This window comes from Vibrio sp. 1CM24A, from assembly GCF_023161725.1.
Lineage (GTDB): Bacteria > Pseudomonadota > Gammaproteobacteria > Enterobacterales > Vibrionaceae > Vibrio > Vibrio coralliirubri.
The window spans coordinates 115,343-220,132 of the sequence record NZ_JALNTS010000004.1 but is presented as its reverse complement, the minus strand read 5'-3'; the positions used below and the strand labels follow the sequence as shown (position 1 = coordinate 220,132).

94 protein-coding genes (1 of these 94 running past the window's edge) are annotated in these 104,790 nt (G+C 44.2%); 49 read left to right on the top strand and 45 right to left on the bottom strand.

The annotated features are described in order from the left end of the window. Window positions 1-88: 88 nt before the first annotated feature. The 3 genes from MSG38_RS10865 to MSG38_RS10855 form a co-directional block, all read right to left on the bottom strand. The gene (locus MSG38_RS10865; RefSeq protein WP_050646350.1) at window positions 89-1,165 is read right to left on the bottom strand and encodes a porin; all 1,077 of its coding nucleotides are present in this window, start codon (window positions 1,163-1,165) and stop codon (window positions 89-91) included. Between the two features lie 248 nt (window positions 1,166-1,413). Continuing rightward, complete coding sequence (locus MSG38_RS10860) at window positions 1,414-2,430, bottom strand: nuclear transport factor 2 family protein (RefSeq protein WP_016788980.1); 1,017 nt, start codon at window positions 2,428-2,430, stop codon at window positions 1,414-1,416. A 125-nt stretch (window positions 2,431-2,555) separates the two neighbouring features. Next, window positions 2,556-3,860 (bottom strand): MFS transporter, encoded by a 1,305-nt coding sequence (locus MSG38_RS10855; RefSeq protein ID WP_017104144.1) that lies wholly within the window; start codon window positions 3,858-3,860, stop codon window positions 2,556-2,558. Window positions 3,861-4,208: 348 nt separating this feature from the next. Here MSG38_RS10855 and MSG38_RS10850 point away from each other — a divergent pair, with 348 nt between their 5' ends. After that, a complete protein-coding gene (locus tag MSG38_RS10850) occupies window positions 4,209-5,750 on the top strand; it encodes a sodium/solute symporter (RefSeq protein ID WP_050634745.1) in 1,542 nt (513 codons plus the stop codon). 26 nt (window positions 5,751-5,776) lie between these two features. Beyond that, on the top strand, window positions 5,777-7,147 hold the full coding sequence (locus MSG38_RS10845) for an L-serine ammonia-lyase (RefSeq protein WP_248401844.1): 1,371 nt from the start codon (window positions 5,777-5,779) through the stop codon (window positions 7,145-7,147). Between the two features lie 99 nt (window positions 7,148-7,246). On the opposite strand, the gene MSG38_RS10840 is transcribed toward MSG38_RS10845, so the two are convergent. Then, window positions 7,247-7,732: an Lrp/AsnC family transcriptional regulator gene (locus MSG38_RS10840; RefSeq protein ID WP_017065258.1), complete on the bottom strand. Its 486-nt coding sequence runs from the start codon at window positions 7,730-7,732 to the stop codon at window positions 7,247-7,249. 122 nt (window positions 7,733-7,854) lie between these two features. On the opposite strand from MSG38_RS10840, the gene MSG38_RS10835 reads away from it, so the two are divergent. Then, on the top strand, window positions 7,855-8,454 hold the full coding sequence (locus MSG38_RS10835; RefSeq protein WP_016798109.1) for a LysE family translocator: 600 nt from the start codon (window positions 7,855-7,857) through the stop codon (window positions 8,452-8,454). Between the two features lie 145 nt (window positions 8,455-8,599). On the opposite strand, the gene ahpF is transcribed toward MSG38_RS10835, so the two are convergent. Then, window positions 8,600-10,192, bottom strand: a complete 1,593-nt coding sequence (ahpF, locus tag MSG38_RS10830) for an alkyl hydroperoxide reductase subunit F (protein WP_050649435.1) — start codon at window positions 10,190-10,192, stop codon at window positions 8,600-8,602. Window positions 10,193-10,390: 198 nt separating this feature from the next. Continuing rightward, window positions 10,391-10,948, bottom strand: a complete 558-nt coding sequence (gene ahpC, locus MSG38_RS10825) for an alkyl hydroperoxide reductase subunit C (RefSeq protein ID WP_016798107.1) — start codon at window positions 10,946-10,948, stop codon at window positions 10,391-10,393. Between the two features lie 446 nt (window positions 10,949-11,394). Here ahpC and MSG38_RS10820 point away from each other — a divergent pair, with 446 nt between their 5' ends. Continuing rightward, the gene (locus MSG38_RS10820; RefSeq protein WP_050650295.1) at window positions 11,395-11,886 is read left to right on the top strand and encodes a VOC family protein; all 492 of its coding nucleotides are present in this window, start codon (window positions 11,395-11,397) and stop codon (window positions 11,884-11,886) included. A gap of 142 nt (window positions 11,887-12,028) precedes the next feature. Here MSG38_RS10820 and MSG38_RS10815 read toward each other — a convergent pair whose 3' ends face one another. Both MSG38_RS10815 and MSG38_RS10810 read right to left on the bottom strand, forming a co-directional pair. Then, window positions 12,029-12,703 carry a fibrobacter succinogenes major paralogous domain-containing protein gene (locus MSG38_RS10815; RefSeq protein WP_052879814.1) on the bottom strand — a complete coding sequence of 225 codons (675 nt, stop codon included), beginning with the start codon at window positions 12,701-12,703 and terminating at the stop codon, window positions 12,029-12,031. A 171-nt stretch (window positions 12,704-12,874) separates the two neighbouring features. Next, window positions 12,875-13,765 (bottom strand): AraC family transcriptional regulator, encoded by an 891-nt coding sequence (locus MSG38_RS10810; protein WP_082151294.1) that lies wholly within the window; start codon window positions 13,763-13,765, stop codon window positions 12,875-12,877. 231 nt (window positions 13,766-13,996) lie between these two features. Here MSG38_RS10810 and MSG38_RS10805 point away from each other — a divergent pair, with 231 nt between their 5' ends. From MSG38_RS10805 to MSG38_RS10795, 3 genes are all read left to right on the top strand, one after another. Then, window positions 13,997-14,866, top strand: coding sequence for a patatin-like phospholipase family protein (locus tag MSG38_RS10805; RefSeq protein WP_050622070.1), 870 nt, complete (start codon window positions 13,997-13,999; stop codon window positions 14,864-14,866). Window positions 14,867-15,164: 298 nt separating this feature from the next. Beyond that, complete coding sequence (locus tag MSG38_RS10800) at window positions 15,165-16,541, top strand: nucleobase:cation symporter-2 family protein (RefSeq protein ID WP_248401843.1); 1,377 nt, start codon at window positions 15,165-15,167, stop codon at window positions 16,539-16,541. A 245-nt stretch (window positions 16,542-16,786) separates the two neighbouring features. Then, a complete protein-coding gene (locus MSG38_RS10795) occupies window positions 16,787-17,278 on the top strand; it encodes a VOC family protein (protein ID WP_050712182.1) in 492 nt (163 codons plus the stop codon). Between the two features lie 262 nt (window positions 17,279-17,540). Here MSG38_RS10795 and MSG38_RS10790 read toward each other — a convergent pair whose 3' ends face one another. Further along, the gene (locus MSG38_RS10790) at window positions 17,541-18,860 is read right to left on the bottom strand and encodes a serine hydrolase (protein WP_050650290.1); all 1,320 of its coding nucleotides are present in this window, start codon (window positions 18,858-18,860) and stop codon (window positions 17,541-17,543) included. Window positions 18,861-18,974: 114 nt separating this feature from the next. Here MSG38_RS10790 and MSG38_RS10785 point away from each other — a divergent pair, with 114 nt between their 5' ends. Beyond that, entirely contained in the window at window positions 18,975-19,874 is a 900-nt protein-coding gene (locus tag MSG38_RS10785) for a LysR family transcriptional regulator (RefSeq protein ID WP_248401842.1), read from the top strand. Between the two features lie 301 nt (window positions 19,875-20,175). Here the strand turns inward: MSG38_RS10785 and MSG38_RS10780 are convergent, their stop codons facing one another. Further along, window positions 20,176-21,060 (bottom strand): LysR family transcriptional regulator, encoded by an 885-nt coding sequence (locus MSG38_RS10780; RefSeq protein ID WP_248401841.1) that lies wholly within the window; start codon window positions 21,058-21,060, stop codon window positions 20,176-20,178. A 219-nt stretch (window positions 21,061-21,279) separates the two neighbouring features. Between MSG38_RS10780 and MSG38_RS10775 the strand changes: the two genes are divergently transcribed. From MSG38_RS10775 to MSG38_RS10745, 7 genes are all read left to right on the top strand, one after another. After that, on the top strand, window positions 21,280-21,990 hold the full coding sequence (locus tag MSG38_RS10775; protein ID WP_050622068.1) for an SDR family oxidoreductase: 711 nt from the start codon (window positions 21,280-21,282) through the stop codon (window positions 21,988-21,990). Window positions 21,991-22,197: 207 nt separating this feature from the next. After that, complete coding sequence (locus tag MSG38_RS10770; protein ID WP_248401840.1) at window positions 22,198-22,947, top strand: hypothetical protein; 750 nt, start codon at window positions 22,198-22,200, stop codon at window positions 22,945-22,947. Window positions 22,948-23,016: 69 nt separating this feature from the next. Continuing rightward, window positions 23,017-24,228, top strand: a complete 1,212-nt coding sequence (locus MSG38_RS10765) for a hypothetical protein (RefSeq protein ID WP_122082054.1) — start codon at window positions 23,017-23,019, stop codon at window positions 24,226-24,228. A gap of 294 nt (window positions 24,229-24,522) precedes the next feature. Next, a complete protein-coding gene (locus MSG38_RS10760) occupies window positions 24,523-24,972 on the top strand; it encodes a septal ring lytic transglycosylase RlpA family protein (RefSeq protein WP_248401839.1) in 450 nt (149 codons plus the stop codon). A 478-nt stretch (window positions 24,973-25,450) separates the two neighbouring features. Further along, window positions 25,451-26,464 carry a manganese-dependent inorganic pyrophosphatase gene (locus MSG38_RS10755; protein WP_248401837.1) on the top strand — a complete coding sequence of 338 codons (1,014 nt, stop codon included), beginning with the start codon at window positions 25,451-25,453 and terminating at the stop codon, window positions 26,462-26,464. 337 nt (window positions 26,465-26,801) lie between these two features. Continuing rightward, a complete protein-coding gene (locus MSG38_RS10750; protein ID WP_050712177.1) occupies window positions 26,802-27,254 on the top strand; it encodes a hypothetical protein in 453 nt (150 codons plus the stop codon). A gap of 381 nt (window positions 27,255-27,635) precedes the next feature. Then, the gene (locus tag MSG38_RS10745; RefSeq protein ID WP_248401835.1) at window positions 27,636-27,839 is read left to right on the top strand and encodes a pyrophosphatase; all 204 of its coding nucleotides are present in this window, start codon (window positions 27,636-27,638) and stop codon (window positions 27,837-27,839) included. A gap of 311 nt (window positions 27,840-28,150) precedes the next feature. Here MSG38_RS10745 and MSG38_RS10740 read toward each other — a convergent pair whose 3' ends face one another. Both MSG38_RS10740 and MSG38_RS10735 read right to left on the bottom strand, forming a co-directional pair. Next, window positions 28,151-28,405, bottom strand: coding sequence for a hypothetical protein (locus MSG38_RS10740; protein WP_141922192.1), 255 nt, complete (start codon window positions 28,403-28,405; stop codon window positions 28,151-28,153). A 252-nt stretch (window positions 28,406-28,657) separates the two neighbouring features. Beyond that, window positions 28,658-29,368, bottom strand: a complete 711-nt coding sequence (locus MSG38_RS10735; protein WP_141922193.1) for a hypothetical protein — start codon at window positions 29,366-29,368, stop codon at window positions 28,658-28,660. A gap of 126 nt (window positions 29,369-29,494) precedes the next feature. Here MSG38_RS10735 and MSG38_RS10730 point away from each other — a divergent pair, with 126 nt between their 5' ends. Next, the gene (locus MSG38_RS10730) at window positions 29,495-29,992 is read left to right on the top strand and encodes a hypothetical protein (RefSeq protein ID WP_141922196.1); all 498 of its coding nucleotides are present in this window, start codon (window positions 29,495-29,497) and stop codon (window positions 29,990-29,992) included. A 450-nt stretch (window positions 29,993-30,442) separates the two neighbouring features. Here MSG38_RS10730 and MSG38_RS10725 read toward each other — a convergent pair whose 3' ends face one another. Further along, entirely contained in the window at window positions 30,443-31,339 is an 897-nt protein-coding gene (locus MSG38_RS10725; protein ID WP_050622064.1) for a LysR family transcriptional regulator, read from the bottom strand. Between the two features lie 99 nt (window positions 31,340-31,438). Here MSG38_RS10725 and MSG38_RS10720 point away from each other — a divergent pair, with 99 nt between their 5' ends. Beyond that, entirely contained in the window at window positions 31,439-32,323 is an 885-nt protein-coding gene (locus MSG38_RS10720; RefSeq protein WP_050622063.1) for an SMP-30/gluconolactonase/LRE family protein, read from the top strand. Between the two features lie 230 nt (window positions 32,324-32,553). Here MSG38_RS10720 and MSG38_RS10715 read toward each other — a convergent pair whose 3' ends face one another. Further along, window positions 32,554-33,798, bottom strand: coding sequence for a membrane dipeptidase (locus MSG38_RS10715; RefSeq protein WP_122082058.1), 1,245 nt, complete (start codon window positions 33,796-33,798; stop codon window positions 32,554-32,556). Window positions 33,799-33,942: 144 nt separating this feature from the next. On the opposite strand from MSG38_RS10715, the gene MSG38_RS10710 reads away from it, so the two are divergent. Further along, window positions 33,943-34,965 (top strand): AraC family transcriptional regulator, encoded by a 1,023-nt coding sequence (locus MSG38_RS10710; protein ID WP_248401833.1) that lies wholly within the window; start codon window positions 33,943-33,945, stop codon window positions 34,963-34,965. A 212-nt stretch (window positions 34,966-35,177) separates the two neighbouring features. Here the strand turns inward: MSG38_RS10710 and MSG38_RS10705 are convergent, their stop codons facing one another. The 5 genes from MSG38_RS10705 to MSG38_RS10685 form a co-directional block, all read right to left on the bottom strand. After that, complete coding sequence (locus MSG38_RS10705) at window positions 35,178-36,071, bottom strand: DMT family transporter (protein ID WP_050712174.1); 894 nt, start codon at window positions 36,069-36,071, stop codon at window positions 35,178-35,180. Between the two features lie 136 nt (window positions 36,072-36,207). After that, window positions 36,208-37,227: a helix-turn-helix transcriptional regulator gene (locus tag MSG38_RS10700; protein WP_248401831.1), complete on the bottom strand. Its 1,020-nt coding sequence runs from the start codon at window positions 37,225-37,227 to the stop codon at window positions 36,208-36,210. Between the two features lie 104 nt (window positions 37,228-37,331). Further along, window positions 37,332-38,330 carry a DUF2860 family protein gene (locus tag MSG38_RS10695; protein ID WP_248401829.1) on the bottom strand — a complete coding sequence of 333 codons (999 nt, stop codon included), beginning with the start codon at window positions 38,328-38,330 and terminating at the stop codon, window positions 37,332-37,334. A gap of 59 nt (window positions 38,331-38,389) precedes the next feature. Further along, window positions 38,390-39,961, bottom strand: coding sequence for an amidase (locus tag MSG38_RS10690; protein WP_248401827.1), 1,572 nt, complete (start codon window positions 39,959-39,961; stop codon window positions 38,390-38,392). Window positions 39,962-40,147: 186 nt separating this feature from the next. Then, complete coding sequence (locus tag MSG38_RS10685) at window positions 40,148-41,392, bottom strand: alpha/beta fold hydrolase (RefSeq protein WP_248401826.1); 1,245 nt, start codon at window positions 41,390-41,392, stop codon at window positions 40,148-40,150. An 834-nt stretch (window positions 41,393-42,226) separates the two neighbouring features. Between MSG38_RS10685 and MSG38_RS10680 the strand changes: the two genes are divergently transcribed. Genes MSG38_RS10680 through MSG38_RS10670 form a run of 3 tightly spaced genes read left to right on the top strand, consistent with a single transcriptional unit; the run spans window position 42,227 to window position 45,583 of the window. Beyond that, a complete protein-coding gene (locus tag MSG38_RS10680) occupies window positions 42,227-44,323 on the top strand; it encodes a protein-disulfide reductase DsbD domain-containing protein (protein ID WP_248401817.1) in 2,097 nt (698 codons plus the stop codon). Then, window positions 44,320-44,847: a protein disulfide oxidoreductase gene (locus MSG38_RS10675; RefSeq protein ID WP_050712167.1), complete on the top strand. Its 528-nt coding sequence runs from the start codon at window positions 44,320-44,322 to the stop codon at window positions 44,845-44,847. Before MSG38_RS10680 ends, MSG38_RS10675 begins: the two co-directional genes overlap by 4 nt. Window positions 44,848-44,857: 10 nt before the next feature. Continuing rightward, a complete protein-coding gene (locus tag MSG38_RS10670; protein WP_048614638.1) occupies window positions 44,858-45,583 on the top strand; it encodes a DsbA family protein in 726 nt (241 codons plus the stop codon). A 657-nt stretch (window positions 45,584-46,240) separates the two neighbouring features. Here MSG38_RS10670 and MSG38_RS10665 read toward each other — a convergent pair. Beyond that, entirely contained in the window at window positions 46,241-47,503 is a 1,263-nt protein-coding gene (locus MSG38_RS10665) for an amidohydrolase family protein (RefSeq protein WP_248401815.1), read from the bottom strand. Window positions 47,504-47,765: 262 nt separating this feature from the next. Between MSG38_RS10665 and MSG38_RS10660 the strand changes: the two genes are divergently transcribed. Next, window positions 47,766-48,254 carry a hypothetical protein gene (locus tag MSG38_RS10660; protein ID WP_248401814.1) on the top strand — a complete coding sequence of 163 codons (489 nt, stop codon included), beginning with the start codon at window positions 47,766-47,768 and terminating at the stop codon, window positions 48,252-48,254. A 100-nt stretch (window positions 48,255-48,354) separates the two neighbouring features. On the opposite strand, the gene MSG38_RS10655 is transcribed toward MSG38_RS10660, so the two are convergent. Beyond that, a complete protein-coding gene (locus MSG38_RS10655) occupies window positions 48,355-50,085 on the bottom strand; it encodes an amidohydrolase (RefSeq protein ID WP_248401812.1) in 1,731 nt (576 codons plus the stop codon). A 125-nt stretch (window positions 50,086-50,210) separates the two neighbouring features. Beyond that, window positions 50,211-50,387 carry a hypothetical protein gene (locus tag MSG38_RS10650; RefSeq protein ID WP_017086128.1) on the bottom strand — a complete coding sequence of 59 codons (177 nt, stop codon included), beginning with the start codon at window positions 50,385-50,387 and terminating at the stop codon, window positions 50,211-50,213. 154 nt (window positions 50,388-50,541) lie between these two features. Between MSG38_RS10650 and MSG38_RS10645 the strand changes: the two genes are divergently transcribed. Together MSG38_RS10645 and MSG38_RS10640 are read left to right on the top strand one after the other, a co-directional pair. Further along, a complete protein-coding gene (locus MSG38_RS10645) occupies window positions 50,542-51,402 on the top strand; it encodes an AraC family transcriptional regulator (protein WP_248401810.1) in 861 nt (286 codons plus the stop codon). Window positions 51,403-51,552: 150 nt separating this feature from the next. Then, window positions 51,553-52,071, top strand: coding sequence for a lipocalin family protein (locus MSG38_RS10640; protein WP_248401809.1), 519 nt, complete (start codon window positions 51,553-51,555; stop codon window positions 52,069-52,071). Between the two features lie 86 nt (window positions 52,072-52,157). On the opposite strand, the gene MSG38_RS10635 is transcribed toward MSG38_RS10640, so the two are convergent. Further along, entirely contained in the window at window positions 52,158-52,532 is a 375-nt protein-coding gene (locus MSG38_RS10635; protein ID WP_248401807.1) for a hypothetical protein, read from the bottom strand. 81 nt (window positions 52,533-52,613) lie between these two features. Further along, window positions 52,614-52,919 carry a monooxygenase gene (locus MSG38_RS10630; protein ID WP_048616654.1) on the bottom strand — a complete coding sequence of 102 codons (306 nt, stop codon included), beginning with the start codon at window positions 52,917-52,919 and terminating at the stop codon, window positions 52,614-52,616. Window positions 52,920-53,067: 148 nt separating this feature from the next. Between MSG38_RS10630 and MSG38_RS10625 the strand changes: the two genes are divergently transcribed. Beyond that, window positions 53,068-53,979 (top strand): LysR family transcriptional regulator, encoded by a 912-nt coding sequence (locus MSG38_RS10625; RefSeq protein ID WP_248401806.1) that lies wholly within the window; start codon window positions 53,068-53,070, stop codon window positions 53,977-53,979. A gap of 18 nt (window positions 53,980-53,997) precedes the next feature. Here MSG38_RS10625 and MSG38_RS10620 read toward each other — a convergent pair whose 3' ends face one another. Beyond that, window positions 53,998-54,612 carry a TetR/AcrR family transcriptional regulator gene (locus MSG38_RS10620; protein ID WP_248401804.1) on the bottom strand — a complete coding sequence of 205 codons (615 nt, stop codon included), beginning with the start codon at window positions 54,610-54,612 and terminating at the stop codon, window positions 53,998-54,000. Between the two features lie 236 nt (window positions 54,613-54,848). Here MSG38_RS10620 and MSG38_RS10615 point away from each other — a divergent pair, with 236 nt between their 5' ends. The 7 genes from MSG38_RS10615 (at window position 54,849) to cyoE (ending at window position 64,590) form a co-directional block, all read left to right on the top strand. Continuing rightward, a complete protein-coding gene (locus MSG38_RS10615) occupies window positions 54,849-55,970 on the top strand; it encodes an efflux RND transporter periplasmic adaptor subunit (RefSeq protein WP_248401802.1) in 1,122 nt (373 codons plus the stop codon). Between the two features lie 8 nt (window positions 55,971-55,978). Then, window positions 55,979-59,077: an efflux RND transporter permease subunit gene (locus tag MSG38_RS10610; protein WP_248401800.1), complete on the top strand. Its 3,099-nt coding sequence runs from the start codon at window positions 55,979-55,981 to the stop codon at window positions 59,075-59,077. A gap of 733 nt (window positions 59,078-59,810) precedes the next feature. Next, a complete protein-coding gene (cyoA, locus tag MSG38_RS10605; protein ID WP_081228834.1) occupies window positions 59,811-60,707 on the top strand; it encodes a ubiquinol oxidase subunit II in 897 nt (298 codons plus the stop codon). Between the two features lie 5 nt (window positions 60,708-60,712). Beyond that, complete coding sequence (cyoB, locus tag MSG38_RS10600; protein ID WP_248401796.1) at window positions 60,713-62,794, top strand: cytochrome o ubiquinol oxidase subunit I; 2,082 nt, start codon at window positions 60,713-60,715, stop codon at window positions 62,792-62,794. Beyond that, complete coding sequence (gene cyoC, locus MSG38_RS10595) at window positions 62,784-63,401, top strand: cytochrome o ubiquinol oxidase subunit III (RefSeq protein ID WP_010439790.1); 618 nt, start codon at window positions 62,784-62,786, stop codon at window positions 63,399-63,401. Before cyoB ends, cyoC begins: the two co-directional genes overlap by 11 nt. Beyond that, window positions 63,401-63,712, top strand: a complete 312-nt coding sequence (gene cyoD / locus MSG38_RS10590) for a cytochrome o ubiquinol oxidase subunit IV (protein ID WP_010439794.1) — start codon at window positions 63,401-63,403, stop codon at window positions 63,710-63,712. The genes cyoC and cyoD overlap by 1 nt, the downstream gene beginning before the upstream one ends. An 8-nt stretch (window positions 63,713-63,720) precedes the next feature. After that, on the top strand, window positions 63,721-64,590 hold the full coding sequence (cyoE, locus tag MSG38_RS10585) for a heme o synthase (protein ID WP_248401795.1): 870 nt from the start codon (window positions 63,721-63,723) through the stop codon (window positions 64,588-64,590). Window positions 64,591-64,673: 83 nt separating this feature from the next. On the opposite strand, the gene lepB is transcribed toward cyoE, so the two are convergent. The 8 genes from lepB to MSG38_RS10545 form a co-directional block, all read right to left on the bottom strand. Further along, the gene (gene lepB, locus MSG38_RS10580; protein WP_248401793.1) at window positions 64,674-65,321 is read right to left on the bottom strand and encodes a signal peptidase I; all 648 of its coding nucleotides are present in this window, start codon (window positions 65,319-65,321) and stop codon (window positions 64,674-64,676) included. After that, window positions 65,308-65,550, bottom strand: coding sequence for a hypothetical protein (locus MSG38_RS10575; protein ID WP_050622039.1), 243 nt, complete (start codon window positions 65,548-65,550; stop codon window positions 65,308-65,310). The genes lepB and MSG38_RS10575 overlap by 14 nt, the downstream gene beginning before the upstream one ends. A gap of 387 nt (window positions 65,551-65,937) precedes the next feature. Beyond that, window positions 65,938-67,011: a WYL domain-containing protein gene (locus MSG38_RS10570; RefSeq protein ID WP_248401792.1), complete on the bottom strand. Its 1,074-nt coding sequence runs from the start codon at window positions 67,009-67,011 to the stop codon at window positions 65,938-65,940. A gap of 302 nt (window positions 67,012-67,313) precedes the next feature. After that, on the bottom strand, window positions 67,314-67,802 hold the full coding sequence (locus MSG38_RS10565; RefSeq protein WP_248401791.1) for a hypothetical protein: 489 nt from the start codon (window positions 67,800-67,802) through the stop codon (window positions 67,314-67,316). 208 nt (window positions 67,803-68,010) lie between these two features. After that, on the bottom strand, window positions 68,011-69,987 hold the full coding sequence (locus tag MSG38_RS10560; protein ID WP_248401790.1) for an alkyl sulfatase dimerization domain-containing protein: 1,977 nt from the start codon (window positions 69,985-69,987) through the stop codon (window positions 68,011-68,013). Window positions 69,988-70,298: 311 nt separating this feature from the next. After that, complete coding sequence (locus MSG38_RS10555) at window positions 70,299-71,288, bottom strand: biotin/lipoyl-binding protein (protein WP_048614593.1); 990 nt, start codon at window positions 71,286-71,288, stop codon at window positions 70,299-70,301. Continuing rightward, a complete protein-coding gene (locus MSG38_RS10550; RefSeq protein WP_248401788.1) occupies window positions 71,288-71,899 on the bottom strand; it encodes a magnesium transporter in 612 nt (203 codons plus the stop codon). Before MSG38_RS10550 ends, MSG38_RS10555 begins: the two co-directional genes overlap by 1 nt. Window positions 71,900-72,899: 1,000 nt before the next feature. Further along, window positions 72,900-74,126 carry an outer membrane protein transport protein gene (locus MSG38_RS10545; RefSeq protein WP_248401787.1) on the bottom strand — a complete coding sequence of 409 codons (1,227 nt, stop codon included), beginning with the start codon at window positions 74,124-74,126 and terminating at the stop codon, window positions 72,900-72,902. Between the two features lie 134 nt (window positions 74,127-74,260). Between MSG38_RS10545 and MSG38_RS10540 the strand changes: the two genes are divergently transcribed. From MSG38_RS10540 to MSG38_RS10525, 4 genes are all read left to right on the top strand, one after another. Then, a complete protein-coding gene (locus MSG38_RS10540) occupies window positions 74,261-75,196 on the top strand; it encodes a LysR family transcriptional regulator (protein WP_048609348.1) in 936 nt (311 codons plus the stop codon). 236 nt (window positions 75,197-75,432) lie between these two features. Next, window positions 75,433-75,810 (top strand): lactoylglutathione lyase, encoded by a 378-nt coding sequence (gene gloA / locus MSG38_RS10535; protein ID WP_017084654.1) that lies wholly within the window; start codon window positions 75,433-75,435, stop codon window positions 75,808-75,810. 14 nt (window positions 75,811-75,824) lie between these two features. Continuing rightward, a complete protein-coding gene (locus tag MSG38_RS10530) occupies window positions 75,825-76,922 on the top strand; it encodes an alkene reductase (protein ID WP_248401786.1) in 1,098 nt (365 codons plus the stop codon). Window positions 76,923-77,032: 110 nt separating this feature from the next. Then, window positions 77,033-77,899 (top strand): DMT family transporter, encoded by an 867-nt coding sequence (locus MSG38_RS10525; protein WP_248401785.1) that lies wholly within the window; start codon window positions 77,033-77,035, stop codon window positions 77,897-77,899. Window positions 77,900-78,034: 135 nt separating this feature from the next. On the opposite strand, the gene MSG38_RS10520 is transcribed toward MSG38_RS10525, so the two are convergent. Next, entirely contained in the window at window positions 78,035-78,463 is a 429-nt protein-coding gene (locus tag MSG38_RS10520; RefSeq protein ID WP_050622032.1) for a MarR family transcriptional regulator, read from the bottom strand. Window positions 78,464-78,479: 16 nt separating this feature from the next. Continuing rightward, window positions 78,480-79,124 (bottom strand): cytochrome b/b6 domain-containing protein, encoded by a 645-nt coding sequence (locus tag MSG38_RS10515; RefSeq protein ID WP_248401784.1) that lies wholly within the window; start codon window positions 79,122-79,124, stop codon window positions 78,480-78,482. A 185-nt stretch (window positions 79,125-79,309) separates the two neighbouring features. On the opposite strand from MSG38_RS10515, the gene MSG38_RS10510 reads away from it, so the two are divergent. Further along, window positions 79,310-79,747, top strand: a complete 438-nt coding sequence (locus MSG38_RS10510; protein ID WP_248401783.1) for a cytochrome c — start codon at window positions 79,310-79,312, stop codon at window positions 79,745-79,747. Window positions 79,748-79,877: 130 nt separating this feature from the next. Here MSG38_RS10510 and MSG38_RS10505 read toward each other — a convergent pair whose 3' ends face one another. Next, window positions 79,878-80,372: a peptidylprolyl isomerase gene (locus MSG38_RS10505; RefSeq protein ID WP_059020966.1), complete on the bottom strand. Its 495-nt coding sequence runs from the start codon at window positions 80,370-80,372 to the stop codon at window positions 79,878-79,880. Window positions 80,373-80,495: 123 nt separating this feature from the next. Beyond that, entirely contained in the window at window positions 80,496-81,104 is a 609-nt protein-coding gene (locus MSG38_RS10500) for a TetR/AcrR family transcriptional regulator (protein ID WP_248401782.1), read from the bottom strand. A 167-nt stretch (window positions 81,105-81,271) separates the two neighbouring features. Between MSG38_RS10500 and MSG38_RS10495 the strand changes: the two genes are divergently transcribed. After that, a complete protein-coding gene (locus tag MSG38_RS10495) occupies window positions 81,272-82,258 on the top strand; it encodes a glycosyl transferase family protein (RefSeq protein WP_081325165.1) in 987 nt (328 codons plus the stop codon). Between the two features lie 98 nt (window positions 82,259-82,356). Here MSG38_RS10495 and MSG38_RS10490 read toward each other — a convergent pair whose 3' ends face one another. Next, window positions 82,357-82,653 carry a hypothetical protein gene (locus MSG38_RS10490; protein ID WP_065675704.1) on the bottom strand — a complete coding sequence of 99 codons (297 nt, stop codon included), beginning with the start codon at window positions 82,651-82,653 and terminating at the stop codon, window positions 82,357-82,359. Window positions 82,654-82,832: 179 nt separating this feature from the next. After that, window positions 82,833-83,066: a hypothetical protein gene (locus MSG38_RS10485; RefSeq protein WP_048609358.1), complete on the bottom strand. Its 234-nt coding sequence runs from the start codon at window positions 83,064-83,066 to the stop codon at window positions 82,833-82,835. 302 nt (window positions 83,067-83,368) lie between these two features. Between MSG38_RS10485 and MSG38_RS10480 the strand changes: the two genes are divergently transcribed. The 4 genes from MSG38_RS10480 (at window position 83,369) to udp (ending at window position 88,972) form a co-directional block, all read left to right on the top strand. Further along, window positions 83,369-83,785, top strand: a complete 417-nt coding sequence (locus MSG38_RS10480; RefSeq protein ID WP_017060213.1) for a CBS domain-containing protein — start codon at window positions 83,369-83,371, stop codon at window positions 83,783-83,785. 171 nt (window positions 83,786-83,956) lie between these two features. After that, entirely contained in the window at window positions 83,957-85,420 is a 1,464-nt protein-coding gene (locus MSG38_RS10475; RefSeq protein WP_248401780.1) for an MATE family efflux transporter, read from the top strand. Window positions 85,421-85,573: 153 nt separating this feature from the next. Next, window positions 85,574-87,931: a zinc/cadmium/mercury/lead-transporting ATPase gene (locus MSG38_RS10470; RefSeq protein ID WP_248401779.1), complete on the top strand. Its 2,358-nt coding sequence runs from the start codon at window positions 85,574-85,576 to the stop codon at window positions 87,929-87,931. 282 nt (window positions 87,932-88,213) lie between these two features. Beyond that, window positions 88,214-88,972 carry a uridine phosphorylase gene (gene udp / locus MSG38_RS10465; protein ID WP_017632176.1) on the top strand — a complete coding sequence of 253 codons (759 nt, stop codon included), beginning with the start codon at window positions 88,214-88,216 and terminating at the stop codon, window positions 88,970-88,972. A 196-nt stretch (window positions 88,973-89,168) separates the two neighbouring features. Here udp and MSG38_RS10460 read toward each other — a convergent pair whose 3' ends face one another. Beyond that, window positions 89,169-90,335, bottom strand: a complete 1,167-nt coding sequence (locus MSG38_RS10460) for a DUF1887 family protein (protein WP_248401778.1) — start codon at window positions 90,333-90,335, stop codon at window positions 89,169-89,171. 197 nt (window positions 90,336-90,532) lie between these two features. Then, on the bottom strand, window positions 90,533-92,524 hold the full coding sequence (locus MSG38_RS10455; protein ID WP_248401777.1) for a methyl-accepting chemotaxis protein: 1,992 nt from the start codon (window positions 92,522-92,524) through the stop codon (window positions 90,533-90,535). A gap of 277 nt (window positions 92,525-92,801) precedes the next feature. Between MSG38_RS10455 and hinT the strand changes: the two genes are divergently transcribed. From hinT to MSG38_RS10420, 7 genes are all read left to right on the top strand, one after another. Then, on the top strand, window positions 92,802-93,152 hold the full coding sequence (gene hinT / locus MSG38_RS10450; RefSeq protein ID WP_017065295.1) for a purine nucleoside phosphoramidase: 351 nt from the start codon (window positions 92,802-92,804) through the stop codon (window positions 93,150-93,152). A gap of 277 nt (window positions 93,153-93,429) precedes the next feature. Then, window positions 93,430-94,821: a hypothetical protein gene (locus tag MSG38_RS10445; protein WP_248401776.1), complete on the top strand. Its 1,392-nt coding sequence runs from the start codon at window positions 93,430-93,432 to the stop codon at window positions 94,819-94,821. Beyond that, entirely contained in the window at window positions 94,821-95,204 is a 384-nt protein-coding gene (locus MSG38_RS10440) for a YcfL family protein (RefSeq protein ID WP_019822451.1), read from the top strand. Before MSG38_RS10445 ends, MSG38_RS10440 begins: the two co-directional genes overlap by 1 nt. Before the next feature lie 86 nt (window positions 95,205-95,290). Continuing rightward, a complete protein-coding gene (lpoB, locus tag MSG38_RS10435; protein ID WP_048658277.1) occupies window positions 95,291-95,881 on the top strand; it encodes a penicillin-binding protein activator LpoB in 591 nt (196 codons plus the stop codon). 186 nt (window positions 95,882-96,067) lie between these two features. Beyond that, window positions 96,068-96,922 carry a phosphotransferase gene (locus tag MSG38_RS10430; RefSeq protein WP_248401775.1) on the top strand — a complete coding sequence of 285 codons (855 nt, stop codon included), beginning with the start codon at window positions 96,068-96,070 and terminating at the stop codon, window positions 96,920-96,922. 108 nt (window positions 96,923-97,030) lie between these two features. After that, window positions 97,031-97,570 (top strand): alpha/beta hydrolase YcfP, encoded by a 540-nt coding sequence (gene ycfP, locus MSG38_RS10425; RefSeq protein ID WP_009847155.1) that lies wholly within the window; start codon window positions 97,031-97,033, stop codon window positions 97,568-97,570. Window positions 97,571-98,081: 511 nt separating this feature from the next. After that, window positions 98,082-99,371: an NAD(P)/FAD-dependent oxidoreductase gene (locus tag MSG38_RS10420; RefSeq protein WP_009847154.1), complete on the top strand. Its 1,290-nt coding sequence runs from the start codon at window positions 98,082-98,084 to the stop codon at window positions 99,369-99,371. 111 nt (window positions 99,372-99,482) lie between these two features. Here MSG38_RS10420 and MSG38_RS10415 read toward each other — a convergent pair whose 3' ends face one another. From MSG38_RS10415 to MSG38_RS10400, 4 genes are all read right to left on the bottom strand, one after another. After that, window positions 99,483-100,028 (bottom strand): GNAT family protein, encoded by a 546-nt coding sequence (locus MSG38_RS10415; RefSeq protein ID WP_248401774.1) that lies wholly within the window; start codon window positions 100,026-100,028, stop codon window positions 99,483-99,485. A gap of 110 nt (window positions 100,029-100,138) precedes the next feature. Then, window positions 100,139-100,906: a peptidoglycan binding protein CsiV gene (locus tag MSG38_RS10410; protein ID WP_065584352.1), complete on the bottom strand. Its 768-nt coding sequence runs from the start codon at window positions 100,904-100,906 to the stop codon at window positions 100,139-100,141. A 63-nt stretch (window positions 100,907-100,969) separates the two neighbouring features. Further along, a complete protein-coding gene (gene mfd / locus MSG38_RS10405) occupies window positions 100,970-104,431 on the bottom strand; it encodes a transcription-repair coupling factor (RefSeq protein ID WP_248401772.1) in 3,462 nt (1,153 codons plus the stop codon). Window positions 104,432-104,437: 6 nt separating this feature from the next. Continuing rightward, on the bottom strand, window positions 104,438-104,790 hold the 3' portion of the coding sequence (locus MSG38_RS10400; protein ID WP_081228816.1) for a PilZ domain-containing protein. Its footprint extends 217 nt past the window's final position; 353 of the gene's 570 nt are visible here — the last part of the coding sequence; its start codon lies beyond the right edge, outside the window; it ends in the stop codon at window positions 104,438-104,440.

The following is a 104,790-nucleotide window of genomic DNA, read 5'->3' as shown; positions in this document are numbered from 1 at the left end:
CTATACCGCTATACCGCTATACCGCTATACCGCTATACCGCTATACCGCTATACCGCTATACCGCTATACCGCTATACCGCTATATCGTTAGAAGTAGTAACGAATACCTGCAGCGAACTGGTCATCGCTATTTTCGTAATGGTTACCAACAGATTTGTCGTTACCATTATCAAACTGGTATTCCGTCCAAACTAAGAACTTATTCTTCTTAAAGTGGTACTCAAGGCCAGGAATAATAAGCTGGCGCTCGTAGCCGTTTGCGTTGTCGTCGGTATCCGTTAAGTAGTTCACGTTAAAGGTTGGACGCAGACCGTTTTCAAAGTGGTAGTAAGTGAAGAATTCCGCACCGCGGTGGTCGTAGAATTCAGCTTGGCTGGTGGTTTCCCAGTTTGAACCTTGGCTGTAGGTGAAACCAACGAATAGACCGTCATTGGTATAGTTAACACCTAATAGGCCAATGCGTTGTGTATCACCATCTTTGATATTTTTAACGCCCGCATCGACATCATCAAACTCATTCTGGTGGTAAGCTAAACCAATCGTTAGGCCATCCATAACAGTGTACAACGTTGACGCGCCCATACCGTTTTTCAGCGTTGCTGTTAAGCCGTCAGCTAGGCCAACATCTTCGCGAGTCGTTTGGTAAGTGAAGCCGTATTTCCAGTTGTCGCTAATGCTGTTGCGGTAAGTAATCGAGTTCTCGGCACGACCTGTACCTGACGCAATACCCCAGTCAGATAGGTTGTAGTAACCAGAACCACGCGAACCGAACACTCGACCCATATCGGTAAACCAAGCCACATCGTAGAAGGTAGACCATTGCTTAGTACCTGCTGCGATCTTGCCGTATTTGTCGTGCTCTACGCCTGCGTATAGAAGTCGGTCGTAAATATTGTCGCCGTTAGCACCTGAGTTGTAACCCCATTCAGCATGGCCAAAGCCAGTCCAGCCGTTATCGAGTCCCATTTGACCTTTAAGGCCGAAACGAGAGCTACCGCTGTTCCACTCACCGTTGTGGTCGCCGCCCTTATCTTGGTAACGAACGTCGAAACGACCGTCTAAAGTAAGGCTATCGCCCGCGTCATTGGTAAAAGTGTGTGCAGCAAAAGCAGAACCTGAGGTAAGTGCTGTCAGGATCACTGCTGAAAGAATCGACTTTTTCATTGTAATTCTCTTTATTCAGGCCGCAGAAAGCCACCGTGCTTTCAAGCCCGTTATATTGGTAATGGTTTGGCAGGGTGTACCCCATCCATGAGGCACGAGTAGATTCAGTTATTAGTGGAGCAATAATGAATTGGTTGGAGCACTTACTAGGAGCGAGAAGGGTCCCCCAGTAAGCGTGGCAACCTAAATCAGATGTCTATTTAGGTTGCCACTATTTCGTTTCAATCTTTTGGATTAAAGCGTATCGATTACAGCGTTGGGTTCATGATGGTTGAAGTGCGTTCGAACACATCTAGACCTTGCTGTTGTAGCCAGTAAGGAAGGTCGATAAGAACCCAGTTCTCAGACAGCTTGTCACCGTCACGGTAGTAAACGTCAACTACTTGCATGTTTGCGCGTACTTCACCGCCAGTCATACCTAGGAAGCCACCTGTTGGTGTGTTTGATAGGTTTGGCCAACCGAAGAAACAAGAGAAGTTACCTTCAGCGAAGCGACAAACGTGACCGTTGAACTTCTTGTCTTTCAGGTTGTTACGGAAAGGAAGTTGGTGCTGTTGTTGGTAGCGAGGAATTGTGTAAGACGCGCCGATACCACATGGGCCGTACCAAATCATGTCTTTTGACCAGCTCTTCGCTAGTACTTCTGGTGGGCAACCCATCGCGCCGCTGTCGTTAAGAGCAGACAGGTCATCAACCATTTTGTTCACTAGAGCAAGTGTCGCAACACCTTCTTCTGGAGCCGCGTCTTCGAATAGCAGACCATCGTGGTTACGTGGGCCAGGGTATACGAAGTGCTTACCAGTTGATGGTGGAAGTGGGTAACAACCCGCTTGATCCATCATGCCTAGAAGATCTAGGAACAGGCCTGTCTTTGTGATTTTGCCGTCAACTACGCAGTTAAACTCTGCGTAGCGAACGTTCATGATCTTGCCAGTTGGGCGCATGCCTAGGTATTCAGCGTCGAATAGACCCATGAAGTGACCCATGCTCATTACCCAAATCTCATCTGGGTTAACTTCGTTGTTACCACCGATGAAGATGTCTTGACGACGCTGCATGCGAGTCATTGACTTCATCATTGGTGCCCAGAATACGTCAGCAGCTGCTTGTGCGCCTTCTTGCTCACGGAATGGGTAAACACCGCGCCACAAGTAATCTTCAGAAGTGTGTGCTTTTAAAACTTCAGCAACGTTCTCGTGAGTTGCGTTTTCCATTGCATCGAAGTAATCACGAACAATGCGTTTAGCTTCTTGATATTTAGACATAATAATTTCTCTTTGTGTTGTCGAGTCAACATTCGGAACAGGACTCGATTTGGATTTTGTTACCGACTGATTTATCAGCCGGCTTTAAATTTTTCGTAATTGAACTTCAGCGTATGAGTGTCGAATTAAGCTTTTGCTGCTTCAGCTTTTTTGCTCTTATCGAAGACGCCACCTTTAAGAGTTTCAGGCAGTGTTAGCCATAGTAGGCCGGCGATAATCCATACGATTGGTGAGCCCCACATTGCTGTTTGTAGGTCGGTACGCTCTTGGATAAAGATAAGAACCATTGGTGCCCACATGCCGATAATACGACCGCCATGGAATAAAGCTGCACCATAGCTACGCAAGCGTGCTGGGAACAATTCAGAGAAGTAACCGCCCCATACTGCAGAAGCAGACAGGCCGAAGTTGTAGATAAGACCTAGAAGAGCCAGCATGTTTAGGCCGCCAATCATCATGTCACCAGGTGCGACAAAGAAGATAGAAACCATGATACCTGCGAGGATGAAGCCGAACGCATTGATCTTACGACCGTACTTATCTGCTGCCCATCCCCAGAACCAAGCACCGAAGAGTGAACCAAATGCTGAGATAGAGAAGATCAAACCGATGGTTGCACCATCAAACATACGAACATCTTTCAGGTAGGTAGTTACAAAGCCACCGAAGAATTGGAATCCGTAGAAGTTAAGACCAGAAAGAAGTAAACAAGTAATCGTAATTTTGCGGTAAGGCTTGCTTAACATCTCACCCCAAGAACCTTTTTTAGCTTCGGTTACTTCCCCAGCTGCATTGGTTGTTGTTTGTTGATCTTCTTCACCGTAGGCGATCACTGTTTTGTCGCTTGGTAATACAAAGATCATTAACGCTGCTGCTACAAGCGGTGGAATACCACCTACCCACATTAGGCTCTGCCAAGGTGCATCAACACTTGTAATGAAGGCTGCGTAAGCGCCCATTGCCACTAAAGCAACAGAGAACATTGAAGAAGCAAAAGCAGTCAACTTACCGCGAACCGTTGGTGTAAATAGGCCAATCATCAAAGATACAGCTACAGTGAAGTAACCACCTAAAGATAGGCCAATGATGAAACGCATTGCGGCCCAAGTGGCGTAGTCGGTAAACATCATGTTGATGATGGTTGCACCACCGTTTAATGCCGTAATTGCTACTAGTGTGGACTTCTTGCCGAACTTGGTTGCGAACCATGCACAGCTCAGCGCACCAATCAGAGCACCAACTGACTGCCAAGTGTAGAACTGAGCGGTATCAGAAAGGCTAATACCAGCATATTCTTCCACAATGTACGGGCGTACGTAGTCAATAATTACAAAGTTATAACAATAAAAAAAGTAACCCACTAGAATTGCTAGATATGCGGCTACCCTTTGAATCATAGGAACTTCGCTCATGTGTTTTTTAATGGTCATGACCGATAAACCTTTATTTTATATAGGGTGGTTTTGGTTTTAATTATTGTGTGTTGATTATTTAGCTTCATCACACCGTCTTCATTTCGGAAGAGATAATAGAATTTTTGTGGTTATTAGATCCGTGATCAAAGTCAATTTTAAAATGAGTGCGTACCCATTTTGTGTATTTTGGTGATCTCGATCTCATTTGATCGCGTTTTTGTGCTTTGTGGGGCGATTTGAGTGTTTAATCGTCTATCTTAGTGATAATAGTCACACTTACTGTGGGTTTTTGAGGGAAAATATCCATTTTTGAGTACTATTGGCGGCGAATGATTTGCGACATACAATAAACGGAATCTAAAAATGGTTACGTACTCAAGTTTTGTGGTTATTGCTCTTTATGTACTAACTACTTTGTTTATCAGCTACTTAGTTAATAGGCGCTATAGCGTCGGTGGCGATTTTTCGACTGGTGGAAAACAGTTTGGTTGGTTTACGGCAGGTGTGTCGATTCTTGCAACCTACATCAGCGCAATGACGTTCGTTGGCATGCCGGGCTGGGTTTATAGCTCAGGCATGGAAGCGATGAGCGTACATTTGAATTATCCAATAGTGATCTTTTTCACTGTGCTTTTCTTTGTTCCGGTGTTTTACAAGCTCGGCCTAACCTCGATTTACGAATACCTAGAGCACCGCTTTGGCGTTGTTGCTCGCACGATCAATTCCATCGTGTTCATTGTGGTTCAGTGTATTTCGGCAGGGGTTATTTTGTATGCGGTTGCCCTGATTTTAGTGCAAGTGCTGCCGGTGAGTATCTCTGAGGCGATCATCTACATCAGCGTATTTACTGCGTTGTATACCTATGCGGGTGGTATCTCGACAGTAATCTGGACTGACATGCTTCAGTCAGCAGTGTTGATTATCGGCAGCATTGCGATCTTTGTTTTATTGCTGATGAAAATCGATGCGGGCGAGGTGTTGTCTCCTGAACATTTGAACATCATCAACCTCGATTTTGACTTAGGCGTCGATACCACATTGTGGGCAGGCGTAGTGGCTGTGAGCTTCTTGCACCTGAGTGTGTATGGTACTAACCAACTGATTATTCAGAGAACATTGGCGACTAAGTGCGTTAAAACAGCGCAAAAGTCGATGTTGCTTTGTGGCTACGGCGCATTCTTTGTTTATCTGTTCTTTGCTGTGATGGGGGTGCTGTTAAGTGTCTTTTATCAAGACAGCAGTTTTGAAAACAGCAATGAAGTGATTCTCGATTTTGTGTTTAACCATACTAACCCAATCATTGTTGGTTTGGTGATCTCAGCACTTTCGGCAGCGGCCATGTCGACACTGGATTCCACTTATAACTCTATGGCGACGGTCGCAACGTTCGATTTCTATAAACGATTTTTCCGCAAGAAAGCCTCTGACGCGCACTATGAATCAGTGGCTAGAAAAATGAGCCTGGTTGCTGCTGCGTCGGTTGTTGTGCCTGCATTACTGGCTGTTTCTAATGAATCGGTACTTAAAACGATTGCGAGCCTAACCTCTATTTTTGTCGGTATTCGCCTTGGCTCTTTCATCTTGGGTTTGTTCTTCAAACAAGCGAATGAGAAAGGGGTGATTGCGGGCAGTATTGGCAGTGTGGCTGTCGTATTCATCGCCAAATACAGCGGAATAGCTTGGCCTTGGTTCGCCTTGATTGGCACTGTGGTTTTCTTGGTGTTAGGCGTTGTTGTAAGCCGCTTCTGGGGAGAGGTAACCGAGCAACAAAATGAATTTATAGCCAAGCAAAAGCATTTGTTTGCAAAGCCTACCGCGAGTCATTACGGCTTGTTGGTGTTCGCTGTTGTGACGATTGCTGCTTGTACTGTTATCCCTGATTGGCTTTATGCCGCTCTTTCTTAATTGACCGATTTTTTACTGGTATATCTATGTTATCGATCTTTGATATCTACAAAATTGGTGTGGGGCCATCGAGCTCTCACACCAACGGCCCAATGATTGCGGGTTTCCATTTCACACAATTAATCGCTGATAAAATCGCTGAAGTGACGCGTGTTCAGGTGGATTTATACGGTTCTTTGTCATTGACTGGCATAGGTCACCACACCGACAGAGCAACAATATTGGGGCTACTCGGTAATAAGCCAGACACCATCAAAATCACCAGTGCAAACCAAGCAATGCGTCATGCCGTAGATAGTGGTGAGATGGATTTAGCGGGCACCAAGCACATTGCCTTCAACTACCAAACCGACATGTTGTTCCACGAAGATAACCTGCCTCTGCATGAAAATGGCATGATGATTACTGCATTCGACCAGAGTGGCAACGTGATTGTCGATGAAACTTATTATTCGATTGGCGGCGGTTTTATCGCAACTGCTGACGAACTGCAAAATGGCACTCAAACCCAAGCAGTAGAAGTCCCATTCCCATTCAAAAATGCCGATGAAATGCTGCAACAAGCCGATAATAGTGGGATGAGCCTCGGTGGCATGATTCTAAAAAATGAAGCGGAGTTCGAAGGCGCTGACATTATTTCAGAGAAAGCGGATCAAATCTGGCGAGTGATGAGTCGTTGTATGGAGCGTGGCTTTGAAACCGAAGGCATTCTTGATGGTGGTTTGAACGTGACACGCCGTGCGCCTAATTTGCTTAAGAAGCTCGAAGCAAATGCGGCAGTTGAAAACGACCCAATGGAAATCATGGATTGGATTAACTTGTTTGCGTTTGCGGTTAGCGAAGAAAATGCGGCTGGTGGCCAAGTGGTAACATCACCAACCAATGGTGCAGCGGGCGTGATTCCTGCCGTGTTGATGTACTACCATCGCTTCATTAAAGAGTTGGATACCAAGCAGTTAAAAGACTTCTTAGCGGTATCGGGCGCGATTGGTATTCTGTACAAAACCAATGCTTCAATCTCGGGTGCGGAAGTCGGGTGCCAAGGTGAAGTAGGGGTGTCGTCTTCTATGGCGGCGGCTGGATTAACGGCACTACGCGGTGGCAGCAATGAGCAGATCTGTATTGCGGCAGAAATCGCGATGGAACACTCATTGGGTATGACATGTGACCCAATTGGCGGCTTGGTTCAAGTGCCGTGTATTGAGCGAAATGCGATGGGCGCGATGAAAGCCATCAACGCATCACGCATGGCTTTGAAGCGTAATAGTAAATCTTTGATTTCGTTAGATAAGGTTATTGCGACCATGTATCAAACGGGTAAAGACATGAACAAGAAATATCGTGAAACGTCACTCGGTGGTTTAGCCTTGATCCATCTTGCTCACCCTTGTGAATAACTAAGCCAGTTAGCCCAGTAAATAATAACGTTAAGCCCAGAGCTCTAGATTTCAGACATCTATCGCGGCTGGGCTTTTTGTTTGATGTGTTTTAGGGAGCTAATCTGAAAGCGGCAATCGATAGCTGTTTTTCAACTCTTTCACCGAGATGTTCGACTGAATCGCACTCACGCCTTTTACTCGTCTGATCGAGCTAATACGCTCAAAGTACTCTTCCAAATCTTTCGCCAACACTTGCACCATGTAATCGGCGCCCCCTGCAATGCAGTGACACATTGGAATCCAATCGGTTACCGCGACAAACTCTTCGAACGGTTCTGTGTTTTCTACTTCATGGTTGCCTAAAGTAACAAGAGTAAAACCAGCCACATGAAAGCCTAATTTCTTACGATTCAGCTTAGCGGCGTAACCATCGATATAGCCAGTTTCTTCCATGCGTTTCCAACGACGCCAGCATGGGGTTTCGCTGAGGTTGACCTTCTCTGCGAGCTTGCTGTTGCTCATGCGTCCGTCTTGTTGGATATGTTCTAAGATGGCGATATCTGTGTCATCTAACACTTCTTTGGTGGATTCTTTCTGTTTCATGGTTGTTTTAGAAAAGTCTTGCTCAAATTTGGATTAATATTAGCCTATATAGCAATTTAATTCCTAGTCGAATCTGTAAACTCTCCCCCTATAAATACTTTACTTATTAGGAGTGAGAGGAAATGAGCTCTCAATTAATGCTGGCGTTCTTGCTATTTTCAACATCAATTGCAATTACCCCTGGGGCAGGCAATATCGCATTACTTGGGATTTCAAGTCGTTATGGATTTGCTGCGACTTTACCTTTTATCTCTGGGAACGCTGTTGGCATCATCATCGTACTGGCAGGTTCTAGTGTCGGTTTGGTGAGCCTATTTACCCTTTATCCAGAGCTATACAACATTTTGAAATACGCGGGTGCGGCTTATTTGCTGTTCATGGCATGGTCGATTGCGAACATGCAAATCGAAGAAAGCACTACCGACAATCGTTCAGGTTTCATGTCTGGTGTGTTGGTGCAGGTGTTAAACCCTAAAGGTTGGATAGCGTCATTAACCGTGTTTTCACAGTTCATTACTCCGAACGCAGATTACTTGATTCAAGTAGTGACCATTATCGCGGGCATGGTGATTACCGGTGTGCCGTGCATGTTGGTGTGGGCGTATTGCGGCACCATGCTTAAAAAGTTGCTGCAATCACCAAAACAGATGATGTTTGTGAACCGTTGCTTGGGCGGAAGCTTAGCGATGGTGGTTGCCTTCATGCTTTATCAACCGGCATAAATCACAAAGAAAAAAACCACTCCTAAATCCATAGGAGTGGTGTCTAAATGTCGACTAAGTCGTTAACAGTAAAGAATTAAGTTAACAAATATTTAAGGAACTTGAGTTAAAAGCTTTTAAGACTAGAAGCTTTTAAGTGTAAAGGTTAAGCGGTTTCAGCCTCTTTAACTGGAGCTGAGTTACGGATTAGGTGGTCAAATGCACCTAAGCTTGCTTTCGCACCTTCACCCATCGCAATGATGATCTGTTTGTAAGGTACGGTTGTTACGTCACCCGCTGCGAATACACCTTTCATTGATGTTGCGCCATGAGCGTTAATTTCAATTTCACCGCGTGGTGAGAGCTCAACTTTCGAACCCTTCAACCATTCGCTATTTGGCATCAGGCCGATTTGAACAAAGATACCTGCGAGTTCGATCTGTTTAAGTTCATCGGTGTTGCGATCTTTGTATTCCAGACCGGTTACACGGTTGCCATCACCAATCACTTGCGTTGTTTGTGCCATCTTGATGATTTCGATGTTTGGTGTTGCGTTTGCTTTGTCGATAAGCACTTGGTCGGCACGCAGTGTGTCTGCAAATTCAAGTACGGTTACGTGTTCAACGATACCCGCTAAATCAATTGCCGCTTCGATGCCTGAGTTACCGCCACCGATAACTGCTGTTTTCTTACCTTTGAACAATGGACCATCACAGTGTGGGCAGTAAGCGACGCCTTTATTGCGGTACTCTTGCTCACCCGGAACGTTCATTTCACGCCAGCGAGCACCGGTACTTGTGATAACCGTGCGAGCTCGTAGTGTTGCGCCGCTCTCTAGCTCAACGTGGATGTAGCCGTCTTCTGTGTCTTCTGCTGCAATGATGTTTGCAGCGCGCTGCTCAGTCATCACTTCAACACCGTACTCTTTTACATGCTCTTCAAGGCTTGCCACTAACTTAGGGCCGGTGGTCGCTTTCACTGAGATAAAGTTCTCAATCGCCATGGTATCCATCACTTGGCCACCGAATCGATCAGCAACCACACCTGTGCGAATGCCTTTACGTGCAGCATAAATTGCCGCTGAAGAACCTGCAGGGCCGCCGCCGACAACCAATACATCAAAGGGTGCTTGTTGGTTTAGGTTTGCTGCTTTCTTTTGTGCTGCGCCTGAATCAACCTTGTTCAGGATCTCTGCCAGTGACATACGGCCTTGACCAAATAGCTCACCATTAACGAACACGCTTGGCACTGCCATGATGTCGCGAGACTTCACTTCATCTTGGAATGCTGCGCCATCAATCATCGTTGTCTTAACCAGAGGGTTAATCGCCGACATCATGTTGAATGCCTGAACCACTTCTGGACAGTTTTGGCATGAGAGTGAGATGAAAATCTCTACATTAAGCTCTTGATTGAGTTCTTTAATTTGTTCGATTACGTCCGCTTCAAGCTTGATAGGGTGACCACCACTATGAAGCAGTGCTAGAACCAGTGACGTAAATTCGTGACCCATTGGCAAACCGGCAAAACCGATCGCGGTGCCTTTCTCTTGGTTCACTACCTGCATGATTGGGCTGCGCGTGCTCGCGCTATCATCACGGATCACTTCAATTTTGTCGGTTAAAGACGCAATATCATTCGCCAGATCTTGAAGTTTGTTCGCTGTGTCGCTGCCATCCAGGCTAAGGACTAATTGAACATTGGTTTTTAGGTTTTCTAGGTATGCTTTTAGCTGCTGCTTCATTGCTTGATCTAACATAATCGTGCCTGCTCTTAAATTCTGTGTCTTGGTATTGACCAATACCTTCTTGCTGAAAAAGGAAAATAAAAAGGGGGCGCAAGTCGGCAAATATTGTGGTGTTGATGTTTTGAAAGGGTGGCGCGCGACTGCCCTTTAGGAGGGGGGCCGAAGCGCGCCTGTAGAACCGTTTAGCTATTCTTGTTAGCTAGGCTTAGATTAAATCTTGCCTACTAGGTCTAGAGATGGAGCTAGAGTCTCTTCGCCTTCTTTCCATTTAGCTGGGCAAACTTCACCTGGGTTAGCGGCTACGTATTGTGCTGCTTTAACCTTGCGTAGTAGGTCTTCTGCGTCACGGCCGATGCCTTCAGCTGTGATTTCCATTGCTTGGATAACGCCTTCAGGGTCGATTAGGAACGTTGCACGGTCTGCAAGGCCTTGACCTTCACGCATAACGTTGAAGTTATTTGTGATGTTGCCCGTTTGGTCGCCTACCATGAAGTATTCGATAGTGCCGATTTTGTCAGAAGTATCGTGCCATGCTTTGTGAGAGAAGTGCGTGTCAGTTGATACTGAGTAAACTTCTACGCCGCGAGATTGAAGCTCTGCGTATTTGTCTTGTAGGTCAACTAGCTCAGTTGGACATACAAATGTGAAGTCTGCTGGGTAGAAGAAGAATACAGCCCACTTGCCTTTAACGTCTTGCTCAGTGATTTCTACGAATTCGCCGTTTTTGAATGCTGTTGCGTTGAATGGTTTGATTTCTGTGTTGATCATGTTGGACTCTCTTTCTAATTTGTAGTGTTTAACGCTATCCCGCGTCGATGTAGATATATTGCATTGCCACCGAAAATTAGTGAAATCGGACATTTCTATAGATTCAATAGGCGAATCCTATCTTCGAAAGGAGAAAGTTATCGACAAAAGCTATCAAACCTCAGCAATACTCGATTTGAGTAGCTATGCTCTTTAGGTCGTTCTCTATATTGGGCTGACCTCCTGCTAATGTGAGCGTCTATTTATAGTGTGAGCATGTATGTAGATAGCGTTTCTTTAAGTGAGCTGAAATCCCATGTTAATCTGAGAATAACAAAAAATTATTATTAATATAAATTATGATAATTTCAGTTAATCAAGTTCTCTGCCTATACTCTCTTCATCGAAACGAGATACCGAAGCTAGACTTCGAAAAGCACAGAATAAAAAACGAATTGGAGAAAGTTATGAAAATGAATCACGTAGGCATCATGGTTGGCGATATGGACCAAGCGGTAGAGTTTTACACCAAGGCTCTAGGTCTAAGAGTTGTAATGAACAACACTAAAGTGATGGAAGAACGCGAATCAGCAATTGGCCGTATGTGTATCGCTGTATTTGGTGAAGGCTTCAAAGGCTTCAACATTGCTCACCTAGTAACATCTGATGGCATCGGTGTTGAGATGTTCGAAATGGTTGACCGTGAAGATCGTCATAAGGTTGATTTCTCTCGTCTAGGTATCTTCCACTTCTGTCTACAGCTTCCAAAAGAGCAATTTCATTCAGCGATTAAACGCGTTGAAGAATTTGGCGGTAAAGTTCGTATGGACATCATGCGCTACCACCCAGAAGACGACCTAAAACAAGCGCAAATGGTTTACCTAGAAGACCCGTTTGGCAACCTATTCGAGTTCTACTCTCATTCATACGAAGATACGTACGCGACTGATTACGAGTAATCGCGTTACTACCTTCTATAAAGTAGAAAAGCCGAAACACCCCTAAAGAGGATTGGTAGAGATACCAATCCTTTTTTGTTTGTGCTTTTTGGGGCAGGGGAGATGTGCCGTTGGCAGCGAGTACTGCATCCACAATGACGAGTTATTGGTCTTCGGTTTTTACGCATCGAACTGAGAACATATAGTCTTTCGAACTTGTTGCTCTGCGTATTTCGTTTTTGTGTGTATTCCACCAAGCGTAAGCAAGTGTTCGGATAATCCCTTTTTTGTCGGATGCGCTGCTCGCGGTCCAAAACTCGGTGTACGCACCTTCAGTGATATACCAACCATTCCATTTTACGCCTGCTGGTCTAGCAAAGAAGTTCTGTTTATTGACAATAGATGGGTCGACTTTGGAAAATAGCCCGTCTGCTTGAGCTTCTTTGAGTTGCAAACCTAACTTTTGCTCACCCCCGCGCCAACCGTTTTGGTGTACTTCTTCCTCAGGCATACCGATGGCCAGTTCCAACTTTTTCCAATCCTCATCGGTGGCCACTCGCCAGCCGACTGGGCAAAGGTTTCGTTGATCTGAAACATCATGCCAATTGTACAAGCGTCCGTATTTTAATAGATTTTCTTGATCATCTTTTGGGATCGCGCCAGATCTTACCGGGCTACCATCTTGGAACTGAGTGCTTCTCAGGCTTTCCGCTAACCAAACCTGTTCCCCGATAGTAACGGTGCGATAAGTGTTGCCTTCCGCGTCTTGAACCGTATCCGTCAGTTGGTATAACTCTTTGTTGATGTCGTTAGCCGATGATGTGGCAGCAATAACCATACTGACTCCTATAGATGAAATTAGCTTTTTCATGATGAATAACCCGTCGTAATCTTATGGGGTTACTTTAACTCTCATGTTGAGCTGAAAATAGGCGATATGCTCTCTAAAACATGCCTATTTATCTCATTTAGTATGGCGGAGAGATCTAATAGTCAGTTTGTTTTATTGCTATGCGATGTTTTCAATCAGCTGTTTTGATTGGCTCCACTGCTTAGGTGACTGGCCATACACACGCTTAAACTCACGACTAAATTGAGAAGAGCTGACGTACCCAACTGCCATCGCCGCTTCATTGACATTCTTACCCGCAGCTATTTTCATCGCCGCATTATTCAAGCGCATCGACTTCATAAATTGGATCGGTGACATTCGGGTCGCTTGTTTGAATTTTCGGTGGAATACCGCTCGGCTCATCCCGACATGCGATGCGAGCTCATCAATCGTGACGTTCTTTGTCAGGTTCAACGATAAATACTCAATTGAGCGAGCAATTTCATTGCCAATGCCAAATGCGCCTCGCACTGAAAGACCAGCCTCGCCTTGTAAGACAGCGTAATAGAGCTCTCTTAAACGACTCTCGCCGAGAATGGCCGTTCCTGCTTTATCGTCTCCTAACTGAATGAGTCGAAGTAGAGCATCAGAAAAAGTGTCGTCCCAATTGGCGAGTGATAACCCTTGAGGTTGTGGGCTACCTTTAGGGACCTTAACTGCGCCGCTGACACTCTCCATTGCGATGGCTAATTCGGTCATCACTTTGGTATCGAGTGAGATAGCTACCCCTAACAATGGATTTTCAGGTGTCGCTGCTGGCGTACCCGCCTCAACAGGCATGGAGACTGAGCAGCACAGGTACTGACTGCTGTCATAGATGTACTTATCGCCATCGAGTATTGCTTCTTTACTGCCGCTTAAAATCACGATTAGCGTTGGTTCATAGACGGCGGGAGCACATGGAATAGCTTGAGTTACCTTAAATAGGCGAACTCCCTTTATACCCGTTTCGATCATGCCATCTTCCGTTATACGACTTTCTACTAGCTGCTTAATTTTCTGCTTCATTAACCTGCACCGTAAGTTCGACCTGATACAAATAGGCATGTTTTTGAGATTAATTCGCCTATTTATGAATCTCTGTGAGAGTTATAGTAACTTCAGACAACAATACTACCGCTGATAGGTGCATGCAAACTGCTTTCGTGCTTTATCAAAAGCTCAATCTGGGTCTGGTCGTTATAACGATAAGGCTTGGTGGAGATAAGTGGTTTTAAAATAAAGAGTTGGAAAAAGAACATGTTAAAAAGCTTCATTCTCATATTGGTTACGCTGTCTTTGATGGCCTGCTCAACACCTAATGTTTATAACGATCTCAATGCAATACCTTCTACGGAAACGGGTGAGCATGAACTCGGTATTGCGTTTGGCGGTGGTGGCGTTCGTGGGTTTATGCACCTAGGCGTGATCAAAGCCTTGGCAGAGGAGGGCATTGCCCCTGATGTGGTGAGCGGCACCTCTGCGGGTTCGATTGCTGCGACTCTATATGCTTCAGGGCTGAGTTATGAAGAGATGGAACTCGCGATAGAGAAAGTTGGCATGTCTGACATCGCCGATTTTGTCTTTTCTTCAAAAGGCTTGGTGAATGGCAAGAACTTGTCAGAATGGATAAACAGCCAAGTGACGTATGATGACCTGTCTGATATGCCAATGCCTGTCGCGCTTACCGCGACCAATCTGACATCGAGAGAGACCGTTATTATTCGTTCGGGTAACCCGGGGCATGCTGTTCAAACCTCATCAACCATTCCCGGCGCATTTGTACCCGTTGAAAACCAAGGTGATATCTTAGTTGATGGTGGTATTTTTAGTGTTGTGCCTGTTTACGCGGCTAAAGATCTCGGTGCTAAAAAGGTGATAGCCGTTGATATCTATTGTCACAATCAAATCACGCCAGAAGTCTCGGCGAGCAAGATTACGCTTGCGGCTTTTCGCATGCAAAGCTGTCGTCTGTCTGAGCAAGAGCTAAACAGTGCCGATGTGGTCATTAGACTGGACTATGAACCGAATGGAAGTGCGGCTTTTAATGAAAAAGAACAAGCGATACAAGCGGGTTATCTAGCTGCAAAAGAGGCGATGCCTGAGATAAAGGCGATGCTCTCCATCTAGCGGCGGAGATATTGCTGAAACACTGTTTGGCTCAAACTCTGGTTAACTGAGATTTAAACGTTTAGAAAGGATTGGTAGAGATACCAATCCTTTTTTGTGTTTGTGGGACTTAATTTAGGAACATCGGATAAACCGTCGGCTGCACTAAAACAAACCGACAATGTTGCTCTTTAGTGCAGCATATCCTTGATGGAAAACTTAACTGATTGATAAATATAATGTTAAACCATTGGCATATATGTTGCTCTATTCCCTTTATGTAAATTGTATACAATAAAAAATACATTAAGGAAGTCACATGGAACAGAACAGTGAATTGATCTACGGGTTAGACGATCGACCTTCAGTTAAAGCAGCCAGTTACGCGGCGCTGCAGCATGTATTAGCCAGTTTTGTTGGCATTATCACCCCCACGCTTATTATCGGTGGCGTTTTAGGGTTAGGTGAACACATTCCTTATCTGATCAGCATGGCATTAATGGTATCTGGGGTAGGTACCTTTATCCAAGCCAGAAAAATAGGGCCAGTTGGTGCTGGGATGATCTGTGTCCAAGGAACCAGCTTTGCGTTCTTAGGATCTGTATTAGGTGCGGGCTTCCTTGTTAAAGCGAATGGCGGTGGTCCGGATGAAATGCTGGCGACCATTTTTGGTGTTTGCTTCTTCGGTGCGTTTGTCGAAATTGTCCTCTCGCGTTTTATCGAAAAGCTGAAAGTGGTGATCACCCCAGTTGTGACCGGAATCGTTATCACCACAATTGGCATCTCTTTGATTAAAGTTGGCGTCACAGATATTGCTGGTGGCGTTGGCGCAGAAGATTTTGGCTCTGGAAGCAATCTGATGTTGGGTGCCATCGTCCTCGGAACGATAGTCGCGCTTAACCTGAGCAACAATAATATGGTTAGGTTGTCGTCGATTTTAGTTGGGATGGTAGTTGGCTGGGGCGTTGCCATTTTGATGGGCAAAGCGTCAATGGTTTCTTTTGCTTCTCAACCGCTATTGAGTATTCCTGTCCCATTTAAATATGGCTTCGCTTTTGATTGGCAAGCCTTCCTGCCTATCGCTTTTATTTACTTGATTACCGTTATTGAAACCACGGGCGACCTTACCGCCAACAGCATGTTTTCAGGGCAGCCGGTTAAAGGGCCTAAATACCTCAATCGACTCAAGGCTGGCGTGCTGGGTGACGGCGTGAACTCACTTATCGCTGCGGTATTCAATACTTTTCCGAACACGACTTTCAGCCAGAACAACGGTGTGATCCATTTTACGGGGATCGCGAGTCGCTACATCGGCTATTTCATTGCCGCGATTCTTTTTCTGTTAGGGCTATTTCCCATCTTAGGTGCGGTATTAATGACGATTCCAAAGCCAGTCTTAGGCGGGGCGACATTAGTGATGTTCGGTACGGTTGCTGCTGCGGGCATCAAAATCATCGCCAATGAGAAACTGGATCGCCGCAGAATCATGACGATAGCCATCTCACTAGGCTTAGGGCTTGGTGTCATGCTGGTACCAGATTTATTGAAAGAAGCACCCAAGCTAGTGCAAAGCATATTTGGCTCACCTGTAACCATGTCTGGTATTGCCGCGCTTGTGATTACCGGGTTGATGTCATTGGTGCCTGAAACAAAAGCCAAGCCGATCTCGGATGCAGTTCAAACCAGTAAAGCGTAACGGGGTTCTTCGTGCTGAACTAAGGATGTTTAACTAGAGCCACATGACATATGTGGCTCTGAACTTTAACTTATTGTGTGACGTGTTGGCATCTCACTTAATTTGGTAAATAACATAAAATTATCATTAATATAAATTATGATAATTTCAGTTAATCAGCGTATCTCCATATACTCTCTCCATCGAAACTGAAGACCGAAGCAGTCTTCGAAAAATACAGAATTAAAGAGAATTTGGAGAAAGTTATGAAAATGAATCACGTAGGCATCATGGTTGGGGACATGGACCAAGCAGTCGAGTTTTACACGAAAGCTTTAGGTCTAAGAGTCGTAATGAACAACACCAAAGTGATGGAAGAGCGCGAATCAGCAATCGGCCGCATGTGTATCGCTGTGTTCGGTGAAGGCTTCAAAGGTTTCAACATTGCTCACCTAGTAACATCTGATGGCATCGGTGTTGAGCTGTTCGAAATGAAAGAGCGCCAAGAGCGTCACGAAGTCGATTTCTCTCGCTTAGGTATCTTCCACTTCTGTCTGCAGCTGCCAAAAGAGCAGTTTCATTCAGCGATTAAGCGCGTTGAAGAGTTTGGCGGTAAGGTTCGTATGGACATCATGCGCTACCACCCAGAAGACGAACTAAAACAAGCACAAATGGTTTACCTAGAAGACCCGTTTGGCAACCTATTCGAATTCTACTCGCACACATACGAAGACACGTACGCGACTGACTACGAGTAATAACGTTATCTACCTTCCATAAGGTAGAAGAACCGAAACACCCCCTAAAGAGGATTGGTAGAGATACCAATCCTTTTTTTGTTTGCGGTGGTTAAGGAACTAAAGAGTCTACTCCACTATTGGATGATGCTAAGTTCGACCTGAGTTTCATGTGGAAATGAGCTTAATGGGGATACCCATGTCGGTAACCGACCAACCCTTTTGTGTGATTCAAAAGAGTTGATACAGGTTACGAGCAAACCCCTTAGTAACCGCCTCTTGTTTAACGGTTTTCCTTTTCATAGTGGTTTGCGATTGCTTCAAAAGCGGCTAAGCGAGGTAAGTTGGTTGACCTTGCTGCATTTGAGGCTGATTGTGCTGATGAAAACGTCGCGATAACAAGGTTTTGTTCTTGGTTGATGTACAGATGTTGACCATACACTCCTCTAAAGGTCGCGATTCCTTTTTCGCTATCATGAACCCACAAATAGTTTTTGTACCCTTCAAGCCACTGGTCGTAAACACCTGAATCTTTGTCTTTGTAAATACTACGATCCATATGTTTTCTCTCATCTTCAGTTAGATTGAAGGTATCTTCTATCCATGCTTTGGAAAAGACTTGTTGTCCATTGAAACTTCCGTCGTTGGCAATAGCGATACCGACTCTGGCAAAGTCTCTTAGCGTCGTTGCGAATCCACCTGTGGCAATTGGGGTGAATGTCATATCAGCCATAAGAGTTGCATCGTGTTCAACGCCAAGCTTGTACCAGATGTTTTCAGCTATAAAATCTTGTAGCGGTTGTCCCGATACTCGAGTTATGAGCCACCCAGCAACGTCAACATTAGGTGAATGGTATTCATATTTGTGGTTCACCGCCAAATCTGTATTTTGCTCAAAATCAGGAGCAAATTCTAATACGCCTCTCGGGGTATCGTCCTTAGTTGGATCAAGCATCATTAAGTCATATGCAGGTACTAAGCCTAAGCGACGAAAGTACTCAAAGTGCATAGTGCCAGGGGTGATATTGGCATAATCTTCGCTGTAGTCTAGAGCTGATGTCATGTTCAGAACAGTTCTCACTGTTTGTTTCCCGAAATGACTGCCTTGTAATTCTTTAATGTAGCTTTCAACGGTTTTATTAGGATCTAGCTTACCTTGCTCAACGAGAATACCAATAGCCTGACCAATGAGTGATTTAGTGCTTGATGCCCACATGTGGTGATCTTTAGGTCCAAAAGTACCAAAGTATTCTTCATCAACAATTTGACCGTCTTTGATAACGATATAACCATCAGTGCGGTCATTTAACATCGCTTCTTTGACGGTGTAATTCTGTTCAGCATATTGGAACTGAAGTTGAGCAATATTTTGGTCTAGTCTTTCTGGTAATACTGAAACATTGCCATCACGAGGGACCATTAATGTTGGGTGAATCCCCATATTTTGGAAAGCCCAATGGTTGTAATCAGGGTGCATCCAATTTCCTAATGTCACCTGCTCATTTGCATCCGTTAAAACTGAGTACATTGCAGTCGCATTGTCGTTTGCAGATACCGCGAATGCTGAGATGGACGCCAAAATTGCGATCGATTTTAATTTCATATTTATAGCCCTTGTTTATTCCTAATCATCTTTGGACACATAATATGTTTGTTAAAGGATACACACGAATACATAATGTACGTATTACCCATACATTAGTGCTGAAGGGCAGTTATGGTCACATTGGAGCAACTCTCTTGTTTTAAAGCGGTATACGCGCTTAATAGCTACAGTAAAGCCGCAAGATCAACGGATAAAACAAGAGCTACGGTTCGAGAAAGAGTCAAAGCGTTAGAAGATATTTTGGGTTTTGAGCTATTTGAGATTCAGGGTAAAACAGTGGTCCCGACTAAGAGCGCGAGACATTTGTATGTTAGAGCTGACAACTTGATCAGACAGTCAAAAGAGTTTTATAGCGTTGCCTTGTCTACTTTTTCTACTGATGTCACTTCTATCGTCTTACACCATGATGATTTAATACCACTGTGTTTACTGTCCGATATCGATGACGCGATTGAGCGTGAGTTTCCTGATATTTCGATAAATTGGCTGCAAAGAGACCGAGGTTCAAGCTTTAAAGATATCGAAGCGGGTGATGCGCTGTTTTCAATTATGCCGACTATTGGTCAGATCTTTCCGAACACTAAAGTTGGAGTCGTTAATTTAGGCACCTATCAATATGCCCCCTTTACTTCAATGGAATCTGGCATCTCCCATCAGGCTATCGATCTTAATGAGTTAACCACTGAGGATTTTCTGCTGACCGAAAACTCTGTATTGAATGAAATGAGATATGCGAACATCAGTAATCGAAAGCACCTTGTTTCGAATAACGATATGTTGCTAAACAAGATTCAAAAAAAGGGTTGGACGCTGTTAAGTACTGCAAATGCGCAAGATTTTGTCGATGCAGGGAAGTTGAGAAAGATAAACGTCAAGGAAACACTAGTGAACTTGAGGCAAGAGATGGTGTTGTTTTATCCGCTGCATTCAGAGATGAATAAAACACGAAGCCGAATTATTGAAATAGCCAAGGAATGCGCCGCTGTTTTTGCTAACGGCCGTTACTCATAACCTCATGGCTTAACGATATCGTGAAAATCTGTGTAAGTTCAAAACAGAGAGCCTATGCAGAATTTCGTATTAAAGCCTGGCATGCTATTCGAATTCTACTCGTACACATACGAAGATACCTACGCGATTGATTACGGACAATTGCTCTTAAGGCAGAAAAACCGAAACACCCCTTAAAGAGGATTGGTAGCGATACCAATCCTTTTTTTGGGTTGGTTATGATGGACATGGTTCGATTTATAGATCGTCATCAGTCAAATACCTTCTGCTGACGTACGAGATACAAAAACTAAAGAGCAGTTCAGAAATGCTCAGTGAGGAAATCCAAAAACACTCGAACCTTGCTCGGAACTAGCTGGCGGTTTTGATAGATTGCGTATGTGCTGGTTTCATAGTTACATGGGCTAAACGTAAACTCAGGGAGCAATTGCACCAATTTACCTATTTTAAGTTCTTCTTCAATCGCCCATTGTGGGAGCAGGGCAATACCACCACCGTTCAATATCAATTGCTTTTGCCCGTTCACAGAGTCGACTTCCATGTAATAAGAGATGTCGATTTTTTGCGGTTTTCTACCCAATACAAACCAATCATGCCACCCCTTATAGCCATAAACCAAACAGTCATGTTTTGCTAGATCTTCAACATGTTGGGGGGCTTTTTTTCTTCTTACATAGTCAGGGCTGGCGCATAGAATAAAGTTGTTTTGGACGAGCTTCTTAGCGATCAAATTAGAATCCGGCAGTCGGCCACTGCGAATCGCGATATCCACATTTTCCTCGATCAAATCGACCACTCTTTCTGTGATTTCAATTTCAATATCGACCTCGGGAAAGGCAGCCCTAAAGATAGGAACAAGGGGCAAGATTTTGCTTTCTCCAAACGCAACGGTCGTGCTTATTTTGAGGCTCCCCCTCGGCGAGTGATGCAATGCGCTGACGACTCGTTTCGCTTCATCAAACTCGCCCGTAATTCGCTTGGAATATTGATAGAACGATTGACCTGCTTCAGTGACCCCTACGTTGCGTGTCGAGCGCTCTAACAGTCGCACATTGAGTTCTTCTTCTAACGCCGAGAGCTGTCGTGAGATAGAAGAGGGCTGAATATCAAAAATCCGACTGGCTTTGGAGATACTTCCTTGCTCAACCACGCAGTTGAAATAGGCAAGACGATTGAAAAGGCTCATGTGTATTCCTCGTTAAATGACGGTTTCAGTTCTTTCAAAATGCAGCCTTCTAAACAAGATGGTTGGCGCCCGCAGTATAAGTGACATTGATGCTTTAACTGTCACTAAGTGTTAGATTAATTGCTTTTAAAGCAAAACTGAATTGCTTCTCGGCAGATTCAAACCTTAGGTTGTTGTCTTTATGATTCTCCACATCATCACCAACAACGAGCAATAATCATGAATGCAATTAAAACAGCCACTATCGCAGCCTGCTTTTCGGTAACAGCTCAACATTTGATTGATAAGCTTATTACGAGCGGAACCCGTGTCGTCGCTTTTGGGCGTATCGGCGATGAAGCAAGAGCAAAAAGCTTAGAAGATAAGTATTCAGGTCATCTGACCGTGTTACTTGGAGACCTTACGGATGAAGAGCAAAGCCAAGCGCTTGCTGCTGAGGCTTCAAAAATCTTAGGTCATATCGATGCTCATTTTCATTGCTCTGGCATTTATATCTGGAGTCATTGGACTGATGTGGAAGTGAGTAAAATGTCAGACTTATGGAACGCGAACTTTATGACGGCGTTTGTCTTCGGAAGAGAAATTTTTAAATTAATGAAGTCGCAAGGGAAAGGTTCAATGATGTTCGTTTCTGCGCGTGATACAGCACGTAACATACCCGCAGGATTCGGACCTTACATGGCATCTAAAATAGCATTGAATGCTTTGGTCGAAAGCTTGGCTGCAGAGGCGGCTTCATCTAATGTTCAAGTGAATGCAGTGTTGCCGACCATTGTTGATACTGAAGTAAATCGACAAGCACTTCCTGAGGCTGACCACTCTACTTGGGTAGATCCTGTAGATTTGGCAGATTTGATGATGGAGTTGACCCAACCGAATAAAACTTATCTAAGTGGCTCTCTAATAACCGTTAACAACAAGATGCATTAATCATAGGTTAGTAAGTTTGGATAGCGTTGTGCTACCTACAACAAACTAGCAAACCGCCCCCCTAAAGAGGATTGGTAGAGATACCAATCCTTTTTTGTCTCTAGATTAAGGAAATGGTCTTTAAAGTCGCTGATTAATCGTAACTAACTAAAATGTCAATATAGAACTAAGCTTTCTTAACGATATTAGCTAAAATGGAAGGTGATAATGAGAAGAGAATTTGAGCGATGGATGGTCAAACAAGAGCGTAAAAAGCCAAATACCTCCTACCAATATGCTCAGGCTATCGAGAAAGTATCAAATCACTATTCGACACATACTCAGCAAAATATTGATTTATACAGAATTCTAGATACTGATCTTTTATGGAACATAAAAGAAGATTATTCCATGCATGGGAAGTTTAGCGAGTTTGGTGGGAAAGGAAATGGGACGATTAGAAACGCTGTGGCAACTTATTATAGATATAGAATGGAGTGGGCAGTAAACTCATCTTTACCTAAAGATATTGAGGAAGAAGATACCTCGACATCTGATTGTGGTAATAGGGATATTTCGGAAGATAAGTCTTTCAATTTATCTTACGAGCGTGATTTACAATCATCTATGATTCTTCAAATCGACTCTCTTTTCCCAGAATATCAAATAAATGGTGGCGATACTTTAGAAGGGGTGGAGTTTGCCATTAACGGAAAAAGAATTGATATTCTTTTAGAGCACCAATTAGACAAGACATTTTTAGCGCTGGAATTAAAAGCAGGAATAGCTGATTTTAAAGTGTTTGGCCAAGTCGCGATGTACCTAGGGTTATTAGAAGAAAGATTCCCTGACCGGAGCTGTAAAGGAGTGATTGTTTGCGGCCAAGTCGATGAGTCATTAGCTCTTGCTTGTAAAATGAGTAATAGGGTGGCTTTAAAACAATATGAGATGCAACTTGTGCTAAATGACTATAAATAAAGCTCCTTCCTGATTAGAGGGTATATATTAGGTTTAGCCTTGTGTGGTTATTAAATATAAGGGAAACATATGAATACCGACAATTCCCCCATTGTTGTTGCTCCTGATAATAGCACCTCAGCTCTTCAACGAGTGAATATCATGGATAATAGTTATTACAGTGAAAAGTGGCTCCAAGAACTGATATTTAGAAATGAGCGATTGCTGCCGTTTTATGAGATTGAACCTGATTATGTAGGGGCTTTTCCTGTGTGCATGGAACTACCAACGCGATCCGGTAGGGTTGATTGTCTACATGTTACTAGTACGGGGCGATTAGTTATTACTGAAGTGAAGCTATATCGAAATCCAGAATCAAGACGAGAAGTTATGGGGCAGATTCTAGATTATGCGAAAGATCTTGTGTCTATGGATTATATGATGCTCGATGAGAGTATTAAAAAAAGTACAAACGGTCGCTCACTTTATGATTTCGTTCATGACATCGACAAAAACATTTGTGAGGCTAGTTTCATTGATTCCGTACAAAAGAATTTGAAACGAGGGCGCTTTTTACTGCTAATTGTTGGTGATGGAATTCGAGAAGGTGCGTTTGATATTAAGGAGTTTTTAAACCGAAACGCATCAATGGAGTTTACATTTGCAATGGTTGAAATACGTGTCTTCCATATGAATGACAAGCATTTTCTTGTACAACCGCAGGTTTTGCATAAAACGAATATAATTCAAAGACATGTTATATCTATAGAAAATCACTCGAGTGACCATGTAGTCGAACTTATCGAGGATACCCCTCCTCAAGACTCTCCATTAATGCAGAAAGCTCAAGATCGTTCTGAATTTAATGAAACATTCTGGCGTGTATTTCTTCTTAACATAAAACTAAATGATAAGACTCAACCTCTTCCTACAGCGTCAACCCAAAGCCATATATCCTTCCAGTTACCACCTACTACTTCTGTGAGTTGGATTACCGTGTATAAGCTTGATAATGGAGAGGTAGGTGTATTTGCCCGTTTTGCTAAAAGTCCACAAGGAGAAAAACTTTACCAAGATATACGCTTATCCAAGAGTCTTTTTCAAGAGTCATTATTGGGAGAGGCGATTTGGGTAGATACTGAGAGAAAAATAATCTTGCCTAAGATGGAGTTCAAACTAAACGACCGTAACAATTGGAAAAAAGCTCATGAATACTACCAGACTCAACTCAATATTTTGATTGATGAACTGCGACCGCTTCTTAAGCGTCTAGTCAGTAACGATAATTTTGACTCTGTTTAAATGAACTTGAAAATTGCCTTAGTGAAACGGTAAAAGGATTGGTAGAGATACCAATCCTTTTTTGTTTGTGTGCTTTTTAAGTGCTCCATCATATGATGAGGTTAATAAAGCAACAGCTTTAAAGCGTTGTTAAAGTTGACGTTTTGAAGATAAAACCTTTCATGAATATGACTGAAGCGAGCGTGCTTCATGAAAATATTGCGGAGTCACATTGGTGATAGCCCTCGCTGAGAACTCACAATACTCAGCTTAATACTGCTGAACCGCACTACAATGAAAATAGATAAACATTACATGAAGAAGATCTACTCAAATAGCATGAAAAAACTAAACCTTATCTTTGCCGCTTTTCTTATTACTTTGCTTGCCGGCTGCTCGTCACATGCGGCCGTCGATACCTCAAAAACAAAGAGCTATGCCAATTCACATGCGCTTGTGGGAGTGGCTTCTTGGTATGGCGATAAATTCCACGGAAAACTCACGGCAAGTGGTGAAACGTATAATAAAAATGCTTATACAGCCGCTCACAAAACCTTGCCATTTGGGACTATTGTAAGAGTGACCAATACAGCCAATAACAAGTCTGTCGATGTCAAAATTAACGATAGAGGTCCTTACGTAAAAGGCCGAGTGATTGACCTTTCCCACAAAGCATTTTCTCAAATTGGTGACGTTAAGAAAGGCGTAGTAAAAGTCAAAATTGAGATTATTGATGACAGCAACACCTTTCGATACAAACACTAGAATCCCCTCCTAACCTCCCCTTGGTTTACATCTACGCTCCCTTACCAGTCGTGGGAAAGGGGAGGAACAGAACCTCGATCTCGATGATTGAATATCACATTTATGCTTACTCAATAAGGCTGCTTAGTAGCCTTTTTGTGCCTTTCGATAATTCATTCCAATAAGATTATCTCATTTCTAGTATGTGGGTTGATGATGTTATGTGGTCAATAAATCAGTGCCTTAGCTTTCTTGTCATTAGGGTTCATTGAAATTCATTGTGAAATAATGAAAAGCTGAACTAATCCCAAATTGGCTGTGGCGGGCGTGCAATAGAGAGGGGGAGGTGTTCCAAGGTGGGAGAAGAAGACTCTCAAAGAAGAGGGAAATTACATTTCGTTACTCACTGAAGTAAATCTGAAATATTGGTGACACGGTTCTGAAATTTTTGGTGTTTAGCTTATGGAGTTCTATATCGAATTCAAATAAGGAAATACCCGTGAAGCTAACCCCTGTCGTTGCAGCCGTAATTATGTCTTTCAGTTCAGCAAGTTTTGCTTTTAGCTTGCAACAATCTGCCAATGAAAACAGTGAAGATCTCGTATGGACAGGGCATCTAAGCCCAGACAGCGACACGGTAATGTCTGCGATGCTCGCGGCTCATATCTATGGCGGTACAGCGACAGTTCCAGAGCCGATTAATCCAGAATCCACCTTCATCTTGAACTACTGTAATGCTGAATCACCACGCGTAGAGACAGATTACTCCTCATACCGAGTGGGGCTGGTGGATTTCAACCAAGTCACTCAGCTAGCGCCAACCATTGACCAATCATCTATTGTTGCTGTGGTTGATCATCACGCAATTGGTGGCTCACCGATTAACACACCACAAATTGTCGAAATGGATATTCGAGGTTGGGGATCTGCTGCAACTATTCTGGCTGACAACGCTGAAAAGTTGGATGTGACCCTACCTAAGCACCTTGCTTGTGTCGGCTTAGGCGCGATTCTCTCTGATACTGTGGTATTCCAATCATCGACCACGACTGAGCATGATCGTGAATACGCAGAGAAACTTGCAAAAGTTGCAGGCATTTCAGATATCGAAGATTTCGGTCAACAGATGCTGATTGCTAAGTCGGATCTCAGCCACCTTTCTTCTGAAACCATTCTGACGCTGGATTACAAAAACTTTAAATACGGTGGCAAACAGGTGGGTATCGGTGTGGCTGAAACGCTAACTGCTCAACAACTGATCGACCGCAAAGACGATCTTCTAGCAGCAATGAAAACTTACAAAGAAGAGAACGGGCTAGACTATCTGTTTTTCTCCATCACAGACACTAAGAACAAAGAAGCAAACTTACTTTGGGTGGATGAAAGTGACTACCAAGTCATCAAATCGGCTTTCAACGCTGAACCAACAAGCGATATGTTGACGTTAGAAGGCGTCACTTCGCGTAAGCGTCAGATTGGCCCTGCGGTACAAAAGGCAATTGAGAGCTTGTAAGTTTTAAGAGAGCTTTAGAAGGGATTGGTAGAGATACCAATCCCTTTTTGTTTTTGGGTGTGCTGAATTAGATTTGGATAAAATTGAGTTGCGCTTTTTCTAAATTAACAAAGCTTATGGATAACCCAGATCTAACATAGCTCTTTATGACACGAACCCCCAAGGACATTCACGACCAACCACGTGAAGAGTTAGACTTAGAGCAGTCTTAAACAAGTAACCAATCCTAGTCGCGGCCTTCCATTATCGGTAAGTTAGTATTCATAGTTTGAACTAATAATACAGTGTTTTATTGTTTATAGTAAATCCCAGACAGAATGACTAACAGGACAATGAAATGACCTCAATCAAAACCATTGGTTTAACAGCTATCGCACTTGCACTTATGACAATTACTGGCTGTACCAGCTTAAAGGTAAAGGCTGCGAACGTATTCGTGTCTGACCCAATTATCACACACGCAGACCACGACCAACTTACCGAAGCCAGTTCGAAAATCGATGGTATCCGTTATACATCAATGACGACGACGATCATCACGACCAAAGCAGCCAAGCGCACAAATGGAGTTGCTCGCGTAGACATCGAGGCTGATGGAATCGAAGAGGTGCAATCAAAATGGCATGGTGAAGAACACGTTTGTCAGATGTACCACGATCGCATGAACAATCCAGAAACTGAGGGCCTATCAGACATCGTTGGTAATGGATTGGCGCTGAACTACCAGATCGCTATTCGTGGTGTTGATGGTCAGTCCTATACTTGTTCTGGGCATGTAGATCCACAATAACAAAAAATAACACTGCGCTTTACTGGGTCTATTTCAAAATTTGGAAACGAATTTTTTTATCGCTGTTTGGTGAGCAATGTACCTGTTTTTCACATTAGCTAGTTGTATTACTCGTGCCATACCTAATGAAACGTTTGGGACACTTTCGAGAAAGGAAGTGCCAAAGGTAAAAATTCATCCTACGAAGCTTCTGGACATAAATGAGTTTCGGAGAACCAAGTATTAGCAAATCACGAATTAGCATAAGTATGGAAAGTCACTAAGCTCACTGTCCAGTATTGTTTTTACACAAATCTGACATTGATGAATGCCATAAGCTATCGATATAAACATCAATATATTGTATTATTATATTCGTATTTATACTTATTAGGATTTTCTATGTTGATTCACGAATTTTCGAATAAGGACGTTACCGCTGAGCATGTAATTTTAGCTCAAGCAATACTAGCAGGGACTGCTCAAGGTGATAAAAGTAAAGCACAGCGCTTTATGATTTTTGTAAATGAGATTCCAGATGCGCCGACTGTGCAAAACCTGATTCCACGCTTTAGTCAATTTATCAAGCGCTTTAAAGCCAGCTGACATTCAGAATACGTTACACAGGGATGTGTAATTAAGATCACCAACTCCCCCCTAACCACTACCTACTTTCAAACTCTATCTGACCCTATGCTCGCTCTATATCTAGCCATTGTTGTCGGAGGACAATAGAGTTTGATCAATTTTAAAAACGTTTCTGGACAAAAACGTTTTATAGATTTCACTAAATTAGTAGTTACCGGATTACCTGAGGTATAGCAAAGCTTTTAGTCGATAGGTCGACATCAGTCACCCACAACACAAGTCTTCCCTCTGCAGCTTGTTATGCCAAAGATCAACAGCATACTTCCTTTTTAGGAAGCTTCTGAATTTAGATCTACCCCCATGTATTCCCCTAGCTCCCTTTTTATTCGGTGCAACTCATTAATTGGAACTGTAAAACGAGCATATGAAGCGTCTTGTGAACCTTGAAGGGCAACAACGTACCTTCCAATCTCCGGGTGAGCTGTCGTAGTAATACTCAGGCATTGACCTTCAATAGAGAATTCAGTCACCGTATCCATATTGATATAATAATTATTTTCCAATTTTAACGCTTTTTTTGTCATAGTAAACTCCTTGCTCTCTTGAGAGGTATTAGCGTAACATACTGTTATAATTTAGATTTTTCAATAGTTTCCTTTGTAGGTAGTTGGTTTTCAAAATACTGTCGAAATGCAATATGGACATCTTAAATCCAGTGCTCACTATTATCTGTTTCTAAAAACTTAATTGCTTTTTCAAGTATGGGAAATTCGCTTGGTGCAGTGTCCAGTTTTGCAGTTGCAGTTGCAGTTGCAGATCAGTTGACGATGTCGCTATTATTTCCAAAGAGGGATATGACTATGGGTAAGCCCTTCTTCCTTACTGTTCATTTGATGATCGTAAACTTCTATACAAGCACGGTATTGTTCTGTTCTCAATAGTGAACAATCAACAAACGTCTTTGCCGTAAGAGACTTTGCTGTAGAAGCGGTACTGTCACCAATGCTCGCTGCAAACCACATTCCCAGCAAATTACCGCCCTGTACATACGGTAGTGCCACGTCTACCCCGTCATGGGGGTTGTGGTAGACTTGATCTAAGTTGATACAGGATTGTTGTTCATTTCGAAATCTGCACTCTATCTGCGCATTAATAGCATGGGCCAAGCATATATGAGGGTGTTCTGGTTTCATCCTTTCAATTAATCGCTCTATCGAATGTTTGCTAAAACGTAGATCTGAAGCGTAAAAAGAGTATTTTCCATTAAGCTTAGTTACATAGCCCCCACCAAACTTTTGCGTCATCGGGTCAAAGAATGCCTGCATTGCTATGTGCGACTTATCCCCTAAATAGATGCCTGACACTGCCTTGCCATCACCAATGAACTTCATACACTTTTTCTGTAAATTCTTTATGCCTTTAGCACTGGCAAGTATGTTTAATAGATGATCTTTGTTTTGTTCGCATTCTCTGGCAAGTCTACCAACTAACCCTTTTGCCAATGACTCAGTAATGACTTTTGGGTCAACTCTTAAAGCTCGATTCATATTCACTAACTCCTTATCGTTTGGGCTCGCTCACACTATATTTATGCCAGTGCACATATAATAGTAAACAGTTGGAAAGGTTAGTAAAAATAAGGAAAGCCTTAATTTTCATTTGGTTAGAAGAACATGACAGACCGTAGAAAAATAGTAAATGCACCTCAATTCCTACCTAAACTTATTAAAATGTACGAAACTCAACAGTCTTTCGCCGATGAAGTTGGAGTAAGCTCTTCTCAAATAAGTAAATGGAAAGACGATGATGACAGTCAATTGCCTCAGGTAGATAAGTATCCCCAACTGGTTTCAATTGCACTTGAGCACGACTTTTTTGTGGAATTAGATGATGGCGACCGAATAACGCCACCCACAAAAGAGCCAGATTTTATTCAAAAGCTCCCCCCCGACACAAGGCGAAAGGTAGCTCAATTCTTAACCGTTGGAGTCTGCGTTTTGGCTACTGGCGGAAGTTATTATGCCTACACCACATACCGTGATATTAGCGATAAGTTCGGCAACAAAGAGGTTGTAGAAGTGCTCAAGCAACGTTCCCAAAAAAGCATAGAACTGTGCGAGCAAGATTCTTCTTTATGTGCTGACATTGATAAGGGTAACAGTGAACCATAGTTCTTAAGAGAGCCAGAATAAATATAAATTTGGTATTCTAACAATAAGTACTGTCGCATAAGATTTAGTAGGGAAAGTAAGTACTAACAGTATATGAATGACCTTTTACTCTAAACGGTTTTGGGGAAAATTCGTGTTAGCCCAACCTCAAATTCCCTCCTAATCTCCCCTTAATCCGCATCTTCGATTCATTGTGCTTAGTGGAAAGGGGAGGAACAGAATACCGATCGTTACATGCGCATTTTCACATTCAGCGCCAAAGAAGATTCTCCCCCTCGGTCGTTAATCTAGAGGGGGTGATGAACTCAACTTGAGGGGGAGTTAGAGGGGGAGGCTGTTTCAAAATTGACGAGTACACGGCAGCCTATCAGCTATTGAAAAGTATTGTGATTGCGCTTGATATGAATGGAACGCACATGCATTCCAATTGAAAGGTTAGTGTTCTAAAACTCACAACGTATAAGCGTTATTCGATTCTAACCACTCTTTTACCGCTCGGTTAAAAGTGACCAACTTCTGTGGTGTTACTCTTCTTTGAGCATAGATAAGGCTTAGCTTTTGGGCTTTTATCGACCATTCTGGGAACACGTGAATAAGCTCACCTTGTTTGATCTGCTCTTCAACTTGATAGAACGGCAAGCTGGCGACGCCTATTCCTTGCATCGCTAACTCTAAAATTGAACTGTAGGTATTCGAGCTAACGCTTCCGGTTACTTCAACATGGTAGGTTTGCTCACCATTGATCAACTCCAGCTGATTCCAGCGTTCATTTTGACTGTTAAGAATGAAGCTGCATTTATGGATGTCTTTGGTGGTGGCGAGTGGGTTAGTCGATGCGTAATCCGCACTGCAAACGAGAACATTGCGGATGTGCCCGAGATCGTTGGCAATCACATCATTAGGCAGTTCATCGTAGGCTCTAAAAGCAATGTCAAAGTCGCCAGACTCTATCTTCTTTTTCATCGGCCCAAAGTCGAGAATCAAATCCACTTTTGGGTACTCTTGCTTGAAAGTAGGGATGATATGACGACAAAGCGCACGCCCAAACTCTATCGGTGCGGTAATTTTTAAATCGCCAGCCACTTCCTGCGTCATGTCTAAGACACGCATTTCCGCTTCAGTTGCTAATAGTTGAATTTGCTTCGCTTTTGAATACAACTCTTCACCCACTTCCGTGAGGCTGATAGAACGAGTCGTTCTGTGAAACAGCTTAGAATTCAATGTTTCTTCGAGTCGTTGTACATGCCGAGACACCAAACCTTTTGACACATCCAATACTTCAGCGGCCTTGGTGAAGCTTTGCTCTTCGGCGACAGTCAAGAAGGTCTGCATATAAATCAAATTCATCATTGACACCATTTAGTAAACAGTGAAGTCATTTTGTACTGTTTTTCTCACTCCTTCAAGAAACTAAGATTCAAAACGTAAACAGAAAGGAGAAGAACAATGAACAAATTACTACTTATTACCGCTGCAATGGCTGCCTCTATGAATGTTTCAGCTGCCTCTGTTGTAGAAAGCAACCCAACATTGGTTGGAGACTCATTCGGCTTTGTTGAAGGCCCTACATGGGATGTGGAACATCAACGTTTCTTGTTTAGCGATATCCCAAATAACACAACCTATTCTTACGATCTTAACGGCAAGTTGAGCGTGTTTGATGACAATTCTGGCTATGCTAATGGTCTCGATATCGATGCCAAAGGTAACCTGTGGGCGGCACGTCATGATAGAAAGCTGTCGTACCGTCAGGGCAACGGAGAGAAAGTGATTGTCGCTGCAACTTATAACGGCAAGCTGCTCAATAGCCCGAACGATTTAACCGTTAACAGTGATGGCAGTGTGTGGTTTACCGATCCTCCGTTTGGTATCCAAGGTTACGGCCCAGCAAAGGCAGAACCAGAGCAACCGGTTAATGGCGTTTATCGTTACCTAGATGGTGATCTAAAGCTGATCACTGGAGAGTTCAAGCTACCAAACGGCATCGCATTTTCTTCTGATGAATCTTCGTTATACGTTGCCGACACATCTGATGGCTGGGTATACCGATTTGATGTTGATGGACAGTCACTCAGTAATAAGACGCAGTTTGCCCAAGTGAAGGCGGAGTCTGGTTCTGAACCTATGGTTGATGGCATTGCTGTTGATGCCGATGACAACCTCTTTGTTGCTGCGCATGGTGGAGTGGGTGTGTTCGATAAAGACGGTAAGCAGATAGACTTCATTGCTATTGATGCGGGCCATATCAGCAACCTTGAAATTGGCGGGAAGCAGCAAGACTTACTGATGGTAACGGCATACAACAAAGTGTTGGTGTTTAAGCTTAAGTAACGCCTGACACAAACGAAAACAAAAAGGGACGGGTAGAAATACCGGTCCCTTTTCTAATTTGAACATGTCGAAAGTGGGTTAGCTCTATGCGCTGTAATGATGCTGCCGACGATTAAGGCTTAGGCTGATTGGCTTCTATATCTAGGGCCGTTTGATTTGGCCTGCCGAAATACTTCTTCCATTTTATTGGCATCAAATCAGCTTTCAAAACTGAACTAACAAGTGGCGACTTACCAATTGGCTTGATAAACACGCATTAGGTTTTCACCTAAGAAGCCTTTGATATCATCTTCAGACCAATCGTATTTATCTTCCAGTACTCGAGCGACTCCCCAAATATCGCCTCCACCTGCATTCTGGGTTGGTGCGCCAAAACCTTTCTCTGGTGGATATGTGTCTACAACACCAATGAAGGCTTTTAAGAAGTCACCATACATGTGTGAATAGTCAGAGCCATAACAAGTATGTTCTCGTCCGACTAACTCACCCACATACTGTACATGTTCCGCAATGTCATTCATGCTGGCTGTACCTTCAGCATTTAGGAATAGTCCTACGCCATTAGTACAGGCCACACCATCGCTGGCTGCAATGGCTCTAATTGCGTCATCCGATAAGTTACGGCCTGTGTCATATAAGCCTTTGGCATTTGAATGTGAGGCAATAACAGGCTTTGTTGAAATTTTTGCAGCGTCGATACATGCTTGATCTGATGAATGAGAACAATCGATAACGACGCCTTGTTCGTTTGCATATTTAACAAACTTAGAGCCTAAATCAGAAACACCAAGATTTTTATCACTTTGACCGCCACCAGCGAGTGCGTTGTCATTATTGTAAGTAAAGTTCATGACCATAATTCCATTATCACGTGACCATTCGACCTTACTCAAGTCATCGATAATATAATCGGCGCCTTGTGTGTTATAGATGATGGACATTTTGCCATCCTGTTTGGCTTTGCGGATTGCCTCTACACTGTCAGCCTTAACCAAACCTAACTTTTTTGACTCTGCGTCTGTTTTATCAAGTGTCGTTTGGAAGGATTCATCATTAACACCTTCAAATGCCCATACGGTTGTAGACATAACATCGATTTGATTGTCTCTGTTTTTCGCTACGGCTTGTGCATATTTTTCCTCTTTAATGCCTTGAATACCTACGCCAGATGGCATCAAAGAGTTAATCACAATCGCATCTTTATATTTTGCTTTTATCGCGGCATCTTGCTTGCGTTCTTCATCAGTTCTTCCTGCGTCAAAAAATGCGGCAATATATGCAGCACGTTTGTCTATCTCAGCTTGAGATTTACCGCGAGGGCTCCACAGTTTCGACTTCACATCAACGTCAGAGACAAAACCTGCATCCGTATTCCATCCACCTTCAACATGCTCGTGAGAATGCCCAATATCATGAGCTAACGCTGATGATGAAAGAAGTGCAGTAATTAAAATGACTAAGTTTTTATGCTTCATTTTGCCCCCTAGGGTGTGATTTCACAATTCGATGATGATTCTGTCATTGTGAAAGTTTATATGCTTACTTCGTTGTGAATAAGAATATGCTGTCTTACACTCAAAAACATACCATTTTGGGACAGCAAGATTAGATTGAAAACTATGAGTAACAATAAACAATATCTATCTTTAGTGGAGTATTCACAATTTAATACCTTTCTCGAAGCGTTAGAAATGACACATTGGGATATTTACGCCATGTTAGATAAAGCACTGTTTCCAAAAAGCTTTAATTTACATGAAGGCGATGGAGTGATACTTACAGAGAGGGTCTACTCTGTCTTTAACTTACTAGAAGAACAGTTGACTGAGGCAAAACTGCTTCAGTTTCTCAGCGTTGTAGCGCAAAAAAATGCGGAAAAAATCCTGCAAGCCTTGCCACTTGACGATATTTCCAACGTTGAGGGGTTTGTAACCTGTTTCACCCATGAGACTTTCCGCAGTACACCCGATAGCCAATTTTCATTGATAGATGCATTGGGAAACAAATGGTTAGTGCGTCATACACTCCCTCACAATGAAAACTTATCAATCATTGAATGTTACCTCTTGAAGTTGTTTCAGGAGCTTATAAGCGCAACAACGCAAGTAGTTTGGCAACCCAAACGAATATTTCTGCAATCTCCCCATAATCAAGAGAAGACACATAAACGTTGTAAGAAACTTTTTAATAACAATGGATTACAACTAATAAGTGAACGTGGCGTGACTGGCGTTGAATTACCAGAGGATACTCTAAAAACCAATATCAACGTCTATCACCCTCGATACGCATTCACACAAACAGAAGCTGATCTAGGTAAGAATATGCGAACTATTTCGGCGGCATTACGTTACGTTTTACCTCATTACTTATCAGGAGGAAGGCCAAGTTTGGATTTTTCTGCTGAGATTTGTGGGTTGCATAGTCGGACATTAAAGAGACGTCTACGTAAAGAAGGGGTTACTTATACGGCGTTATTGGATGAGATTATAATAAGCTTAGCCAAAGATGCATTATTACATTCAGACCAGAACATTACTGACATAAGCATTAGTCTTGGATACGACCACCCAAACCATTTCAGTCGTATGTTTAAACGCTTAACAGGGTTAAGCCCTAGGCACTATCGCAATTCGCATTGAAACATTTACTTGTCTTGAAACTTAGAAACTCCATTTTATGTTTTGATAGAAATAGTCTGTCGGAAAATTGAGAAAGGGGCGAATACTCTGAGTTAAGTAGCGCCTGACATAAACGAAACCAAAAAGGGACGGGTAGAAATACCGGTCCCTTTTCTAATTTGAACATGTCGAAAGTGGGTTAGCTCAATACGCAGTAATGATGCTGCCGACGATTAGGGCTTAGGTTGATTGGCTTCTATATCTAGCGCCGTTTGATTTGGCCTGCTGAAGTACTTCTTCCACTTTATTGGCATCATAGGAATGACGATCAGGCTAATACCGACAAGGGTCAGCATGTCTGGAATCTCGTCAAACCACATCACGCCAAATAGGGTCACAAACACCAACCCTGAGTATTCTGCGAGAGCAATTTGGTTTGCTGGCGCTTTTTTATAAGCCACCACCACAAGGGCATGGTACCCAAGAACGAACAGGTTGATTGCCATAATCCACCCAACATGGCGCCATTCAATCGCCGCCCATGCAGGTAGAGCAAGAGCCAACGCCAGCGGCAGAGTCATCACACTGGTCCAAAATAGTGTCGAGATAATGTGTTGTTCTGCGTGAAGACGTTTAATCAAAATATTGCCGACACCCATCGCGAGCGCACTGCCTAAGCCTGCAATAGCGGCCCAGTGAAATTGCTCTGGACGCAACACGATTAACACACCCACGAAACCAATCAATGTCGCCACCACTTTTGATGATGTCGGCTTCTCTTTCAGTAAAACAATAGAAAGCGGGAGCATAAGAATAGGCCCAACATAGAACATCGCATTTGCAGTCGCCAAGGTGAGGTGTGTGATGGCAATCATTGCGCAGCCGCTTCCCATTAGGATGAATTGAGCCCGCAAAAAGTTGATGCGACAACCACCTTGCATGCGCGTCTCTTTGGGTAGCTTTAGCCAAAAAGGGAGCAGCAACATTACGCTCAATAGCTGGCGGATAAACACATATTGGAACGTGGGCACTTCACCGTTCAGCACTTTGAGTGAGACGTCTGAAAAGGAGGCGAGCAGGTTGGCGAATACTAAGAGCAAAATCGCGTGGTTGGTGGCTTTGGTCATACAGAAACGGCGCTACATATTTGTCATACAATTATGGGCGCACATAATACATGAGAATCGAAAATATGTAAGAACAAAAAACCAAGTAAGAACAATGTCGTTCGATGCTTAGTGATATGGGGTGCGAGATCTGCTATTACGACCTGAGTTCAGTAGGAGAGTGCCCAGTCCAGTTTTTGAATGCTCGACTGAATGCGCTCGAGTCGGAGAAGCCAAGTTCGTGAGCTACATAGGTAATATTGCCGTCGTTCTGATTCAGTAGCGTCATGCTCAGCTCAAGTCGGTATTTATCGAACAAACGACGAAAACTCACACCTTGTTGTTTAAGTTTACGATTCAGGGTTCGAGGGCTGATGTGAAGATTGTTCGCCACGCTATCTAGGTTGGTGTCTTTCACCTCGAGCACCTTGAACGTTTCATTCACTTTGTAGATCAGGTTAGTTTTTAATGTTTTTTCCATCTGTTGATCGGCGATTCGTACTAACTCTGCATGAAAGTCAGCTTGGAATTGGCGAGGTTTTGCTTGAACAAGATCGTTAGGAAAAAGGAGATAGCGGGCGGGGAAGCCCTCCTTCATTTCAACATTAAAGACACGCTCATAGACACTCAAGAACTCATCACCGATGGTGTTCTTGTGGATGTGAATGGCGAGCTTTTGATTCGGCGCATTAAGATACCTGCGAACGAGCTTGATCATAATACTGAAATAGAGCCCCAAGCTGATGTGTGTCATCAGTGTTGTTTCGTCAATGTACTCGGGTGTGACGCCCCAAAGCTCGACTTCACCATTTTCTGTTTCACGACTGAATATTTTCAGTAGCGGATGTATATGAATGGAGTAGCGACTCAGCAGTTGGCAAAAGCTGGCGAGATCTGGCGCGGTGAGCATGGCCATTACCGGCGCGCCCATTTCAAGCTCATCGAAGTAGCGAGCGGACTCATCAAACAGGTCGATCAGTTCATGATCGAAGCGTTGGTAGATGTTGGTGATGGCGGTTTGAAGCTGATAAGCCGAGATCGATTCGGCGGAGCAAAGTTGTTTATAGACCTCTGCTCCCGACCAGATATCGCTGCTGTCACCAATTCTAGCCTGAATAGCAGAATCTAAAGTTTTAAACCAAAATATGGGCAATTGAGTACTAAAACTTTCCACCATAACTCCCTGTTATTGCTGGCGATTGAAGAGTGTTCTTCTCGGTAATATGTCCAAATTAAAGGATTTGTTTACGGGTTACAAGTAATGAAAACCTCAGTTCAATCTTAGAATTTGTAATCAACACCGACTGAAACCACATATTGTGATGATTGGTAATACTCAATGTTTGAATTCGTTGTCTTCGCGCCGAGTAGTGACACCAAAGACCAGTTTTTAGCCTCAAAGATATTGGCATATTCATAAGCAACGAAGGCGCCAAAGTCTTTGTCTTCGCGTGTCTTATTAAAGATTGGGTTCTCTTTATCATAGCTGCGTTTTGCTGCATTGAGTGTTAAAGCAAGACCATGATTTCCGTATCTTTTCGCTAGGTTGATTTCCGCGCCAAGGCTCAAGAACGACAGTGCATCACCCTCAGAATCTGAAGAGAAAACATTCATTGAAGGTGTGAGAATGCCTGACCCATCTTTCAAGTAGTACTGATAACCAGACTTGAGATAAAAGTACTTTCGTTCTCGAATCATCAGTGCGCGTTCTTCGTCAGTTAAACCAAGCCCCTTTAGACCGGTGTTTTCTTTTTTTACGTCTGACTCACCAGAAGCGACATCGAGATTAAAGTTCGAGCCCATTATTCTTGAAAGCTGCATTCGAACCACAGTGCCAGTGAGGTCGGTTTCTTTCCTATTTGAGTCAACAGCATAAGGGTCATCCCATACTTCGCCTGATATCAGAGTCGGCAAGATAGAAAAATCGACCACCATGCCGCTTTCCACTTGCTGCCTATATCCAACTTCAAATGCCAACGTACCTGTGATGATGTCGTCTCTTGAGGTACCTAAGAAAAACTGTTTGTGGTTCAAAGCGCCAAAGGTGTATTGCACCGAACCCAAAACCGCGACCATTCCCTCGGCTTCCGTGTTACCCGACGACATTAAATCGGCTTGAGATTGATGGTTGCTTTGACCAACATCGAGGTTACTTGAGTTTGCGGTGAAGCCAGTTAGGAAGGTCATGTTGCCACTGAAGCCTTCGCTTGGTGCTAGAGCTGCGAATGAATGTGGCGCAAGCGTCAGGCTTGCCAAGAATAGGAAAATAATATGTTTCATCAATAGACTCGTACTTAAATGATTTTCTAAATTGAACTGTTTTGAAAGTGAATCGCTTTTTAAAGCGCAATCGGGGCTTTTCTGTTTGCCCAAGGCTTGGCGTGTTCTAGTTGATAGGCCAATTCAAATAACAGGCGGTCGTTGCCTCTTGCTGCGGAAAAGTGGCTACCAACTGGAAGGTTCTGTTTGTTCCAATACAAGGGAACCGACATCGCCGGATTGCCTGCCACGTTTTCGATTGGTGTGTAGGACATTAATTTCTCTGAACGTGCCCAAATCTCTTTGCCGGAGTGCGCTTTCTGGTCGAAATATTCGATGTCCAAAGGAACATGGTTTGCACAAGGGGTGAGCCAAATGTCGATGTTTTTAAAGAACTCTTGGTTGTGATTGATCGCGAAGTTTCGACATCGTTCTTGAGAGTCGATATACAAGCTAGGAGTAGCTTTTAAGCGCGCTTGCATCGTACGAGCTAAATAGACGACGTTGTCGCTCACTTTGTCTGGCATTGATTCTAGCGGCATACCCAAGCGGTCGAACTGCTCAGCAAAGCTTGCCATCTTGTTACCAAATACGCCCATGTAGTTACGCATGAACACATCGCCATCTTGGATTGGTTGTTCAACTTCGATAACGATATGCCCAAGGCTTTCGAGCAAAGAGACCGTAGAACGAATGGCTGCGAGCGTATCTTCATCAGGAAGCCTACCGTGGATATCTTTGAGGGTGACGCCAATCTTTATCGGACGGTTAAGAGAAGCATTAACCATTCCTATTGGAGTTCGAGGAAAAGTCGTCTCAAAGTTATTTTTTGTATGATGCTCTGTGACTGAAACTGCCAAAGCAGCGTCACGAACGGTTCTCGACATAAACGATTGATGAGTAAAACCTTCGTTTGTTGAGCCGTCAGTTAGCCCTGATATCAAAGATTCTCGGCTTGGCTTAAAACCAAAGATTCCAGTCGCCGAAGCGGGCATACGAGAAGAACCGCCACCATCAGTAGAGTGCACTAAGGGTACATAGCCAGCTGCAATCGCCGCTGCGCCACCGCCAGTCGATGAGTGAACACCTCGGCTTAGATCCCATGGGTTGCGCGTCGCGCCATAAAGGGAGTTCTGTGTGCAGCCTAGTGTCATCATCTCAGGGATGTTCGTCATGCCAATGGTGTTCAGCCCTGCATTTTGAGTCGCTCGAATAAACCAAGAGGTCGCGTTGGGTTTTCTGCCTTGGTTTAGCTTCGAACCCAGGGTGCATTCAAGCCCAACAACATCAACACAGTCTTTCACCAAGAAAGGCACACCGGCAAAGGGTGAGTTCGGGTTAAAAGAGTTTGCACGCTCTAGCGCTAAGTCAAAGCACTCAGAAACAACCGCATTAACTTGATCGTTTGTCTGGCGAATTTTATAGATGGCTTCTTGCACGAATTCTTTTGGCGAGGCTTTTTTGTCTCTTATCAGATTCGCCATCTCAGTCGCATCCAGTGGCGAGTCAACGGTTTGGTGATCTGAAGGCAAATTTGTTGGTGAAGTTGGTGTTGCATTGGCTAAGGTAGGCAGAGAGATAGCCGCAGCAGAAACTGCACCTTTCCCCATAACTTTGAAAAAATCTCTGCGTTTTAATTCATTGATAGTCATCGTTTCTATCCCAAGTTAGAAAGTCACTATCCTTGTTTCGAAACCTAGCTCGCTAGGCCTAGCGTCACTCCATGTGCTGATTTATGGGACTAGAATAAAGATTGGCGTGTTGGCTTGCAGTGCAAATACCGCCAATGTTCATACCATTCACGCCAACTGGTTTGTCGGGTTATGTATAGGGAGGGGTTATTGCTCTGCTGCTAGCCAAAAGCTCGACAGGTCTTCAAACAGATCATCATTATCTAAAATACTGAGATGGTTTTCGTTGTAAGCACGAATTTGGTCGGCGTTCAATTGAGCGGGGCGTGATAACTGGCTTGATAAATTGATGACGCCATCGTTACTGTTGGTATTAAACAGATCACCCGAGTTATAACCAAAGGCTAAAAAGTGGGGAATGTGGATTTGATTGTTTTCAACAAATAAGTCGCTAATAAATTGGCCGTCTGGGTTTAAGTCAACCCAAGCAGGCATTACCACGGGAGAGTATTCCACCCCTTGCTTAGCTGACTCGACACCACCAAACGGCGAAGAGATGGTGGTTACGCTGCTAATAAAATCACATAACTGCCCAATGCGACACTGACGAATACTGTTAGTCACGATCAAGCCACCCATACTGTGGGCAACAACATGCAACTGTTGGATCTTATATTCAGTCACAACTGTATGGAATAGGTTATTTAAGCCTTTCGAATTCAAAGACAGAGACAGACCTGAAGGGTAGTTAAACACCCATATTTGGTATTTAGATTGGTCCACTTTTTCAATGAGAGGGGCGAAATCTAAAGCCGTTGAATTGATTCCATGTACGAATAGGATTGGGATTTTATTTGGGTCATATTCAGATAGAAAATAGAGCCCAGCATTATCTTCAAGTAAGAAGGTCAGCGGCTGCCACATACCGAGTTTTGCATTCCTTTTCTCAAAGGGAGAATCTGTTAAATTCACCACGGTACCTATATCGACGAGGTCTAACTCTATTTTCAATAGTGAGGACAATGAACGATCAACAAACGCGCTTGGGGCATCACTCTCATTAATGGCGAGTGATACTTCGATTGTCGATTTGTCTTTGTGATCGCGCAGGTTAATCACACTGAATGCTTCATCAGCTTGTAGGGTTAGGTCTTGATTCTTATCTTCAAAGATAAGTAGGTAATGGATGCTATTTGATAGTTGTAAGTGAATACTGTCGCTGTCTATGATGCCATCGTAGCCATCCACTTCGCTTTTATTGATGTCTTTAATTTGTTCAATCACCACGGCAGAATCTGAGGCCGGTTGACTCAAGGTGATGGTGTACTGATTGGTTATGGAGTCGATAGCTTGTATCTCATTAGATAGGTTTCTAAAGTTACTGCACCCTGATAGCACTGAACTGAGTAACAGCACTGTACTGAGTAAGCGTGCAGTCAGTAATCGTCTCATTCCAATCTCATCCCCATATCAACAAGCTTCGTCATTCAATCAACAAATCTTATACATAAACAAACAGCATGAATTTAATACTAGCAAGAAAACAGAGAGTTAGGTCATACGTGTTCTTGATCATGTCCTGTTTTGATTCGAGTTTATTTATTCCATGCAGCTCGACAGCGTTATGGCTGATGCCGATGTGCTTTACAGATTGTCTTTTCGATACTGATTGTTGGTATACGATTTTTACGATTCTCAATCGCTTTGATTCATGAAAATTATCGGCCATGCGAAAAAAATTGAACTTTATTATTTTAGTTAAGTCGTATTGCTACGTTTACCATCACCAGACATCTGCAGTTTAGATATGATCTCAAGTCGAAACACACATCAGCTAACTCGTAGCGCACTATTATTAGTGGGTTGGGTTATCTGTTTCTGTCTCGCCAGTAATATGAGTTTTATCCAAGGTTGCAAAGTAAACTATGAAAACAGTGATTCTGCGATTTCTAATGTCCTGCAGGTAAACCAGATTGATGATGGTGGCGGTTTTATCAAGGGTGCATCTCAATCTCAAGACGACCAATCCGTCCACAAATGTGAGTTATCAGAACACCTGATAAATTTTGATCACCACCAAGTCAATGATCAAGCTATATTCACGTACTTCATACTCGTTGTAGTCGTATTGTGGCTGCTAAGTACTGTCCCGTATTTCCCTCCATTCACTGAGCCAATCCTTCACAAGGGTAGGCGCATCCATCTCAAGGTCTGTGTCTTTAAAGAATGAGAATAAGAGCGTTTAACTAACACTCATATTATTCATTTTTTAAGGAAAAATTAGACATGCCTAAAAGCAAAATGTCATTGCACTTTGTTGTGCTTTGGCTATTCGTTGCGCTGTGTTCAACATTCACTGTGAACGCAAGTGCGAGCGAATCGATGACTCCTGTTACAACGGGTTGGATGCAAGACAAGTTACATCCGTATGTAGAAACGCGTTTTGTCATGACAGGACAAATTAATAAAGAAGATAAAACCGCGGCGGGTTATCTGGAAGTGAACCTTTCTGATGAATGGAAAACTTACTGGAGAAGTCCTGGTGAAGGAGGCATTGCGCCCAAAATCAAATGGGCCGACTCTAAGAACGTTTCGCAACTGCAATGGTTTTGGAAGTTTCCCCAACGCTTCAATTTGCTCGGCATAGATACGCTAGGTTACAAGCACAACATCATCTTCCCGATGAATCTTCATATTGATGATATGAACAAACCTGTTGAGCTTAATGCTGTGCTGACGATGTCTTCATGCACCACCATATGTATTCTCACGGATTTTGATATCAACTTGGTGTTTAACCCAAGTGAGATGACCGTGGATAACGACGCGATGCTTGTCTACGCCAAAGCAATGAGTGAAGTGCCGAAAGATTCACCGCTTGTAGAAGGTACATCTACGATTTGGGATGCTCGCAAGTCGCAACTTCAAGTTATTGCTACACATCAAATTGGCTGGACTGCACCCGATGTAATCGTGGATGGTGATTCAGATGAAATGCAAGATGCTGACTTTGGTATTCCTCACATTGAAATTGAAGGTAACCAAGTTATTGCGACTTACGATGTAAGTAGCTGGATGGGCACACCCGATCTTAACAACCAGCACATCCGTGTAAGCATCAAAGACAAAGACTTCATCACAGAATATCCAACCACTGTTACCAACGGCATTGTAGGCAACAGCTCTATGATTAGTATGGTGCTTTTAGCGCTATTAGGTGGGTTGATTCTCAATATCATGCCCTGTGTATTCCCTGTGCTTGGAATGAAACTAAGTGGGGTTATTTCTGCTCAAGGCATGGCAAGAAAACAAGTTAGGTTCCAATTCCTTGCATCTGCAAGTGGCATCCTCGCATCCTTCTGGCTAATAGCCACTTTCTTGGCTGTGTTAAAAGTTTCAGGCAGCGTTATCGGTTGGGGAATTCAGTTCCAAAACGGTTGGTTTATCGGTGGGATGTTTATCGTCACCGCTCTTTTCAGCGCCAATATGTTAGGGCTTTTCGAAATCCGTCTTTCATCGAATGCAAATACATGGATGGCAACCAAGGGCGACAGTAGCTACGTCGGACACTTTACTCAAGGTATGTTCGCAACGCTATTGGCTACGCCATGCTCTGCTCCATTTCTTGGAACAGCCGTCGCCTTTGCTCTCGCCACTACTATCCCGACGATGTTTGGTATTTTCACAGCTCTTGCCGTTGGTATGGCGCTTCCATGGATTATCGTTGCTGCATTCCCATCGATAGCTTTGGCGTTGCCTAAACCCGGGGCATGGATGAACCGTGTTAAATACCTGTTCGGCGGAATGATGCTAATCACTAGCGTTTGGCTCTTTAGCTTGCTTCGACCTCATGTCCCTCAATTGTGGTTATACGCAATATTGGCAGTCAGTGTTTGCCTATTACTTGTCAGGTTGGTTCAAGTGCATGGAATCAAGACTGCGGGTGCTGTTGCCTTGCTGCTGTTGAGTGTTATCTCTGCCTCGTTATTTGTCGAGAAAGCAACATCTAAAATGCTGCCACCAGAACCTGAGTGGGAAGCTTTGTCTACCGAAGTCATTGATGAACATGTTGCTAATGGCCAAGTGGTTTTTGTTGATGTCACTGCTGATTGGTGTGTGACTTGTAAAGCAAACAAGATAGGTGTTTTTTTACAAGATCCGGTCTACAGCGCATTGACTGAAGGTGATGTAGTGCCGATGGAGGGCGATTGGACAGTCCCAAGTGATAGCGTCACGTCATACCTACAAGATCACAACCGATTCGGTGTTCCGTTCAATATGGTTTATGGCCCTAATGCCCCAGAAGGTATTGAGCTTCCTGTCATCTTAACCAGTGATGCGGTGATGGAAGCCATTGAGAAGGCAAGAGGTGATGACGAATGATTAGAATAAAATCTAAGGTAAAACCTCAGACCAAAAAGCAGAAGTTGAGATCGGCATTACTGTATACCTTGTTCGCGGCGGTCGTGGTCTTTGGTGTTGATTATTGGCGTACAAAAGACGTTCCAATGCAGAACGTTCCGCCAATGGTCGGAATGTCGTTATCCGGTAAACCGATAGATGTAATTGAAATGAGTAAGAAAGAGCCGGTATTAGTTTATTTTTGGACGACATGGTGCGTGGCCTGCAAATTTGTGACGCCAGTGGTTGATTGGTTTTCATCAAGCTATCCCGTCGTTGGTGTTTCACTGACTTCGGGTAAGGATGAAAGAGTTCGACGTTACATGAATGCTAAAGGGTATAGCTACGACAACATTAATGATACTGAAGGAAAAATAGCACGCGATTGGGGGATCTCCTTAACGCCAACACTCATTGTTATTAATGATGGAAAAGTAACTAGTGTTACTTCAGGAATTACTACGCCAATAGGCATCGCAGCCCGACTTTGGTTAGCTAAGTATTAATGGGAAAAATATGAAATTCATAACAAAAAGCATCATCACATTATTAGTTACACTGGCTTTCTCTCCTGTCACTTACGCAATGACAAAACAAGAAAAGATTGCCGAGATAACGCAAATGTTAGAAACGAATGAAGGTATTATCGATTCGGTTCATGACAGTCTGGCTGCTTACATAGATCAACAAAGTAGTTTCGATAAAACGTTGGCCGAGAGCCATGACTTTATTTATAACAACCCACACCACCCTTGGTATGGTTCCGAACATCCAAAACTGACGATCGTAAACATGACTGATTTTAGTTGCCCGTGGTGTAAAAAGTTAGATCCTGTTCTTCGGAAAATAGCGGATGAGTTTCCTAATGACATCAAGGTAATAAATATTTACATCCCTCTAAAGGAGAGAGATTCACCACTGAACTCAGCAACCTTTGGACTCAATGTCTGGAACAATGACAAAGAAAAATACAAAGCAGTTGAAGAGATGTTGATCAGTAAGCCTGGCATTCACAACGTTCGTTCGATAATGAAAGTAGCGAAGAAGAATAAAGCCACCGATTACGTTTCTTCAGACAGTGAAATAGCGATTGAAGTTGCTGAAAACTATAATTTGTTTACTAGGCTGGGTGTTCGAGGTACACCAGCGATGCTCATTGATGGAACATTGCTCCCCGGTTACTTGCCATACGAAAAACTATATCCAATAGTAAAGGCTAAGCTAGAAGAGAAAAGTAAATAGAATAAACTTACGATAACTTAATTATTATTCTTTGATGGATAAAAAGCCCTATTGATTAGGGCTTTTTTTATTTTAATGTTAATTGTAAAAGTAGTTCACAACTTAATAAACAATGTATAACGCAGCTAGTCCAAATATGCCTAAAAAACTCAGAACACCACATGTTGAGTACAACAACAGTCTCATTATTAATTCCTGATTTAAAAAATGATTAATAGTATTTACTTTTATAAATTGTCTTATGTGCAATTTAAGGGCGTGGGGTTGACAAAGTTATATTAAAGTAGCACCTCCTGATAAATTATCACTTAGCATTTAGTTAGATGCTATCTATGCTGAAATAATTCCATTTTCTTTGTGTTTTTTTAGAAATAATCAGAGGGTTTTTATACTGCATTTTTACAGTTTGATATTCTATTTTTAATTTTCATATGGTTGTTAATACGTAAATGTAAATTAATTCATCGAGTGGAAAATAACTCGTAGCATGGCAGTGAATTTATATGTTTTATTGAGTGAATTGGATATCTAAGATTTTCAATGGAAGGTGAGATCAGTTTTAGGCGATCCAAAAAAAGCAAACAACCAAGTTAATCATCTCGGTTATTTGCTTTAGGTTTGTTGTTTTGTGGGGTAGGGGAAGAGCGCTTTTCGAGGTTAAAGCGTGTTTTTGTACACCTTACCGTCTTTCATGATCAATTTTTGTGTCTCTGTGTTTGCCACACAAGCAACACTTTCCAGTGGGTTGCCATCGATGATCAATAGGTCGGCATACGCGCCTTCAACGATCTGACCTAACTTGCCTTCTTGGTATGGGTGTTGGTAAGTCGACATTTCGAACAAGCGACCACAGTTTGATGTCGCCATGCGAAGTGCGGTGATGGTATCGAATACTTGCTCAATCGCACCAAGTTCATTCAATTGTGTCGCATGAACGTTGGTTTCACCCACACAGTCAGTACCAAAAGCAATGTTCTGAATGTCGTATTTCTTAATCAGTTCTGCTGACTTGAACATGGCTTTGCCTACGCGTTCTGTCTTGCGGTATGTCTCCTCATTCGGCAGCGGGATCTTGCGCTCTGCAATCAATGAAGAGGTAAAGTAAGAAGGAATCACCCAAATGCCTTTCTCTTTAATGATCTCGGCAATGTCGTCGTCCATGATGGTCGCGTGTTCGAAAGACATCACGCCCGCCTCAGCTGCTCGGCGCATCGCATCTGAAGTGTGGATGTGCGCAGCAACATAAGTGCCGTAATCGGAAGCGGCATCAACCGCAGCTTTCATCTCTTCAGATGTGAATTGCAATGTGTCTAGCGGATCAAATGTTGAAGATGCGCCACCACCCGCCATGATCTTGATTTGAGAAGCGCCCATAAACAGCTGTTCGCGAACCGCTTTTAAGACTTCTGAACGACCATCTGCCACTTTCATTGCACCAAGCTTCATCATTGGTGAATCTTCATGCCCGTTAGCTAAACGCTCTTGTGCTTGGTTTTGACGGTAATCGGAATGACCACAGGTTTGCGAGATAGCCGCCATCGAAGGAAGAATGCGTGGGCCGGTGGCATAGCCGTTGTCGATACTGTTTTTAAGGCCAAGCGTATTACCCGCCACATCGCGAATGGTAGTAAAGCCGCGCATTAACATCTCTTCAGAAATCTTTGCTGAGCGAATCGCTACTTCTTCACGCGTCATGGTATCAATCACATTGAAAGGTGCAGATAGTGTGATATGAACGTGCGCATCAATCAGGCCTGGCATGACCGTACCACCTTGAGCATCAATCGTTTCATCGGCAATCGTTGGGTCAATCTCTCCAATCTGAGTGATCAAGTTATCTTCGATGAGGATCGATACGTTCTCGATTAAGTTGTTATCAACACCGTTAAATACGTTCGCGTTAGTGATTAGCTTTTTCATAGTCTGCACCTTTTGGAAATGAGTGTGTGTCACTGATGGAGTCATCTTATGGGGCGCAGCATTTGAAGAATGGCCATTTGGTGACAGTGATGAATTGGGTGTGTTTTTGCTATTGCTATAAGAGAGGCAAGGGGGATTTCTATTGAATCATTAATTTGAGAAATGAATGTTGGCGGTGTCATGAAATGGTAAGTTTTGCTTCGATTCGAACGCTAAGATGTATTTCAAATCAAGGCTACTTATCAAATTAGAGAGAGACAGAATGACTAAATCAGACAAAGTTTACGGGTTCAACACACCACAACGTCTATTCGTAGGTTACACGTTAGCCGTGCTGGTGGACTTGGTCGTACTTAATTTCTTCGATGAGTACTGGGACTTCGTCAGCATTGAGTCTTTCACTATCTCTTTGATAGCGGCGTTGTTGTTGCAGTTGTTGTTGAAGCTCTCTATTGGTTTAGAACACAAGATTGCTGAGCACTTCAAAAGCAAGCCGGGCACCGCGCCTAAGGTTTATCGAGCAATCACCACTTACATTATCTTAGTGGGCTCAAAATTCGTGATGTTAGAAGCGATTAACCTTCTGTTCGGCGAGAAGGTGAGCTTTACAGGCCCTTGGGGCGGTGTGGTAGCGTTCTTCGCTGTGGTATTTACGATTCTGGTTGCTGAAGTGATTGTATCGAAGATCTACTTTGCTCTGGATGATAAACAAGATTCAAATGTGAAAGCGCTTAAAGAGACCAACGCGTAACACAACATAAAATACCTATGTGAATAACAGACGAGCCAGCTGAATAAGCTGGCTCGTTTTCGTTTGAGTTGCGATAACCAATTCGATACGCTAATTGGCTTTATTTTTCGTAAACCACATCCCCGCGTAACACCGTCATCAACACTTGAGTCTTAGCGATTTGTCTTGCTGACACTGTGGTGATGTCGCGTTCGAGAATGGCGAAGTCAGCGGATTTCCCCACCTCAATAGAACCTGTTACGTCTTCAATTCCAAGACTTTTGGCTGCATTAAGCGTGTAAGCATCAATCGCGGTGTAGATATCGGTTAGGCCGGTTTTGCCCATGATCAAGCTGTTCGCGATGCCGACCAATGGGTTGATGTCGTGTACGTTCCAATCACTGCTTAAGGTGATATTGGCGTCGGTCTTGAGTATTGCATCGAGGTTCATCATGGCTTTGGCACGGCGAGCACCAAGGAAAGCTTCGGCCCATTGGTGTTGGTGCCTTGCAACGTAATCAGAGCCAACTTGGAAATCTGCAGTTACATCTAATTGGCGAAAGCGTGGCACATCTTCATCATTGACTAATTCGACATGGGTTAGGGTGTAGGGCTTGGTTGAACCTTGTTTGCGAATGCTTTCTATCGCATCAAGCGATTCACGAACCGCTCCATCACCAATGGCATGAATGTAGGCACTAAAGCCGATCTTTTCGAGTGCAGTTAGCCACTCTTTCATTTGTTCTGGCGGAATATAGTTCAAGCCATTAGGAGACAGGGGTAGATAGGTATCTAAGTAAGGTGCGAGCGTTTTGGCTGTGCCATTGATAAAGATGCCGTCGCTGTACATTTTCACTTGATCGACAAGTAGCAGACGACTTTTATCGTCGGAATACATCTTTTCAAAGACTTCTAATTGAGAAGGCATTGCCATCGATGGATATACCCAAGGACGTAGCGATACACGCGCCGTTAAGTCTTGATTTTGCTCGGCCTCTAGCCAAACGTCATACCAACCTCGTTTCCAATACATGCGACCGTCACCAATGGTGGTGATGCCGTGGGCTGCCGCTTCCTCAAGCCCGAACATTAACCCTTGGTAGCTTTGCTCAAACAGTTCGCTTTGGCTGTTCCACGCCATCTCCATCACTTGATCGCCAGCATTGTCTAATAAGATGCCATTGAGCTTGCCGCTATCAGGATCTTTTAAATAAGCGCCACCTTGTAGATCAGGAGATTGTTGGCTAATTCGGGCAATTTTCAGTGCTTTAGAGTTGACCCACATCGAGTGTGATGTCTGCTCCATAAGCACCACGGGGCGATCCGGGAAAATGCTATCGATGATCTCAAGTGGTGTGTATTCAGAGTCGCTGTCGAGCGTGGCTTCCAAAGAAAAACCATAGCCCATAAGCCAACCTCTGCCGTCAGTGTCGGCATTGATTTTACACGCTTCTAAGTAAGGGATTTGCTCTTCTAATGTGGCTTCAGAGTCCAGTTCACAATTGCCACCCAACTCTGAGGCGGCTTCAAACACATGGTTATGGTTGTCAATGAACCCCGGCAAGACAAAGGCATTGTTTAGATCAATGACATCAGTACTTTGCCCTTGAAAAGTTTGCGCCTGTGATTGGTTACCAATGAAGATGATCTTGCCGTTGTGGGTAACGATCGAGTCCGACTCACGATGCCCGTATATATCTGCATTGGTAAATATCTGGTCTGCACTTTGGCTTTTAACAGCTGTTTGTGTTTGAACAATAGTGTTGGCTTGTGCAAGAACCGGAGCTACGGCCGTTAAGCTTGCGAGTAATGCCACCCATGCAGTGTGTGACAGAGTGAGCTTGTTGTTCATTATTATGTCTTCCATGTTCCACTGTTTAATAAGTATAGAAAGCGAGTGGCAAGTGTGAAACTCTACATGAATGACAAATAAAAACCGCGATTAATCAATGAATTGTGGTTTGAATAAGCCTTCCATTACGACTCTTGTCTTAGGCTCTTACGCAGATCTTTCTTATATTCGTCATAAGAGTTATAGCCATAGAATTTCCAGGTGTGGTCACCCTTAATATTGTGACTGTAGGTGATCTCGCCGATCCACTGTTGACGTGTGGCAAGAATCATATCGCGAATTTTTAATAATAAAGTGTCCATAGTTGCTCTCCTGATTAAGTTCACTTGCAGTATATTTATCGGAGACGAAGAGAAGAGTACCGTCAGCGCAATGTTCAATACTTTTCAGTCAATGTACTGATTTGGGTGGTTTGTTACGTATACTTTCAATATTAAAAGGTCATTGAGTATCGTAATGAAAGGTTACTTGGAAAAAGTGCCACAACGAGTTGGCATGTCTTGGCGCTATAAGAAAATTGTCGAGAACAGTAAAAGCTATGGTTGGCATAGACATGAAGAGTACGAGATAGCGATACATCGTCACTTTGTTGGCCATAGTTTTATTGGGCACCATCAAAGCGATGTGTTTCACAACCACATGATTTTGGTAGGGCCAGATTTGCCTCATGCTATTTATTCTGAAGAGAGCGCTGATGACCAACGAGTATGTGAAACACATGTGATTTGGTTTCGTAAAGACTGGATAGAGCCGTTGATAGACAGTTGTCGAGAGCTCGAACCGTTGCGTGCATTGCTGGAAGATTCAAAGAAAGGCCTGCAGTTTTCGTCCGCTACCGCAGAGAAGGCAACGGAATTGTTAGATAGGGTGATGGAGAAACCACCACACCAACAGTTACTCACCTTATTCTCGTTGTTTTCGGTATTACTGGATGACGAAGAGGTGGTGCAGTTGATCAACCCGATCTTTAAGGACAATGAAGGTGATGAGATCAGCGATAAGTTAGATAAGGTCGAAGCCTTCTTAATGAATCACTTTATTCAAGATATCTCGATTAACGATTTAGCCAGTCACCTATACATCAGTGAGAGCAGTGTTAGGCGTTTATTTCAAAAGCACTATAAAGAGAGCTTCAGTCAACGGCTTAAAAAGATCAGGTTGAACGTCGCGTGCGACTTGCTGATTAATACGTCATTGCCTGTCAGTTTGATCTTGGAGAAAGTGGGATACGACAACCAAGCCAACTTCAATCGTCAGTTTAAATCCTATAAACAGGTGACGCCGACTCAATATCGAATAGCAATGAAACGTCATTGATTCATTCGCAGACTAAACGATTCACATAAGATTCTGAATAAATTACAGTTAAGTGAACTATAAAAATGGATTTAACGTATTACCAAGGATGTAAGTTTATGTTTTCACGAGACTTACTCGCATTACTAATAAAAACAAGTCGAGGTTAGGATGAAAAAAATATTATTGCTGCTTAGCGTGATCTTATTGGGTGGTTGTGTCGGCATGCCCGAAACGGTTAAGCCCGTTCAACAGTTCGAGTTGGATAGATACTTAGGGAAATGGTACGAAGTGGCTCGTTTGGATCACTCGTTTGAGCGTGGCTTAGACAACATCAGTGCTGAGTACAGCCTGCGTGATGATGGCGGCGTGAAGGTGATTAACCGAGGCTATTCGGCGGAAGAGGGTGAATGGAACGAAGCAGAAGGCAAAGCGTATTTTGTTGAAGGCAGCGAACAAGGTTATTTGAAAGTGTCTTTCTTTGGCCCTTTCTACGGCGCTTATGTGGTGTTTGAATTGGACAAAGAGGGATACCAATACGCGTTTGTTTCAGGCCCAGACACCGATTACTTATGGCTGCTTTCAAGAACACCAGAAGTTGCGCCAGAGGTGATGGAGAAGTTCAAAAGCATGTCTAAAGAGCGTGGCTTCAATACCGATGAGCTGATCGTTGTGGAACATACCCAATAAATCGATCGCTGCTATTGGTGAGAGTGATTGATGATTGATAAGGCACAGAGGATGAATTTCTCTGTGCCTTTTTAATTATCTGAGAGTTAGTCTTGCTTACGCACTTGCAATACGCTCAGTACAGATAGTGAAAGGAAGAACGTTGGGTCGCTCCAACCAAAGCCAACAAAGATTCCTGTAAACGCCGCATACAGTGTGATGATAGCGCCGAGCATATTCGTAACCACTAAGCCTTGGATGAGCTTTTTAGCGGACACGCCAGGTTCAATGTCTCTAAGCAACCAGCTTATCGCTGCGATACCACCCAAAAATATACTGGTGTGTTGAGAGAGAAAGTACGCGTACTTATCATTGATCTCTACGCCGTACATTGGCCACATAACGGTGGGTAGGAAAAACAGCGCGAAGGCAAACCCTGCGTAAATGATGCCGTGTAGGCTCAAGAATGTTTTGTTGTTCATTGTGTCGCTCTCTTTTTCAACTTGGTGATATCGCGAATCTGTCTCTTTGCTCAATACTTGAGTGAGTGAATGAGCGATGTGTTAAGCGTTGATTGGGCCTTTATTAATGGTAGTTAATGGCTGATTGACGTCAAAAATCACACCACGCACTTCCTCTACACCCATCTCTTTTAAGCGAGCAGCGTGCATCGCTAGATAGGTTTCAGCACTCAGCTGATCTTCAAATAAGTAGACGCCGCCCCCCAGTTTTTCTGCTTCGTTCTCTGTCCAGATTTTCCAGATCATGCCCGGCTCGTTGTTAATAGACTTTGCTAGGTCAACGAGTGCGTTTGACATCTCTTCACCGAAAGGGCCTGAAAATTCAAAATCAACTTGTAGTAGTTTCATGGTGCTTCTCCGTTTAACAAATTCTGTTTAGCAAATAGGTGTTTAAGACAAACAAGCCATTCTCGTTTGTTGTTGAAACTCATATTACCTGTAAAAAACAGACAGAAAAGTTCATAATATTGCCATTAACTGTCAGGATTTTAGACCGATGAGATTAAAGACCACCCTAGACCAATGGCAAACGCTTTACGAAATTGACCGTGCAGGCAGCATTCAGGCGGCGGCCGTGCAATTGAATAAGAGCCATACCACGCTGATTTATGCTTTGAGAAAATTGGAGGATCAATTGGGTGTGTCTTTGGTGCAAGTTGAAGGTCGCAGGGCGGTCTTGTCGGAGGATGGGAAATCACTGTTACGCCGTGCGAGCAGTATGTTGGAACAAGCTCGCGAGCTAGAGTTGATCAGTGAACAGCTAGCGAAAGGTGTTGAGTCTGAAATTGTGGTTGCTGTTGATCACTTGTGCTGCCTTCAACGGCTTTATCAACCGATGGCTGCATTTTTGGCGGAGAACAACACCACATCGATACAAGTGATAGAAACGTCACTGTCTAAAACAACGGAAATGGTGACTCAAGAACTGGCTGATGTGGCTATCATCAACTTGCCTATTACTAATTACTCAGCCGAAGCCTTTGGTTTTACGATGATGGAGCCAGTAGTTGCTAGCTCACATCCGTTAGCAAGTGCCGTTTCAGTGTCGTTGAATCAACTGTCGTCTTTGCCGCAAATTGTGGTGCGAGATTTAGGTGCTCAAACTAGTCAAGGCAGCAAAAAGCAAGGGAACAAACAGGATGTGGGTTGGTTGAAGTCGAGTCAGCGTATTACGGTGGATAATTTCGACCATGCGTTTGGCGCGGTAGAGCAGGGAGTCGGGTATTGTCGACTACCAAAGCACATTGTTGAAAGTCGAGGAAGTGACAAGCTCACTGTATTGAATGTCGAAAATGGCAGTGGGTATCACGTTCCGCTGCACCTGACTTTACCAAAAGGAGCCAAGACAGGCCCTGCTGCTAAACGTTTCTATGAGTTACTTCTTGAGTCAGCTTCAAAGGCGAGCTAACGGTTAAATATTCTAAGATTAACGAGGCTGATTGCCGTTTAAGAATAGCGCGACACATTCGCGAGTGTAGTGAAGTCTTTCTTCTTCAGATTCTCCGCTATCGTGTCCGAAGAATCCCCAATACGCTGACTTACCATGGAACATCAGCAGCAGTTGTCTTGCTGCAATGATCGGTGAGCTTGATGTTGATAAGATCAAATCACCCGATTCCACTTTGCTTTGTAGATAATCGGCGAGCAAAAGGGTGGTTTTTTGTGGCCCTGTTTCTAAGTAGATTGAAGCGATCTCTGGGTGCGTGTTGGATTGGCTCACCGCATTTTGAAAGGTCTGTCTGGACTGCTCATCAAGTAACAAATCTTGAAACTTCACACCAAACTTCACCAACTCGTCTTCCAAAGTGGCATTCATATCAAAAGCAGAAGGGCTGAGTTCACGCTCAGCACACTTAGTTTGCATGCAGGTTTCGAAAAGCTCGTCTTTGTTTTTAAAGTGAGAGTAGACCGTTTGCTTGGAAACGTTCGCTGCTTTGGCTATCTGATCCATATTGATCTTGAAGCCATGTTCAGAGAAAAGTTTACTTGCTGCGGTTAAGATCTGCGATCTCTTCTGTTCACTCTTGATGATTTTTGTCACGTGCTTGCTTCTCGTTACTTGGTGTTGGGTCGTTACCTAGCTTGTCTCTTTGCTTAACGCCTATTGATACTCAGTAATAGGTATCTCATTTGGCGCTAAGCATTATGCTTTTTGTGATGGTTTTATCAATCATTAACCATGAAACTTATTTTTAACATAATCAAACTAGACAGTCTAGTTTGGTTTGGTTAGTCTAAAAAAAGAACATAATTGAGTACCGCATAGGAACAGGAAGTATGTATAAATTGATGAAGGGAAGCGCAGTAGCAGTGGCGTTGTCGACTCTTCTTGTCGGGTGTGGTGAAAATACACAAGCCGAGACAGCATCCGATGCAGATAGTGCTGCAGTGGAATCGAAAAGTGCAGCGTCGACAGTCTTAACAGTGGAAACTGTCGCTTTGGAACGCTCTCCATCGTATGCAGTACAACGTGAATATGTCGGTGTGGTAAAGGCGGGTCAACAGGCGAATTTGGGTTTTGAATTGGCGGGCAAGGTCAATGAGATTCTGGTGGATGTCGGTGACACAGTCACAACCGGTCAGCCATTGATCCGATTGGATACTCAACTTTTAGAAACCGAGTCTAGCCAACTGAAAGCGCAGGCTGAAGAAGTGAAAGCTCAGTTGAGTCTTGTTGCTGCTAACTTAAAGCGTCAACGTTCATTGAAAGCGAAAGGCTTCAGTGCCGAAGCGGAGATTGATTCTCTTACCAGTGAGCAACGGGTATTGCAGGCGAACTTGCTGCGCATCGATGCATCGGTAAAAGGCAACGAATTGAAACTGGTGAAATCGACAGTGCTTGCGCCTTATTCTGGCACTATCGCGACACGCTTTGTCTCGCTCGGAGATGTGGTGAATGTGGGTAATCCAACTCTTACACTGCTCGCTTCTGAGGGAAAAGAGGCCTTCATCGGTATTCCTGCTCACCAAATGCAAAAAGTCACCTCACTTTCTTCCCCAAACATCCGAGTAGGAAGAACAGATTATGCCGTGGAGCTATTGAATCCCGGCGCAATGGTGGATACCCAATCTCGTAGTGTTGGCTTGCGTTACCTGTTTCCTGAAGAGTCGTCGGTATTAGAAGGGCAACTTGCTTACCTTAAATTTGATGAACAGATTGAAGAGCAAGGTTACTGGGTGCCATTAACCGGTTTGATTGATGGATTGCGCGGTGTGTGGAACATCTTTGTGATTGGTGAAGACAATAAGGTTGAACGTAGAAGTGTTCAGGTTCTGTTTGCCAACAATCAACAAGCATACGTGAGTGGGGCGATTGAAGACGGTGAACAAGTGATTGCCAGTGGCTTACATCGTTTAGTTCCCGGACAAACCGTGAAGCCAACAAGCGCGGCTGAGTAGGTAATAGTATGAAAATAATAGAGACTATTTCCAACACTCGACTGCTTATCTTGATGACCGCGCTGCTGATGGTGAGTGGTATTTCGGCGTTCATGACCTTGCCACGTGCAGAAGACCCAGTAATCATCAACCGTTACGCGAACATCACAACCAGTTTCCCCGGTGCCAGTGCCGAGCGTGTTGAAACCTTGGTTACTGAGGTTATCGAGAATAAGCTGCGTGAACTGAGTGAAGTTAAACTCGTGAGCTCAACCTCTAGGCCGAGCGTATCAATTGTCACGTTAGAACTTAACGACACCATTACCGAGCCAGAACCCGTCTGGTCCCAAGCTCGCGACAAGTTATCTGACATCGAATCCATTTTGCCTGCGGGCTCTCTATCTCCCGATCTCGATAGCGACCATACCTATGCTTTCACAACTATCGCATCTCTAACTTGGTCTGGTGCAGGCGAGCCTGACAGATTAACTCTGGGCCGTTATGCCAAAGAGCTCGCCAAGCGGTTGCGAACCTTGTCGGGTACCGAATTCGTTGATGAATATGGGATGCCGCAAGAAGAGATTCAAATCAGTTTACGTACGGCCGATGCCGCTGCTCTGGGGCGTTCGAGCGCCAATATCGCTGAATCGCTCGAAGGGGCAGACGCCAAGAACTCTGCGGGTGAACTGGTCAGTGCCTATTCCCGTTTTGGTTTGGAAATTGAATCTGAACTGGACTCCATTGAACGTATTAAGCAAGTGCCAATCGCCACTGACAGCAATGGCCACATCATCCGTATGGAAGACATTGCGTCTGTAAAACGAGGTGAGAAAACCCCACAAGATCAGATTGCGATTATTGATGGTGAGCCGGGTGTGATTGTCGCGGCAAGAATGCATCCTGATCTGCGAGTCGATAACTGGACGTCGCGAGCCAATGCTCTGATTGGCAAATTTGAGCAAGAGTTACCAAGTAACGTTAAGGTGACAGTGCTCTTTAATCAGCAAGGTTATACCGAGACTCGCTTAGACGATTTAGGCAAAAGCTTGATGATCGGTTTCGGTCTGATCTTGATTGTGCTGTTTGTCACTTTAGGCGTACGTGCCGCGATCTTAGTCGCCATTTCTCTGCCGTTAACCTCATTACTGACCCTGTCGATCATGAAAATGACCGGTGTGCCGATTAACCAAATGTCGGTGACAGGCCTAATTGTGGCGCTCGGGATCATGGTGGATAACGCGGTGGTGATGGTCGATACCATTCAAGCGTATCGTTTAAAAGGGCAACAACGAGCTGAAGCAACCATGAATGCATTGAAGCATTTATGGGTGCCGTTATTAGGCTCAACCTTAACTACGGTGTTGGCGTTTGCCCCGATTATCTTGATGCCGGGTGCATCGGGTGAATTTGTCGGTGGTATTGCGATTACCGTTTCTTTCTCGTTGATCGGCTCTTACATAATCTCGCACACCTTAATTGCGGGCTTGGCGACCAAGCTATTGCCGAAACAACTCAGCGATGTCGATAAGAAAGGCCAACATCACTGGTACATGACCGGCTTAAGAATTCCGGCTTTGACGCGTTGGTTCTCATCTTCTGTCCGCTTTGGTGTCACGCATCCAATCATCACGATTGCTTTGGTGCTGTTGGTTCCGTTTACTGGCTACTGGAGTATGTCTCAGCTGACTGAGCAATTCTTCCCGCCATCAGACCGAGACATGTTTGAGATTCAGGTTTACATGCCACCTCAAGCGAGCATTTACGCCACCAAAAACACCTCTGAAAAAATAGACGACATCATTCATCGTTACCCTGAAGTGGAACGCATTGATTGGCTAGTGGGCGCAAACTTCCCATCCTTCTATTACAACCTGCAAGCAAGGCAAAACAATGCGCCATACTTCTCGCAAGCGATGGTGAAAACAGAGAACTTTGACCAAGCTAATGCGCTAATTCCACAGTTGCAAAAGGTGTTGGATGAAGAAGTTCCTGAAGCACAAATCTTGGTACGTAAGCTCAACCAAGGGCCTCCATTTACTGCGCCCGTTGAACTGCGAGTTTACGGTGAAAACCTCGATACCCTAAAAGCAATTGGTGAAGATGTTCGTCTGATTTTGGCGGGTGTTCCTCATGTCACGCACACAAGGGAAACGCTGCAACCGGGTACGCCTAAGGTGTGGTTGAAAGTCGATGAAGACACCGCAAAGCTGAATGGTATTTCATTGAACCAGTTTGCTGGCATGTTGCAAACCACGCTGACAGGTCGTGAAAGTGGCTCTGTGATTGAGGGCAGTGAGTCTGTGCCAATCCGTGTTCGTGTTGCGGATGATGCGCGTGAAAACTTGGCTCACCTGAGTAATATTCGCTTGCCGATAAGCTCTGATGTCTATTCTACGGGTATCAATGTGTCTACCTTGGCTGAGCTTGAACTGACCACCAGTCGTGGTGCGATTACGCGCAGAAATGGGCAACGAGTGAATACCATTGAGGGTTATATTGAAGCGGGAGTCTTGCCTCAAACCGTGCTCAATGAATTCCAAAAACGCCTAGAAAGCTATCAGATGCCATCGGGCTATACGATTGGTTTTGGTGGTGAATCTGCTGAACGAGATAATTCAGTCAACAGCCTGATCTCGAACGTCGCAGTCGTGGTGGTATTGATGGTGTTGGTGGTGGTGATGTCGTTTAACTCGTTCCGAATGAGCTGCATCATCTTCATGGTAGCAGGATTGGCGGGTGGGCTAGGGTTGTTGTCGGTGTGGATTTTCGGTTATCCGTTTGGCTTTACGGTGATTATCGCGATGCTCGGGATTGCAGGCTTAGCGATTAACGCGGCCATTGTGATTCTGACCGAATTGAAACTCGATAAAGAGGCTTCCTCTGGGAATGTCGATGCAGTCGTTGAGGCCGTTATGTCATGTACTCGACATATCAGTTCAACCACGATCACAACCGTGGGCGGTTTTATGCCATTGATCATTGCTGGCGGTGGTTTCTGGCCTCCGTTTGCGGTCGCGATTGTGGGCGGTACTGTGTTAACCACGCTTATCTCGTTCTACTTTGTGCCGGTGGTTTATCACTTGATGACTCGAAATCAGCGAAAAACCATCGCGATTCAAGCGGCATAACTGTTTTTCAATTTAACTGCTCTTCAACTGCCCATAATCGAGCCGTATCTGGCTCGATTATGGCATTGTTGTTCTCAATAAATTCATCCCAATATTTACCATTCTGTTGTTCTTTTCACCGCTATTACGCCCTCAATTAGTCAAATTATCCTTTCTGTTAGTCATTATTTTCTTTCAATTCGTCACATTAGTGCATCGATGAATGATTGGTTATCTTTCTGGTGAATGAGTGGGTGTTTTGAATAATCTAACCAGTGAATACCTTGTAAATGGTATGTGACTTCACAATCTTGACGGGCGTCACACTTCTATTTATTCGCTCTTTCTAATGTACCTTGAACTTGCCTTGAGCTGTGGTGACGCGCGAGTGTTTATCTGCTTTTTCTAAATCCCTTGTCAGCACTGGCTCCACCCATGTAGCACGCTGCTGGTGTGTGTCTTAATCCTCTTCTACTTCTTAGTTTTCGCATCCATAAATGGAAGGTTAGTTTCCAAGTTTGTTTGGTGAGCTTTCAAATTCAACTCTTCATAATGCGCCGAATGTAACAATGCATTTCAAAGTGTAACAATTAAGTCATGTTTTCTGTGTGGTTTTAACCCAGCAGTAACGGGCTCTATTGCATTGCTTTTTGAGATGCGGCGTTTCACATGCTCAACACATAAATATTCTAATGATCATGACAACCAGTACTTAGGCGTTCGTTCTGAGGCTGGATAACCATCGAGAAAGTTAATGGAAGCTTCAAGATATAAACGCATTTTATCGAGGACAAGTTTGTCGAAGATTGGTTTGCTGGGAACCATTCTGATGCTCGAAGGATGTAACTCCGCATTGCTCGACCCAAAAGGTAGCGTTGGCGTTCAGGAAAAAGAGCTGATTATTACGGCTCTGTTGCTGATGTTGATTGTCGTCATCCCAGTAATTCTGATGACCATCTACTTTGCTTACCGATACCGCGAAAGCAATACCACGGAAGAGTATGCACCAGACTGGGCACACTCGACCAAAATTGAAATAGTGGTATGGACAATTCCAATCATCATTATTGCGATTCTAGCCACCATCACTTGGCGTACAACTCACGAACTGGAGCCATCCAAACCTTTAGAAAGTGACGTTAAACCTATGGTGATCGAAGTGGTCTCTCTGGACTGGAAATGGTTGTTCATCTATCCGGAGCAAAACATTGCGACGGTTAACTATGTTGCGTTCCCGAAAGATGTTCCGGTGACGTTTAAGCTGACTTCAGACAACATCATGAACGCGTTCTTTATCCCGCGTCTTGGTTCGCAGATCTACGCGATGCCGGGAATGGTGACTAAGTTGAATTTGATTGCAAACCACGAAGGTGACTTCAAAGGTTTTGCTTCGAACTACAGTGGCAAAGGGTTCTCTCAGATGAAATTCACCGCATCGGCCATGCCTGATCAAGTGGCGTTTTTAAACTGGGTAGAGAAAGTGAAAGCAAGTCCTGATCGCATCGAAGATTGGGAGCAGTTCCGTTCATTGGCCGCGCCAAGTGTGGCTGAACCTGTGACGCTGTTTTCTAGTATCCCACCATTTTTATTCACTGATGTCGTGACCCAGCACCCTGGTTCAATGAACTGTCTGCCGGAAACCCAAGGATAATCGTCATGTTTGGAAGATTAACTCTAGACTCAATTCCCTACCACGAACCCATTATTTTGGTCACTTTAACCATGATCGCTTTGGTGGGTGCTTTAGTGGTATACGCGGTCACTAAAGCTGGTAAGTGGCAATACCTCTGGAATGAATGGTTTACCTCTGTAGACCACAAAAAATTGGGCTTCATGTACATTGCGGTTGCGATGGTGATGTTAGTTCGTGGTTTTGCTGATGCGGTGATGATGCGTAGTCAGCAATTGCTTTCTGCAGCTGGTGAGACGGGCTATTTACCGCCACATCACTACGACCAGATCTTCACGGCTCACGGCGTGATCATGATTTTCTTCGTAGCGATGCCATTGGTTATCGGCTTGATGAACATCATCGTGCCGCTGCAAATTGGTGCTCGTGATGTTGCATTCCCTTACCTGAATAACTTGAGCTTCTGGCTGTTTGTGGTGGGTATTATCCTAACCAACATGTCACTTGGCTTGGGTGAGTTTGGCCGTACAGGTTGGTTGGCGTATCCGCCGCTGTCTGGCATTGAGGCGAGCCCGGGAGTCGGGGTCGATTATTGGATATGGGCACTGCAAATATCCGGTGTGGGTACCACGTTAACGGGTGTGAACTTCTTCGCGACTATTCTGCGCATGCGTACTCCGTCTATGCCAATGATGAAGATGCCTGTATTCACTTGGGCATCGCTGTGTGCCAACATCCTGATCATCATCTCTTTCCCAATCCTAACGGTCACCATCGCGTTACTGACGTTGGATAGATACATCGGCACGCACTTCTTCACCAATGACCTTGGTGGCAACGTGATGATGTATGTGAACTTGATTTGGGCATGGGGACACCCTGAGGTGTACATCCTAATCTTGCCTATCTTCGGTGTGTTCTCTGAAGTGACTGCAACCTTCTCTCGCAAAAAACTGTTTGGTTATACCTCGCTGGTATGGGCGACGGTGGCGATCACGATTTTAGCATTTGTGGTTTGGCTGCATCACTTCTTCACCATGGGTTCTGGCGCCAATGTGAATGCCTTCTTCGGCATCGCAACCATGATTATCTCAATCCCAACCGGGGTTAAGATCTTCAACTGGCTATTCACCATGTACAAAGGTCGTATCCGCTTCACCACGCCAATGATGTGGACGGTCGGTTTCCTAATCACCTTTACCGTTGGTGGTATGACGGGCGTATTGATGGCGGTACCGGGGGCAGATTTCATTCTGCATAACTCGGTATTCCTGATTGCTCACTTCCACAACGTAATCATTGGTGGCGTAGTGTTCGGTTGTTTCGCTGCGATTGGTTACTGGTTCCCGAAAGCGACCGGCTTCACTCTGAACGAGCTTTGGGGCAAACGCGCATTCTACTGCTGGATCATCGGTTTCTTGATGGCGTTCTTGCCGCTTTACGCTCTGGGCTTTATGGGTATGACGCGCCGTTTGAGCCAAGACATTAACCCTGAGTTCTTCCCACTACTGGCGGTTGCGGCTGCAGGTACGGGCGTGATTGCGATGGGTGTTGTTTGTCAGTTCGTGCAGATTTACGTGAGTGTTCGTGACCGCGACCAAAACCGAGATCTAACGGGTGACCCGTGGGGCGGACGCACATTCGAATGGGCAACGTCTTCACCACCGCCGTTCTACAACTTCGCAAAACTGCCTAAGGGCGATGAGATCGATTCGTTCTGGTATCAAAAGCAAAGTGGTGAGTTTGATCCAACTCAGGAAGAAGAATACGAACGTATTCACATGCCGAAGAATACACCGACAGGCATTTATGTGTCTGCATGGGCGTTGGCATTTGGCTTCGCAATGATTTGGTACATCTGGTGGCTAGCGGCGGCAAGCCTAGTGGGCATCGTGGTGACGTGTATTCAACACAGCTACAACGACGATGTGGACTATTACGTGGAAGTTGAAGAGATCAAAGCGATTGAAGCAGCTCGACGTGCACAGCTTGAAGAAGCGAAGAAACAGTCAGTGAAAGGCGACAACTCTGGTCGTGGTAACAGCGCTGACGGTGACAGTGATAACAACAAAAATAAAGATGATTTGGAGACGACGTATGCAAGCTAATACTCCGTCACACACTTATGATCTTGCACACTCGCATGATCATCACCACGAAGCCGCGGGTAACAAGTTGTTTGGCTTCTGGGTTTACTTGATGAGTGACTGTGTCCTGTTTGCCACGCTTTTCGCGACTTATGCCGTGCTTGAGAGTGGATCAATCGCAGGGCCGACAGGTAAAGACATCTTTGAACTGCCGTTCGTGTTTGTCGAAACCATGATGCTGTTGTTCAGTAGTATCACCTTTGGTTTTGGCATGATTGCAATGAAGCGCAAAGACGTTACGGGACTGAAGCGATGGATCAAAGTTACTTTCGTATTGGGCTTAGCCTTTATCTGTATGGAAGTGTATGAATTCCATCACTTGATTGCAGAAGGCTATGGCCCTCAAGAAAGTGCGTTCCTTTCTGCGTTCTTTACCTTGGTTGGTACACACGGTTTGCACGTAACGTTCGGTCTTATCTGGATGGCGGTGGCTTATCACCAGCTTTCAACCAAAGGCTTGAACGACAACATGTCGATGCGTTTCCAGTGCTTGAGCTTGTTCTGGCACTTCCTTGATATCGTTTGGATTTGTGTATTTACCATCGTGTACTTAATGGGGGTGATGTAATGGAACAGCATCTAGACAGCGGTGCCACGGATTACGTGAAAGGCTTTATTGCGTCACTAATTCTGACCATTATTCCTTTCTACATTGTGTGGTCGCATGCGCTTCCAAGCACTGAAACTTACGTGATCTTGTTCGGTTGTGCGCTGGTACAAATCTTTGTGCACTTTAAGTACTTCTTGCACATGGAGGCGAAATCTTCCGATGGGCGTTGGAACTTGGTGTCATTGATGTTTACCGCCATTGTTGTATTGATTCTTATCGCTGGCTCGGTATGGATCATCTACAACATGAACGTCAACATGAAGTTGTAGGCTAGGGTATGCTGAAAAGATATCTGTCTATCACCAAACCGGGCATCATTTTCGGCAACCTGATTTCTGTTGCGGCGGGGTTCTTCCTCGCCGCGAAAACAGAACCAGCCAGTGCGATGTTGTTACTGACAACATTAGCGGGTGTGGGACTTGTGATTGCATCAGGTTGTGTGGTGAATAACATCTTTGATCGAGACATCGACCAAAAGATGAAGCGCACACAAAATCGAGAATTGGTTCAGGGTAACATCAATACAGACGTCGCGTTTGTCTATGCCTTGGTTTTACTGCTCTCAGGCACAGCGTTTCTGTTTCAGTTCGCTAATCCGATCTCTGCGGTCATGGTGTTGCTTGGCTATGTGTTTTACGTCTTTTTCTACACCATGTGGTACAAGCGAACATCGGTTTACGGCACTTTAGTCGGCAGTATTTCGGGAGCGGTTCCGCCATTGGTGGGTTACTTGGCGGTGACGAATTACATCAGCCTTGAAGCGGTATTGTTGTTTGTGATGTTCTGCTTATGGCAAATGCCACACTCGTACGCGATCGCGATGTTCCGCATTCAAGACTACCGCGATGCAGGCATTCCGGTGTTACCGGTGAAAGAGGGCGTCGACAAAGCGCATCAACACATGAAAGCCTATGTGGTGGCGTTTGGCGCAGTCTCATTGGCGCTGTTTCTACTCGGGGAAGCAGGCTATGAATACCTAGCGGTGTCGGCGGCCGTTTGCTTTATGTGGACCAAAGTGACATTCCGTAAGGTCGATTGCCTCAACTACATCCAGTGGTCAAAGACGGTCTTCAAGGTCTCTCTACTGGTGGTGATGAGCATCAGTGGTGTGCTGGGGCTGGAGTTGATTCCACTGCCTTTCTTGTAGGTAAATGGCAAGCATGTCAAAAACCGAGCTATCTAAATAGCTCGGTTTTTTATTATCATTATTGGCTCGCTACTGGGCGGTTTCTAACAAGTTCTATGAAAAGGCGTGTAGTTCGTTGCCATCGTTAATGAGCAATTGAATTTACGATTTCCATTGGCAACATTGAGCAGGACTTTGTTATAGACACCATTAACGCTATTTATATCGACATAACCAAAACTCTCATAGGTTGAGTCGTAGGAGTAGTCTCGATTGTCGCCAAGAACAAATAGCTTTCCTTCTGGTACATGCCAAGAAATATTGTCTTCAAGTATGTTTGAATCTTCTTTTAGATACCTGACATTATATTTACTATTACCTATTTTTTCTTTTATATAGACAAATCCATCTTCTTTTTTGGTCACTCCATGTGACATCTTATTATCATTGATATAAAGGTAGCCATTCTTTAACGTGACTGTATCGCCTGGAATACCAATTACCCGCTTTCTAAAGGTTATATTTTCGCTTCGGTGCTTAGGTGGGTGTCGGAATCTAATTACATCACCATGTTCTGGAGTATATCGTCCGGGTCTAACTCCATTGACTGTTGTCCAGTATTTACCTTCAAAAGTAGGAGCCATACTTAGCCCCGTATTGGTATTAATCGAGCTTGAGAAGAAATAAAATAGTGCGAATATCCAAAATGCAAGCGAAGTGGATACCGAGAGAAGGGACTTAAAGCTCTTCATAGCGGTTTCTCCGACTACAGTATTTTTCAGCGAGCATGGTTATACTGTAGTTTGCTGCAATGAATGAGCAGTAAAAAAGCCCCAAAACTACAATGATTTCAATGATGTCATTGAATCCGCCAAAGAATAAATTTTTACAGAGTGAGTAGTAGAGGAATAAGCTTAAACCTAAGAATATTGCAGCTATGGCCAGCAGAATCCATTCTACCTTTGATAAATTACGGTTCATTACTTTTACACCATGAAAAATAAGATAACAGGCAATGCGAGTAGTCGACTTAATACCTTTAAAGGTCTATACCAATAAAAAGGAAGACGATGTACTAAACTGTTTGATTTATAATTAAGGTGATAAAGTTCATCAATAAATGATTTTTTTATTTTGTATATCACAGCTAAGCCTAATTTTATTTGTTGTGAGAATAGTATTGTGACAATAAAATCTGACATTTTCTGTCTAAAATGGAAAATAACTAAAAATAATACCGTTAATTCTATTTTAGTTGAATGCTACTTTATTAATTACTTTTGTTTATTGTTGAACTTATTACTATGTTGAATGGTTATTGATATTGGAGGATCCAATGTTGAACTTCATATATGATGGTTTTTAAATTTAATGTGCATAGACGCTCATAGCGTGTTTAATGTCTTGTATTACATCAATACGTAGTTGTAGTGGTGTTAAAATTTCAACGCAATCGGCGTTGTTAATAAGCCAGCTTTTGAAAACTACGCTATCACGAGCTTGAGCTCTTACAATGTAATGGCTGTCAGCGGTCTCTTCTATTTTTTGACATTCACTTAGTTTGTATTCATCTACAAACCTGTTGTAGCCATCAGTATCTCTTTTCATCTTTAAGACTACTTCACAGGTTTCGCCACCATTAACCATTTTACCATTGCTTGATGATAGGAAATCATGGAGGCAAAAGTCTTTTTGATTACCCATTGAAAAACTCTGAGTAGAGTGAATCTCAAGATTGTTAATATTATGGACCTTGTAAGTACGATAATCGCCGAGCATCAAACTACTTTCAGTGCTTTTTCTATAGCGCTCTAGACCGACAAGATAGAAGCTCCTTTGGTAAACAAATGAAGCATAAGGATCGACTTCGCAACGACTTCCTTCGTACTCAAATGAAACCACAAGACGGTTTTCTAGTGCGTTCTCTAGCTTGCTTAGCACTGTGTAATCTGCGTTAGGAGCAATGAGGTCATAACTGCCGATTATCATCTTAAAAGGTGCAGTATTGGATACATTCTTGGACCTAGAAAGCAGTGTTAATGCTTTGCTGAGTTTAGACCCTGCCGCGGGTAGAACTCGTTCAAGTAATTGGCTACCGATGGTGTTGAGTATTGCTATTGATTCATGTAATCCCGGGTTAACATCGAATTCAGCGCCTTCTCTTATTTTGTAGCGGGCTTTTGATGCGATACCTTCTCGTATCAAGAGATCATTATGTCCGTTTGGACCGTCGCCTTGAATACCGTGATATTTGTAGATCGACTCCAAAATTCTCTCCGCCCACTTTTGTTGCGCTTCTTTGGAGGTGTCTCCACGATAGTAAAAAGGCTCTTTGCGCACATCATCCAGGTACTCTTTTGGTGTTATCCCATGCTCTTTAATTGAAAGTAAATTCATACAGTGTAAGTAACAGTAAAAGTCACCGAATGCTTTTGCAGACATGTTATCTCTCCACCTTTGATTGAAATTTGTCGTATTTAATCACAAAAATATTTCAAAGAATGGTAGGAAATCACACTTTGTATGTAGAACCAGATGAAACAGTCGGTTTTAACATCAGTTTTGTAACGTATTTTGTAACTGATTGTAATTAGGCTGTTTTTTGTTCGAAGTTGATGGGTTTTGTTTCAAAAATAAAACATTGCTCCCATAAATAGTTCGATTGGTTGTTGTTACTTAGATTTATTTATGTTTGGTTTGTTGTCTCAAATTGAACGGGGAGTAAATACGAATAGGAGATCGAACTACTTTCCAAAAATATCACCAAGCCAATCCTCAAGCTGTTCTCGTTTATCTTGTGGGCCGTTGATGATCACTAAGCCGTTTAGTATCGCGTGATCCCAAGAGATGGTGCCCGTTGTTAGCGCATCGAACACATCGAGTTCCGTAATCAGTAATAGATCTTTCTCTGTAGGCAAAGTGTCTCTGCCTGACACATCGACGCCCTTCTCAAGTTTCACTTGGCTGTAATGACCTTTAATTGCTTCGAATAAATTGAACTCAATTTTGCTTGGGTGGGGTTTCGCAAGCGCGGCTTTGATGGCAAAGAGTCGAAAGTGATCCGGCTTATTGAGGTTGTTGAATTCATTGTCTTGTCTGGCTGTGATGACATTGCCAAATACCTCGAGCGAACCGGGCTCTGTCACTAAACTAAACCCTGTCTCTTGGTGAAGACCGCAGGCAAACGTGAGTGAAGAGGTAAGCGAAAGAATCAGAGCAAATCGTTTTAACATAATGGTTATCGAGACCTATAACAGGGTTAAGAATCTGACGCCAGAAGCCGAACCTGACGATAAAAAAGGGACCACAAAGGGTCCCTGTATTTGTTTGTCGTCCATGTGAAGCGGTCAGCGAATCGATTGATAGCTATTTAGCGAGATTGTTTGCTAAGTAGCTTTCGTCAAAGAGCCATCGTCGAAGAGCGACCGTTCGAGCTCGTTATTAGCGAACGATGAGCATGATCTCTTCTGGAGTCATTGGTTTATCGAAGTAGCTCATGAATTGACCGAAACCTTTGATGTCGCCGTTCGAGAACTTGAATGCACCAGACTGTAGGTTGGTACCAATCACTTGTTGAGCGTTTGGACCCGCAATCAAGATTTGGTTCAGTACTGCACGAGTGGTGTCGATTTGAACGTCTGCGCCTTTCACTGCTTCTTCGTGTAACTGAGCAATACCGTTGCGAATTTCGATAGTGAATGCTTCGTTCGTATCAGAGAAGTTGTACGTTAGCATCATGTTCACGTCTAACGAGTTTTCTGCGATAAGCGTTGAAGTCATCATGTCGAAGATCTGCTTGCTTGGTAGTGCAGTAAGAACGTCAACAGAAGCGAAGCTGATCATGTTAGAGAAGTCACGTTTGCTCTCTAGTTCAGCCGCCGCGTTAAGCGCCCAGTTACGCCAGTTGATGTTCACTTGGTCTGCAGCCCATGCTTTGTAAGCTTGTGCTTTCATCTCACGAGCTTCCATATCTTGCTTGTTTACCGTGATTGGGTAAGAAAGAATTTCTGCTGCAAATGTGTAGTTCTCAGCCTTAATTGCTGCTTGTGCAGTAGTAAGGATGTTGTCACGACCGCCCATGATCTCTACGAATGCTTTAGCGCGTTGCTCGTAAGCCATTGGCTCTAGCTGCCATGGATCCGCTTCGAAGAAACCGTTGTAACCTACGTAAATCTGACGCACGGCGTGTGCAACAGTACCGTAGTGTTCACCTAACCAAGGGTGTTCTGCAAGGTGCTTAGGAAGTTTAACTACTTCAACTAGCTCGTCTGGCGTCATACCTTTGTTCATGTAACGGATAGTTTGATCATGAGTGTATTGAATCGCATCACGGTAAGCCGTTAGTACGTCAGCTACTGCTTCTTTACCTTCAACAGGACGACCGTGAGAGTTAATCATGATCTCAGTGTCGAACTTACGCATTACGTCGATGCCCTTGAACCACATTGATGGGTCACGGAATTTAGTACCACGGATGGTGTGAAGGTTAGGGAAGTTCTCACCTTGAAGTACTTCAGCCGCGTGTAGGATTTTCTGGTCTGGGAAGTAAACCACTAACTCATCTTTAGTTTCAGATGGCACGTTCTCGATGTGCATTTTCACGCCAGCAATTTCGATTTCGATGTGGCTTTGGCTTGGTACAAGCAGGTTTGGTTCGATGAACGAGATAGCACCTTGCATGAAGCGCGGACCAAGGCCGTCGTTTACTGTGCCGTGTTCGCCTTCTTCTACGTGCTTAGCTCCTGTGTAAGAAGTACGGTGACCAAATAAAGTACCTAGGTTTGAAGACCAGTTAGCCACGGCAGCGGTTAGGCCTTCTTCAGCGATGATTTTTACTTCACCTGATGCCACTTCTTCGTCAGTAACCCATGCACGTACACCAGAGATGTGGTCGATGTGGTTGTGAGAATAGATGATGGCTTTAACCGGCTTGTCGGTGATTTGACGGAACTGCTCTTTAACCGATTGAGCCATTTCTACCGACTCGCCCGGATCAACAATGATGATGCCGTCCGTACCTTCAATCATGACGGGTGTATCTAGACCGAAACCGTAACCAAGGTATACGTTGTCATCCACTTTGATGATTGCTTGGTCCATTTTACGACCATGCTTGGTGAGGATTGGGTGAACATGGTCAGACTCAGCAGTGTAAGCTAGAGAATCGCCTGTTTTCGAAACAACTTGGATGCGCTCGCCTTTGCCCCAGAACATGTTTGATTTGTGTTCGAATAGAACCTCGCTCTTGTAGCGAGCATCAAGATCAATGTTTTGGTATTGCGCAGCATTTGCTGTCTGAAGTTCTTGGCCGACTTTCGATGTCGCTTCTACAGTTGGCGTTGCAGATGCAAAACCAGAAGCAAGTAGAGCGCTCGCGATAGCAACAGGAAGCGCCATTTTTTTGAATGTATTAGTCATGGTCGTGACCTTATATTTGGATACAGGAATTGGATTTCTTGAGCCAAATGATAGAGGTGGGGGAGGTCGCTATCTACGCGCTAATAATATTTCAATCTATCGTTTTTTCGATGGTTTATTTGACCAGCGATTGTATTGGCGATTAATTTTGATCTAAATCAATTAGTAAATGAGCTTGCAACAGATACAAAAATGCCCTGAAATTCAGGGCATTTGTTTTACAATTAGTCGCTAGTTCATGAGTGGCTGTTATACGAGTGAATAACAGTCACATCATTGAATGCTTAATCGTATACCAAGAGCTTAAGCGCTTACCAAGCACCTAGGTATGACTTGTAAGATTGTAGGCGAACTGTTGCTGCGCCGATTACATCAATGAAGCCCCAGAACGGATGCGGCTTCTCAGCCGAGATCCAAGCCGCGCCAGTTGAACCAATAGGGATGTTGTAACCTTCTGGTTCAATGATCTCAAGTACGATAGTACGACCTAAACCATTGCCGTTTCTTACCACGTGTTGACCGACGCTTTGTGGCCCCTGAAGTGGAGAAATACTCGACTCACCAGTACCGGCATTAAAGCTGTGTACTTTTGCTCGGAACACGTGACCTGGGTATGCATCAACGAAGAACTCAGCGAAGTCCCCTACTTGAACATAGTTGTAAGTTTGGTCTGAAATACGCATCTCAAGGAATTTTTTGCTGGTGTTGTAGAGGTGCATGTTACCCATAACAGAACCTTCAGCAATGTTCACTATCGAAACCTGACCGTCAAACTCAGCTCTAATGGTCTTTTTCTCTTGCGCCCAATTTACTTTTTGTAGATCGGCTTTTAACGACACAAGTTCAGCGTGCAGCACTCGAAGATCAGAGTCGTACTTTTCTACGTCACGCATATTGAAGATTTCAGGTGACGTTTCAGCACGCTCTAAGTCGCGATTCATTTGCTTGATCTCTTCTTCTTTCTGAACAATTGAAGATTCGATCTTTGCTTTGTCTGCGGCTGAGTCAATGTCGACGAGTGTGTAAATTACGTCGCCTTCTTTAACCATTTGGTTGTGCTCAACAAGCACTTGGTCGATCTGCTGGCCAAAGATAGGTGACATCACCGCGTGTGGTGCTTTCACTGTGGTTGAGTTGGTTAAATCAACGGGTGCCCACAAGCGAGAGATTACCGCTAATACCGCAAGAATCGTTACGCCACCAATGGCAGCCCATGTGTAGTTCTTGAAGTTCTTCTTAAGTGCGCCTGTCGCAAACAGTGACCATACAATTAGGATGTATGGGATCATCATCTCTTTCATTATGCGACCTCTTTTTCTGTAGCGGATGGTGTTGTTGGAGTCTTTTCTTCTGAAGCCTGTTCTTTTGAAGATTGCTCTACTGAAGACGGCTCTGTTACCGGTTGTTCAGATGATACGTGGACTGCGGCTGTCTCTGTATTGGTCACGTCTTGTTTAGGCTGAACACCACGGCGAATCACATCACTCAGTGATTGACCAATATGTTTCCAGTTCGCCAATGCGATAACCAAAGCGATAACCCAGAACGTTTTGCTGATGAAGAGTCCGCAAAGTGACAGTGCAAACACGATCTGAACGTGAGCGCTTTTGTGCTCTTTTGCTTTATGCACACCCAGTTCATGCAACTGCCACATGCCGTAAACACCGGCTAAAACCACAGCAATGGTCACTGAGAACAAGTAACCAGAGAAGGACTCCATCTGGAAGAAGTTCATCATCATTTCATTGGGATGATTGTTGAATTGAGACATGTCGATGTCTTTAGAATGGATTGTGCCTAATGGTGCAAGAGCCCATGCTCCAGCAAACATCACCGCCATAAACAGGCAGAATTTAATCAAGACCATCACAACGGCCCAGATTTTCTGGAAAACGATTTTAATAAAGTTCATATCTCAACCTACATCAATAAGAAGAGAGAATTTGCAGCCTAGAAGTCTAACTTTTAACGACATCTTAAAAAGTAGATGTCTATTATGTGGGTAGATTGGTGCGCATAATAAACAAAAGTAATAGATGGTATTTAAAGTGATACTACTCAGTCCAGACAACCGATTCTCGGTATCAAGAAGCGAATATGCTTCCCTACAAACCAATTCTTATTGTTAGCCTGAAACGCAGGTTGAATGACGATGCACTGTTGAACGAAATATTAGACTCGTTCTTTTAGCTATTGTCTTCTTTACGTGTAATACCTCGTCTGTCGAGGGGATCTTCCATGGTCATTGACATAGTGTTGTAAAACATTTGTCAGCATTCTGTTTGGGCTAAGAATTGATTTGTTAGCAGGATAATAGGAAGAGTTTTGAGCAGTATCTACCCAGAATTACGATTTGATAATATCGTAATTACGATGAGTCGTTATCACTCTAAATCGGTAGGTTGAATTATTTGCTAGCGCTCAAATTCGGCTTTAAAACATCGTTAGTTAATTTGGTTTGGATCAATGAAATGACTAATAAAAGCATCAATAAGAAATTTGGCGGAATTCATCTTTTTACACGCTTCTTACAATAAAGGGAGTAATAGAAACGAATGATGGATGACATATAACTGATAATAGGTTTTTGAACACTGGGAAAATACGTTTCTATTTACGGTAGAGTGCTGGATTCGAAATATTGTAGCTTTAATTGCTCAAATGTATATCTCAATGACGCTGAACACAGTGTCATGATAAACGAGACAATATCGTATTATTTAAGTTCTATTGAGTATGTAATCTAACCCAATCAAATGCGATGTTGAATGGGGATGAAATATTGCAGTTGAAGAACAGATAGAGAAAGACCTAGCGGATAGCTAGGCCTTGATGTGGTGCACGAGTTAAGCCATGAATCAGGTACTGTGCATTACTAATCGATAATCGACGAAAAGGTCGAGACGGCTGCTTTACAGGAAGCGGTAGTTCGCTTGCATGCCAAAGAAGTGTGCGCTGTTGTTATACGTGCCTACAACGCGGCCATTCGCATAATTCAGTTCAGGCTCGTCAAGATCGATGTAATCGTAGTAAGCGCGTAGTTCCCAGTTCTTATTGAGCGCATAGGTAGCACCTGCTCCAATACGTTTGGTTTCGCCTACAGGAAGATCCATATATTGATGAGTTGCGTCATCTTGAGGGGAAGTCTCGTAGCTGATGCCTGTTTCTAGTCGTAAGGTAGGGGTGATTTGGTAATGAGTACCTATGGCTAGGTTCCACACATCGTCAAAGTTACGGTCGACAACTTTTACTGAGTTATCATTGATGTCTAGTGTGAGGTCTGTCCAAGTTGATAGGTCATACCAAGTCACACTCCACAGCATGTCCCATTGGTCATTGACGGCGTGCACGCCGCTAATTTGGATGTGTTGAGGCATGATAAAGTCGAGCCCAACATCACGTTTGGTGTCGCTCGCCGAATGTTGAAGATCACCCTCACCGTAATGAGCAAGTTCAGAGCGGTACATAAAGCCAAAACGGTGTTGTTCGTTCGGTTGGTAAAAGGCACTAAGAGAGTAGCCAACCGTGAAATCATCCGCGTCTGCTTCGAATAAGTGCTCAGATCCAATGTCGCCAGTGCCGATAAAAGGATTCAACTCGCCGTTTGCAGTGAGGTATTCCGCATTGACTGAGGCACCCAACGAAAGCTGCTCATTCACTTTGTAAGATATCGAAGGCATCAGTTGAACAGTCATGAATTCAACATTCTTTAATAAACGCTGCCCAGAAAAGTTATCACCATAATCGATCCCTGAACCACCTTGAGAAGCCAAAGCAAAACCAGCGTGAAATTTGTCGTTGATAGGGGCAACAAAGTAGAAGCTTCCTACCGGAGCCCAACCGCCAGCATCAATGTTACTGTCAAAACGCTCTGATGGGTCTGTGTCTGAATAGTTGATGTCTGTGTAGAGGCCTGCCAGATTGACGGTGAGTTCAGGGTTTTCTAGCTGAGACATAGCGGCAGGGTTAGTCCATGCGGTTAACGCACTTTCAGCTAACGCTGCCGATCCTGCGCCTGCGGTACTTGCGTTGAGGGAACCAAGTTCAGGAAGAAGGTGAGCTGCAGCCTGCGCTGGGTTTGAAAGCATCGCGTTACTCGTCATCATCGCAATAGTGATGGCAAGGTAATGTTTTTTCATGGGGGAACCTATTAAGAAACTAATTACGCGGGATGTTAGTGTCTCAATTTGGGACTTTAAACGAGGGATTCTTATTTCATTCTATCGTTTTTACGATAGCATGGTGCTCATGGTCGCCTAACGAGTAATGGTATATGAGCAACGACATCCCCAACTTCAATCTACTTGCCGTGTTTTCTGCGGTGATGGAGCAGGGCAGTTTAAGCAAAGCTGCGGATCAACTCAGTACCAATCAATCGACCATCAGTACCGCATTAGCTCGCCTAAAAAAAGAGATTGGCCAAGAGCTTTTTGTTCGCAAAGGAAGAGGTGTTGCGCCTACGTCTTATGCGCAAAGCTTGTATGAACAAATTAAAGCGCCGATCAATGAACTCAATGGCGTGTTTCAGTCGATGGCGAATTTTGATGAGCAATCCTCTGAGCGTAAGTTTGTTATTTCTGCACCTGAGCACTTACAGTGGGTATTGCTCAATAGTTTTGCGGAGCTTCCTAATCAAAACTTGTCGCTGGAAGTCTTTGATCAACCAGACAGTGATGAGCGCATTTACGAAGATCTTTTGACGCAAGAGTTCGATGCGATGATCGATATTGTGGTGCCTGAACACCCAAGTATCGTCAGTGAAACACTTTATGAAGGCGAGTTTGTGATCGTGTGTCGAGCTGATCACCCGCGAATCCAAGGTGAAATCAGCGAAGCTCAGTTCCTAAGTGAAAAGCATGCCGTATTAGACAGAACACGACGCAAAGTTCGCAGTTTGAATCACTACACTTCTTTGGATCTGTCCCAGCGTAAAATCGTATTTCATGGGCGTTCACTGTTCAGTAATATCTTGCTGTGCAGCCAATCCGATTACATCACTGTGGTGCCTTTATCTATGGCCGTGCAGTTCCAAGAAAAGTTAAGTTTGCAGCTGTTCAAGCCGCCCTTTGAATATCAGCCGATGTCTCACTACCTGATTTGGTTGAAGAAGCAGAACAGCGACCCCGCTCATAAATGGTTCAGAGAACAAGTCATCAGTACATCAGATTCAATGTCGAAGGCGCTTAAAGATAGGCGTTTGCGATTTTAATTGAGAGTCTAAATCTAAGGGGAGCATTGGCTTCCCTTTTTTGTGTCGCTTAGTTGGTACTAGACAATATATTAATAACAAAAAATTATTAAAATGAGAATATTTAATAATTTCACTGATTTGTGTGTGTTCAGTAATATACCTAGCAACAGAGAAGTAGGTGGCCTCAAGGTCAACCTAAACGAACACTACTGAGCTTCTGAACGAGGCTGAGATTAAAGTATCAAGGGCGAAATATGAAATTCCTACACACAATGATCCGAGTTACTGATTTAGACAAGTCTATCGAGTTCTACACCAAGGTATTGGGAATGAAGGAACTTGAACGCCATGAAAACAAAGACTACCGCTACACATTGGTTTTTGTTGGCTACGAGCAAGGCGGCACGACTATCGAGCTAACGTACAACTGGGATACGAATGAGTACGAGATGGGCAGCGCGTTTGGTCATCTGGCATTGGGTGTAGAAGATATTTACGCAGCATGTGACAAGATCAAATCGCTAGGTGGCAACGTCACTCGCGAAGCAGGTCCAGTGAAAGGCGGTTCAACACACATTGCTTTCATTACTGACCCAGACGGCTACCAAATCGAACTGATTCAACTAGGTTAATCGAGGATATAACAATGACAAACGCACTATTTCAACCAATTCAACTTGGTAATATCGAGCTTAAAAACCGTATTGTTATGCCACCGATGACGCGTTCTCGCGCAACGCAACCTGGTAATTCAGCAAACGACATGATGGCGGCTTACTACGCTCAACGCGCTTCTGCAGGTTTGATTATTGCAGAAGGCACACAAATTTCACCTATGGGTCAAGGCTATGCTTGGACTCCAGGTATCTATTCTGACGAGCAGATTGCGGGTTGGAAAAAAGTGACTGATGCCGTACATGAAAAAGATGGCGTTATCTTCGCTCAACTTTGGCATGTAGGCCGTGTAACACACCCAGATAACATTGGTGGTGAACAGCCAATTTCGTCTTCTGCACTTAAAGCAGAAAACGTAAAAGTATTCATCGATAACGGCACTGATGAACCGGGCTTTGTTGATGTGGTTGAACCTCGTGAAATGACGAAAGAAGACATCAAAGAAGTGGTTGAACAGTATCGCCAAGCGGCTTTGAATGCGGTTGAAGCAGGCTTTGACGGTATCGAACTTCACGCCGCGAATGGTTACTTAATCAACCAATTCATCGATTCTGAAGCAAACAACCGTACTGACGAATACGGTGGCTCAATTGAAAACCGTTTACGTTTCCTTGGTGAAGTGGTTGAAGCTATGGTTGAAGCGATTGGTGCTGACCGTGTTGGTGTACGCCTTGCTCCATTCACATCGTTGAATGGTACGGTTGACGCTACACCAGTAGAGACTTACACAGCTGCTGCAGCACTGCTTAACCTATACAAAATTGTTTACCTGCACATTGCAGAAGTTGATTGGGACGATGCACCTGAAACGCCAAAAGCATTTAAAGCGGCAGTTCGTGAAGCCTACGAGGGTGTCCTTATTTATGCGGGTAAATACGATAGCGAGCGTGGCGAAAAAGCCGTTGCTGAAGGCGTAACTGACATGGTTGGTTTTGGTCGTCCATTCGTTGCGAACCCAGATTTACCAGCCCGTATTCAAAATGGTTACCCACTTGCGGCGCACGATCCAAACACATTGTTCGGTGGTGCTGAAAAAGGTTTAACGGATTACCCAGAATACGCAGGCTAAAAACAGCTGCCTGAAGCAGAGTATTGAGATAGTATCTTGATCCTGTTGAATGTTTATAAAAAGCAACCTTGCAGAGTCGGGTTGCTTTTTTTGTTATTGGACCAAGTAAAATGATGAATGTGAAAGCGATGCGCGGAGAGCTTTACCTTCTATTTGCCACCCTGCTAGCTGGGGTGGGATGGATTGCATCTAAGCTGGTGGTATTAGAAATGCCTGGGCCGGTGTTCATTGGTGTGCGATTCTTCGTCGCGAGTCTTATTCTTCTGCCATTTTGTATTCACCATATTCGTAAGCTTTCGCTTAAGCAGATTCTGTCTCTTTGCGGCGTGGGTTTGTTGTTGTCTGCCTCATTGCAGGTATGGGTGTTTGCGGTTTCAGTGACGGAAAGCTTGTCGGAAGGGGCATTCATCATGAGCTTAGCCATGATCATTGCACCGTTTGTGTCTTGGATTTTGTTTCGAGTTAAGCCTAATCGCGCGTTTTGGATGTCTTTCCCTATCGCGATTATCGGCATGCTATTGCTGACTCTGGGCAACGGCTGGCATGTTGAGCAGAGTCAGATTTACTTCTTACTAGCATCGATGTTGTTGTCCGTTCACTTTGTGATGAACAAGCGTGTGATTACCAATATCAAACCTATCGCATCAATCTGTGTGCAACTATTTGTGGTGGGTGTGAGTGGTTTAGCCTTTGCTTCTATGACAGCTCAGCCGGAGTTCGAAATCACCAAAACCTTAGTCTTCTGGTTTATTGTCTCTGCGGTGATCGCAACGTCTATTCGTTACTTGCTGCAAACGGTCGGTCAGCACTCCGTGAACATGGAAGTGGCGGCATTGATCATGATTCTTGAGCCAGTGTGGACGCTGCTGCTAAGTGTGAGTGTGCTTGGTGAAAGTGTAGAGATGCAGAAGCTGCTCGGTGGGGCGGTGATCATTGCTTCACTGTTTTGCTATATCAAATGGTCGAGACGAAAATAAAACACTCGGCGCAAGGCCGAGTGTGGGTTGTTTTTCAATACACGCTCAGAGTGTAATCATTTCTAAGCACTAAGCACTAAGCACTAAGCACTAAGCACTAAGCACTGAGCTTGCTAAGCAGTGAACGCGGTAAGATCAGATTGCCGCGACTACTTTCTGAAGTAGCTTGAGCATTTGTTGTTGCTCTTCAGCATCTAACTCGTTCATCAACTCTTTGTTTAAACGAACGGGGATAGGAACGAGTTGTTCTTCAAGTGCTTTGCCTTTTTCCGTTAAGTAAATTCGGAAAGAACGGCGACTGTTTGGATCGGCTCTGCGTTCGACCAGTTCAAGCTTTTCTAACTTGTCTAATGTGCGTGTCGTTGTTGAATTCTCGACTTTGGATTTAGCAGCAATATCACGCTGAGTCACACCTTCTTCTTCCCAAAGACACATCATGGTTGGCCATAGAGCAATGCTTAAGCCATGTTCTTTCAATTCCGTGTCGAAATCTTTGGTCGACTTATTGGCGATCACATTGATCATCCAACCAAAGCTTTTTTGTCTATCAAACTCTTCTGGCATCTTTCGCAACCTAATTTTACTGTGATATTACAACTATTGTCATCGTAACTAATACCGATGCAATTAGCACCAACAACGCTTTCCTATTTGATGAAAAAGCCAATTGACTGCTATTTCTGAAATAATCCGTTGACGCTGAATGGTTTTGTTTGCCTGTGATCATGGCAAGAACCAGCGGTTTTGAACGCAGTTTGTAGATGATAATAGCCACCAAGTGCAGTACGACAAAGACCACTAACATGCGAGCGGCAATGCCATGTACTGTGCATAACACATCGAATACTGCATCAGTAATCACGAGTTCCGAGCCAGGGAGCGCATCAAAAAAACCTGCAATAACAAGGCCTGTAATACATTGGATGAACAAGGTGGTGATCATACCGATGACCATCCAAGCCCCTAATGGGTTATGTCCAGGCTTTGGCTGGATTTTACCTCGTAAATATTGGAAAGAAGAGCGAGGAGAGCTAACAAATTGTGAGAAGCGGCTCGTGTCACTTCCAATGAATCCCCAAACCAATCGCCATAAAATTAGGCTAAACAGTGCTAGCCCAAGATAAACATGTGGGCCATTGCCACTAAAACCTGATGCCGCTAGGCCAATGAATAGTAGTGCTTGTAACCAGTGATACAGTCGAGTTGGTAGATCCCAGATTTTCATAATGCTTTTCCTGTTTGCGAATTTGCTTGGTGGAAATAATTTACACAACAATAGTTGCGCGCGCAACTATTGTTGTGTAAATTAAATGCATCTCTTCGATTACGGTTGAACTATCAAGCCGTAATTAACGAATAAATCACTCAGCCAATTAACTACTCAGTCAATAAATCACTAGGAATGACACTATGAAAAAATTCACGATCGCTTTAATCATCGCACTACCAACGATTGCTCTACCTATGATCTCTGCAGCCGCAGCGGATGTTGTAAATAATCGTCAACAGGCTTTTAGCTCTATTGAAGAGGTCAGTAAACAAGTCGATTCAGAATTGAATAACAGTGACGTGGATTGGCTGAAGGTGGACGAGTTAAGTGAAATGTTGGTGGAACATGGTGATGTCTTGAACGCGAGTTTTGCTGAAGCTGACACAGGGGGTAAGGCCAAGAAGGAGATATGGAGCAAGCCTGAGAAATTTAACCAACTGATGTTACAGATGAACCAAGGCTTTGCAGAGCTGTATCAGGCGAGTGTTGAACAAGACTTGTCGAGTGCAGAGCAAGGGTTAAATTCTGCGAATAAGACGTGCAAAGGGTGTCACCGTACTTATCGTTCTCGTTGGTAACGATTCTAACAACGAGCTTTGAATACAGGTGGTAAAGTCGAACCCTTACCACCATAGTCCTATCGCACAGCCTTCTTCTCTTTGTGCTATCAATTCGAATGCACTAGGGTCAGGAGAGCACGTGAGTGAATTAATCGCGAACAGTGACTTTAGTAATCACAATATCTTCGCAAGGCACATCTTCGTGTCCCCAACGAATGGTTGTTGGGGCTACAGCGATTTTGTTTACTACATCCATACCCGCTGAAACCTTACCGAATACCGCGTAACCCCAGCCAGCATTGGTTGTTGAGGTGTGATCGAGGAAATCGTTGTCATCAAGGTTAATGAAGAACTGCGCCGTTGCAGAATGTGGTGCATCAGTACGAGCCATTGCTACAGAACCAATCACATTCTTCAAGCCACGGTTTGCTTCGTTGACTATCGGTGCGCGAGTTGGTTTTTCTGTCATGTCGATCGTGTGACCACCACCTTGAATCATGAAACCTTCAATAACACGGTGAAATGTCGTGCCTTCGTAGAAACCGTCTTGGCAATATTTAAGGAAGTTTTTCGACGTTACTGGCGCTTTTTCAAGGTTCAGTTCAATCTCGATATCGCCAAAGTTGGTGGTGAAAGTAATCATAGGGCTACCTAAAGTTGAAGTTTTACTGAGTCGTAATGACGAAAGTGGGTTGCAGTATAGGGAAAATAACAGCGGATACCAGTGATGGTTTTATTGTGGTTGAATTCTCATCAACCACCAAAATCACGCCTGATATTGTTTAAGGAACATCTCGACACTTGAAGTAATGATCACTTGTTTGTGCGCAGCATCCGGTGACGGCACATGACCAATGATTTGCGGCCAAAACGCAAAAGACTTAAGCAGACCAATGAACTGCGTGGAGGCGAATTGTGGGTCTAGTTCTACTAAACGACCGTCTGCCAAAGCGGCTTTAATCCAGGTTGTAAGTCCACTTTCTGCTTGGGAATATTTTTCCATCGCTTGATGCGCCAGTTCGGCGTTATGGAAATACTCTGAGAACAACACGCGTGACAGGTCGATGAAGCCTTCAGACTCAAGTAACTCAAGTTCTTGATTGGCTATCGACGAAAGCTGTTCTGCAAGTGGTAGTTCTGCTTGATAAGGGAAATGCGTCGCGGCCAGAGTTTTGCTCCAAATGCTGTCCAGAATCTCATCTAAAAGCAGCTCTTTGCTGGCAAAGTGATTGTATACGGTTCGCTTTGATACTTCTGCGCGGCTCGATATTTTATCCATGCTGGTGGCCTTGTAGCCATGCTCAGTAAACTCTGCGATAGCAGCGGCAACGATCGATTCACGTTTTCTTTGGCTCAGCGTTTTTTTTACAGTCATCGGGATACTACTCAATATGTCGCGGTTAGCATTACATACGCTAATTTTACACCAGTAAGTTTACTTTTAGAACACCAATCCGCGTATTGGTAATTCGGTCGAGAGCAACTGAATCGCTTTGCAATGCACGGTGGGTATCATAGAATCGAAAGTGTATTCGAATTTTATTGATATCAACGGAAGAGAATAAACAATCAATGAGTAGTATTTTAGAGTGTATTCGTACAGTTGGACGAGGAGAAAGAGGGCGTAAGCCTTTATCGTTCGAACAAGCCTACCGCATCATGGATGAGTATTTAAGCGGAGAAGTCGGTGACGACCAAATGGCTATGCTACTGATGTTGATTCGTGTGCAGAATGAAACCAATGAAGAGATCGCTGGCTTTGTAAAAGCGTTTCAATCTCGAGTGCCAGATTTAGGCGCTGATATTGATTGGCCGTGTTATGCAGGTAAGCGTAACGATAACGCCAGTGGCAAGCCTTGGAACTTGTTGGCGGCAAAAATCTTAGCTGACAATGGCTATAAAGTGTTAATGCATGGCTATATGGATAAGCCGAGCGGTAGGACGCACGTTGAAAGCCATTTGCAAGATGTCGGTGTGCAAAGTGCTGAGAGCCCTGAACATGCTAAGTCGATTCTTGAACAAGACGGCATTGCTTATTTACCGCTAGCTAACTTTGCGCCCGAAGCACAAACCATGATTGGTTGGAAACACCGTTACGGTTTGAGAACACCAATTAACACGGTAGTTCGAGCATTGAATCCTGGTGGTGGCCGTTTAGGTCTGCGTGGCAGTTTCCATCCTGGCTTCCCACAACTTCATGCGGAAGTTGAGCATGTTATTGGTAATAAATCCCACTCGGTGATTTCATTCAAAGGGATGAACGGTGAGTCGGAATATAATCCTAAAGTTAGCCAAACGGTGTGGATGAGCTCTCCTGACAAAGTCGAATCGTTCTACTGGGAAGAGATGATGAACCTAGAGTTGCCACTTCCTAGTCAATGTGTACTTGGCACATCGGCTGAAGAGATGGCGTTAATGGCGAATACCGTTGTCGACAGCATGACAGCCATTCTCTTTGCGGAAACGCACGATAAAACTGAGGCATACCAGAAAGCGGTGCGTCTGTGGCATGAGTATTGTGCGCGTTAAATGGTGGTTTGTAACCAATGATAGAAGGTCAGCGAGCGCTGGCCTTTTTTATGCTTAATTTCTAGTAATGGCTTTTCGTGAATGTCCAAACAATGGAGTTACTTCACTCGCATCAAGCGATGCATTTTGTCTTCGAACTGAATCTCGATCACCTGTGAGATTTTCATCTTATCAACACGATCAAGCATTCTCGTTTGGTAATCACGTTTTTTCATCCACTCTAGCGGTTCTTTAAAGCCATCTTCATTAATCACAAACGACTGATCGGTAATAGAGTCTTCAAAGATATGAACCACCCAAATGCGTGATTGGAAATCCAATAATTCACTAAAGTAGCTTTTTAACTTAGATAAGGAATTAGTTAGATACGTTTTAGGTGAGGTTTGAGAAGACATAGTAAACCGTATTGGGACAATGAAAATCGGCAAGGGCGCCGTCTGATCATTATAGCCTTTACCCGTTAGGCTTGTCAGGTCGAATTCGGCAGCCATTCACGGCGATTACCCATTGCTAATGCTTTGCTATTGCTACTGTGGCTGCCAGTTCGTGATTAACCAAACCAGTGTCGGATTCACTATTTTACGAATAGGCCGAAGTCGATCTCTTGTTCTCTTTGATACTTCACTAGCTTCACTTTTAGGTCGTGTTTTGCTGCTAAATCAATGGCTAAGCATGACATGCGTTTTATCTCATCAACGCAGCTTGATATAAGCGGTTTTTCTTGATTGTCGATAGTGGCGATGAGTGTGTTTTCTGTGCCGTCGTTACCTGCATAAACATACGCGTACATGTTGTTGTCGTGTTGCATAAACTTCCTAAATCGGGATTTCTAATTATTAGTGCGGTGAAGATTACAGGGTTTATTTACGCAGGCTAGTTTGGCTAAGTAAGGTTAAGCAAGGGAAAGTAAGGCTTTGTAAGAGCTCTTTTTTTCTTTTTTCTGGCGTTCGAAAACGTGCTCAACCCTTTGTTTGTCTCACTTTTTTGTCTTGTTAGGTTTTGCCTATCAATAAAATTGTTGAAATCCATTTAGTAAAATCAAGATTTTAGACAACAATTAACTTAACAAGATAGAAAAATATATGACGCAAAGTATTTAGGGAGAACGCAATGCATTCTATTAAAGTGAAAGATTACATGACGCAGCAGGTTGTGACATTTACTCCTGATATGCCGTTAAGTCTAGCGTTAGACAAAGTGATGCGCAGCCACCACATGGGTGGGCCCGTAATCGATGATAACGAACAAGTGATTGGCTTCCTTTCAGAGCAGGATTTACTCGAGAAACTTGTGAAGGTCAGTTACTTCTGCCAAGACACACACCTTGTGGGTGACTGTATGTACCAAGAAGTACTGTCGGTGTCCCCTGACTTATCCATTATTGAATTGGCGGACATGATGCAGGTTGGAAAACCTAAAGCATACCCTGTGATCGATAATCGAAAACTGGTGGGTATTATCACCAGAACTGATGTTTTGAGAGCAATTGGCAAGAACTTGGAAGAATGCTTCAAACATCAGGTATAGTAGCGTGTTAAGAACGATTATTTTTCTCAATACCCTCAATTGAAAAAAGGCGCACTAGCGCCTTTTTTCTGTATAGCGCTTTTTTTGGTCGATCCTTTCTTTGTGGGTCCCTAGCCTGTTGATCTGTTGATTGGGCTTTAGCTCTTGGGTATTCCAACTTTTGGAGGTTTCATGTCAAATCAAACGGCAAAGTTTGTTGAAGGTTCAACGATGCGCCACATACTGGTGATGTCGGGGGCTGGCTCTGTCGGTTTGATGGCGTTATTTGTGGTCGACTTACTCGACATGCTGTTTATCAGTATGCTCGGGCAAGTCGAATTGGCCGCAGCGGTAGGCTTTGCAGGTACGCTGACTTTTTTCTCTACCTCCGTTTCGATTGGTACTTCCATTGCCATGGGCGCATTAGTGTCCAAAGCCATCGGCTCAAAGAATCAAGAACACGCTCGAAACCTAAGCACCAGTATCATGCTGACTGCGTTTGTTATCAGTTCAACCATAACTGCAATCATGTTCGCTTATATTCCAGAGCTGCTAGCTGCGATAGGCGCCAAAGGCATTGCAGCCGAGCGCGCTCAAGCTTACCTACAGATTTTGCTACCAAGTGGTCCATTTTTGGCGTTAGCGATGGCAGCGGGTGCGGGCTTAAGAGCGGCAGGTGATGCCAAACGTTCGATGTGGGCAACTTTGTCGGGCGGTATTGTTAACGCGATTCTCGATCCTCTGTTTATTTTTGGTTTTGGTTGGAACATCGAAGGGGCGGCTATCGCTTCGGTTGTCGCTCGTTTCTCGGTGCTCTTCTTTTCGCTTTATCCTCTTATTCGCAGCCATCAGCTGGTGGCTCCACCTTCTTTTGTGCAATGGCGCCTTAATATTCGACCAATATTGGCGATTGCGCTGCCTGCGATTATCACCAATACCGCAACGCCTATCGGTAATGCGATTGTGACAACGGGTATCGCACAATATGGTGAGGATTTTGTCGCGGGCTTTGCCGTGATAGGTCGTCTGACGCCAGTTTGTTTTGCGGTTATCTTTGCCTTGTCTGGCGCTGTGGGGCCAATCATTGGTCAGAACTTTGGTGCAGAACGTATGGACAGAGTAAAAGAAACACTTAATAACTCATTGCTGGTTACTACGGCATACACCATCGCTGTTTGTATTCTGTTGTACTTCGTTCAAGGTTATGTCATTCAAGGCTTTAGCTTACAAGGTGATGCAGCAATCATTGTGGCGGCTTTCTGTACTTATGTGGCGTTGACCTTCACCTTTAACGGCGCGCTATTTGTTGCCAACACCTCTTTTAATAACCTAGGTAAACCGCTTTACTCGACAGCACTGAATTTGGGTAAAGCGACGTTAGGTACTCTGCCATTAGTCTATCTAGGTTCGGAGTGGTATGGCGCTTTGGGTGTTCTTTATGGTCAAGCTTTGGGTAATGTTCTGTTCGGGATTTTAGGTATCTTGGTGCTTCGACATCATATCGCTGAGCTGATGCAAGGCTCTCAAGTCGACCCTGTGGAAGATGATGTGTCGATTGTCAGCTTGAACACACAGCCATTCTGTTCACACGATGCGGTGCTTATTGATGATGTATCGGCGAATCGTGAAGAGTGTGCGGAGCTTAAATCTCAGTAAGTCATCGGCGCTGGCATAATATTTTTGTTTTCTTGAAAACTTCTTCTTGACCTTGGAGTAGCCTCCAAGGTTTATACTTTTGATGAACTTAAGGTTCTGTTGCTCGTAAGTTAGCAACAACCTCAAGGCTTTTGAGTATTAAGGAGATACATTATGTGCGCAAAACATGCAGCGTGCCGCTCAGCAAAAGTGGACGTTCAACCTCAAGCGGCAGGAGCAAGTTGCTCTAGCCCTAAAATTTCAAGCATCACAGCAGCAGGTACTTCATCTGGTTGTTGTAGCTCTTCTGCTGCTTCGTCATCGTCTGGAGATGATTGTTGTAGTTCGTCGGATAGTGGAGAAGAAGACAGTCAGTCCTCAACCTTATCTCTCGACGCCCAATTTTCGAAAAGTTGGCTGGTCGCCGGAATGGACTGCCCAGCTTGTGCAAGAAAAATAGAAAACGCGATCAGCAATATTGACGGTGTTATTCAAGCGAAGGTTCTCTTTGCTACCGAGAAGCTGGTTGTGAAATTCAATAATCAAAGCCTTGCCGACACCATTGAACAGGTCTCTATCAAAACGGGTTTCCCTCTTACGGAAGTCGGTTCAAAGAAAGAAAAACAACAACCTGAGACTTTTTGGCAAGCTCATATCCAACCTAATTTACAGATTATCGCGATTGCAGCGGCAATGCTGTTTGCTGCGCTTTTGAAAAGTACCTCTCCTCAATTAAGCGAAGGTTTGTTTACGGTAACTTGTCTGCTTGGTTTATATCCGGTGGCGAAGAAAGCGGTTCAGCTGGCACGTTCAGGAACCCCTTTTGCTATTGAAACCTTAATGAGTGTTGCCGCGCTGGGTGCTTTGTACCTTGGCGAAACTGCGGAAGCAGCGATGGTTCTATTGTTGTTCTTGATTGGTGAGCGCTTAGAAGCGTTTGCTTCATCTAGAGCGAGAAGTGGTGTTCAAGCGCTAATGGCATTGGTACCAGAAAACGCAACCAAGATCATCAACGGCGAGCGTGTAGAAGTAGCCGTCAGTGAACTGGTTCCTGGTGATGTGATTGAAGTGGCTGCGGGCTCTCGTTTACCTGCTGACGGTCAATTGAATACAGACGCGGCAAGCTTTGATGAAAGTGCGTTAACCGGTGAATCTGTTCCTGTTGAACACATCGAAGGTAATAGCATCATGGCTGGTGCTGTGGTGGTCGATAAAGTGGTTCGTATCACCATCACTTCAAAACAAGGTGAGAACGCGATAGATCGTATTCTTCATCTGATTGAAGAAGCAGAGTCTCGTAAAGCACCACTAGAGCGATTCCTCGATAAGTTCAGCCGTTGGTACACACCGTTAATGATGGTAGTGGCTCTGTTGGTCATCATCACGCCACCATTGTTGTTTGCGCAGCCATGGGAAACATGGGTTTACCGTGGCCTAGCGCTATTGTTGATTGCTTGTCCGTGTGCCTTGGTTATCTCGACTCCCGCAGCGATTACCTCTGGCTTAGCAGCGGCGGCGAAACGTGGCGCGCTCATTAAAGGCGGCGCAGCGCTAGAGCAGCTTGGTAAAATCCAAACCATCGCCTTCGATAAGACAGGCACACTGACCGAAGGTAAGCCTCAGGTTACGGATATTCAACCTCTATCGGGTTGGCAACAAGATGCGATGCTGCGTGTAGTTGGGGCAATTGAAGTTGGCTCTACTCACCCGTTGGCGCAGTCACTTGTCGCTAAAGTAAAAGATCTGAATATTGAGATTCCTGAATCACACAACAAGACTGCGCTGATTGGCAGTGGTGTTGAAGGTGATGTTGATGGTGTTAAGTATCAGGTTCTATCGCCGTCTAAAGTCATGTTCGAACTTGGTGCCGATGTGGTTTCTCAGGTAGAAGCATTAGAAGGCGAGGGCAAGACGGTTGTGGTTGCTCTTGAGGTTAAAGATCAAGAAGAGTCAACAGAACAAGCTACGACTGTGATTGGTCTGATTGCTTGGCAAGATACGTTACGCAGTGACGCTAAGCTTGCGATTGAACGACTTAATGACTTAGGTATTCAATCTATCATGCTGACCGGCGATAACCCGCGCAGTGCAGCAGCGATCAGTAGCAAGATTGGGATGCAGTACAAGGCAAGCCTATTGCCAAGCGACAAGGTATCTTACGTTGAGGAGTTATCTCAACAGTCGCACGTGGCGATGGTCGGCGATGGCATTAACGATGCACCAGCAATGAAAACGGCGAATGTCGGCATCGCAATGGGTGGTGGTACGGATGTCGCTTTGGAAACGGCGGACTCAGCACTGACTCATAACCGTTTAACTGAGCTGCCAGCGATGATTGAACTGTCGCAAGCGACCATGAATAACATCCGTCAAAACGTAGCCCTTGCGCTTGGTTTGAAGGGCGTATTCTTGGTGACAAGCTTGTTAGGTATTACCGGTCTGTGGGTGGCAGTTTTAGCGGATAGTGGTGCAACTGCATTGGTGACATTGAACGCATTGCGTCTGCTTCGATTCAAATCTAAAGCGGACTAAATCGAGCACACCGACATAGAGCATTCTTAATATAAAAGCGCCTTTAGCGGTAATACGTTAAAGGCGCTTTTTGTCTCATTAGTATGCAACACAGGCGTTCTGATTGCTTATTTTTGTGATGCCAATCGGTTTTTTGTGAAACTCGAATTCTTGTTGCGATCATTCATGTGACATGTGTCACTTCATTTTGTAATGAGCTTGGTTAGAGTGTGTTCGTACCCCACGAATTTACTATGAGCTTAAATAAGGGTAAAAAGCCCAATAAGCCAAAAGGAGCGAACTATGTCTCAAGCTGTTTTCCACTTAGGTGTTACTGAAGCAGATCTTAACGGTGCTACTCTTGCGATCATCCCTGGTGATCCTGCTCGTGTGCAAAAAATTGCAGAAGAGATGGAGAACCCAGTATTTCTTGCTAGTCACCGTGAATACACGCTTTACCGCGCAGAGCTAGACGGCAAACCAGTTGTTGTATGTTCAACAGGTATTGGTGGTCCATCGACTTCTATCGCAGTTGAAGAGCTTGCTCAACTTGGTGTTCGCACTTTCCTACGTGTTGGTACTACTGGTGCTATCCAACCTCACGTAAACGTGGGTGACATGATTGTTTCTACAGGTTCTGTTCGTCTAGACGGCGCTAGCCTGCACTTTGCTCCAATGGAGTTCCCAGCAGTTGCTGACTTTGAAGTTGCTACAGCAATGAAAGCGGCAGTTGAAGAGTCTGGCGCAGCAGTTCACATGGGCGTAACGGCTTCAAGTGATACGTTCTACCCAGGTCAAGAGCGTTACGATACGTTCTCTGGTCGCGTTGTTAAGCGTTTCCAAGGTTCTATGCAAGAATGGCAAGACATGGGCGTTCTGAACTTCGAGATGGAATCTGCAACACTGCTAACAATGTGTGCAAGTTCTGGTCTGAAAGCAGGTTGTGTTGCTGGTGTAATCATCAACCGTACTCAAAAAGAGACGCCTGATCACGACACACTAAAAGTAACGGAAGCACGTTCAATCAAAGTGGTTGTAGAAGCTGCTCGTAAAATGCTTTAAGTCTTAAAGTGCTTTTAGTCTTCAAGTGACATTAAATTTTGAAAATGGCCGCATCGAATGATGCGGCCATTTTTTTGTGCCGTCTAAAAGTAATCAATAGAGAAAACAGACAACAAAAAAGGCGAGTGACTTAATCGTCATTCGCCTTTTTAACAATCTGCTTAAGAGCATTGAGCTCTCATGAGTTTATTGGTTTTTAGTACTCTAGATCTTCACTGCCACCCGCAGCCGTAAACCATGCCGTTAGGTGTGTTTTAAGATCTTTCAATTCATCAGGACCAATCAATGCAAGGCCAAGATCTTCTGCTCGTGTGATGTCATTATGACGAAGAGGGCGGAAGCTCACTAACATTGCACGTGCTTGTAGGCCACCAAGCAGGTCTCTAAGCGATTCCAGTTTGTACAAGGTGTCATCACCATCATCACGCATGCCTTTGGTCTTACATTCGATGATGTGCAGCTTATTGTTCACCACAGAGGCAACATCAAGCTCGTTACGAACCTCACGTTCACCCAGTTGACGGTATACCTGAACATTCAAAGAACGATCTTGAATGGTCGGCATGTCATCTTGGATTTGTTTCACTGTGCTGTGAACCAGAGTCTCCAGCCATTCACCGTTTGAGAAGCGGCGTGCGTCTTCATTAGCAAAAGTTAAAATACCATTGTCGTAAGTCGCAATCTTCGCTTCAACTAAATCGCTCAACAGCATGTTCAGTTCACGGTAACCTTGTTGCTTCTCAGAGAGACCAACATTAAGCTTCTGTTCTTTACGGCAGGTCGTTGCAAGGTAGTTTAATGTCGCAAGGCCTGGGCCCAATTCTAACGCGTTACTTGCCCAACGTTCACCCAGTTCATAAAGTTTCTGATCAAGTTGCGGAGATAGCTGAACATCGCTGAACTCGCCACGAGCCCCAAATACCGTTAGGTAGTCGTCGATAGTAATGCGGTCTTGAACTTGTGCGTCTTCTTTTCCGTTCGGGTACAACCAGCACAGCTTGTCACTGTTTGGTTCAACCACGAAGATTGGCCAGTGGTAAGTACGGAATACTTCGTACACCGAAAGTAGGCGGTGACGCAGGCCACAACTCGCGTTGAGCTTCACTTCTTGACCGCGAGCTTTGAGGTCTTCGGCAAGAGTTTGGATAGATTCTTTGATTACAGATGTATTTACGATGGTCGGAATTTCGAAAAACTCACTGGTAATGTCGCGCTTCTGTAAAACGCTGTCTAAACGTTTGTACATACTGACTTGATTCTTGTCGCCGATAAACACGATGTGAGTGCTGACCGTTCGGTTATCAAGTAAAGGGGTGAGCAAGCGAATAGGGTCTTGATCGATAATGCCAACATGAACAGCCATATAAATTCCTTAATAGCGGCTCGCTCATAAAGGTGAAAGAAAAAACGGGAAGCAGCAAGCCTTAATAATCATATAATGACAAAGCTCATAAAAAACAAGGGCAACCCTTGATAAAAGTTGCCCTAGCTCAATTAGTTACCACTATTGGGTATGAAGTCTCAACAATCTCACTAAATATCTATCGATTCTTCATTTATCTATAGTTTGAATTGATGTACTAAATCACCTTGCTGATTTGCCAGAATCGTTAGGTTTTGGCTGGCTTCTGCAATTGATGACATCGCTTGGTAACTCTTATCTGCGATGTGGTTGATGTCTTCGATATTACGCGCGATATCGCCAGACGTTTCACTCTGCTCTGCGGCTGCTTGAGAGATATGTGTGCTCATGTGGCTGATCTCTAGAATCAATGCTTGGATCTCTTCCATCGCACTGTTTGCACTTGAAGCTTGTTGGACTGACATATCCATGTCGCTCATACAACTTTCAATCACGTTACTTGCTGTTTTCGAGCTTGATTGCAGGTTGCTGATCATGGTTTCGATTTCTGACGTTGATTGAGTGGTCTTTTGCGCTAGCACTCGTACTTCATCGGCAACAACTGCAAAACCACGACCTTGTTCGCCAGCACGCGCTGCTTCGATTGCCGCATTAAGTGCAAGTAGGTTGGTCTGTTCAGCAATGCCACGAATAACGTCAAGGATTGAACCAATCTGACTACTCATTTGTTGTAGCTCGCCCACAGCACCCACAGACTCAGTAAGGCGAACCTCAAGCTGATTGATAGTGCTAATGTTGGTGTTCATGATCTGACGACCAGACTCAGAAGCCGATTCTACTTGTTGAACCATGGTGAGTGAGCTTTGCGCGCTGTTTGCCACTTCTTGTACAGAATGAGACATCTCTGTCATTGCGGTCGCGACAGTTGCCGTTTGTTCACGTTGGCTGTTCAGCTGAGCTTGCGTTTCAGAAGAAGTCTTTTGGTTTACGCTTGCTGTCTTGGTTAAGTCATCTGAAGCATCATTCAGCTTCACAAGGATATTGTGCAAGTTGTCCGCCAAGGTGTTGATGTGGCGACTCACACGGCTGAATTCGTTGTCGTAGCGAATATCGATACGTTGAGTCATATCGCCTTGAGTCAGGCCTTCTAATGTCCCGAGAATGCGAGTTAATGGCTCTCTTACGCTATGTGCAATGTGGTAACCAATCGCAGCAGCGAACACGGTCACAACAATGCCAATTGCAATCGCGTTGAATAGGCCTTTGTCGTAGATGCTGCTTGCGTCAGCGAGTGATGAGTTGAGTTGCTCTTCAGCGGTCACGTTGAATGAGTCCAAAACGGCCATCGCTTGGTCAATTTCTACGGCTAGGTTGGCGATGTTCACGTACAGCGCTTGTTTGGCTTGCAAGTAGTTGTTGTGTTTGTCTAGTACGCCACCTTTCTGACCAACGTCTTTGGTAAACTTCTGAACCGACTCATCGAAGACATTCTTAAGTGCTGGTAGTTGTGTTGATAGGCCGCGATAAGCGTAGTTAAGATGAGTAACGGCCTTTTTGTTTTGGTTAACGGCTTTCTGAACGAAGGCAACATCAGAGCTTGCTAGTGCATCTGAAGTGATTACCTCTGCGTCTTGCAGTTTGATGAAGTAGCTCTTTGCCATCACTTTTACAGAGATGCTTTTTTGATCGGCAACGTACTCTTTCATGCCAACGGTTAATTCTGAATGTAAGCGTTGGAAGTCACGAGAGGCTTTTTGTACTTGTTCTTGTGCTTCGAACATCGCAACGTAGTTGTTCATCGCTTCGTCAGCTTCGGCGAAGTAGCGTTCTTCCATTGATCTTAATTGCGCGATACGTTCAACAAGTGATGCATTGTTTTGGCTTGCCGCTTCTAAACTACCGAGAACTTCTGAAAACAAGTTTTGTGATGCAGCAAATTCTGTACGCATTGCAGACATGCGTTCAGCGTTTTGTGTGGTTAAGAAATCTTTGAATGACTTATCAGCAGAAAGCAATTGAACACTCGTTTGATTTGAAAGCGCGACAAGTGGTAATGAGGTTTCTGAGACACTCTCAAAATTGCTGTGTATCTGATTCATGCTGTTCATCATGATGGTTATCGTGACTGCGAACATGATGATGATCAGTGCGAAACCAGCGTACATACGCTTGATCACAGATCCCTTCATGGCTTTCTCCCTAAATAAAAATGCAGACCTAATGTCAGGTCAAAGTAAAACTAACAAAATTATCAGCATTCTATTGAGCTCGGCTTACGCATTTTATGACGCACACGTCAAAAATAGCGCTCAGTTATAACCAACATGCCATTCTTGAGAGCTAAGGCTCGTTTTCTTTGATTTGAACGGTGTTTTTTATTATGCTTTAAAGCAGATTTATTGTGGTTTGATGCGGCATAGCGCATACTCAAAGCATTAAAAAATAAATGTTTTATCGGAGAGAAACATGGCTGAAGAAACCATTTTTACTAAGATCATCAACAAAGAAATCCCAGCAGATCTACTATACCAAGACGATTTAGTAACCGCATTCCGCGATATTAACCCTCGCGCGCCAAGCCATATCCTAATCATCCCAAACAAGCTGATTCCGACAACTAACGATGTTGAAGTCGAAGATGAAGCGATGATGGGGCGCATGTTTACTGTTGCTCGCAAGTTAGCAAAAGAAGAGGGCATTGCAGAAGATGGCTATCGTCTTATCGTGAACTGTAACTCTCACGGTGGCCAAGAGGTTTATCATATTCACATGCACTTGGTTGGCGGCCGTCCACTTGGCCCCCTATTAATGAGCTAATGAAAAGCTAACGAGTTAATGAAAGCTAATGAGCTAGTTTAAACGCGCTCATTAGTGGGTTAACACAAGTAGTTAGTTGGAAAATTTGTAGTTTGTATGCCAACTTTAAGTTCTATCTGTTGTCTGAACGTCGGCATCGCCTAGGCAGAGGCTAAATCAGTAGGGTTTCAACTGGCTTGAGATCCTTTTTACAACGCGTTTCGTTTTGATAATGAGACCATTAAAGGTCAGCAGACCCTAATAAAGTTGGCATTTTAAACATGCACGGAGACGATAAGTGAAGCAACAGTTTAGATTCGCTTCCATTGCCCTGTTATCGGCGTTGACCGTAGGTTGTGCGAGTATGTCTGCAGGAAGCCTGTTCAGTCATTACAGCGCACAAAACAAAGCGATCTACCAAGCCGTTAAATCTGGAAATTATTCAGAGGCTCAGCAAGAGCTACCAGATTACGCGGCAGGCGACATCCTTGATAACTTTGAAAGAGGCAGAATTAATCTGCTGGATCAAAAATACCCTGAGAGTAAGGCTTCGTTTGAAGTGGCTGATCAGGCGGTGACTGAGCAGCAACGCAAATCCGTGATCTCAATCTCAGACAGTGCAACCAGTGTGGGTGCGTTGGCTGTGAATGACAATATTACTGAGTATGTTCCAGCCGATTATGAGTTGGGCTTTCTTCATCTATATCTCGGTTTAAATTACCTTAAGAAAAACGATTTAGAAGGTGCGGTGATCGAAATGCGTCGCGCCAACCAAGTTCAAGAACAAGCGAAGAAGCAACGCGAAGCTGAGTTAGACAAAGCAGCCAGCGATGCGAAGAAGCAAGGCTTGTCTGCCAATGTAGGTAGCATACTTGCCAATTACCCTGATGCGGGTAAGAAGCTGCAGTCAGTACAGAATGCGTATCTGATGTTCTTGTCTGGTCTGCTTTATGAAGCTTCAAATGATTTAAACAGCGCCTACGTTGACTATCGTCGTGCTTTGGCTGTGATGCCAGATAACCAAGAAATCATCGATAGAACCATGGCAACAGCCGCTCGTTTAGGGATGCGACAAGATTTAGCGACATTAGAAAAACGCTATAAGCAATCTTCTAAACTTAGTGCAGGTGAAGGGCGAGTGATTGTTCTTCAAGAGCAGAGCGCTGTACAAGCTATGGACAGTTGGCGACTAGATTTACCTGTTTATGACAGTCGCGATCAGGGGGCAATATACTCTCTTGCGCTGCCATATTACCCAAGTCAAAACGTAGAGCGTTTTTCTGCCTTGCGAATCAACGGTCAGCCGTTACAAGAACACTTGATCACTGACGTAAACGCGATGGCGCAGAACGATTTATCGGAACGTATGACGAGCATTGTTATTCGCCAAGCGCTACGTGTCGTCGCGAAAGATCGCATTCGTAAAGAAGCAACCAAAGGCGATGATGTCGGTAATATTCTGTTCAACGTGTGGAACACACTGACAGAGCAACCAGACACTCGCAGTTGGCAATCATTACCTGCAGAGATTAAGAGCAGCACGTTTGTAGCAAACAGCGGTCAATATACGTTGGAAGCGGGCGCTAAAACGTACGACTTTGATATTCGAGAAGGGCAGACCACCTTGGTGTGGATTTCTCGACAAGGAAACAACGCAACAATGTGGCATAAACAGCTAGGGAGGCTGTAATGAAAAAGTGGTTAGTGAGCTTAGCAGCGGTTATGGCTCTGGCTGGTTGTGCTGATAATACAGCTGGTGTAAGGGTCGATAGTCTGACTCAGAACGTTTTCTTTGGTGACAATGTATTGGGCAGCCGCTTACAGGTTGAAGATATCCGCACCGATTTAGTCGACGGTCATACGCGAGGAATCGTTCGTTTAAACAGTAACTATAAAGGCGATCAACATATCCTTTATCGTTTTTACTGGTACGACGATGCCGGCCTTGAGGTCAACCTAAAGCAAGGCCCTTGGAAGCAAGCGATTGTGCGTGGCTTTGAAAGTATTTCGTTGTCGGAAGTGTCGGTAAACCCGAAAGCGACTCAGTTTAGAGTTCAGTTCCGAGAGCAGTAAGTTAGATTAAACGGATCTAATGGTTCGTAAATATAAGAATTTAAGAGTGTGGGTAACCCCACTCAGTGATAAGTTGAGGAAACAAAATGAAAAAGAGTGTCATTGCGCTACTAGGTTTAGCGGTTATTTTAGGCGGTTGTTCGAACAAGGTAAGCTACGGTGATGCACAAGCAGTAGAAACCACGACAATCGATTTCGGTTCAACTGACCTTCAAACGATTGCGGGTGAAATGGTCGATAGCATGATGGCGTCTGGTTCAGTGGCTTACATTACTCGTGAACAGCGTCCAATCGTGTTCGTTGAGCGAATCAAGAACAAAACAAGTGAGCACATCGATACTGAGTCAATCACTGACACAATCAGTACTAAAATGTTGAATTCTGGTAAGTTCCGTTTCGTTGATATGGATCGTGTTGAGTCTGTTCGTGATCAACTGAACTTCCAAAACAACGATGAGCTTGTAAACCAAAGTTCAGCGATTCAGTTTGGTAAAATGGTGGGCGCTCAGTATATGTTGTACGGCAACCTATCAAGCATCGTTAAGAAAGCGGGTAGCGATGAAGACGTATACTACAAAATGACGATGCGCCTAATGGATCTTGAGTCTGGCTTGATTGAATGGGCTGACGAGACTGAAATCCGTAAGCAACAATCTAAGAGCCTACTAGGCCTTTAATTTCGCTTACTTGCCAACTATGTGCAGCCGGATTTGACAATGTCTAGTATTGGCAAGGCTTAATCTTGACAGCGTATAGCTTGGTCACACGCCAATGCAGTGCATGATGTGCTGCTTATGAAGAGACACTGGCTTTTGGTCAGTGTCTTTTTTGTAGGGAATGAAGACGTTTATAGGGAATGAGCAATGGCAATTTTTTCTTGGTCAGAGGCTAAGCTTCTTGATACCAGTTTGAGTTCGCTTGACGGTTACTTTTCTGAGCCTCCAGTTAGAGCACAGACATTAACCGGCGGTTTGACCAATCGGTGTTGGAAGTTGGTTGATGCCGATGGTACTGCGTATGTTTGGCGGCCAACCACACCGATCACCAAAGCGTTCTTCATCTCTCGTCATGAAGAGTACCAAGTGCTTTCCGCAATTGAGCGCCTAGGCATCGGGCCAAGCCCCATGGTGGTGAATGAGCAAGGCTTATTGGTTGAATGGATCGCCGGTGAGACACTTTACGAAGGCTTAGAGCTTGATGATTTGTTGAAAACGCTGATCTCTGTTCATCTGGTTAATACTGCGCGATTACCACTGCAACCATTCAGTTTCACGGCGCGAGTTGACCATTATTGGTTGCAGCTTGATGCGATTCATAAGACCGAAGCCTGCACTAAGATTTATCAAGAGTGGCGCGTGGCTCCGAGTATTACCAATGTTGACCTGTCTTTGTGCCATTTTGACTTAGGTGGTTATAACCTAGTGAGAAACAGTGACAGCATTAAGATTATTGATTGGGAATACGCTGCGCTCGCAGACCCTAGGCTCGATTTAACATTAACCATTGCTGTTGCTGGCGTGCCAGTCACAGAAGCGGTTGAGAAGTATTGTCAGCTGCGAGGTATCCATGATGTTCAGCCTTGGCTTGACGGTGTAGAAGCATGGTTACCAAGAAGCCAGATGATGGCGATGCTATGGTATTTACTTGCTCATCAGCTTTGGGGTGATGAAAGTTATCTGCGTGAAGCGGAGGCTCTGAGTCACACTTTATGTAGCTAGGATCACGTTTAGGAAGTGAAAAATATAATTTCTCAGCTGTTACCTTTAAAACCTTGTTTTTCGTGTTAGATTGATCAAAACGTACCAATATTCAACGGGGGAGGTACAATGATTATCTATCTACATGGCTTCGACTCAACAAGCCCGGGCAATCACGAAAAAATACTGCAGTTGCAATTCATTGATGATGACGTTCGTTTCATCAACTACAGTACTTTGCATCCAAAACACGATATGCAGCATCTGCTAAAAGAAGTGCATAAAGTGATAGAGCAATCCGATGATCCGCATCCCATTATTTGTGGTGTAGGTTTAGGTGGTTTTTGGTCTGAGCGTATTGGTTTCTTATGTGGGATTAAGCAGGTGGTGTTCAACCCAAATCTGCACCCTGAGAACAATATGGTAGGTCGAATTGACCGTCCAGAAGAGTACGAAGACATCGCAACTAAATGTGTTGCTCAGTACCGCATGAAAAACAAAGGACGCTGTTTGGTCGTGTTGTCTCGTGAAGATGAAATTCACGACAATACCAAAACCGCTGCCGCGCTAGAAGATTACTACGATGTAATCTGGGACGAGAAAGAGAGTCATAAATTCAAAAAGATCTCTCAACATCTTCAAGCAATGAAAGCGTTCAAAAACGCTTAATTAATCCAGATGTTTTATAAAAGCAGTGCTCAATGAGTGCTGCTTTTTTACATCTGAATCATAGAGATTGGTATTGATAAAGTAGTTGTATATGTTTTATCGGTCAGTTTGCGCATTTATAGATCAGTTTGCGCAAACGTTAACTAATTAGTCGCGAATCCTCATTGAGGGTAAGGATTTTTTTGTTGCGGTCATCTTTTTGCTATATATAATGTTCCCAAGCAAAATATTTTGACAAATATCAAAAAAAATTGAGAGCGAGTGAAAAAACTTGCCCATAATTTGTGTTCTGCCTCTCAGGTAGTCACCTTTTTATCCACGTGAGCAAAGCAACAAACCATTATTTGTTGTTTGTAACCCCTCTAACTACTCGGTGAGCTGTCGTTATTCTTTTTCGCGGTAATCCAATTTGTAACAGCCTTCGCATTCAAGGCCGAGTAGATACATAGAATTTATCGGTTGGAGTAATCGAGCCGAACCCCATTTATTCATTTTGTAGAGGATTGTCATTGTGACAAAAATTATCGTAGTAGGCGGCGGTGCTGGTGGTTTAGAACTAGCAACTAAGCTAGGCCGCACTTTAGGTCGTAAGAAACGTGCCCAGATTACTCTGGTAGACCGTAAAGCAAGCCACCTATGGAAACCATTACTTCATGAAGTAGCAACGGGCTCACTGGATGAAGGTGTTGATGCACTAAGCTACCGTGCACACGCAAAAAACCATTACTTCGATTTCCAAATGGGCAGCCTGAACGACATCGATCGTGAGCGTAAAGTGATTGCACTAAGCGAGCTTACAGACGAGCACGGTGAACTGCTGATGCCAAGCCGTGAACTTGAATACGATATTCTTGTGATGGCGCTAGGCTCAACGTCAAACGACTTCAACACTCCGGGCGTTCGTGACAACTGTATTTTCCTTGATAGCCCAGAGCAAGCGCACCGTTTCCGTACAGAAATGAACAACCAGTTCTTAAAGCTTCACGCTAAGAACGGTCAAGGCACGGTAGACATCGCGATTGTTGGTGCGGGTGCAACAGGTGTAGAGCTTTCTGCAGAGCTACACAACGCAGTTAAAGAGCTTCGTACTTACGGCTTCGGCGACCTAGATTCAAGCAAGCTGAACGTAAACCTAGTTGAAGCGGGTGAGCGTATTCTTCCAGCTCTACCTCCTCGTATTTCAAGTGCAGCACACTCTGAGCTAACCAAGCTTGGTGTGAACGTTCGTACTAATACTATGGTGACTCAGGCGGATTCTGACGGCCTAACAACCAAAGATGGCGACAAGATCCCAGCTCAAATCATGGTATGGGCAGCAGGCATCAAAGCACCAGATTTCATGAAAGATATCGGTGGCCTTGAGACCAACCGTATCAACCAGTTGGTTGTGAAGAACACGCTGCAAACCACACTGGATGACAACATCTTTGCGATCGGTGACTTGGCGCAATGTACACAAGCAGACGGTTCATTCGTTCCGCCACGTGCACAAGCGGCTCACCAAATGGCAAGCTGTGCATTCAGCAACATCATTGCTAAGTTGAACGGTCGTGATCTGAAAGACTACATCTACAAAGACAAAGGCTCGCTAGTTTCACTTAGCCGTTTCTCTACGGTAGGTAGCTTGATGGGTAACCTGACGAAAGGCTCGATGATGGTTGAAGGTCGTATTGCTCGTGTGGTTTACATCTCTTTGTACCGCATGCACCAGATGGCGCTTCACGGCTTAATCAAAACATCACTGATGATGCTGGTTGGTCGTATTAACCGTGTACTTCGTCCAAACCTAAAGCTTCACTAATCAGGTAAGCCTTCTCAGAGCATTACGCTGATAATAAAAAAGAGCTCTTCGGAGCTCTTTTTTGATCGTGTCGATTATGGATTATCGCAGGTGTTGAACTCATTTCTGCTGTTAAGACGTTGGAGGTAGCACAGAATAAACCACGCCATCTTTCGGCTTACCGTTAAACAGAAATCGATTCTTGGCAATGGTTTCTCGCTCAGCGCCACACTTCTCGATCAACTTTTGGCTGGGTAGGTTCTCGGTATCGCAGATAATCTCCAAACGCGTTAACTTGAGTTGCGCGAAACAAAATTCAAATAGGGCGAACATCGCTTCTTTGGCGATCCCTCTCCTTTGAAAGTCATCACCGACCCAATAACCTAAACTCGCCATATTAAAGGTGTGGTAAAGCTCATTAATGGCAACCATACCGACTAACTTATCGCTTTTTCGTTCAAATATGCCAAAGCCAAACGCATCGGCTTTGACCCAGTTCAGGCGAGTCGCCAGAATAAATTTCTCGGCCTCGACGATAGAAAACTCGTTATGACACCAGTCGACCCATGGCAGCAAGCTAGGGGAGGACTTAACCAGCTGAGAAAATTCTTGAGCATCTGAGGCCTCAATGATTTTAAGGCTAAGGTTTTTTGTGTTGATCTGAAATTCAGGGCTCATAGGACGTACCAAGTAACGTGTAAATGCAGTAAGTACCGCGTAATAAAACGCCCTCACGAAGGAGGGCGTATTGAATTGTTTATATAATTATAGCCGAATCGGCAAGTAACTTACTGCGCTACACGTCTAACTTGAATCACCATTCCAAGAAGTGGGTGGTCAAGGTAGTGAGTTTCTGTACTGCGCATACGACGTTTTTGGTCCATGCGGTAGCTCTTAAGGAACTCTTGGACTTCAACCGTCGGAGAAATCTCAGTTAGGTTGCCCACTTGAACGTTGCTTTCTGCGCCACTTACTGGCGAATCTAACTCAATTTGTTGTTCTTGTAGAGTCACTTCACGAACGCTTGGCGCTTTTAAGTCCAAGGTCGTTTCAGCGTATAGGTAGTGCTGAACGTAGATTTGCAGCTTGCCGTCTAATTCGTATAGTGGCTTATCAATGGTCTCTTCTTGGAACCCATCAGCGCTGCCTGCAGTGATTGTGCCTTTTTCAGATCCATCAGCATTAAATTGTTTAGAGAAATCTTTACCTGCTTGAATATGGAAAACAGGGGCAGAGCTCTTACCTTGGTCGCCTTGACGCCAAGCGGTATGCATCAGAACTTCAAAGCCAGCGTGTTTACGTAGCTTGTCTTTCTGAGGCGTTAACTTGTATTCCGAGTAAGGTAGCATTTGAACGCCTTTCTTTGCTCGGTATTGGGTATCTTGAAATGAACCAACGCGCTCAAGTGAAATCTTAGGCTGTGTATTTGGCCAAGATTCGTTCACCTTTTCTGCATCAACAGCGCGCTTAAAAATGATCACTTCTATATCAAATTGTCTCTGCGCCAAACTTGGCAGCGAGACGAACAATAGTAGCAGTGGGATCAGTCTTTTCATTTTTACTCCGTCTTCCAGCCGAACTACCGGCTGGATAATTTATATGTGCAAGTGGATTGGGTCTTATGCTGAAGGCAGCAAGTTTTGTCTGAATTCACCCAATAAATCACTAACAAATTGAATTCGTTTCCGTCTGTCGACCAATGGTATCGTAAACTTGAACTTTGTTGGTCCTTCCATTGAAAACTTTTGCGGTTGAGATTGCAATAGTTTAACAAGGTAGGCCGGGTTTATGTCAGCATCCGGGTAGAATTCTAAGAATCCACCCTTATCGTGAGCTTCAATTTTCTTCGCTTTGATAGACGCTGCGGCTAATTTTAGCTCAGAAACTGACAACAAGTTCTTGGTTGCATCAGGTAGAAGGCCGAAGCGATCAATCAGCTCGACTTTCAACTCTGCCAATTCGTCGGTGTCACTCACACTCGCAATACGTTTGTATGTTGATAAACGCGTGTTGATGTCTGGAATATAGTCGTCTGGCAATAGAGCCGGCAGACGCATCTCAATTTCAGTTTGTTCACGCAATAGATCATCAAGCGAAGGCTCTCGACCTTCTTTCAACGCTTCAACCGCTTGTTCAAGCATCTCCATGTACAAGGTGAAACCAACCGACTGGATTTGACCACTCTGTTCATCACCCAACAGCTCACCCGCACCACGAATCTCTAAATCGTGAGTTGCTAGGGTAAAGCCTGCGCCCAAGTCTTCGAGCGAAGCAATCGCATCCAATCGCTTGATCGCATCTTTGGTCATTGCTTTAGGGTGTGGCGTTAACAAGTAAGCATAAGCTTGGTGGTGCGAACGACCTACACGACCACGTAATTGGTGCAGCTGTGCTAAACCAAGGTTATCGGCTCTGTCCATCAAGATGGTATTTGCCGTTGGTACGTCGATACCGGTTTCGATGATGGTTGTACACACCAACAAGTTAAAGCGCTGGTGGTAGAAGTCATTCATGATGCGTTCCAGTTCGCGCTCACGCATCTGGCCATGAGCCACGGTAACACGCGCTTCTGGAATCAACTTCTGTAGTGACTCTGCTGTTTTCTCAATCGTGTCGACTTGGTTGTGCAGGAAGTAAACCTGACCACCACGCATGATTTCACGAAGTACTGCTTCTCTTACGATGGCATCATCACTCTCGCGAACGAAGGTTTTAATTGCCAAGCGTCGTGCGGGTGGTGTAGCGATGATCGAAAGGTCACGCATACCACTCATTGCCATGTTCAGCGTTCGCGGAATAGGCGTTGCAGTAAGCGTAAGGATGTCGACATCCGCACGCATCGCTTTCACTTTCTCTTTCTGACGTACACCAAATCTGTGTTCTTCATCGACAACCAGCAGACCGAGGTCTTTAAACTTAATATCACTCGAAAGTAGCTTGTGAGTACCCACTAAGATATCGACCTTACCGTCGGCGACATCTTGCATGATCAACTTCTGCTCTTTAGCTGATTTGAATCGGGATAGAACCTCAACACGAATCGGCAAGTTGGCGAAACGGTCACGGAAGTTCTCGAAGTGTTGCTGAGCAAGTAGGGTGGTTGGAACTAACACGGCTACTTGTTTGCTGTTGTCGGTACAAACGAATGCTGCACGCATCGCGACTTCGGTTTTACCAAAGCCAACATCACCACACACCAAACGATCCATGGCTTTTGCTTGACACATATCAGACATCACAGCATTGATGGCCATCGCTTGGTCATCGGTTTCTTCAAACGGGAAACCAGACTTGAAAGTAGCGTATTGGCCACGGTCGAGTACAAATTTGTAGCCAGGTTTTAGCTCTCGCTTGGCGTAAACATCAAGTAGCTCTGCTGCAACGTCACGGACTTTCTCTGCGGCGCGTTTACGAGCTTTTTGCCACGCTTCGCCACCGAGTTTATGCAGTGGTGCTGAATCTTCAGCGCCACCCGAATAACGCCCGATTAAGTTCAAAGATGCTACTGGCACGTAGAGCTTGGCATCGTTTTGATATTCAAGCGTTACGTATTCTGTTTTCATGCCACCGGCTTCGAGTGTTTGCAAGCCGATGTAGCGACCAATACCGTGGTCAATGTGCACAACAGGTTGACCCGGTTTAAGTTCGGCTAAGTGACGAATTACAGTATCGCTGTTAACACTTTTTTTGTCTTTCTTACGGCGCTGAACAACGCGATCACCCAACAGGTCGCTTTCACAGATAAGGGCGATGTTTTGCTCTTCGTGGATAAAGCCATGCTCAGCGGAACCGAGGGTCAAGCTGAACTTGTCTTTACCTTTAATCGCCGCATCGAGGTTTTCAACTTCGCTTGGACGAACTTTGATGCCTCGAAGTAATTCACTCAGTGCTTCACGGCGGCCTTCAGATTCAACTGAAAAGACCACTTTTCCTTCGAAGGCTTCAGTGAACTTTCTTAGGTTAGCCAAAGGTTCTTTATTTTGATGCTGAACGCTGAGGTCAGGCAGTGACGTAACCGGAAGGTTGATGCGCCCAGCTTTCTCTTCAATGGATTCTAAGCTCAGATTAACTTGTGGCTTCTGTTTGAAGTGTGCGAACAGCTCGTCTTTCTTTAGCCACAGTTGTTCAGGTGTGAGCAGTGGTCGCAATGGGTCAACACCGCGCTGTTCGTATCGATGAGCAACGTCGGTTAGGAATGAGTCTACTGCAGTCTCGACATCACCTAGAATCAGGAGTTGCGCTTCATCGGCAACGTAATCAAACAAGGTTTCAGTGTGATCAAAGAACAGCGGTTGCCAGTACTCGATACCAGCAGGCCACGTACCCTTAGAAACCTGCATATAAACCGATTCTGGTTCGCGGCGCGCATCAAACTGTTGGCGCCAACGAATACGGAAATCTTCAATCGCCGTTTCGGAGGTTGGGAATTCGTGAGCAGGCAGCAGGCGGATCTCAGAGATGTCTTCGATAGAGCGTTGGTTTTCAGGGTCGAAAGTACGAATCGTGTCGATCTCGTCATCGAAGAAGTCGATGCGATACGGGTCTTTACTGCCCATTGGGAATAGGTCAAGAATAGAACCACGACTTGCGTATTCGCCGGGGCCAAACACTTGATCAACGTAACGATAGCCTGACTTTTCAAGCTGTAGGCGCAGTTTCTCAAGCGAGTAGAGATCGCCCGTTTTCACCATTAACGTGTGTTGTAGCAAAAAGTCTCGCGGTGACTGGCGTTGCAATAACGTGCTGATCGGAACGATCGTGATGCCATCTTTTAGTGTTGGCAGTGCATAAAGGCGAGCGATACGATCTGAAATGATCTCTTGGTGCGGCGAGAAGCTATCGTATGGCAGCGTTTCCCAATCAGGGAATAATGCGACTTCATGTGCCGTAAACTGTTCAATTTCAGATTGAAGCTTAAGCGCCACTTGTGGGTCGGGTACAGCCAAGACGGTATGGCTGTTGTGTTGCTCTGCGAGTTTGGCAATGGCAAGAGCGAGAGACGAACCGACTAGGTTACCGATGTGCTTTTTGTCACCGGCACCTTTAAGTTTAGGTAGTGTAAATATGGATTTTTTGGTCATGTTAATTTACTTGTTATCTCGGTCTAGAGAGCGTTGACGCAAGAGTTTCTGTTGTTGATGAAGTGCCGCTTTAATGAGCAGGTCTTGGTCGGTATCGCGAAGATGAGCGTATTTAAATTTGATTTCGAAACCTGAGTCTTTCGCTTCGCTAGCAAATACTTCTGCGTAGCAATAAATAGCAGCAGCTGGGTGCTCTAGGAAAAGTTTGGCTTTTACTAAGCGACCCGGTTCGATGTCTGTTTTTGAAAAGCAGGAAAACTGACTCGCACCAAATGAATAGGTGTGAGTGCGAAATTTCTCATCATCTTGCTGCGATAACATAAAGCTCAACAAGAGGTTTAATTTTGAGTTTTGTGCAT

Coding starts and splice junctions, on each gene's coding strand:
- MSG38_RS10865 (WP_050646350.1), bottom strand. CDS start 1,165: ATGAAAAAGTCGATTCTTTCAGCAGTGATCCTGACAGCACTTACCTCA.
- MSG38_RS10860 (WP_016788980.1), bottom strand. CDS start 2,430: ATGTCTAAATATCAAGAAGCTAAACGCATTGTTCGTGATTACTTCGAT.
- MSG38_RS10855 (WP_017104144.1), bottom strand. CDS start 3,860: ATGACCATTAAAAAACACATGAGCGAAGTTCCTATGATTCAAAGGGTA.
- MSG38_RS10850 (WP_050634745.1), top strand. CDS start 4,209: ATGGTTACGTACTCAAGTTTTGTGGTTATTGCTCTTTATGTACTAACT.
- MSG38_RS10845 (WP_248401844.1), top strand. CDS start 5,777: ATGTTATCGATCTTTGATATCTACAAAATTGGTGTGGGGCCATCGAGC.
- MSG38_RS10840 (WP_017065258.1), bottom strand. CDS start 7,732: ATGAAACAGAAAGAATCCACCAAAGAAGTGTTAGATGACACAGATATC.
- MSG38_RS10835 (WP_016798109.1), top strand. CDS start 7,855: ATGAGCTCTCAATTAATGCTGGCGTTCTTGCTATTTTCAACATCAATT.
- ahpF (WP_050649435.1), bottom strand. CDS start 10,192: ATGTTAGATCAAGCAATGAAGCAGCAGCTAAAAGCATACCTAGAAAAC.
- ahpC (WP_016798107.1), bottom strand. CDS start 10,948: ATGATCAACACAGAAATCAAACCATTCAACGCAACAGCATTCAAAAAC.
- MSG38_RS10820 (WP_050650295.1), top strand. CDS start 11,395: ATGAAAATGAATCACGTAGGCATCATGGTTGGCGATATGGACCAAGCG.
- MSG38_RS10815 (WP_052879814.1), bottom strand. CDS start 12,703: ATGGTTATTGCTGCCACATCATCGGCTAACGACATCAACAAAGAGTTA.
- MSG38_RS10810 (WP_082151294.1), bottom strand. CDS start 13,765: ATGAAGCAGAAAATTAAGCAGCTAGTAGAAAGTCGTATAACGGAAGAT.
- MSG38_RS10805 (WP_050622070.1), top strand. CDS start 13,997: ATGTTAAAAAGCTTCATTCTCATATTGGTTACGCTGTCTTTGATGGCC.
- MSG38_RS10800 (WP_248401843.1), top strand. CDS start 15,165: ATGGAACAGAACAGTGAATTGATCTACGGGTTAGACGATCGACCTTCA.
- MSG38_RS10795 (WP_050712182.1), top strand. CDS start 16,787: ATGAAAATGAATCACGTAGGCATCATGGTTGGGGACATGGACCAAGCA.
- MSG38_RS10790 (WP_050650290.1), bottom strand. CDS start 18,860: ATGAAATTAAAATCGATCGCAATTTTGGCGTCCATCTCAGCATTCGCG.
- MSG38_RS10785 (WP_248401842.1), top strand. CDS start 18,975: ATGGTCACATTGGAGCAACTCTCTTGTTTTAAAGCGGTATACGCGCTT.
- MSG38_RS10780 (WP_248401841.1), bottom strand. CDS start 21,060: ATGAGCCTTTTCAATCGTCTTGCCTATTTCAACTGCGTGGTTGAGCAA.
- MSG38_RS10775 (WP_050622068.1), top strand. CDS start 21,280: ATGAATGCAATTAAAACAGCCACTATCGCAGCCTGCTTTTCGGTAACA.
- MSG38_RS10770 (WP_248401840.1), top strand. CDS start 22,198: ATGAGAAGAGAATTTGAGCGATGGATGGTCAAACAAGAGCGTAAAAAG.
- MSG38_RS10765 (WP_122082054.1), top strand. CDS start 23,017: ATGAATACCGACAATTCCCCCATTGTTGTTGCTCCTGATAATAGCACC.
- MSG38_RS10760 (WP_248401839.1), top strand. CDS start 24,523: ATGAAGAAGATCTACTCAAATAGCATGAAAAAACTAAACCTTATCTTT.
- MSG38_RS10750 (WP_050712177.1), top strand. CDS start 26,802: ATGACCTCAATCAAAACCATTGGTTTAACAGCTATCGCACTTGCACTT.
- MSG38_RS10745 (WP_248401835.1), top strand. CDS start 27,636: ATGTTGATTCACGAATTTTCGAATAAGGACGTTACCGCTGAGCATGTA.
- MSG38_RS10740 (WP_141922192.1), bottom strand. CDS start 28,405: ATGACAAAAAAAGCGTTAAAATTGGAAAATAATTATTATATCAATATG.
- MSG38_RS10735 (WP_141922193.1), bottom strand. CDS start 29,368: ATGAATCGAGCTTTAAGAGTTGACCCAAAAGTCATTACTGAGTCATTG.
- MSG38_RS10730 (WP_141922196.1), top strand. CDS start 29,495: ATGACAGACCGTAGAAAAATAGTAAATGCACCTCAATTCCTACCTAAA.
- MSG38_RS10725 (WP_050622064.1), bottom strand. CDS start 31,339: ATGAATTTGATTTATATGCAGACCTTCTTGACTGTCGCCGAAGAGCAA.
- MSG38_RS10720 (WP_050622063.1), top strand. CDS start 31,439: ATGAACAAATTACTACTTATTACCGCTGCAATGGCTGCCTCTATGAAT.
- MSG38_RS10715 (WP_122082058.1), bottom strand. CDS start 33,798: ATGAAGCATAAAAACTTAGTCATTTTAATTACTGCACTTCTTTCATCA.
- MSG38_RS10710 (WP_248401833.1), top strand. CDS start 33,943: ATGAGTAACAATAAACAATATCTATCTTTAGTGGAGTATTCACAATTT.
- MSG38_RS10705 (WP_050712174.1), bottom strand. CDS start 36,071: ATGACCAAAGCCACCAACCACGCGATTTTGCTCTTAGTATTCGCCAAC.
- MSG38_RS10700 (WP_248401831.1), bottom strand. CDS start 37,227: ATGGTGGAAAGTTTTAGTACTCAATTGCCCATATTTTGGTTTAAAACT.
- MSG38_RS10695 (WP_248401829.1), bottom strand. CDS start 38,330: ATGAAACATATTATTTTCCTATTCTTGGCAAGCCTGACGCTTGCGCCA.
- MSG38_RS10690 (WP_248401827.1), bottom strand. CDS start 39,961: ATGACTATCAATGAATTAAAACGCAGAGATTTTTTCAAAGTTATGGGG.
- MSG38_RS10685 (WP_248401826.1), bottom strand. CDS start 41,392: ATGAGACGATTACTGACTGCACGCTTACTCAGTACAGTGCTGTTACTC.
- MSG38_RS10680 (WP_248401817.1), top strand. CDS start 42,227: ATGCCTAAAAGCAAAATGTCATTGCACTTTGTTGTGCTTTGGCTATTC.
- MSG38_RS10675 (WP_050712167.1), top strand. CDS start 44,320: ATGATTAGAATAAAATCTAAGGTAAAACCTCAGACCAAAAAGCAGAAG.
- MSG38_RS10670 (WP_048614638.1), top strand. CDS start 44,858: ATGAAATTCATAACAAAAAGCATCATCACATTATTAGTTACACTGGCT.
- MSG38_RS10665 (WP_248401815.1), bottom strand. CDS start 47,503: ATGAAAAAGCTAATCACTAACGCGAACGTATTTAACGGTGTTGATAAC.
- MSG38_RS10660 (WP_248401814.1), top strand. CDS start 47,766: ATGACTAAATCAGACAAAGTTTACGGGTTCAACACACCACAACGTCTA.
- MSG38_RS10655 (WP_248401812.1), bottom strand. CDS start 50,085: ATGAACAACAAGCTCACTCTGTCACACACTGCATGGGTGGCATTACTC.
- MSG38_RS10650 (WP_017086128.1), bottom strand. CDS start 50,387: ATGGACACTTTATTATTAAAAATTCGCGATATGATTCTTGCCACACGT.
- MSG38_RS10645 (WP_248401810.1), top strand. CDS start 50,542: ATGAAAGGTTACTTGGAAAAAGTGCCACAACGAGTTGGCATGTCTTGG.
- MSG38_RS10640 (WP_248401809.1), top strand. CDS start 51,553: ATGAAAAAAATATTATTGCTGCTTAGCGTGATCTTATTGGGTGGTTGT.
- MSG38_RS10635 (WP_248401807.1), bottom strand. CDS start 52,532: ATGAACAACAAAACATTCTTGAGCCTACACGGCATCATTTACGCAGGG.
- MSG38_RS10630 (WP_048616654.1), bottom strand. CDS start 52,919: ATGAAACTACTACAAGTTGATTTTGAATTTTCAGGCCCTTTCGGTGAA.
- MSG38_RS10625 (WP_248401806.1), top strand. CDS start 53,068: ATGAGATTAAAGACCACCCTAGACCAATGGCAAACGCTTTACGAAATT.
- MSG38_RS10615 (WP_248401802.1), top strand. CDS start 54,849: ATGTATAAATTGATGAAGGGAAGCGCAGTAGCAGTGGCGTTGTCGACT.
- MSG38_RS10610 (WP_248401800.1), top strand. CDS start 55,979: ATGAAAATAATAGAGACTATTTCCAACACTCGACTGCTTATCTTGATG.
- cyoA (WP_081228834.1), top strand. CDS start 59,811: ATGGAAGCTTCAAGATATAAACGCATTTTATCGAGGACAAGTTTGTCG.
- cyoB (WP_248401796.1), top strand. CDS start 60,713: ATGTTTGGAAGATTAACTCTAGACTCAATTCCCTACCACGAACCCATT.
- cyoC (WP_010439790.1), top strand. CDS start 62,784: ATGCAAGCTAATACTCCGTCACACACTTATGATCTTGCACACTCGCAT.
- cyoD (WP_010439794.1), top strand. CDS start 63,401: ATGGAACAGCATCTAGACAGCGGTGCCACGGATTACGTGAAAGGCTTT.
- cyoE (WP_248401795.1), top strand. CDS start 63,721: ATGCTGAAAAGATATCTGTCTATCACCAAACCGGGCATCATTTTCGGC.
- lepB (WP_248401793.1), bottom strand. CDS start 65,321: ATGAAGAGCTTTAAGTCCCTTCTCTCGGTATCCACTTCGCTTGCATTT.
- MSG38_RS10575 (WP_050622039.1), bottom strand. CDS start 65,550: ATGAACCGTAATTTATCAAAGGTAGAATGGATTCTGCTGGCCATAGCT.
- MSG38_RS10570 (WP_248401792.1), bottom strand. CDS start 67,011: ATGTCTGCAAAAGCATTCGGTGACTTTTACTGTTACTTACACTGTATG.
- MSG38_RS10565 (WP_248401791.1), bottom strand. CDS start 67,802: ATGTTAAAACGATTTGCTCTGATTCTTTCGCTTACCTCTTCACTCACG.
- MSG38_RS10560 (WP_248401790.1), bottom strand. CDS start 69,987: ATGACTAATACATTCAAAAAAATGGCGCTTCCTGTTGCTATCGCGAGC.
- MSG38_RS10555 (WP_048614593.1), bottom strand. CDS start 71,288: ATGAAAGAGATGATGATCCCATACATCCTAATTGTATGGTCACTGTTT.
- MSG38_RS10550 (WP_248401788.1), bottom strand. CDS start 71,899: ATGAACTTTATTAAAATCGTTTTCCAGAAAATCTGGGCCGTTGTGATG.
- MSG38_RS10545 (WP_248401787.1), bottom strand. CDS start 74,126: ATGAAAAAACATTACCTTGCCATCACTATTGCGATGATGACGAGTAAC.
- MSG38_RS10540 (WP_048609348.1), top strand. CDS start 74,261: ATGAGCAACGACATCCCCAACTTCAATCTACTTGCCGTGTTTTCTGCG.
- gloA (WP_017084654.1), top strand. CDS start 75,433: ATGAAATTCCTACACACAATGATCCGAGTTACTGATTTAGACAAGTCT.
- MSG38_RS10530 (WP_248401786.1), top strand. CDS start 75,825: ATGACAAACGCACTATTTCAACCAATTCAACTTGGTAATATCGAGCTT.
- MSG38_RS10525 (WP_248401785.1), top strand. CDS start 77,033: ATGATGAATGTGAAAGCGATGCGCGGAGAGCTTTACCTTCTATTTGCC.
- MSG38_RS10520 (WP_050622032.1), bottom strand. CDS start 78,463: ATGCCAGAAGAGTTTGATAGACAAAAAAGCTTTGGTTGGATGATCAAT.
- MSG38_RS10515 (WP_248401784.1), bottom strand. CDS start 79,124: ATGAAAATCTGGGATCTACCAACTCGACTGTATCACTGGTTACAAGCA.
- MSG38_RS10510 (WP_248401783.1), top strand. CDS start 79,310: ATGAAAAAATTCACGATCGCTTTAATCATCGCACTACCAACGATTGCT.
- MSG38_RS10505 (WP_059020966.1), bottom strand. CDS start 80,372: ATGATTACTTTCACCACCAACTTTGGCGATATCGAGATTGAACTGAAC.
- MSG38_RS10500 (WP_248401782.1), bottom strand. CDS start 81,104: ATGACTGTAAAAAAAACGCTGAGCCAAAGAAAACGTGAATCGATCGTT.
- MSG38_RS10490 (WP_065675704.1), bottom strand. CDS start 82,653: ATGTCTTCTCAAACCTCACCTAAAACGTATCTAACTAATTCCTTATCT.
- MSG38_RS10485 (WP_048609358.1), bottom strand. CDS start 83,066: ATGCAACACGACAACAACATGTACGCGTATGTTTATGCAGGTAACGAC.
- MSG38_RS10480 (WP_017060213.1), top strand. CDS start 83,369: ATGCATTCTATTAAAGTGAAAGATTACATGACGCAGCAGGTTGTGACA.
- MSG38_RS10475 (WP_248401780.1), top strand. CDS start 83,957: ATGTCAAATCAAACGGCAAAGTTTGTTGAAGGTTCAACGATGCGCCAC.
- MSG38_RS10470 (WP_248401779.1), top strand. CDS start 85,574: ATGTGCGCAAAACATGCAGCGTGCCGCTCAGCAAAAGTGGACGTTCAA.
- udp (WP_017632176.1), top strand. CDS start 88,214: ATGTCTCAAGCTGTTTTCCACTTAGGTGTTACTGAAGCAGATCTTAAC.
- MSG38_RS10460 (WP_248401778.1), bottom strand. CDS start 90,335: ATGGCTGTTCATGTTGGCATTATCGATCAAGACCCTATTCGCTTGCTC.
- MSG38_RS10455 (WP_248401777.1), bottom strand. CDS start 92,524: ATGAAGGGATCTGTGATCAAGCGTATGTACGCTGGTTTCGCACTGATC.
- hinT (WP_017065295.1), top strand. CDS start 92,802: ATGGCTGAAGAAACCATTTTTACTAAGATCATCAACAAAGAAATCCCA.
- MSG38_RS10440 (WP_019822451.1), top strand. CDS start 94,821: ATGAAAAAGTGGTTAGTGAGCTTAGCAGCGGTTATGGCTCTGGCTGGT.
- lpoB (WP_048658277.1), top strand. CDS start 95,291: ATGAAAAAGAGTGTCATTGCGCTACTAGGTTTAGCGGTTATTTTAGGC.
- MSG38_RS10430 (WP_248401775.1), top strand. CDS start 96,068: ATGGCAATTTTTTCTTGGTCAGAGGCTAAGCTTCTTGATACCAGTTTG.
- ycfP (WP_009847155.1), top strand. CDS start 97,031: ATGATTATCTATCTACATGGCTTCGACTCAACAAGCCCGGGCAATCAC.
- MSG38_RS10415 (WP_248401774.1), bottom strand. CDS start 100,028: ATGAGCCCTGAATTTCAGATCAACACAAAAAACCTTAGCCTTAAAATC.
- MSG38_RS10410 (WP_065584352.1), bottom strand. CDS start 100,906: ATGAAAAGACTGATCCCACTGCTACTATTGTTCGTCTCGCTGCCAAGT.
- mfd (WP_248401772.1), bottom strand. CDS start 104,431: ATGACCAAAAAATCCATATTTACACTACCTAAACTTAAAGGTGCCGGT.